This is a genomic window from Asticcacaulis taihuensis (genome assembly GCF_900100255.1).
GTDB classification, from domain to species: domain Bacteria; phylum Pseudomonadota; class Alphaproteobacteria; order Caulobacterales; family Caulobacteraceae; genus Asticcacaulis; species Asticcacaulis taihuensis.
This window is the reverse complement of record NZ_FMTS01000004.1, coordinates 56,323-171,665: the sequence shown is the minus strand read 5'-3', so window position 1 is coordinate 171,665 and position 115,343 is coordinate 56,323. Positions and strand designations below refer to the sequence as shown.

Sequence of the window (115,343 nt, the reverse complement as noted above, 5' to 3'; positions counted from 1 at the left end):
GATAAATTCACCTTGTCTCTGTTCTTGGCATCCCAAACGGCATGGGCTAAGACGCATGCAGCGGTCGATCATCGACGCCCACCTAAATACGGCCTTGCCGAGGAATTCAATGAGCGGCAGTTTCAAGTTTGAGTATATCGAGCATATCGCCGCCGAAAGCCTCCCCAAACAGGACAACAATTACAATTTGGGGTTCACAAACCCCGATCGTGCTCTGGACTTTACCGCCCGGATACCTAACGCGGCGCCGCCTTATAATCCAGAGGTACTGCTCCCGTTTGACAAGTCCCAAGCCATTACTGAACAGTATCTCGTGGCCATTCATTCGCTTGAGTTCATTGCTGCAGGCATTCTGACCTTTTCCGATTTCGGTTTTTTTGAAAACTGCGCCCTGCCGATCGATCTGTCGACAAGGGAGGCGCTAATCGGAGAGCCGATCTGTTGGGGAAGTGACTTTGCCGACTGGTATGCGCGTGAGCATCTACTGGAAGAGCTGTTTAACCGACAATTATCCAAAAGCTATCTCGACAAGATCTATAACGGGCTGAAAGATCATGCCATTCATGGCGACGCGGTCATTCTGTCGGCGCCGGGCCAGGAAATCTATGGGCATTGGCTGCTAGACGTCATTCCCAAGCTTCATATTTTGCAGCAGTCGGGCCATGAAGACCTGCCGATCTATTTTAACAGCCTGCCGGGGTGGGCCACCCACTTTCTGAACAGTTTCGGGATTTCGCGGTCCCGTATACGGCCGCATCCATCTCGTTATTTTCGTGTGCGCCGGGCCATTGTGCCGACCAGTTCTAAATCCGGCTTTCGTCTGGGCGGCAATTCGCTGCGCGAGGCATGGACGCGCATTTCCCGTCCTGCGCGGGTCACTTTGCCCAGCGACTTCATTGGGGAAAAAATATTTCTTAGCCGCGGCAGTTGGACACAAGGTGCGCGGCCAAGCCATGCCAACATCAGTGATATAGAGGCGGCGGCTGTCGCGCGGGGTTACAAGATTGTTTTCCCTGAAACACTGGATATCCCCCAGCAGATTCGCCTGATGCAGTCTGCGCGCATAATTGTGGGGGAAGACGGCAGCGCGCTTCACAATATCATTTTCTCAGAACCGGGTGCCCGTTTAGGCGTGCTCTCATTGCCCGAGCGAACAAATCTGTGGCATCTGAGCCTTTGTCATGTGCTCGGACATCAGTTGTCTTACTGCTATGGTGACGCCTACGGCATTGTGCCCCTGTCAAAATTCAATGCGTTTCTCGACATACTAGAAGCGCAAGTCTGCCCATAACATGGTTTTTTTAATGATTTTCCTGTTTTCAAGGTTGCGGTGAAAATTTGAATAGGGCACGAATTTTAAAGGGATTACGGTTGGCGCGGCGCGCCTCAGCGACTAGTTCGGGACGATATGTTAATGGTGAAATCATCTACGGCGACAAAACAAAGCAACGCAGGGCCTCGTGCGTACAAGGACAGTACGGATGTGGCGGCTGTTGTGTGCGTCGGTCGCGAGCCGGGCCAGTGGATCGAAGCAATACGCAGCCTGGGGCGCGTGACTGGCATTTCCAAAATTATCGTTACTGTCAGTTGCGAACCTGAGAAGGCAAGGGGCCTTGAGGGAGACCGTGTCCAAATCCGTAAAGGCGTCTCGGCGCAGTCGTTAATCGACGAACTCGTTATGGAAGAAAAGTACAACCAGGTCCTTCTGGTGACGGAGCCTGTGGTCCTGTCGAAAGACGCACTTGAAATTGCGACGGAATGGGTAGCCAGGGATGCACGCGTCGCCACGGTGTCATTTTTGTCCAACTCCGCCGGTTACCTGAGCTTCCCCTACCGTAATACGGAACATCCGGTGGGGCCGCCAGGTTATAATGAAATGACGCTCACTAGGCGCCTGCGGACCTTGCCGCCGATGATCGAGCCGGTTCCTATTTCAGTCCCCGAAGGCGGGGCTATTCTCCTGGGCGCCAGCGCGGTTAACACCGCTGGGGGGTTCAATGAAGCCTTTCATGATAATCCGCGAATCCAGGTTGTGGAATTTGCGCTCAGGGCGTCGCGCCGGGGGTTTCTGAGTTATCTTGATGCCAATACCTATATCAGTCTTCCATGGGACGGCACAAACTTCCAGGGCAGCACACTGGAAAACCAGGATGTTCGTGAGAAGCTGATCAGTCGGTTCTCTTTCTTCCCGGGCCTGTATGAGCACGAACGCAGTCCTGCGACGACACCTCTGTCCGAATCACTTGATCTGGCCCGTGCAAAGGCGGAAGGACTGCGCATCCTGATTGATGGTGCCTGTCTGGGGCCCATGGAAATGGGAACGCAATTGCTCATCATGGCCCTGTCGCAGGCGCTGGCCAGGCAAGAAGGTGTCAAATGGATTGGTGTCGGAGTTCCTAATCCTGGCGCGTTGCCAAACTATGCCCAAAAGCTGTTCACAAATCCCAAGATAGCGCTGCTCAGCGTTGGCGAGCTGACATTCCCTGGTGCCCCGCAGGTCGATATCCTGCACCGGCCCTACCAGCCCAATGCGCCTATTCCGTGGGAGCGTTGGCGTAATCTGGCTCGCCGTTCGGTGATCACGATCCAGGATCTCATTGCTTATCGCAATGGCTCTTATTTTTTCTCGGCGCAGGACTGGAAGACCTATCGTGAAGAACTGGCGAAGGCATCGGCGCAATGCGACGGCATCGTCAGCATCAGCCATGATGTTGTCCATTCCATTACCGAAGAGCGCCTGAAGATCCCGAATGATCGTCTGTATGTCGTCGAGAATGGCATCGATTACCGTTCAGGCGATCAGCCCGTAATTGTGCCCACCATAGTCGCCGAACGCGGGCTTACAGCCAAACCGTTCCTGTTTTTGCTGGGCGCAACCTATTCCCATAAAAACAGGGACCTGGCGATCCGGGTGTGGCAAAAGCTGGTTGATCGCGGTCATGACCTAGCTTTGATCATGGCTGGTGCGACCGTGCCGTGCGGTTCGACGCGACTTGAGGAAGCCGCTCTCGTGCGGACGAAGGATGAGGATGATTTTCTGGTCTTGCCCGACGTCAGTGCGGAGGAGCGCAACTGGTTGCTAAAGCATTCCAGCCTCGTCATGTATCCAACTTCGGCGGAAGGTTTCGGTCAGATGCCGTTTGAAGCGGCGCGCTTCAATAAACCGTCCCTATATGTTGCCTTTGGCCCGCTAAAGGAATTGATCGACGATGACGCCGCCCCTACGGTTTGGGATCTGGATCTCCTGACAGACCGGGCCGAAAAACTGATCACTGACCCGCTGGCGGCGCAATCGGCCGTGAAGAACGCCTTGCAGAACCTGAGTGGCCTGAGTTGGGATGAAACGGCGCGCAAGACAGTCGAGCTCTATTTCGATCTATTGTCCAAGCCTGCTTTGCATTAACGAATCAAACCTGAGTGATATTGGATATTCAAAATCAAAGCGTCTGATAAAAGATATTTATTATAGTTTATCCGAAGAATGATAAATAACGTATTTTGATAAGTTGATATTGTTTGATATTAAGCTTTTTATTTCTCTTCTCACGGACAAAATACTTGATTTAATAACTGTCATGAAAATGAATGTATTTATAGCTGAGATTGTCTCGACCGAGGTGGCTCGACAAGGGGCGAGCAGTAGACTTTCTGCTTGCGTTTATGAAGCGGGGAATTGAATTTGCCTATTTTTGAAAGCAAGACTCACATAATCTGTGCGGACTCTCCTTATCCTTTTCGCCCACGTGAGAATAGCCGTCCGCTTATATTCATGCACATTCCTAAATGCGCAGGCACGTCTCTCGACACATGCCTCAGCAAGAGATGGGAAGCGTCACGTCAGTTCAAGCTATTGGGGCCGACGCTATATGGCGGCTTTCAGGACTATGACAGTTTTGGCCCGAACGTAAGACACTGGATTCACGAAGACTGGCAAAATTGTCCGGTCGATATTGATTATGCCGCAGGACATGCTGGAGCCAAATGGTTTGATCGCCTGTATTCAAACGGCCAGAAATGCACCGTCCTGCGTGAGCCAAAGATGCGCATATTGTCTCACTGGCTATATTGGCGGACTTTTTCGGAAGCCGATATTGGCAACTGGGGGACTTATACACCACGTCTGGAACTGGCGCGGTGCGACCTCATATCTTTCATAAGCGCCCCGGAACTGGCCTCGCAGATCGACAATGTCATCGTGCGCATGCTGCTCTATCCGCACCCATTGATTCCGGGGGATGACTTCATCCCGCCTGAGCACGACGCTGATCTGATAGCCGATGCCATTGAGGCCATCGATCAGTTCGATTTCGTTGGAGTCATCGAGGACAGCGAGCTGATCTCGAAGCTGGAGGCCTGGCTGGGCTATTCACTGGTTCTGACCTCAGAAAATATTAGCCGGCCGGTCCCGGAAGATCTGCGTCATCCCCTTCGTCAGGACCTGACCCACGATACTTGGGCCATTCTGGAAGCTCGCTCTCGTCTCGATCAATGTGTCTGGGATTATGTAGTGGAAAAATATGTACAGGCCAATCCCCGAACCATGCAGGTCTCAGCCGTTGCCCATTCGATCAATCGTTTCGCCGAGCTTATGCGCTAGGGCATTAAAAGCGCTAGATCGGTATGAAATTTAGCTGAATCGGGATTCCCAAATCAGGAACATTCTGATTCACTTCCTCTGTCAGGAGGAAGTCATGGGTCGGCCTTTATCGTTGGATTTGCGTGAGCGCGCGATAGCGCGCGTTCAGGCGGGAGACACCACTCGGTCTGTTGCCGAGGCTTTAGGTATTGCGCCTTCGAGTGTCACGAAGTGGTGGCATCGCTACAGGACCACAGGCAGTGTGTCTCCAGGCCAGATGGGCGGTCATAAGCCCCGGGTTTTAGTCGGGGCGACCCGGGACTGGCTTCTGGAGCGCACGCGTAGCGATTTTACGTTGATGGGTCTTGTCCGCGAGTTGGGCGAGCGTGGCGTGAAGGTCGACTATCGCTCGGTCTGGAACTTTGTGCACGACGAAGATCTGAGCTTCAAAAAAAAGCGTTTTACCGACCGAACAGGATCGGCCTCTGATCCAGCGCCGACGTCAGCAATGGAAGATGTACCAGGGGCGTCTTGATCCCCGCCGCCTTTTGTTCATTGATGAGACCTGGGCCAAAACCAACATGGCGCCTTTGCGCGGTTGGTGCCGGAAGGGACAAAGGCTGAAGGCCAAAGCACCGTTTGGGCACTGGCAGACCATGACCTTCATTGCCGCCTTACGCTGCGATCGGATCGATGCGCCTTGCGTCTTCGACGGCCCGATCAATGGCCGGGGCTTCGTTGATTATGTCGAGCAGTGCCTTGTGCCCGTGCTCAAGCGTAAGCGTCCGGTCACTGCATTTGGTCTCCGCATCGAACTGGGCGAAGTTCTGGAGATAATTTCGGAGATATCTCCGGGGCTATCTACGGAGCTAAGCGATTATGGCGCGGATGGAGATCATTACGGGCGGCGGACGACGCCGGCGCTGGCCTGACGAGGACAAGGTTCGAGTGCTGGAAGAAGCCGCTCAGCCTGGCGTTCGATTGTCCGACGTGGCGCGCCGCCACGATATTTTGCCTCAGCAGATCCGCCGCTGGAGCCGACAGCTGTTCGGTGAGGTCAAGGCCTTACCCGAACCGCAGATGTTCGCGCCCGTCACCTTGGTCGAAGCCGGTACGCCATCAACGCCGAGTGGCCGCAGTTCGAAGCCGCGCCCGGTGATTGTGGAGATCAGTTTGCGCAACGGCCGCGTCTTGAAGGTGGCCGCCGACCTGGAGCGGCAGGGTCTGGCGTCGCTCATTGCGTGCGTTGAGGCGGCATGATCGGTCCGGCCGGTAATGTGCGGGTCTATCTGGCCTGCGGTCCAACTGATATGCGCAAGGGTATTGAGGGTTTGATCGGCCAGGCCGAGAAGGTCATCCGGCAGGTCCCATCGTCGGGTGCCCTGTTTGTCTTCCGCGGTAAGCGCGGTGATCGGCTGAAGATCCTGTGGTGGGACGGTCAGGGCTATTGCCTGTTCTACAAGGTGCTGGAGCGCGGACGTTTTCCGTGGCCGGCGCCTAACGACGGTGTTGCAAGGCTGACCTCTGCGCAGTTGGCGATGCTGGTTGAAGGGATGGATTGGCGTCGACCGGCGTGGACTTCGGCACCAACTCGAGTTTAATTTAAGCCTTGTTTTATAAACGATTTCGCGGAGTTTGGCTGGCGTGATTCAAGTAAATCGGCTATTCTTTCACCCATGGATACGCAGGCTCTGGCCGACATTACCGACGTGGAAGCCCTTCGCGCCATCATCGCCGCGCAGGCCCAGCAGTTGGCGGATGCGGAAGCCGCAATTGCCCGCGAGAAGGCCGAGACCAACAAGCGCGACAGCATTATCGACATGCTTCGTGCGCAGCTCACACTGCTGCGTCACGGTAAGTACGGTGCGTCGTCGGAGAAGGCCGACCAGCTTGAGCTGATGCTGGAAGACCTCGAAGCCAACCGGGCTGAGGTCACGGCTGTTTTTCCCATATCCAACGCGGACACTGAGGCGAAGGACAAGCCGTCGCGCCAACCACTGCCAGACCATCTGCCACGGGAAGAGCGTGTCTATGATGCACCATGCACCTGCCCCGACTGCGGCGGTGCCAGCTTCCTGAAGGCGCCGGACAGCGTGCACGAGGTCCTCGACTATGTGCCGGGTTCCTTCAAGGTGCTTCGTCACATCGAGAAGCGCTTCATCTGCAAAGGCTGCGATAAGACACTGAGCGGCGAGATGCCATCATTGCCAATCGAACGCGGTAAGCCAGGTGCTGGCTTGCTGGCCCATGTGCTGGTGTCGAAGTTCGATGACCACCTGCCGCTCTACCGCCAGTCCGAGATCTATGCCCGCGAAGGCGTCGAGATATCCAGATCGACCCTGGCGGATTGGGTCGGCCAAGCTTCGCACCTGCTGACGCCGTTGGTCGACCTGATCAAGGCGCATGTCTTTGCCGGTTCCCGGGTGCATGGCGATGACACGCCGGTGCCGGTGCTGGAGCCCGGCAAGGGGAGAACCAGGACGGGCCGCCTCTGGGTCTATGTGCGCGACGGTCGCGATTACCAGGACCAGGCTCCGCCAGCCGTTGCTTACTTCTTCAGCCCGGACCGCAAGGGTGAACACCTGAAGGATCATCTGACTGGCTTTAACGGCGTGCTGCACGCTGACGGCTATGCCGACTACAAGAAGCTCTATGGCAACAGCATCACGGAGGCCGCCTGCTGGGCGCACTTGCGACGCAAGTTCCACGATGTTATCAAAATTAAGCGATCCACTCTGGCTGACGAGGCACTGCGGCGGATCGGCGAGCTCTACGAGATTGAGGCCAGGGTCAAGGGCCTTCCGCCCTGCGAGCGGCGACGACAGCGACAGGAACATGCCCGACCGCGAGTGGAAGCCCTTCATCGCTGGATGAAGGACACCTTGCCGAAGGTTCCGCAGAAGCAGACGCTGGCGGAAGCCATGCGCTATGGCCTGGCGCGCTGGGATGCCCTGCAGGTCTACCTCGATGATGGCACCGTCGAGATCGACAACAATGCCGCCGAGCGAGCCATCCGGCCGATTGCTGTGGGCCGTAACAACTGGCTGTTCGCCGGCTCGGATGCCGGCGGTGAACGCACGGCCAATCCTGACACTCATCGAGACTGCCAAGCTCAATGGGTTGGAACCGGAGCGGTATTAGGCCGACGTGCTTGGCCGCGTCGGTAACGCCACTCCGCAGGCATTGCGTGACCTGTTGTCTTGGAGATCAATCGCCGGTTAATCTGTCATATCATTCTAGATGGAATTGTTGGGGACGCAACAAGATGGCCGTTACGGCAGCCGAATTTGACTATCTTCTCAAGGTGTTACTGAGGCTGTCCGAGCTCATGAACCCTCAATATGACATAGCTGCGGACATCAAGAGCTGGCAGGCGCAATTTACGCCATCGCAACAGCGCCAAGGTCTTCAAGAGGGTCTTGGAGATCTCGCTGAACAGGGGTTCGGCTTCCCTGCCGATAGCCGTCGGCAGATTGACGAGACTATGAGATCTGAAGGGCTCATGACGCTGACTGAGCTACAAGTGCGGCATGGACGACGAGTTAAGCGGCTTCTGAAAAAGAAAAGGCTTTTCCGGGAGGACGACGCGATTGCGTTGAAGGGCTTCCTGGATAGTGGGCTACTGAATGACGCTGATGCACAAATCGCCATGGATTTAATCGAGAACTTCCAAACTTGAGGCTCTCACCGGACGCTTACGCTCAAGCCGGGCGACATCGTCATTCTCGACAATCTATCCAGCCACAAAGCCAAAGCGGCTCGTAGAGCTATCCGCAGGGCTGGCGCAAGATTGCTCTTCCTACCACCATACAGTCCTGATCTAAACCCGATCGAGCAGGTCTTCTCGAAGCTCAAACACCTCATGAGAAAGGCGGCTGAGCGAACCAGGGAAAACGTCTGGAGAAAGATAGGCCAACTCATTGACCTCTTTTCTCCAGACAAATGCGCAAATTACTTCAGGAACTCAGCATATGATTTAATCTAAAATCGTAATGCTCTAAAACAAAAATTATACCGCTAATCTGATCTATTCAGATCGAATGCCGAGGTCCAGATTCAGCGAGGCGCGCGCAGGTTGAAGTCCCATTGATCAACCTTGCCGAAGAATTCCTGGCGTCCACCGTTCAGGACCAGCAGCTTATTGCAGACACTTTGAATCATGCCAAAATTATGGGTGGCCAAGACCATGACGCGCGACTGGCTTAGGATGTCATTCATTCGGTTGGCCGCCTTCTCATGAAAGGCCGCATCGCCGGCGCCGATCCATTCGTCCAGCAGCAGAACATCCGGCTCCAGTGTCGTGGCGACGGCGAAAACCAGACGCGCCTGCATGCCGGCACTATAGGCCTTGACCGGCAGGTCGACATATCCGCCCAGTTCGGAGAATTCGACCATGTCGGGAATCTTGGCGATAATTTCTCGCGTCGGAAAGCCGCGCATCCGGCCCATGGTCATGATATTTTCACGACCGGTCAGAGAGGCGTCCAGACCCAGGCCCACGTCAATCATGGATGAAATGCGGCCGTGAACGGTGACATTGCCGCGGTCTGGTTCATACACCCCTGCCAGAACCTTTAGCAGTGTGGTCTTGCCGGCGCCATTGTGGCCAATAATACCAAGGCGGTCCCCTTCGTACAGCGAGAAGCTGAGGCCTTCCAGCGCGCGCACATGAATGACGTCCTGGCCGTCCTTTAGCAGCTTTCCGCCGACGGCAAGGTTCGCAATCGTATTACGGATTGAGCTCGCTCGGATGGAGTAGATCGGGTAGGAAAGCTCTAGTCCGTTGACTGAGACGATTGAAGACATTTGATTACCGGAAATGCAGGAAGACTATAAACTACACCCAGAACGGAATGCGGCGGCGGAAAGCGCTGAACATCAACAGCCAGGCTATAATGCCGGTAACCATGGCAATGATTGCCAGCATCCAGCATTGTGCTGACGGAGCTTGTCCAAGTAACGGCGCACGTATCACTTCTACCAAACCATAAAAAGGATTGTAGTCAGCGACAATCGCACTGCGCCAGCCCTTGGCATTCGTACCGATTGTCCAGAAGATTGGAGTCAGGAAGAATATAAGCTGTGATAGATAGGGCATCATGAAGCGCAGATCGCGAAAACGCGAAGCCATCATGCCGACAAAGGTGCCCCAAGTGACCATGCTCATCAAAACAACAGGCAAACCCAACAGGATTTCCCAGCTTGGTACTCGAAGGCCGCCGACAAGAGCGATGGCGATGTAGAACACTATCAAATTATGCAAGAAGGTTAGGAAGGAGCGAGTAACGCCCTCAAATACATAATAGGTAAAGGGATAGGCGTGGTTTTTGATTATGCCGCCCGCATTGATGAAGACTTCGGCACCGTCCGTCAGGATGAAGCTGATCATGGTATAGGCTAGAATGCCGCCCATGATATGCGGCAGAACGGTCCGGAGATCTTGCCCCTGGATGATGCCGAATACCAATGAAAGACAAAGTGACGTTGTCACCATGCTGCCGGCGATCCATAATGACCCGAGAATGGTGTGTCTGTATTTGGAGCTTATTTCGTGATAGGCTTGGTAAACCCAGACTTTGTAGAGTGCGAGCCCCTTTTGTAGATCCAGAAAGGCTTTATTCATAAGAAGCAGGTCCGCCTACAAAGCAAATAGAGAGCAACGATATGGTAGATACCACCTCGTGAAGTGCCCAGTTAGACCAGTTCATATGCTTTTGCAACGCAAAAGGTGACTGCGTATTTGCAAAAAATACCGTTCAAACAATCCTCCAATAACGGACTTTATGATTATTTCGGGCGACCGTAGTGGCGGGTCTGTCCGCAGCGGAGGTGTTAAATCTGATACTCTGGTGCGCTTATAAGATAGCCATTCTTGACCATGAAGAGCACAACTTTTTCCGCCAGTTGCTCAGGTGTCTGGCTCGTGGTGTCGAGTGTCAGTTCCGGGTTTTCCGGCGCTTCGTAAGGGCTGTCGATACCGGTGAAGTTCCTGATCTCGCCGGCGCGCGCCTTGACGTAGAGGCCCTTAACGTCGCGCTTTTCCACCACATCAAGCGGGGTCGAGACATAGATTTCGATGAACTCGTTCTCGCCCAGCAGTTCGCGCGCCATCTGGCGTTCGGCGCGGAAGGGCGAGATGAATGAGACGAGCGTCACCAGGCCGGCATCGACCATCAGCTTGGAGACCTCGGCCACGCGGCGGATATTTTCCACGCGGTCGGCATCGGTGAAGCCTAAGTCCTTATTCAGGCCGTGGCGCACATTGTCGCCATCGAGCAGGTAGGTGTGGTGGCCGAGGCTGAGCAACTTCTTTTCCACCAGATTGGCGATGGTCGATTTGCCGGCGCCGGAAAGCCCGGTGAACCACAACACGGCCGGTTTCTGGCCCTTGGCGGCGGCGCGCGTCGCCTTGTTGACGTCGAGTGCCTGCCAGTGGACATTGGTGGCGCGGCGCAGTCCGTGCTCGATCATGCCGGCACCGAGCGTCAGGTTCGACACGCGATCGATGACGATAAAGGCGCCCATTTCGTGATTGTCCGCATACGGATCAAACGCCACCGGCTCCTGCAAGGCGATATTGACCAGCGCGACTTCATTCAGTTTCAGCGTCTTGGCGGCCAGGTCGGCAAAGGTATTGACGTCTGTCTTGTGCTTTATTTCGGTCACCGATGCCGAAACGGTCTTCGCGCCGATCTTGATCAGCAGCGTGCGGCCGGGGATCAGTTCCTGCTCGCTCATCCAGATCAGGCGCGCCTGGAACTGATCGGAGACTTCCGGGCGATTATCCGTAGTGGAGATCACGTCACCGCGTGAAATATCGATTTCGTCTTCCAGGGTCAGCGTAATGGCCTGGCCGGCAGCGGCCACGGCCAGGTCGCCGTCATAGGTGACGATCGCCTTGACTCTTGAGGATTTGCCGGATTTGGCGACCAGTACGTCGTCACCGGGACGGATCGTGCCGGAGGAAATGGTGCCGGAGAAGCCGCGGAAATTGAGGTCGGGCCGGTTGACCCACTGAACCTGAAGGCGGAAAGGCTTTTGGCTCAGGTCCTGATCGATCTGTACCGTTTCCAGATGTTCGACCAGTGTCGGGCCCTGATACCACGGCAGCTTGTCGCTGCGGCCCAGCACGTTATCGCCATAGCGGGCGGACATCGGAATGGCCTGGAGAGTCTCGAAGCCGAAATCGGCGGCGAACGCCTTGTAGTCGGCGACGATCTTATCAAAAACGTCCTGGGAGTAGTCCATCAGGTCGATCTTGTTGACGGCGAGCACGACGTGTTTGATGCCAAGCAGGGACACGATGAACGAGTGACGGCGCGTTTGCGTCAATATACCTTTGCGGGCGTCGATCAGGATGACGGCGAGGTCGGAGTTCGACGCCCCGGTCGCCATATTGCGCGTATATTGTTCATGGCCGGGGGTGTCGGCCACAATGAACTTGCGCTTGTCGGTTGTGAAGAACCGGTAGGCGACATCAATGGTAATGCCTTGCTCGCGCTCGGCCTGCAAACCATCAACGAGCAGGGCCAGGTCGATATCGTCACCGACCGTGCCGTGCTTCTTCGAATCCTTCTCGATACTTGCCAACTGATCCTCGAAGATCAGCTTGGTGTCATAGAGCAGGCGGCCGATCAGGGTCGACTTGCCGTCATCCACCGACCCGCAGGTCAGGAAACGCAGCAGATCCTTCTTTTCGTGCGTGGCCAGATATTCCACGAGCGCTTTTGTGTCGAGGGCGTCTTCCATAACAGTCGTATTCATTAGAAATAACCTTCGCGCTTCTTCTTTTCCATCGAGCCGGCTTCGTCGTGGTCGATCAGACGACCGGAGCGCTCCGAGGTGCGGGCCACCAGCATTTCGGCGACAATGGCTTCTAGGGTATCGGCTTCGGATTCGACGGCGGCGGTTAAGGGGTAATCCCCCAGGGTGCGGAAACGCACGGATTTCATTTCCGGCACTTCGCCGGGATTGAGCGGCAGGCGGTCGTCATCGACCATGATCCACTGGCCGCCACGCTGCACGACCGGGCGCTTTTTCGCAAAATAAAGCGGCACGATGGGGATATTCTCCATCAGGATATATTGCCAGATGTCCAGTTCGGTCCAGTTGGAGATCGGGAAGACGCGGATCGATTCGCCGGGCTTCACGCGGGCATTGTAGAGATTCCACAGTTCCGGACGCTGGTTCTTCGGGTCCCAGCCGTGATTGGCGGTGCGGAAGGAGAAGATGCGCTCCTTGGCACGGCTCTTTTCCTCGTCGCGGCGGGCGCCGCCGAAGGCCGCATCGAAACCATGCTCTGTCAGGGCCTGTTTCAGGGCATCGGTCTTCATGATGTTGGTGAAGACACTGGAACCGTGATCGAATGGATTGACGTTATTGGCCACGCCTTCCTGGTTGGTGTGGCTGATCAGGTTCAGGCCCAGGCGCGCCGCGGTCTCGTCGCGGAACCTGATCATCTCGCGGAATTTCCACGTCGTATTGACGTGCATGAACGGGAAGGGCGGCTTTGACGGATAGAAGGCCTTGAGCGCCAGGTGCAGCATGACCGACGAATCCTTGCCGATCGAATAGAGCATGACCGGATTTTTGAACTCGGCGGCGACTTCGCGCATGATGAAGATCGCCTCGGCTTCAAGGCGCTTCAGATGGGTCATTCTTTCAGGCGTAACAGGCATACAGGAAACCTCAATTCGAGCGCACCTTCTAGCCACCGCGCATCAAAGCCGCAAACGTTTAAGCCTCGTCCGATTGTTCAGCAATCCTAACCTGTCGGCAATCGACTGATTAAAAGCCTTTTCGGCGAAATGCCTGCTGAAATTCTTCGATCCAGGCGGCACGAAAACGCTCATATGTGTACAGGTTGGCTGTTTCCCGCCCCTTTCGTGCCAGGGATTGCGCGTAGCCGGTATCGGTCAGCACGCGCACCAGATCGTCCGCCACGCCGTCTATATCCGGATAGGCTCGCAAGGCGCAGTTATCGCCATGCCGGACATAATCGCGTCCCCCGAAACCGTCAAAGCCGACCACCGTCGTGCCCATTCCCATGGCTTCTAGCGGCACCAGGCCGAAACCTTCGCCGACAGCGAGGCTCAGCAGGTAGCGAACTTCGCCCAAGCGCCGCAGCATGTCTCCGTGTGGGAGTTTTGTCGCAGATAATTGCAAGGCCTTCTCCCAGTCAATTCCGGCTTCAACCTGAGGCGCGATGATCGTCATGCGCTGGCGGATACGTTCCAGCAGCAGGCTTTGCAGATCATAACTGCCCTTCAGGTTCAGGGCCAGCGATCCTTCCGGCCGGTCAAGCCAGCCTAAAGCGGGCGAGTGAGCATTCAGCGAGATAAAGGGCGGGATGACCCGTGTGTGCAGGTCGTAGGTCGATGATAGGAAATTTTGTACAAAGCCGCTGACACTGACATAGTGATCGAAAAAGCGATCGATCAGGGAAAAGGTCGTGAACCCCTGTACATACATGATCTTGAGGCAGTCGAACCGCAGGCCGAAATTATGCGTGGAGAAGGACGGATTGCAGATCAAGATGTCGCGGGCGGTGATGAGTTTGTCGATATCGGCTAAAGGCTTTGTTTCAAAGACCGGCTCATATACGAATATGCCGTGATCCGGCCCGCATCTGTCGGTAAGAACGCAGACCTCATACCCAAAATCACGGTGCAGAATGACGGCCATATGATAGGCCATCAAGGTGCCGCCATTGGGTACATAGGCGTTAACGACGTAGACCTTACCTTTCATATCCGCCTACATATAACGGCTAAGAGAGGCGTTGAAGTCAGGATAGAAAGGGGCGGCCTTTTCTGCGAGCACCTGTAGTTCGCGGGCGAGCAAAGGCAGGTCGACACCGGGATAACGCTCTTGCAGGTCAAATGCCTTGAGCGGTTTCGCAGATGGCTGGCTGTGAGCGGTTATCTTACCCAGGCTGCGTTGAGAGTCGGCGAGCATGTCTTCGTAGCGGATAATATTTTCGGCAGGAAAACGCGTATATACGTCAAGAATCCAGCCCAGCAGGTGAACCTGGCGTTTGACGCGATCATATATAGCGTTGAGTTGCGCCGTCAGCTCTGGATGAAAAGCTTCGAGAACCGGCATACGGCCTTCATGAATAGGCATATTGACGGTTTGCCAGGCGGCAAGCGCGGCCAGGGGGTGACGTACCAGGGCAAAAACCGGATATTTCGTTTTCAAAACATTATAAAGCGCGGTGAACTCGCCGGGCTGCTTGATGATCAGGTGAAAATCATCGGTCAGAGGCTTCTTCAGACCAATGGCGCTGAGAGACGTTTGGGCCTGACGCAATTTCTGGTCCCGACCGGGCGCTTCAGCCCAGTTTTCGGGAACGACACCGTTTATGTGACGCGAGACGGCCGTGTTTGTTGTCAGGGCGTCGTGACGGGCCTGGGCGACAAAGTCAGCAATCTCTTCTGCCGCGCCCGCCATATCCCCGCGCTTCTGCAAGCTCAACGGTTCGGCCAGGGTCACTGTGTCAGGGAATTCGTTCAGGAGTTTGCACGCCAAGGTCGTTCCCGAGCGTGGAATTCCTGTCAATAAAATGGTCGGCATTGCAATGTCCAGATTGAGTCACGACCGGCTTAAAGCCGATGTTATTTTCCGGCAACGGTTTTATGCACCTCTAACGACTTACGCTTAAATGACCAAATGCCACGAAATGGGGATTGGCATAGTCGCCATCGTTATCCTGAAAGCGCTTGCCGTATCTGAGCGGCAGACCATCCAACGTTTCCACCCGTCCGCCGGCGGCGCGCAGGATGGCGTCACCCGCTGCCGTATCCCATTCCATAGTGCGGCCCATGCGCGGATAGATATCGGCGCGCCCTTCGGCGATCAGGCAGAATTTCAGCGATGACCCGGCGGCGACAAAATCGGCAACCGTATAGGCTTCCAGATATGCCTGCGTTTCCGCCCCGCCATGCGAGCGCGAACCTACGGCGATCAGGCCCCCTTCCGGCTGGCGCACGCTTATGGGACGCGCCTCGCCGATCACGCCCTCGCTCACCTCGGCCATAAAGGCGCCCTTACCCGCCGAGCCCCACCAGATCTTGCCCAGCGCCGGCGCATAGACCGCGCCCAGAACCGGCTTGCCATCTTCGATCAGCGCGATATTGACCGTGAACTCGCCGTTTTTCGAGATAAATTCCTTGGTGCCGTCCAGCGGATCGACCAGAAAGAAGGTGCCGGCGGTTGTCGGGAAACGGCCTGCCGCCGCCTCTTCCTCGGCGATGACCGGAATGCCGGGCGCGATGTGCTTCAGACCGGCCAGTATAATGGCTTCGGCTCTCTGATCGGCTTCAGTAACTGGCGACGAATCGCCTTTTGTCACCACGGCGAAATCGGTGGCATAGATGCGCATGATCTCGGCGCCGGCAGCCAGCATGATCGGGTTCAGGTCCAAGGAAAGCTCCACATATCTTGTACTTCCCCGGTAAACAGGGAGGGGGACAGTCCGGCGCAGCCTTCAGGCGAAGACGGATGGTGGTGGGGTTCTTACTTGCCTTTTGACGCCCTGCGCAACGGCTTATTCGGTTTCACTTGTCGCCTTCACAAATTTGTAGCTAACTTACGCTTTCTTAAGGGGAGGCGCGCATGTCTATTCGTCCATTATGTCTCACTGCGGCCATAGCTCTATGCCTGACCGCCTGCCAGATGCCCGGCCGCGCGCCATCCGCCTACGATCAGGCGAAGGCCGACCTGACAGCCTCCGTCGCCGATATCCAGGCCCATATGAAAGCCGGCAAATACACCTCCGCCGACTTAACCCAGGCGGCGCTCGACCAGATCAAGGCCAAGAACGGCGACCTGCACGCCGTCATCACCGTCAATCCCGATGCCCTGAAACGCGCCAAAGAATCCGACGACGCCCGCAAGGCCGGCAAGGATTTTGGCCCCCTGATGGGCATCCCCGTCCTGATCAAGGACAATATCGAGACGGCCGATATCATGCCGACGACCGCCGGTTCCATGGCCCTGGCCGCCAATATCACCCACCGCGACGCGCCGGTGGTGGCCAACCTGCGCGCCGGCGGCGCCATCATCCTCGGCAAGGCCAACCTGTCGGAATGGGCCAATATCCGCTCCACCCGTTCGGTCAGCGGCTGGAGCGGCGTCGGCGGCCTGACCGCCAATGCGGTCGATCATGCCCGCACCGCCTGCGGCTCGTCCTCCGGTTCCGGCACCGGTGTGGCGGCTGGGCTGGCCCCGCTGGCAGTAGGCACGGAAACCGATGGCAGCGTCACCTGTCCGTCATCGATGAACGGGCTTGTCGGCCTCAAACCGACCGTCGGACTGGTCTCGCGCACCTATGTCGTGCCGATCTCCCACAGCCAGGATACGCCGGGACCGATGGGCCATTCCGTGGCCGATATCGCCGCCATGCTGACCGTAATGGCCGGCAGCGACCCGGCGGATAAGGCGACCGCCGAGGCCGACGCCCATAAGATGGATTACGTTGCTGGTCTCGCCGGCGCCAGCCTGAAAGGCGTCCGCATCGGCGTGCTGCGCGATCAGGTCGGCAATGACGCCAAAACCACCGCCATATTCGAAGCCGCACTGAAGCAGCTCACCGACCAGGGCGCGGTGCTGGTCGATATCAAGGATAGCTCGGTCAAGGGACTGGGCGATGCCGAAATGACCGTCATGATGACCGAACTGAAAGCGGACCTGAACGCCTATCTGGCCTCGACCCCGCCAGCGGTAAAAACGCGCACCCTAGCCGATGTCATCGCTTTCAATAAAGCCAATGCCGTGCAGGAAATGCCTTATTTCGGGCAGGAACTCTTCGAGCAGTCCGAACAAACGAAGGGGCTGGATGATCCGGCCTATGTCTCCGCCGCCTACCTCGCCAGAAATGCGTCCGCCGCCCGAATCGACGGTCTGCTGGCGGCAAACAAGGTCATGGTCTTGGTCGCGCCCACCTACGGCCCGGCCTGGCTGTCCGATCTGGTCTATGGCGACCAGTACACCGGCCCCTCGGCCACGCAATTGCCCGCCACCTCCGGCTATCCCCACCTGACCGTCCCCATGGGCACCGTCCAGGGCCTGCCTGTGGGGCTGAGCTTTATTGGCTCCAAATGGAGCGAGGCCCTGCTGCTGAAAACGGGGTATGCCTTCGAGCAGGGGCGGAAGGTTGGGAAATAATTACCCTACAATAATTGTTATTGTAGGGTAAAACAAAACGACTTTAGCACGTTCTGTCGCGATCTAAATCGTAAAAAAGCTGCTCTTGTCCTGATGTTGTAGGGCATTCTCTTATAATTACTTGTAACCGGAAAACTTCGCCTGGTTTAGGCGATCATGGCAGATGGTCCCGACGATCTCTTGCAGCCGTGTGACGCGCTCGACCAGCCAGGCCAGTTCCTCGTCGCTGACGGTGTACTCGGCGGAGTATCTTGCCTCGACATAAGCGCGGCGCAGGCGGTCGAAGGCCTGGCGGTGCAGTTTGCTGTCAGCGGGCCAGATCGCCTTTAGACGGTCGTCCAGGGCCTCGGCCTGTGAGCGCAGCATGGTGATACGGTGGCTCTTGGGGCTGTACAGTGTCAGGACCAGCAGGACGCAGTGATAGAGCGCCTCTGTGGTCTGGTGGAGCAGGAATGCCGCTTGCTTGGCATATCCCTTGGCGAGCGCACCATTAGCCAGGTCGAGCAGGTTATCAGCGTTGGCCATCCACTGCTCATAGTACCCCTTGGCCTCGGCCGCGACCTCATCCGTGGTCAGCGCCTTGGGCCTGGCCAGCGGGTGCCCTGGGGCTTCGTAGAGCATGATGCCGTCGCGGGCGATGTCGCTGAAGAACGGTCGGCCGCGCGCCAACTGGTCGTTTACGTCAGCCAGATCGTGGACGATGAAGTTGACCGGAGTGTCGATGCTGTGGGTGATGGTGAACTCGCGGACGAACCGCTCGTCGGCAGCGTGCCAATACTCATGCAAGTCGGTGAAGGTGTGGCCATTGACGACGACTAGCAGATCGAAGTCGGATTTATAGCCGGACTGCCTGTCGTCCACCCAGTCGCCGCGCGCCATCGAGCCGAACAGGATGACTTTCAAAATCTGCCCGGACTTGCGCTTGCTTGACAGCTTTGTCTTTAACGCATCATCGAAGGCATCGAACAGGACCTTGACCACGAACTCCAGCTCGCGGCGTTTGGAATCGGGTAGATGGTCGGGGCGATCCGTTAACAACACTCTTCCCATTTTAGGCTAAAAACGCAAATTAACATCGAACACGGCCTTCGGCTACCGCTATCAACGCGTATCTAAGGCCTCCGCTTTAGCACTCGACCACATTTACTGCCAAGCCGCCAAGGCTCGTTTCCTTGTATTTGGCGCGCATGTCCTCGCCGGTCTGGCGCATTGTCTCGATCACCGCATCGAGCGAGACGATGTGGTTGCCATCGCCATTGAGCGCCAGATAGGTGGCGTTGATCGCCTTGATAGCGCCCATGGTATTACGTTCGATGCAAGGCACCTGAACCAGTCCGCCGATCGGATCACACGTCAGGCCGAGATTGTGCTCCATGCCGATCTCGGCGGCGTTCTCTATCTGGCCGGGCGTACCGCCAAGCGCCGCGCACAGGCCCGCCGCTGCCATCGAACAGGCAACCCCGACCTCGCCCTGGCAGCCCATTTCAGCGGCCGAGATCGAGGCATTGGTCTTGTAGAGAAAGCCGATCGCCGCCGCCGTCATCAAGAGGGTGCGCGATCCTTCCTTCGTGGCGCCGGGTACAAAGGTCTCGTAATATTTGATCACCGCAGGCAATACGCCGGCCGCGCCATTGGTCGGCGCTGTCACCACGCGCCCGCCAGCGGCATTTTCCTCATTGACCGCCAGTGCGTAAAGGCTGACCCACTCAAAAATGTGTGACGGGTCGATGCGCGGGCCGCGTTCCTCCAGCCGTTCCTTCATGGCTTTGGCGCGGCGCTTGACGTTCAATCCGCCCGGCAGGACGCCTTCGAGCGACACGCCGCGTTTGATGCTGGCCATCATTGCCTCGCGCACCTGGTCGATAAAGGCGGTGGTTTCGGCCTCGGCGCGAAAAGCCAGTTCGTTGCGCGCCACCACCTCGGCGATGGAGAGGTTTTCCGCAGCGCAGATGGCCAGCAGTTCCGCGCCGGAGGTATAGGGATAGGGCAGGGCGATATTGCTCGATTGGGCCACCACGGTATCGCCGGTGATCGCCCCGCCGCCGATGGAAAAATAGGTGGCCGTGAAAGGCTTGCCATGCGGATAGGTGGCCTCAAATACCATGCCGTTGGAGTGTTGCGGCAGGAACTCGCCCATCATGAATTGCAGGTCCGTTTCCGGATCGAAGGCAATGTCATAAAGCCCGGCCAGTTTCAGGCTTTGCGTGGCGCGGATTTCGGTCACCAGCGGCGCAATGGCTTCCGGATCGATGCGATCAGGCAGCCAGCCGCTGAGGCCCACCAGAATGGCGGTATCGGTGGTGTGGCCCTTGCCGGTCAGGGCCAGCGATCCGTAGAGCTTGCAGATGACCCGCGACGGTTCGCCATAGCTGGCGGCCTGTTCGGCAAAATGGACCGCCGCCCGCATGGGGCCGACCGTATGCGAACTGGACGGCCCGATGCCGATGGTGAACAGATCGGTGACGCTCAGGGCCCAGGCGGGTCTGGTCATGTCAGGCATCTTTCTTGTGGTGATGTCTTTTACAACATCCGGCGGGATATATCCGTCCGTTTCGGGCCGTTTATCCGCGCCGTGTGGCATTTTTGATTGGCGCCACGTTCCCACAAGCTGTTCCTGCGGTCAATCTGGTTTCAGATGTATCAAGACCCGCCGATAGAGACATCGGCGGGTCTTGCGGACAATCCTTATAGTCGGTGCAGATGGATCGCTTAATGTACCGCGCTCCAGCGGCTGTCCGGCAGGGTGATATCCACATTTTGCGTCAGGTCGTCGGCAGCCTGACCCAGCCGGATATGATAGGTCCCGGCCTTAATATGCCAGCTGTTGTCGGCGGCCTCCCATGTCGCCAGAAGGCGCGGGTCGATCTGGGCAGTGAAGGTTTGGCCTTTCCCCGGCGCCAGTTCGATCTTCTGGAAGGCGGCGAAACGCTTGGGCGCTTCCCAGCTGGCGGCCTGCCAGTCAGCGGGTGAAACGAAGGCCATCGCCACGCCCTTGCCTTCGACTGCGCCGGTGTTGGTGAGGGTGCCGGTGACAGTGATGCGGTTATCGGCGGCCTCGGCCTTGGCATCGGTCACGGCAAAAGTCGTGTAGCTGAGGCCATGACCGAAGGCGAACATCGGTTTGAAGCCCTTCACATCGTACCACTTATACCCGATGGCCGCGCCTTCATCATAGGTAACGTGGACCGCGCTGTCTCCAGGCATGCCGAAGCCGGGGATCGTGGCATGGGCCAGTTGGTCGTTGGAGGCCGGGAAGCTGATCGGCGTGTGGCCGCTCGGATTGACCTTGCCGGTCAGGACTCGGGCAATGGCCGCGCCGCCGCGAATACCCGGATACCAGGCTTCCACCACGGCGGGTACGTCATTCAACCACGGCATCAGGACAGCACCGCCTGTTTCCAGTACAACAATGGTTTTCGGATTGGCCTTGACCACAGCGGCAACCAGGGCGTCCTGGTTTTCCTTCAGGTCCAGCGTCGTATCAAAGCCTTCGCCCTTCCAGTCGGTAACGAAAACGACGGCAACCTCAGCCTTTGCCGCGGCGGCCGCAGCGGCGGCAATATCGTCGCCCGCGGTGAAGCTGATCTTGGCTTTAGGCAGTTCCGCCTTCAATCCGTTGAGCGGCGAAGAGGGCATCCAGATCGCCGTGCCGGGCCAGCCTTTCTCGACCGGCAGAGCGCTGCCGCCGACCGGATGCACGCCTGAGGAACCGCCACCCGACAGTACCCCCTTGTCGGCATGGCCGCCGATCACGGCCAGGGTCTTCACGCCCTTGAGCGGCAACAGGTTGTTGTCATTTTTGAGCAGGGTCAGCGACTGTTCAGCGGCATTTTGCGACACATCGGCATTGGCCTTGAAATTGATGGCGCCGACCTTTACCGGATCGTCGATCACGCCATATTCAAACAGCGGCCAGACGATGCGGGTCGCCATGTCGTCGATGCGCTTTTGGGTGATTTCGCCGTCCGCCAGAGCGGCCTTCAGCCGGGTGGCGCTGTAATAGGGCACCTTGTCGCCGCAGCAGGGCCAGCCGGTCATCTGGTCGAGACCGTAGTTGACGGCATCTACCGTCGAATGTACCGCGCCCCAATCGGACATGATGTAGCCCTTGAAGCCCCAGTCGTGTTTCAGGACCTTTTGCTGCAGGTATTCGTTCTCGCAGGCCCAGCGTCCGTTGATGAGATTATAGGCACACATGGCCGAGCCGGGATGGCCTTTCTCATAAACGAATTCGAAGGCCAGCAGGTCGGACTGGCGCATGGCTTCCGGCGAAATGCTGGCATCGACCGTGGTGCGCTGGCTCTCCTGATCGTTTACCGCATAGTGCTTCATGGTCGAGACCATGTGCGTCGACTGGATGCCGGCGATCAGCGAACCGGCCATCTGGCCGGCCAGCCAGGGGTCTTCGCCGACATATTCGAAGTTGCGTCCGTTGCGCGGCTCGCGTGCCAGGTTGGCGCCGCCGGCCAGGAAGGTGTTGAAGCCGGACAGACGCGCCTCACTGGCAATCATGACGCCGCCCTGATAGGGCACCTGCGGATCGAATGAGGCGGCAGTTGCCAGCGATGAGGGCAGGGCGGTTCGTTCCATCCCTTCCACGCGCACGCCGATCGAGGCATCGGTCTGCCACTGCGAGGGAATGCCGAGGCGCGGAATGCCGGAAATGTAACCGGCAGCGCCGTCAATGGCGTGCGCGGCCACATCGGCCTTTATGGCGGGCGACACGTCAGTGTCAGGTTGCTTGGCCAGTTCCTTCGGGTCGGTATAACCCATCACAAGACTGAGTTTTTCATCGAGCGTCATGGCAGCCACGACGGCGGCGGCACGCTGGTCGGCCGGTTTGGAAGTATCCATCCACGGCTGGACCTGGGCCAGGGCGGTGGTGGACACACAGGCGAGCAGGGACGCGGTAAGCAGACTTGTAACGTGACGGGCCTTCATGGGCTTCCTCCGGTAGCGGTTTTATAATTGCCGCCGACGCTACATTGGAAGCGCTATCAGTGGAAGCCCCAACTTGAGCCTCTTACAGTTTTACTGACGCCAACTCATCGATGGCGCAGATGATGTGATAGAGCGAACTGGCCGGCGCCGGTTCGATCTCGAAGGTGCCATCCGGCTTCATGCGGTCACGATATAATCCCTCGATCTCGGTACTGAGGTAAAGTTGCAGTCCGGAAGTCGCCAGGATCAGGCTGGCAATGGCGGATTCCTTTTCAGCAGCCGTTTTCGCCGCCTGCGACAAGGCGGTAAACGCCTTCATGCGTTCGGTCTGCGACCACAGGCGTGCCTTGGCGTCCTTGACGGTGAAGTCGTCCCACAGCTCGAACATCGTCACATTGCGTTTCGGATCGGTGCCGGCCACATCGGCGATATCGATCAGGCGCTGCGCCGTTTTCATATAGCGGTCTTGACCCGTCATTTCCGCCCAGCGCAGGAACAGCCACGCCCACTCGAACTGGTGGCCGGGCTCGACGATCCGGCCGGCTTCGCCCGGCATAACATTCCAGTCGCCATCGAAGAATTCGCGCAGGGCGCCGGTTTCGGGATGCAGGAATTTCTCGACGCACAGGTCAGCGATCTCGGCGGCGATATCGCGCCACTTGTCGTCGCCGCCGGCCTCGATCCACGCCAGGCACGCCTCGAACATGTGCATGTGCGGATTGGCCTTGAGCGGCAGGGTGCGCGGATTGGCTTCCTCGAAGCCGCGCACCGGGTGGGAATAGTCGGCGATGATCTTGTCACGTATGGCGACGCCCGCCGCTTCCAGCGACTTGTCATCCGGGCGGACGCGGTAAGCCGAGGCATAAGCCAGCATGGCGAAGGCGTGGTCGTAGAAATCGAACTCGCCGCGCACCACTGTGCCGTCCGGCTTCAGCGTGGCGTAAAGCATACCGGTTCCGGGATTGCGCGCCGGACCCGCCAGCCACTTCAGGCCCTGGTCGATGGGGCCGTCCGTATCACCCGGATAGCCCATGCGCCGCGCCAGGGCGTAGGAGTAGACCTGGCGTGCGGCCACGCGGGTGCGGCGATCGACATCGTCCGGCTTGCCGTCGAGATTGATCTTCTCAAAGAAGCCACCCTTTTCGCGATCACCGCCGATATCCCACCACAGGGGCAGGGCGTGATCGAACAGCCATTGGCGCAGGGATTGCTGTTTTTCGACAAGGGCTTGGGCGAGTGTCGGCATGGAGCGGGTCTCACAGGGATGATGGATCGTGGATCACGGGGTTAGAACAAAAACGCGTAAAAATACAGTTGGGTTTGAAAAAGCCGGCAAATTAAATATTTCAAAAATACTTATCTGTTTGACGGACGGGAATATTTACCTACCGTCTCTTTATATGTACGCAGAAGCCACGACATCGAAAAAATACTCCCTGGCAAGTCATGGAAGACCATGAACCTTCCGTACGGGGAGGCAAGGGCGAAATCAAAATGTCAAACAAGATCATACCTGTCATCATGTCAGGCGGTTCCGGAACGCGTCTCTGGCCTCTGTCCACGCCTTCGGCGCCCAAACAGTTTCACGCCCTGGCCACGCTGAATACGATGATCCAGGAAACCGCCTTGCGCCTGGTCGGGGACGACTATCTGGCGCCAGTCGCCATCTGCGGCCGCGGGCATAAGGATCTGGTGGTCTCGCAACTCGCGGCGATCGGCAAGGCGCCGCAAGGCGTGATTCTCGAACCCTTCGGCCGCAATACCGCTGCTGTTGCCGCCATGGCAGCGCTTGCCGGTCAGGAATTGGGGGGCCAGGAAGGCGATCCGGGCGCCCTGGTGCTGCTGGTGCCGGCAGATCACGTCATCACGAGGCCGGACGCTTTCCACGCGGCCGTGGTTGCTGCGTCCGAAACCGCTAAATCCCGCATCGTCACTTTCGGCATTACACCGGCTCATCCGGAAACCGGCTTCGGCTATATCGAACGTGGTGCCCCGCTTTCCGACGGCATTTTTGAAATCAAAAAGTTCTGGGAAAAGCCAAACCTGGAAACGGCGACACAGTACGTCCAAGGCGGGCGCCATGACTGGAATGCCGGCATTTTCCTGTTCTCGCCCCAGGTCATGCTTGAGGAACTGAGCCTTTATGCGCCTGACGTGCTGGCCGCCTGCGTCGATGCCTATAAAAAAGCCCATCGTGATGGCGTGATTATCAGCCTCGATGAGGACGCTTTTGGCCAGGTGCCGTCGATCAGTGTCGATTATGCGGTCATGGAAAACACGTCGCGTTCGGCGGTCATTCCGTGTGATATCGGCTGGGCGGATGTCGGCGGTTTCGCCGAACTGTGGCGGCTGGGTGAAAAGGATGACAGCGCGAACCATGTCAAGGGCGAGGCCATACTGATCGAATCCCAAAACTGCCTGATCCGCAATGATGGCGGTCCGGTCGTGGCGGTCATCGGCATGAGCGATGTCATGGTGATATCTACCCCTGCCGGCATCCTGATCGCGCCCCTGTCTCGCGCACAAGACGTCAAGAAAGCCGCCGAGGCGGCCAAGGAACGGCGGCCTTAGTTTCAGGTGGATTTACACACTAAATGATCCTAGATTAGGCGTTTGAGAAAGGACGCTCGGCCGGTATGTCGGAAAAACGTCATATGCCAGATTATAAGTCGCCCCCCCTTCTGCCGCGCCTCGATCCGGAAGAGGCGGGGTATCTGGGCGAGGAACTGGAATCCCTGCGCGCTCTGGTCAGTCGGGGAGATGCACTGGCCACGGCTGGCGGGTCAGTCATGGCATGGTGGGGCGTGGTACTGGCTGTTACACATATCCTGAAAGCCTTGATGGCGGCCGATTGGCTTCCGGCGGGGCTACCAATCGGATGGGGAGCCGCAATTATTGGCGTGCCGGGCGCACTGCTGATTTCGCATTTCGGCCGTGGCGGCTATTCCTTTCGGTCATGGCGCAATCAGGCGATTTCCACGACCTGGGTTTTTGCCGGTATCGGCATTTTCGTTTTTCTGCTGGGCAGCCAGTGGACCAGGGTTTCCGAACCGCATATCACCATGGCATTCTTGGCCATTGTATTCAGCCTTGTGCTGGCGGTTATGGCAACGTCGAGTAGTCAATCCTGGCTGCTGGGCATGGCCGGAGGCTGGATGCTGACCGCTGGCGCCATGTTTGTGCTTGATAGCCCGATTGATCGTTATATCGTCATGGCTGCGGCCACCGTCTGTTTCATGACGGCACCCGGCCTTGTTCTGTTGCGTGCCGAGCGGCGCGCCCAACCCAAGATGAGGACTACATGAGCCTGTTTGCCCACGAAAGCCTGGAGGAGGTCATTCATGGCCGTGCCCGTCTGGCAATCCTGGCCTTCCTGTCGACTGTCGGTAAGGCCGACTTCGTGACTCTGCGCGGGGAAATCCGCATCAGTGACGGCAATCTGTCGCAACACCTGAAGAAGCTCGATGATGCCGGTTATATCCAGCTCGACAAGACCATTTCTGCCGGCAAGCCCCGCACCATCGCCCGTCTGACCGTCACCGGCCGGGATGCTTTTTATGATTATCTCGATCATCTGCAAAGCCTGCTGAATGCCGTACCCGGCCGGGGCGCGCAGGGGTAAGCCAGGCACCAAAAAGACACAAACCGTGATCACTTGGTGTTGATAAGCGCACTTTTTAAGTGTAACCATACCGCTGCCGGACCTGGGCGCGACCTAACGCGCATCCTTCCGGTGCAGGGTCTGCGAACAGCGGGCTTCCGTGCAGCTCTGCTGCCTGAGCCGTCAGGATTCCAGGGGGAATAGGGGGCGGTACGGGCTGAGAGCTATCGTCTCAGGGCGCTTTGGGGGGCTCTGAGACGACCGCACGGTGCGGCATTCATACATTATTGCAGGGTGATCTCACGCATGGCGCGATGCTGGGCCACGCGGCGGGCGCTGTCCATGGCGCGGTCGTGAGTCAGGGCGACCAGCCCCAGGGCCATGCGCCCCTCGCTGTCGGGCAGGGTCGGTGCCAGTTCCTTGATATAGACGAAGCCGGCGTAGCGCGTGGCGTAGGCTTCGGCTTCTGCCATGGCCGCGCGTCTAAGGTCGTCGGGCATAAGGCTCCAGTTGGAAAAAACATATGCCAGGCGCCAGTCATGCGCATCTGGTGACAGCGGGCCCGCCGCATAGGAGCGGCGCAGGGCGTCCAGCACGCGTCCGGAAAGCGCCGCGTCCTTTTGCTGGTAAGCGGAAGCCAGAAGCAGCCAGTTTTCGGCGCGTCCCGGCGCGGCGTTTACCGTTTTGTTCGCCAGGTCTATGCGCAGGTCGTTGTCGGTGGCCGCCAGAGTGCGTGCGTAGAAAGATTCGGAAAATGGCAGGATAACCGGCATGGTGTCCGGCATGGCGAATTGCAGGGCCGCCACGGCGCCGAGCAGGGCTATGGCAAGAGCCGCGCCAGCGGGGCCATATCTGAGGGATCGGGTCCATAAAAGGGTCTGGGTCATGGAACCGAAATAACAGGTTTAGCGATTATAGGCCATACTCAGGGCGGTAGCGGCTTCTGATGCAGGGGCAAGCGATACCCAGGCCAGGTCGTCGCCCGGCGCCTGACGAGATACCCAGTAATAGCCGGTTTTCTGCCAGGGCCTGACCCTGTAGGCGAGGTTGTCGAGGACGAAATCACCCTGTTTCGTGGCCACCACCAGGACGGCATGGTCTTCATTGAAACGGGTGCGGACAATGGCCAGACTGAGAGCGGCGGCGGGTATGCCCTGCGCAATCAGCAGGCGGCGCTTGATCAGGGCGAAATCCTCGCAATCGCCCCGCGCGCCAGGGGTCAGGGCAGGGGCGTCCCAGTAGTCATTAATGTTATAGACATGGGCGTCTGTATCGGCGATCAGGGTGCGGTTGACGCGATTGTTGATAGCCTTCAGGGTAGCCATGGTGTCGCCTTTCAGGTCGATCCGGTCGTAATCGACGGAAGGGACGGGGGCTGGCGTGGCATTACCCTGGCGGTTCTCGGAAAGACGTGGCCATTGCGCAGGCGTGACGGCGCCGGGCACCGGGTCATCCGTACGGTCCGCGATTTTATGCGAGAAGGCCAGGTCATATTTCTCGACCAGGGCCTGCCGGGCCAGGGACACAATGCGCGCGGCTTCAGGCTGCGCCGATTGCTGGCAGTCTTCCGGCGAGCGCGAACACATTTCCAGGAAGGCCGTGGGCGCCGCAATCTGCCGTCCGGTGGGCAGGAAATCCACCTGGGGAGTGCGATCGGCAGCGGCACCTGCACCAGCATAAAGGCCACTCAAAATGGCTGTGGTGTAAAAGAATGCAAGTAAACGGTTTTTTGCATACTTGTTAATACGGGCCATAACCATCACGTCCTTTTTGTGGTTATGTTATCCTCTCAAACAAGATTCAATTTCAGGCTAAAAAGTATCGTCAATTAAAGGTGTATATTTACGGTTTACAATAATTAAGCCTGTTTTTTAATGTCTACCAGACGCCCTTGCCCAGGCTTTTGTGACCTGTATGGGCTTTTTCCCACACCGGTTGTGCAAAAGGTTAAAATCTACCGCCGGCACTTGAGTGTGGCGGTGCGAAAGAATAGAGTGTTTTATTGTTTCGGGATATATCACACACTTATGCTGGCTGCACTAAAGTCACTTTTCAGCACATCGAAACCAAAACCTGAGCCGCCGGCATCGCGGATCGGACGGCTGGTCTATGCCATAGGCGACATTCACGGCCGTCTGGACCTCTTCGAACGCATGATTGAGCAGGTGCGTAACGACGAGATGGCGAGAGCCGAGCGCCCACTCATTGTGCTTTTGGGGGATTATGTCGATCGGGGGCCGGATTCCGCAGGCGTACTGTCGCGTATAATGAGGCTTCAGGATGAGGCGTGGTGTGATGTCGAGGTGCTTCTGGGGAATCACGAAGAAGCTCTGCTGAAATTTCTTTATGCGGCGCAGCACGGCCCGGCCTGGGTGGATTATGGCGGCGGCAGCACATTAGGCTCATACGGCGTGGCTCTGCCGGTTTCGCGTACTGATCCGGCACAATGGGAAGAGACGCGCAAAGCGTTTGCCGAGGCCCTGCCTGACGACCACCTGTCTCTGCTCAAGAGCATGAAATATCTGCTGAAGGTCGATGATTACGTCTTCGTCCACGCCGGAGTCCGGCCGGACCTTCCGCTGGAAGAGCAGGGTGCCGAAACCTTCCTGTGGGTGCGGGGGGCTTTCATGGCATCGGAAAAAGCCTGTGACTATGTAGTGGTGCATGGGCATACCCCTGAAGATGAGCCAGCGGACAAGCGCTGGCGTATCGGGATCGACAGCGGCGCCTATGCGACGGGGGTTCTGACGGCGGTCCGTTTAAGGGATGTGTCGCGCCGCATCATGCAGGTGCGCCTGTAAGTTTTTTGCAATGACGAACCGGTTTGTGGCATATCTCTTGCAGTTCAATCTGGTGCAGGGCTGTGGCTGCTGTATTTTAAGTGTGAATGAGCGTAAAAGCGTAAAATTGGGACAACCTCCTTTAACTTCCTGAGAGGCGACGTGAACAGATTGCAGGTAATGACCAACCGGCTCCGGCAGGCCATGGCGGGGCTGTTCCTTATAGTGATAACCCTTTTGGGAACATGCGCTGTGGCTCAGGCTCAGGTACCTGACGCGTCTGCCGTTGCGCCGGTCACGGCGTCGGTCAGCCCGGGATATGAATACAGGCTTGGGTCCGGTGACAAAATCCGGCTGATTATTTTCGGTGAACCCGACCTGAGTGGTGAGTTTACGATTTCGGGTGATGGCCTGGTGGCCCTGCCCCTGATTCGTGAAGTTGCGGCGGCGGGGCTGACGGCTTCGGAATTGCAGGTCAAGGTGGAGAACGCTTTCAAGGAGGGCTATCTCAAGGATCCGCGTGTCAGCATCGAGGTGCTGAGTTTCCGCCCGTTCTATATCCTGGGCGAAGTCAACAAGCCCGGCCAATACCCCTACAGCAATGGTATTACTGTAGTGAACGCAGTGGCTCTGGCGTCGGGCTTCAGCTACCGCGCCAACCAGAAGAAGGTGTACATCCGCCATGCTGGCGCGACTGCCGAGGAGGAGGTGCCCTTGACCTCCACAACCCTGGTTGCCCCCGGCGACACGATTCGTATTGCCGAACGTTACTTTTAGGTATCAGTTTAGGTGTAATCGCTTTGCACCGAAGGCGGTTTGGGCTAATGGGCTTGAATCAATAACAGTATTATGGTTTCGTTTTTAGCAAGTGCGAAAAGTTTCTTTCGCCACCGAGGGGACTCGAAGACAATGAAAAAGATTATCCCTGGGAAAAAGATTATCCTTGGACTTGGCGCTGCTGTTGGCCTAGCTCTCACGGCTGTCGCGGTCGCTGCGCCGGCCGGCCTCATGTCGCAGAATGTCGAAAAAACTTCGTCATCACTGGCGGTGAAACTGGTCGCCACGGCAAACCAGGCGGAAGATGCGGCCTTTGTTGCGCTGGGTAGTGATGCCGCCGCCATTGCGGGCGCCACGAGTAATGGTCTGGCGGTTGCCGGCGAGGGCAATGGTCAGACCGGCCAGAGCGCCCATGCCACGGCGCGTGATGCCGCCGTTTCTGAAGATGTCGTCGCCCTGATCGTTGTGGCAATCGAGAATGACATCAAGGCGCAGGTCGCGGCCGGTGTGCCCACCCTGAGCATTTCCACGGCCCTGACCCGCGCCTCCAACACGCCCAATCTCTCAAAGAACGTGGCGGCCGCTTTCGGCCGTGTTCAGGGTGACCTGGCCAAGCTGTTCGATGAAACTTCGCCCGGCGCCATCAACGGGCACAGCAAAGGCTACAGCCTGCCTATAGCGCCAAACAGCGCGCCGGCAGGGGCTGGTTACCGCGCCGGTTAATCCGGCGTCTTTTTTTAGTTCCGGCCCGCGTCTGCAGGGCTTTCCTACAACTTTGTCAGTATGACGGGGATAAATATGAAATACGGCACATCGCTGGTGGTGCTTTCTTTTGCCTTGCTTGCGGCCGGTGCCGCGCAAGCCCAGGGTTCCAATTTCGCCCGTGATCGCAACATAGCGGTCACCGAGCGTATTCCGCCTGAATATGAACCGCGCGGTCTGCGCTGGGGCGTCTTTGATGTGTCGCCGTCACTCGATGTCGAGGTGAACAGCAACGACAACATCTATTACAAGGCTGTCAATGAAGTCTCCGATACGTATTCGGCTGTTACGCCGGCGGTGCGTATCACGTCTGACTGGGGGCGTCACCAACTGACGGCCTCTCTGCGTTCGACCATTACCAACTACGCGGACAACGACAACCAGAACACCACGAGCTGGGAGGCCGCAGTTGGCGGACGTCTTGATATTCATGGCCGCAGCAATCTGTTCGGCGGCATTAATTACAGCGATGGTTTCGAACCGCTCTATGACCCAGCAGGTCAGACGATAGGCAGCCTGCTTGAGCCGATCGAATTCAAAGCGGCTGTCGTCAACGCAGGTTTCGTGGCGGAAGGCAATCGTCTGCGCTTTACCGGTCAGGCCACTCTGACGGACCTGAATTACGAAGACGCCGTTGTCTTTGACAATGCGACACCGGGGGGCAAGGCGATTTCCCAGGATTCCCGTGATTATCGCCGCGTCGAATATTCCGGCCGTGCCGATTATGCGTTCAGCCCGGATACGGCGCTTTACGCCATATGGGTCGGCAATACGCGTGATTATGACGATCATACTGTCAACCGTGACTCGGATGGTTACGATGCCGCCATCGGCGCCAGTTTTGACCTGACCAACCTGATCCGTGGTGAAGCGCAGATCGGCTACCAGGCCCAGAATTACGACAATCCGGCGTTCAGGAAGGTCGATGGTGTATCATTCCTGGCGAACGTCCAGTATTTCCCGACCCAGTTGATAACGGTTTCTGCCGGCACGTCCCGCACCATCCAGGAAACGCCGCAACTCAACGCTTCCAGCTACACCTCCACAGCCTCGCAGATCGGCGTGGATTATGAGTTGCTTCGCACTCTGGTTCTTAGTGCCTCCTATGGCTACACAACTGACGACTATAACGGCGTTGATCGAACGGATGACCGGACATCCCTTTGGCTGGGCGCGAAATATCTGGTGAATCGTCATGTGGTCATCCGTGGCGGCTACACCTACAGCGAAAACAAGTCCAAGGGCAGCAATGCCATTCCGGGCTTCAAGGATAATGCATTGAAGGTTTCTTTAGGTCTTCAGTATTAAGATGCAGCGCCCGGAGATAATCCGGGCGCCTGTTTCATACTCACGATAATCTGGCACAATTTATGACCTCGGATAAACACTCCACTGAAAGCGATGTGTCGGACAGCCTGCTGCCTTCCGTCGATCTGGCTGCAATTATCGCAGATTTCCGGCGTTTCAGCCGCTTTTTCGCGGTCATCTTCGGGTGCGTTTTCCTGCTGATCATTGTGCCTGTGCTGATGCAGGTGCCGCGGTATACGGCCACGGCCAGCGTCATGATGGACCCGCGTACCCTGAAAACCACGTCGGATCAGGATGTCCTGACCGGATTGCCGCCCGATGCGGCGACGGTTGATACCGAGGTCGAGATTCTTCAATCCAATTCGTTGGGCGATCGGGTATTGCGGTCTCTGCAACTGGACCAGGATCCGGAATTCAATCCCTATCTGCGTGGCACGCATTTCTTTGGTCTGATCAAGAACAAACCGGATAATCGTCGCCTGACCCCTCTGGAGGCCCAGGCCAGACATGAGGATGTCCTGAACAATATCCTGGGCCGGCTGACAGTGGCGCGTTCGGGCGCGACCCGGATCATTACGATTTCCTTTACCTCGACTTCGCCGGAAAAGGCGTCGAAAATCGCCAACGAGTGGGCGCGCCTTTATCTGTCGCAACAACTGGAAACCAAGTTCCAGGCGACGAAGGAGGCCAATGACTGGCTGAACAGCCGGCTTGGTGACCTGCGCACGCAGGTTGAAGAGGCTGAAACGGCGGTGCAGCAATACAAGATTGCGCACAACCTTCTGGCGGTTTCGGCGGATAATACCCTCGGGCAGCAGCAGATAACGACGCTTGACCAGCAACTGGCGGGTGTGAAGGTGGATCGGGCTGAAAGCGAGGCCCGTCTTGCGGTGGCCCGTCGTCAGTTGAATACCGGTTCCAGCGGCGAAGATGTCGGCGAGGCCCTCAATTCGGATGTGATCAAAAATCTGCGCGCTCAGCGGACCTCCGTGAGCCAGCGCCTGGCTGACCTGCAATCGCGCTATGGCAACAAGCATCCGGATATCATCAAGGCCCAGGATCAACTGAACGATATTGATGCTCAGATCCGGGCCGAAATTCAGCGCATCATGTCCAATCTTGAGGCCCAGGCGGAAATTCAGCGCCAGCGGACGGCATCGCTCGCCGGCAGCGTGGCGCAGGCCAAGGGGCAACTGGTCGGCAACAATCAGGCGATGGTCAAGCTTAATGAATTGCAGCGCAACGCCGACGCGGTTTCGACGCTTTACCAGTCTTATTTGGATCGTTTCAAGCAGACCTCATCGCAGGAGGGTATTGACCGCTCGGATGCCCGCATCGTTTCCAATGCCGCCCTGCCGACAGGCCCAAGTTCGCCGAAGATTCCGATCTCGCTGGCCTTGGCCTTTATCGGTGCGCTCGGCGCCGCAACAGGATCGGTGCTGATCCGGCGCGCCCTGGATAGTGGACTGACGACGGCCACGGATGTCGAAACCATTCTGCGTCAGCCGCACCTTGGCAATATAGCCGACCTGGCATCGACCCTGAACCGCGGGCAAAAGGCGACACCGGCACAATATGTAGTCGACAAACCGCTTTCGGTTTTCTCCGAAGGTTTCCGCATCATGCGCGCGGCCCTCATCTATTCGCGCATTGGTCACGAGGTGAAGGTAATCGCCGTGACCTCGTCCCTGCCCGGTGAAGGCAAGACGACCACGGCGGTGTGTCTGGCGCGCGTGATGGCACTTTCGGGACAGTCCGTGGTGGTGGTCGATTGCGACCTGCGTCGCCGCTCGATCAATCAGTATATCACCGGGCCTGTCGAAGGCGGCCTGCTTGAAGTCCTGGCCGGCAAGGCTGAACTGAAAGATGTCCTGATCAAGGACGACGTGACCAATGTGCTGTATTTGCCGCTGGTGGAAAGTGCCTATACGCCCAAGGATGTCTTCGGTTCCGAAGCGATGGACCATCTGCTCGACACTCTGCGCGCCAGCTTCGACGTTGTCATTCTTGATACAGCGCCGGTTCTGGCCGTTGTCGACACCCGCATCCTGGCCCGCAAGGCCGACGTGGTGGCAATGCTGGTCCGCTGGCGCAAGACGCAGCGCAAGGCCGCCCAGGCATCGCTCGAACTGCTCACCGAAACCGGCGCCCATATCTGCGGCGTGGTGCTCACTCAGGTCAATGTCAAGGAACAGGCCAAGTATGGCTATGGCGACAGCGGCTATTACTACGATCAGTACAAGAAGTACTATCAGGAATAGCCACCTGTTACCCGCGCTCTGGCGCAGGTAGCAGAGTGCTGCAAGGCAAAACCGGATGAAAGTCGCTATCGTTCACTACTGGCTGGTCGGCATGAGAGGCGGCGAGAAGGTACTCGAATGCCTGTGCGAACTGTATCCGGAAGCGGATATCTTCACGCTGGTGGTTGACCGCGGCAAGCTGTCTCCGACCCTTCTGAAGCACCGCATTACCACCTCCTTTCTGCAAAAAATCGGCGGCAAGCGTTTCTATCAGAAAATGCTTCCGCTGATGCCGCAGGCCCTGGAGGCTTTCGACCTGTCGGGCTACGACCTGATCCTGTCCAGCGAGGCCGGGCCGGCAAAGGGGATTATTCCGCCGCCGGATTCTGTGCATATCTGCTACTGCCACTCCCCTATGCGCTATATCTGGGACTTGTATCCGCAATATTACCGCAAGGCCGGCTGGCTGGCGCGCCTGGCTATGCGCCTGACCTCAAGCTGGCTGCGGGCCTGGGATGTCACGACTTCGGCACGGGTTGATCACTTCATCGCTAACTCGTCCTTCGTGGCCAAACGCATCGAAAAATTCTACCGGCGCGAGGCCGCGGTCATCCATCCGCCGGTCGATGTGTCGCGTTTTGAACCGGCCGATACCCCGGAAGACTATTATCTCTGTGCCGGCCAGATCACGCCTTACAAGCGCATAGATGTTGCCATCGAGGCCTGTACGCGCCTGAATAAGCGGCTGGTTATCATCGGCTCCGGCGCGACCCGTGAAATGAAGCGCCAGGCGGGGCCGACCATTACCTTTCTTGACAAGGTCGATGATGAAGCCATGGCGCGTCACTTCCGCAACTGCCGGGCATTGCTCTTTCCCGGCGTGGAGGATTTCGGCATCGTTCCGCTCGAAGTTATGGCCAGCGGGAGGCCGGTCCTGGCCTATCGCCGGGGGGGCGCAGTAGAAACCGTGGTGGAAAACCAGACGGGAATGTTTTTCAATGAACAGACGGCGGAAAGCCTGATGGATGTGATTGGCCGGTTTGAAGCGCGGCTCGATAGCTTCAATCCTGCTGCCATTCGACAACATGCTCAGGGCTGGACTCGTGAAATCTTCAAGGAACGTCTGCAGAGCTTTATTGCATCGCAACTGGGGAAGGCCGCGTGATCTTGTCAGCCAAGGTGAAACGTGACAGAAAGATTGTCTGGAGCCGCGGTCTGGATACCATCATTTTTTATGTGAATCATAAAGGGCTATAGGGCAGATGGACTTTATCCCGATAGCGCTGTTCTGGGGGCTGGCACTGATCGGCCTGTTTGGCAATCGTTCACTTCTCATCTATCTGTTTTTTGCCACCATGCCATTTGGCTCTTTCGCCGTCTTCCCGACGGCGATGACGATGGGCCTGACCTTCACGCCGACACCTATTGTCGCCTGCATCCTGTTCCTGAGAACCTTCATCAACGGCCGGGCGATAAAGTTCGGTCTCTCCGCTCTTTTTGCGCCGCGCGGCCTGCTAATGTTGACGGCCTTCTGGGCGGTAGCAGTACTGGTGACCATATTCAGTCCGCGGTTTTTTGCAGGTCACGTCATCGTCGTGCCCATGAAGGTTACGCGCTTTTTCCAGTCTGGCTTTCTGCAGCCGACGACGCAAAACATTTCCCAGATCATGTATCTGACCATTTCCGTCATCACGGTCGTGACATTTGCCCGCCTGATGATCGACGCAAAGCAACAACAGAATGCGCTGAAAGGGCTCTGTATTGGAGGCGGGCTGGCGGTCTTTACTGGCATACTGGATCTGTCCAGCCATTTCATCCCTCTGGACTGGCTGTTAGATCCCTTCCGCACGGCCAGTTATGTGCTGATGACGGATGTGACGCTCGAAGGTGGTACGCGACGTGTCGTTGGCCTGATGCCGGAGGCTTCAAGTTACGGCGCCCTCTGTACCCAGTTGCTGACCTTGGTTTATTTCCTGCGTCACGCGATTACCGACCATTTTTACCGGCAGAAGGTCGTTCCGGTCGTGGCTGCGCTTCTGCTGCTGTTTGTCTGGCTGTCCACCTCGTCTTCAGCCTATGTGGCGCTGGTTGTTTTTGGCGCTTTTGCCGGGCTTGACTTTCTGTGGCGCGCCAAGAAGGCGCGGCGCGGCACCAGAGCCGGACGCGAGCTGGAACTGGAATTCTGGGTGGTGGCCGCCGTGACAGCCATTGTTTTCACCGGCTTTGTGGCGCGGCCGGAAATCTTTGATTCCCTCTTCAGACTCTTCGACCAACTGGTGCTCAAGAAGACAAGTACCTCGTCATTTGAGGAACGCACCTTCTGGACCTTGACCTCCTGGCAGGCCCTGCTCGATACCTATGGCCTGGGGGTGGGGATGGGAGGAACGCGTGCCTCGAACGAAGTCGTTGCGGTGCTCAGTAATACCGGTTTCCTGGGGGGGCTTCTTTATTACGGTTTCGCCCTTCAATCCATGCTTCGGCGCGCCTATCCGGGTGACGTCGTGAACTCGGCGCTGGTGACTGGCCTGCGCTGGTCATTCCTGCCAGGTTTGACCGCGGGGATTCTGGCTGGCACGTCTGCGGATTTCGGGATGAAGAATGCATTCTTGTTTGGCACTATGTTCGCGGCTGCCATTGTTTCGTGGCATAACCGGCGCAAAAGCCTTGCCACGCCGCCCAAATCGGTCGACACGCAAAATGTGCCAGCCTGATATCGGACGGGAATTTTGTAAAATATAAAAAAGCCTGCTGCGCCAAACGCAGCAGGCTTTTTCATCCGGTTGTCATTATGTTTATCGAGCTCCGGCCTCTCTCGCTGAGAGGCTTTTTTGCGGATGCGCCTTTTGATGCCAGGTCCATGCAGAACTGATGATATCCTGGAGTGAGGAATAGCGTGGGGCAAATCCGAGAACCTCGCGGGCAAGCGCGGGTTGCGCAATGAGGATCGCCGGGTCGCCCTGCCGGCGTCCACCAGTGATGGCAGGCATTTTTCGACCGGTTATGCGTTCGATCGCCGACAATACCTGCAGGACGGAATAACCCGTTCCCTGACCCAGGTTATAGGCGCCGCCTGCATGGCCGCCGGCCAGAAGCCGGGCTGCTGAAATGTGGGCCTCAGCCAGGTCCTTGACATGGATATAGTCACGGATCGCCGTGCCGTCGGGGGTTGGGAAATCGCTGCCGTGGATGACGAATTCATCGAGATGACCGAGGAGATACATCATGGCGCGGGGAATGATATGGGTCTCATGTTCCCGAAATTCACCTATCTCACCGTCAAAATCCGCGCCCACGGCATTGAAATAGCGTAAAGCAATTGAACGAATGCCATAGGCAGCGCTGTAATCATTCATCATTTGCTCGCAGATCAGCTTGCTGCGACCATAAGGATTGATTGGATTCTTGGCACAGGATTCGTCGATCGGCACGACTTCAGGCTGGCCGTAAATGGCGCAGGTCGAGGAAAAGACCAGGGAGCGACAGTCTGTCGCGCGCATGGCTTCGAGCACGGATAGCGTGCCGGCGACATTGTTCTGATAATAGCTCGCCGGATCTGTTACGGAATCCGCGACGCTGGCCAGGGCAGCGAAATGCATGACGCAACTGGCATCGTACCGGCGGATTGTCTCACTAAGCAGGGCGGTATCAAGCACGTCGCCTTTGATCAGCGGTCCGTACTTGACAAAGGATTCATGGCCAAGGGACAGGTTATCATAGGTCACAGGTTGAATGCCTGCGGTATGCAGTGCCTTACATGCCTGGCTGCCTATATAGCCGGCGCCTCCCAGAACGATGATGCTTTCCATAAAATGTGTCCGCTTTGCCAAAAAAGGGTTACATGTGTAACGCATTGATTATACGATTGAAATTAAGATAGATATAATTTCAGCCGCAGAGGGGGGAATGTCTTGTCCTGTAGTGATCCTAGGACAACAGTTCGGTAGGTACGGACATGTTTTGTACATCTGCTATCGTCCGCAAAAGCTGACGCGCGGAGCGTTCCCATGTAAACTTTTGTGCCTGTCTGCTGCCCTTTGTCCGCATTTCATTGCGTATGGCTTCATTCGCCGCCAGTCGTGAGATTTGATCCGCCCAGGCCGCGGCATCATGTGGATCGGCAAACAAAGCCGCATCGCCGCAGACCTCGGGCAGGGCACCGCAAGGGGCTGCAATTACGGGGCAGCCCAGCTGCATCGCTTCGAGCGGCGGCAGGCCGAATCCTTCTGTCAGGGACGGGCAGGCGAACCCGACCGCACCGAGCATCAGACCGGCCAGCTCGGCATCCGATATGCGCCCGAGGAACCGCACATTCGCGGGCACCTTGTGGCCCATAGACTCGAAGTCAGCCTTTGTCGCGCTGCCAAAAAGCGCCAGGGTTGTGTGTTCTAAGGCGGGGGCGGCGAAGGCTTCCAGAAGAATGCGTATATTTTTGTGAAACTGGACGTTCGCCAGAGCAAGAATATAGGGCGTCTCCTGAAGCTCAAGGCGAGCGGTTGCAGTATGATCCGGTGGAATGCGCAGGATGTGGTCGCTGCCATTAGGAATGACACTGATTTTTTCAGCCGGCGCTATACCGTAATGTACAAGCTCGGATTTCGAAAATTCAGACACGGTCAGGATGCGTTTGTGACGCCGGCCGATCAAAGGCTGAGCGAACCTGTACCAGAGTCGGAAAGCAGGTGAATACGAAGCCGGCATCGAAAAGACCTGCGCGTCATGCATCATGGTGATGGCATCGCGTCTGGCCAGCGGCCCCACATTGCACAGGCTGACACATAACCCGCCCAAAGTCAGGCGGGGCAGGTCAAGCTGTTCCCAGAAAATCTGCGTCAGTTGGCCCATGGGCTGGCTATGCACCTGATCAAGCTTCGGGTGCCGCCGGATGTTTCCGGGAATGGCCAGGGTCAGATCAAATGCGGCGGCCAATGCGGGGGCCGAAACAAGGAGGCGGTCCATCGCAATCACCATTTCCTCGGCGACACGGTGTACGCCGGCCGGCAAGGCCGCGAGGAACCGACCATTGATAAAGATCTTATGCCCCGTGCAATCGGCTTCACCCGTACCCTTCTGAGGGTGTCCCGCAGGTGAGGTCCTGGTGCGTTCTGACGAATCGGGATTGTGGGGAAAGCTTTCAGCGTTCATCAGGATACGGGTGCTGCAACATAAGAGGACTGGCGTCTGTGAGACCTATATTATGCACCTACACCTTTATATATCTTTAGTCTGATTTTTATTTTAGCTGTGCCAAGATGTCGCCCTGTGGCGAGTCCTCACCTATAAGGTCAAAAATGCGAGGTCAGCGTGGTATGGTATAAATATAAAATCTGGCTGTGGCCGGTTCTGGTATCGGCAATCGTTTTGATAGCCTTTGCGATACCAGGGTCCGATTTGCCCGCCCAAGCCGTAACCCTCGTGTTCTTTTTTGCAGTCCTGACAGCCCTGGCCTTTATACTGCCGGCGCCAGAGTGTCCCGCATTGGTGCAACGCAAGTCGATCCGGCATCTTTTGATCGCTCTGGCTATTTTTTTCACCACCTTCGTCATTTCGGCGTTTTTAGCGGCCTATGATCCATCGGCGGCCTGGCTGGCCGCTATAAAGATGGGCGGTGTCATTTGCGCCTTCGCGCTTGGCTTACGGTGTTCTTTGACGGACGAGCAGGCGAAAAAGCTGTTTGAGGCTTTGCTATATGTTGGTGGAGTCTGGGCGGGGGCATCCATTCTTATGTTCATCCTGGACCCGGACGGCATTTATGGGTTTGAAAAGTTCGGTGCCGGGCGTTTGACGGGCGCATTCAGTTCACCCAACAGCGCCGGTACGCTTTTCGGGGCCATGTCCGTTATGGCGCTTGGACGACTGATTAGCCGCGTGCGATCCCGGCGGGAATCCCAGATACTGGAACGCATAGACCCGGCTATGGCGGGGATTTGGATCGTAAGCCTGGCCGCCCTTATGCTGACGGTTTCGCGCGGCGCGATCTTTTCAACCCTCATCGGCAGCGCGGTGCTCTGCGTCATGTTGCTGCGTAATTACCTGCCACTGCCCAAACTGGCGGCCGGTGTGGCGGCCATCGTCATCGTGCTGACCCTCGTTTTCGCTGCGCCATTAATAAGCGTTATCGGACGTCTGGGCGGGATAGATAACGATGCGGCGGTGAGGGCCACCATACTGAAAAGTCATTTTACTTTCGCCATGCAGCATCCCTGGTTCGGCGCCGGACCGGGCTCATTCAACACAATTAACAATCACATTGTAACGGCTGCGGATTACTCCGCCCTGGCGGTTATACGGGCCGCGCATAATGTTTATCTGCAATGGTTCGAGGAAACAGGAGGCGTCGGTCTTCTAAGCCTGGCCATTCTGAACCTTGCCATTTTGTGGCCAATGATATCAGGCGCGAGGCACCGCCACCAAATGAGCGGCCGTATCTGGGCCATTCTTGCGGGTTACCTGGTATTCCTGCTGCACGGCTTCACCGACTATGCCTTTCAGGAGCCGGCGCTGGCGATGTTCATGGCATTACTGATGGGGTGCGGGTTTGCCATGGCCGGCAACAGGACAACGACTCATCCGCCCCGTTCCATGGTCTGATATCAGAATATCAGTTGCAGAAGCATGTACCAGAAGGCCGCGCACACAAGTGACACCCCTATAAGCGTCCAGCCAAAAGGAACCCTGGCTGTTTGCACAACCTCATGATCGTGCCTGGCTTCCCATGATTTTTCCAAGCGCGCCTGGAGGGCAAGAGCAGGCGATTGATGCGGGGTCATATCGCTGGAAGCTTTAACCAGGATTGCGGCTTCAGGTTCCGGAACCCCCGCCTCCGGTTCCATGTGCGCCGCTTCCGGACTTACCTTTAAGCGTGGCATGGGCTTCTCCCTTCAACGCACGACAACTATCGGTAATATGGCACTTAATGCTTAAGGCTTGCTTTCAGCCTGTGGTTAACGCAGTGCTGGTATCGGCCTGTGATTGATGCTGAACTATTGCGCGTTAATTTAAAATCCAGCGCATTGTTCGCAGCCGTAAGTCTAATATTAAAAGGTGCCCAATCTGATAATCGTATAGGCATTTGATTTATTAACCTTATAGCTTGGTTCGTTTGAATTTATAATTGAGTGGGCGGCAGGCTGTGCCGAAATGTTTGGCACATTTTATGCAGACCTGAGATACAACGCTCAATGTGGGGTCATTCTGTAGAACTGCCAGAGTTTTTTGTGGTGCTAAAATACCATTAAACCTGCTGTGGCAAAAAAGGCTGATTTGAGGCAAAAAAGCGCGCAACTCTCTATGCGGCATCACTTGCACCTTGACTCCAGCGGCGTTAAACAAGCTTAATTTTTGCGGAAGATAAGTCGATTGGAAAACCTGATGTACTATGTAAGGGGGCAAAGCGTTCAGATTGACGACAATGCCGATCTGACCTTGCAGTACGCGATCATTGAAAAATCGCGTCCATCGTTTCCTGTGTTCAAACGCCTGGGCAAAGGGTCCTCGGATACGCTGATCCGTGCTCTCGATATAATCATCAGCCTGTTTGCGCTGATTTTCTTCGCACCGGTGTTGATTTCGGTTGGCCTGATGGTCAAGGCGCAGGACGGCGGGTCGATCTTTTTCGGGCAGACCCGGATAGGCTATGGCGGCAGGGATTTCACCTGTTACAAATTCCGCAGTATGCTGGCAGACTCGCAAGTTCGGCTTCAGAATTTGCTGGCCACCGATCCGGCCGCCCGTGCCGAATGGATACGGGATCATAAACTGAAGAATGACCCGCGTATCACGGGTTTCGGTCGTTTTATTCGCAAGACCAGCCTGGATGAATTTCCGCAACTGTGGAATGTGCTGAAAGGCGATATGAGCCTGGTCGGACCGCGGCCCATTGTGCAGGAAGAGATCTGCAAGTACGGTCGTACCTTCGTTCGTTACGCTTCCGTCAAGCCGGGTATTACGGGATTGTGGCAGGTTTCCGGCCGCAACAATGTCAGCTACCATCGCCGGGTGGCAATGGATCGCCTCTATTGCCGCCGCCGTAGTCTTGGCCTGTACCTCTACATTCTTGCCGCTACCGGTCCGAGCATCCTGACGCAGCGTGGTTCGTATTAAGTCTGGTACCTACAGCCGGGTGTATGAATCAGCGCCTGACCTGCAACAGAACGGGATGATCAGGCACATCAAGGGTGAGCGAAGATTCGCCGGTGAATGCCCTGACCGCTTCTGCGCTTTCCAGGGGGTCAAATAACGCCCGCGCCTTGAGGCCATCCGGCAGGGCCAGAGTCACCGAAACGGGCGCACTTTCCAGAGGCGTGCCTGTCGGCCGGTTCCAGAAAGCCGTATTGTTCCACATGGCCAGGAACAGGGTGCCGTCCGTCTTGGCTATAACCAGGCCGCGTATGCCCTGGGGAAACGCATCGACATTCACATCTATCGAACCGGGCTGGAAAGTCCGGTTGGTGGCAGACGGATCGCCTAGTATCGTAGTGAGGTTATGAATGGCCTTCGCGGCTGCCTTTTGCCGGTAGTTCGCATCGAAGAGTCCAAAGTGGAACTCTCGTTCCTTCAGGGCGGGATCGGGCTTTTCATCAAACAATTCGTAAATATAGGTGCGTTCTATATTGCGTGAGAAGCCCTGGAAAAGTCCAAGCAACAGGCCCTTGGCCTGACTCCGCTGATCGACCCCGATCACCAGCCAGCCGCTTTCCGGCAGGGAGGCATAACCGAACTCGCTGACCACGAGGGGGCTTTCCTGTTTGAGCGCCCTGTCCGCGGCGTCACTGAACCAGTCGGCCGGCGGACTGCCGTTTTGCGGGTAGAGGTGTGCGTTGACGAAGTCTGCCCGTTTTTCACCAGGCTTGGGCCAGTCTGCGCCTGTCAGGTCGTAAACGGGTAAGTGCCCCAAAACAGGATCGGCCCGAATGGCGGCATAAAGCGCGGTCTGGGCTTTAATGGCCGCGTCAGGGCCTGTTTTACCTTGATATGATACCGGCGCGTGATCGACCTCGTTAAATCCCTCTATCGCGTCAATCATGCCGGGACAGGCTTCTTCAAGCTTCGTGAGTTGTACAGTGGTTGCTGAGGGATCGAACTTGTCGCCCAGCGCCAAAAAATTGAAACGATATCCGTGTTTCATGAGGTCGGCATAGGTCTGTAGCGGCGCCGATCCCCTGATCCAGGGCGTTGGCGACTGATCGCGCAAATGGGAGATGCCCAGATAGGCCAGGGCCCGAACCGCTTCATCCGGCCGCGCATAGGTGCCGTCCGTATAGTTGAAATGAGTCACCACACCGATCGAGGTGCGCAAATCTTCTGCCCGCCGCGCCTTAAAGACTTCGGCAGGGGCCGGAACCGGCAAAAAAGAGGCTGCGGCAAAAGCGAGCGAACAAAAGGCGGCAGTGTATCTCATGGCGCGAAAGGCTCTTTTGCAAAGGTCAAAACAGTCTCGGTTAAAAGGACACTTTCGCCAAGCCCTAACCCGTTGCAGGCGCAAATTATGTGGGAATGGCGAACCCGATCTGTTACGACGCGCTATGACGATCGCGCTCTACATCGATGCCGATGCCTGTCCCGTAAAGGACGAGACCTACAAGGTGGCCGCCCGCTACGGTCTGAAGACCTTTGTGGTGTCGAACAGTTTCATCCAGATACCCCGGTCGCCGCTGATCGCGCGGATGATAGTCGACGCCGGGCCGGATGTGGCCGATGACTGGATCGCGGCGCAAGTCGTGGCGGGTGATGTGGTCATCACCAATGATATTCCGCTGGCGTCGCGCGTTCTGGCGAAGGGCGGCCTTGCGGTCGCGCCCAATGGCCGGGCGTTCACGCCGGATTCGATCGGCGCGGCCTTGGCCAGCCGCGCCCTGATGGAGCATATCCGTTCTACGGGTGATATTACCGGCGGCCCGCCGCCGTTTTCGGCCACCAATCGCTCGCAGTTTCTCCAGACCCTCGATCAGGTCATCAGCCGAGAACTGAGGCGGCCGCGATAATCACACAATCTGGACGATTGTTGCGGATCGCAAATCCAATGTGATTGAATCTGTAACAATCGACCTTGAAATTTTCCGCATCGCACCATATTATACAATTGTTCGGTGCCTTCCTGGCGCTGATGCCCTTCCTGGGCGTTTCCTCCCTGTAAACTGGCCGCGCCGTAGAGCGCGGCTTTTTTTTGCTCAATCTATGGCGATGCGGGCGGCTTTGGATTGTGTGCGGACCCTGAACCAGTCTTCAATGCGCGCCATATCCTGTCGTGACAGGCGTTTGGCGGAATGGGCGACCAGAATCGGTACAGGCGCCGTCTCTGGGGCGCTCTCTGGTTCCATTGAGGCGGAGTCTGCGCTGTCTCCATCAGTCTCTTCCGGTGGTGCCGCGCCCACGCCTTCCCCGATTAGAATATCCGTCAAATCGGGATATTGCGTCTTCAGTTCGGCGGTCAGTTGCGCTGATTGCGCGCTCCATGCCACCTGGCGGCGCAAATCGGCAATCTGCTGGTCGCGTGACGCTAAAGCCAGTTCGTTGCCGGAAAGCTCCTTCACTATACCGTCACGCAGGGTGTTTATATCGATATTGTCGTCGCCGGCCTGGTGAACGGTCAGGATCGCGCCTTTCAGCCCGGTGGCCGGCAGGTGTGTGCGGATGGTGTCGATCGTCCTGGCCGACAGACGGTCACCGATCAGAGTGACCTCGACGTGTTTGTTCTTCGGCGTAATACCGATCTCGACCACATGCGATTTCGGGAAGTTGAATTCCTGGCGGACAAACTGGCTGGCCTTGCTGTGGAAGACCTCATTGCCGACCAGCCGATAGGCCAGGTAGAGGCTGGGCAGGCCGGTAAGCAGGACCACCAGAAACAGGACGCGCTTGACGCGCGTTTCCATAACCGGGTCGACAAATTGCTTGTGCGGTGGATTGAGCAGGCCGATCACCAGCACGGCCGCCGCGGCGATATAGACGCAGTTGATCGAAAACAGATAGAAGGCGCCCAGGAAATAGGCCCAGTTGCCGTTGGCAAGGCCATAGCCGGCCGTACACAGGGGGGGCATCAGGGCCGTGGCGATGGCGACGCCGGGAATGACGTTGGTTTTTTCTTTCCGGGTCACGCCGATAATGCCGGCAAAGCCGCCAAAAAGCGCGATCAGCACGTCCCAGATGGTGGGGGAGGTGCGGGCCAGAAGTTCGGAATGGGCCTCGGTCAGCGGGCTCAGGGCGAAATAAACGGTGGAGGTCAACAGGCTGATCAGGGTGGCGATAAGCAGGTTGCCGACGGATTTGCGGATCAGCGTAAAATCATAGATGCCGATGCCGTAGCCAATGCCCATGATCGGTCCCATCAGCGGCGAGATCAGCATGGCGCCAATGATCACGGCGGTTGAATTGACGTTCAGACCGATCGAGGCGACGAAAATGGCGAACATCAGAATCCATGGCGTGGCCCCGCGCAGTTCCACGCCGGCGCGCAGGCTTTCGTCGATCATCGTGTCATCGGCCTTTTCATCCAGCAGGCTGAAACGATTGAGAAAACCATGCCAGGACCGGGCGGCCGGATTTGATGAAGAGGACGGCGTTTTGGGCATTATGTGACCTTTGCGATGATCAATTCATAACGGGGCTCGCCGGATGCGCAAACTGACATATCCGTGTCCCGCCTGTCCTTATACCGGCAGGGTCTGGGTATTCTTGACCTCTTCCAGCACGGCATAGGTCCGGGTTTCGCGCACGCCCGGCATGTCCACCAGCGTGGTGCCGAGGAAATGTCGGTAGGCGGCCATATCCTTGACCCGCACCTTGATCAGGTAGTCGAAGCCGCCGCCGACCATATGACATTCCATGATTTCCGGCCGGCGTTTCACGGCGCGGGCAAATTCCTCGAACAGGCCGCCGGTGGTGCGGTCGAGCAGGATCTCGACGAAGATCATCAGGGCGCAGTCGAGCTTTTCCGGATCGAGCACCGCCATGGTGCTGAGAATATAGCCGTCCTTGCGCAGACGCTTGACGCGCTCGAAACAGGCAGCGGGGGAGATGTGGCACAGGTCGGCCAGGGCCTGGTTGGTAATGCGGCCATCGTTTTGAAGGGCGCGCAGGATGCGTCTGTCCATTTCGTCGAGCATGATAAATTCCTTCGGATATATGCCGCTTTTGTAAAATAATATTCGGAAATGCTTTTCAAAATACCAAGCACATTCGGTAAATTTGGCCATATACCATAGATATAATCAGCCATAAAGGGTGCCGCCCCACATGCCAGACGCGCTTGACCTGACCCGTTCGCAAATGGTCGCCCTCCTGCGGGCGCCGGAACCCGATGTGCTTAAGAGCCTGCTGCCAGCGGCCACGCTCGATGCTGCCACCCGCGCTCGCGTCGAGGGCCATGCCCGCCTGATCCTGAACGACCTGCGTGCCGCGCAATCGACCGGCTGGATCAACCGCTTCCTGCAGGAATATCGCCTGAACACGCAGGAGGGCGTGGCCCTGCTATCCCTGGCCGAAGCCTATCTGCGCGTGCCCGATACCACGACGGCCGACCTGCTGATCAAGGACAAGCTGGGCGATGCCGACTGGAAGGCGCATTCCGGCCAGTCCGGCTCAAAACTGGTCAATTCGGCGACTTTCGGCCTGGTCCTGACCCGCGCCCTTGTGGCCGATGAGGGCGGGATTCTGAAGGGCCTGCTGGCGCGGGCCGGCGAGCCCTTCATCCGTGCCGGCGTGGCCGCCGCCATGCGTCTGATGGGCTCGGTCTTCGTCATGGGGCGCGATATCGAAGAGGCGCTTGATCGCGCCGCCAAGCCGGAAAACAAGGGTTTTACCGCCAGTTTCGACATGCTGGGCGAATCCGCCCGCACCTGGGATGACGCTCACGCCTATTACGCATCTTACGAGAACGCTATCGCCGCCGTCGGCGCCTCGAAAAAGGTTCTGGGGCATAATATCTCGGTCAAGCTGTCGGCCCTGCATCCGCGCTATGAGGTCGCCAATGCAAAAGCCTGCGTTCCCGAACTGACCGAAATGATGATCAGCCTGTCGCGCAAGGCCGCCAGTCTGGGGATCGGCCTGACGGTTGATGCCGAGGAAACCGAGCGTCTGATGATGTCTCTCGATATCATCGAGGGTGTGGCGCGCGATCCGCAGCTTTCGGGCTGGGACGGTTTCGGCATGGCTATCCAGGCCTATGGCAAGCGCTGCCGCCCGCTGGTCGGCTGGGCCGAGGCCCTGGGTGCGGCTACGGGCCGGAAGCTGTTTGTCCGTCTGGTCAAGGGCGCCTACTGGGACTCTGAGATCAAGAAGGCCCAGGTCGATGGCTTGAGCGATTATCCGCTCTTTACCCGCAAGGCGGCCACCGACGTCTCCTATCTCGCCTGTGCCCGCGACATGCTGGACGCCAGGCACGTATATCCGGCCTTCGCCGGCCATAACGCCCTGACCGTCGCCACCCTGATAGACTGGGCCGGTCCACGCCGCGATTTCGAGTTCCAGCGCCTGCATGGCATGGGCGAGGGGCTGCATGAGCGCCTGGTGCGTGAGGAAGGCTTTGCCTGCCGCACCTACGCGCCGGTCGGCGGCCACCGCGAACTGCTGGCCTATCTCGTGCGCCGCCTGCTGGAAAACGGCGCCAATAGCTCATTTGTTCATCAACTCGCCGACGCGACCATTACCGAGGACATGCTCTTGGCCGACCCTGCAACCCGTATCGCCACCGTGGAAGGCCGTCCGCATCCCGGCATCCGCAAGCCGGCCGAGTTGTTCCCCGGCCGTGTCAATTCCGCCGGCATCGATCTGAACGATGAAGCGACATTGAAGACCGTTCTGGAAGCGGTGACTAAGTCGGAGTCGTTTGCCGCCACGGCGCTCGTTTCGGGCCAGCCGGTGACCGGTGACCCAAAATCCGTGGTCAATCCGGCCACTGGCGCGAAGGTCGGCAGTGTCATCGAGGCGGTTGCCTATGATGTGCGTCGCGCCATCGCCGCCGCCACGGCCGCAGCACCTGCCTGGAACGCGCGGCCGGTCGAGGACCGCGCCGCCTGCCTGGAGCGCCTGGCCGACTTGTTGGAAGAGAACCGGCCCGAACTGCTGCGCCTGGCGGTGCAGGAAGCCGGCAAGACGGTGGGTGATGCCGTCGCCGAAGTGCGCGAAGCGGTCGATTTCTGTCGCTACTACGCCAATCAGGCCCGCACCTCACTGGCGCCGGAGATCCTGCCGGGACCGACCGGCGAGTGCAATGAACTGCGCCTGGTCGGCCGTGGCGTCTTCGCCTGTATCTCGCCATGGAACTTCCCGCTGGCCATCTTCCTGGGGCAGATCACCGCGGCCCTGGTCACCGGCAATGCCGTGGTCGCCAAGCCGGCGCCGCAGACCCCGCTGATCGCGCACCTAGCCATCCAACTGACCCACAAGGCCGGCATTCCCGCCGACGTACTGCACTTCCTGCCCGGCGGCGTCGAGGTCGGTGACGCCATTATTTCGCACACCGGCGTCAATGGCGTGGCCTTTACCGGCTCCATGCCGACCGCCCGCGCCATCGCCCGCAACCTGCTGAAGGACGACAACCGCCCGATCGTGCCGCTGATTGCTGAAACCGGTGGCCTGAACGCCATGATCGTCGATTCCTCGGCCCTGCCGGAACAGGTGGTGGCAGATGTGGTCACCTCGGCCTTCCGCAGCGCCGGCCAGCGTTGTTCGGCCCTGCGCCTGCTGGTGGTGCAGGAAGATATCGCCGACGGCCTGATCCGTCTCCTGACCGGCGCCATGGATACGCTGGTGTTAGGTGATCCGGCCGATATCCGCACCGATGTTGGCCCGGTTATTGACGCCGGTGCCCGCGACAAGCTGGAAGCCTACCGCCAGTCGATGAAAGCCAACTGGGTTCATGCGCTCGAAAAGCCCACATTGTCCGGCACCTTTGTGCCGCCGACCCTGATCCGCCTGGAAAAAGTCGAGGATCTGACCAGCGAATGGTTCGGCCCGGTGCTGCATGTCATCACCTGGAAGGCCGGGGAACTGGAAGATGTCGTCGCCCGTATCAATGCCCAGGGCTATGGCCTGACCATGGGCCTGCACTCGCGCATCAAGGCCACGGCCGATGCGGTCAGCGATATGGCGCGGGTCGGAAATCTCTATGTCAATCGCTCGATGATCGGCGCGGTCGTCGGCTCGCAGCCCTTTGGCGGCGAGGGCCTTTCCGGCACCGGCCCGAAGGCCGGCGGACCGCACTTCCTGATGCGCTTTGTCAGCGAGCGGACGATCTCTACGGATACGACTTCGGCCGGCGGCAACGCGACCCTACTGTCACTGGCCGAGACGGATATTTAGAGCGTATTCCGATCTGATTGCTTCAGATCGGCGCTCTAAACTTTTGTTTTAACGCGCATCTTAATCCAAAAAGTGCATCACACTTTTTGGGATGCATCCTAAGCGCGAAACCGCTTCCGTATCAGCTTTTCGGCAATGGGCCGGGGGCTGATGAGTGTCAGGACGCCCCAGACCAGCAAGATGATCCGGCGCTTTACCGCCATGGCGTCAAATACCAGTGTCGACCTGATAATGTCTTTGAAAAGCTGATACTTGTTATCCCAGGGAAGGGGATGGAGCGCCGGCGTCAGCGTCACGGAAGGGATGCGGTGCTGAAGCACATGAAGGTTCTTGCGGAAGCTGCTATCCGGGATTTCGGTGCCGACCGTCTTTGCGATACGCTGCGCGAAGAGGAATTTGGCATGGCCGCGGGCGACTTCCCGCGCGAATAGCCCTTCCCTGGCAAACAGGTTGCTGTCATTGGCGCCGTGGACGCGGTAATGCACCAGCGGTTTATCAACAGTGATGACATCCCCGAAAAAGGGCGCGGCTGTCACCAGAGCGGAATCCGGTGTTTCCCCACAGCTATTATCGAGTGGAAAAAGCGCATCGAGATAGGCGCGGGCATAGACGTTGCCGGAGCCGGGCGGTGTCGGGTATGCATTCAGACGGATGGCCCACACCTTTATCTTTTCCGGTGTCGGCGGGGGATCGTAAATGGGGAAGCGTGATCCGGTCTGTTGTCCTTCGCCACCGACCCGTTCCATTTGGAACTGCACCTTGCAGGTATCGGGCGTGGCAACGCGCATGACTTCTTCAGCGATCGACGGATCGACCAGGTCGTCGGCATCCAGGAAGAGGATCCAATCGCCAGTCGCCCGCGCATAGCCGACATTGGAGGCAACGCGTTGTCCGGCATTTGCCTGACGGATGGCGATAACACGATCACCGTAGGAGGTGATAACCTGCCATGATTGATCCGTTGAGCCGTCATCGACAACAATAACTTCGATCTCGGCGCCCCGGATGGCCAGGGCGCTGTCGATCGCTTCGCCAACGAAACGTTCGTAATTATAATTGGCGATAATGACGCTGAGTTTCAATTTTTCGGACCTTCCGAGGCTGTTTGGCAGACTACATTTCCAATATGCGTTCGGGATCAACCTTGCCCTTGATCGCGTCACCCAGGGCCATCAGGTTGCCGGTCAGGCGACCACGCCGGTCAACCCAAGGCTCGGGCCGGAAAGACCCCGCCAGGTTGGCCGCTATATTCTTTAATATCTGGTTGTATGTCATGGCGGGCCCGATACTGCCCTTCCGATTGAGGTAAATCAGGTTGATGACCTGGCTGTAACCGAGGCGCTTGCCAGGGGAGCGGCCTTTTTTCGTGCCCTGGTGGACGCCTCTCATACGGTTATAGGTGACTATGCGGCCATAAGGCGCCAGCCGGCGGGAAAAATCCACATCTTCCCACCAGGCATAAAGCGGCAGTTTTTCATCAAATTCGATGCCCGTCTCAACCAGAGCCTGCCGGCGCACCGCCATATTGCAGCCGTAACCCGAAAAGGAAGCGGTCAGTACTGCGGGAGGTAATTCCGGCAAAGCATCGATAATGCGCATGGCTTCATCATAACTGATGCCGGCATTTTTTATGCCGTCCGCAACGACGTGACCGGTTGCAACCACGACATCGGGGTGACGGAGATAGAGGTCTTCGAGTTCAGCCAGAAAGGTGGGTTCGGGCAGGAAGTCGTCATCAAAGAAGACAACAATGTCCTCGTCGCTCAACTGTTTCAAAATGGCATTTCTCTGCGATGCCGAACCGCGCGGTCCCTTGACGACGCGGGTTGGACACGGAAAGCCCTCAAGACAGGCCGGATCGAGATCTGCGTCGGTTGCCGGGCAGATGTATAAGCCATCGGGTTTACGTGTCTGTTTGCGCATATAGGCTATGGCCTCGGACAAAACCTGCACGCGGCCGGCAGTAGCAATGGCGATGGCAATCTTCATTCAGCACCTGGAAGGTTTGAAATGACCAGAATAAGGCTCATGCTGAACTCCAGAGAGTGACAAATTAATACGCCGGCGGTCGGGCCCTGGCATGGCGACCGTTAGCAAGAAACAGGCCAGCCACAAAGATTGTCAGCCGAAGTGACGCGTCTGTTCTGTAATGTCAACCGATTGCGATTTGGTGAAATATCGGTTTTGGTTCATAAAATTTATAATTTTATGAGAAAAGGGAGCACTTGCGCAGCGTAAAAGTCTGGTCAGGGTCAATAGTTTTTCAACGACGCCGTGAGAAGTAAGTACCTGAGTTATGTAAGCAACGGAAAAGGCTGGATTTGATGGGGAATTTAACGGTCAGGGTCATCAACCTCAAAACGGATGAGGCGCGCCGGCAGTCCGTAACGGAGAATCTGGGGGCGTTTAACGGTGGGAACTGGCGTTTCTTCAACGCTATGCGGAGTGATTCACCCAGCGATTATGTTTCCAACCCTGCGCAACAACTGATCCGCTTTGGTCGTGAACTGGGACCGGGCGAAATCGGCTGTTTTAAAAGCCACGCGGCGGTCATGCAGGCTTTTGTGCAGGATGGCGAATCGGACTGGCTACTGGTCCTGGAGGATGATGTCTGGGTCGATACGGGATTCGACTATCAGAATGTTATTACGATCGCCGAAAAGCTGGATATCGCCTATGTTCGCCTGTATGCGAAACGGTTCAAGCCCGGAACCGTCATACACGGCTGGCACGAACATCAGCTCGTTCGCTTCAAAACCGACCCTTACGGCACGCAGGCCTATCTGATCAATAAGGCGGGGGCACGGCGTTTTTTGGCGTCTGTAAAAGCCATCACCATGCCGATTGATGATGAGCTGGGCCGGTTCTGGGCCAATGGTCTCGATCTGTATGCCGTATACCCCTTTCCGGTGATCGAGAAATCCGCACGATCGAATATTGCCGGCGAGCGGGCGCGCCGCAAGGCTGATCTGAAGGAAGTGGCCTTGGCCCATACCTGGTTCCGGATTAGTGAGAAGCTGGCCAAAACCTTGAGCAACCTGAAGTTTCTGATCGCGGTGAGGGGACTGAAGCGGCGCCTGTGATCGCAATCAAGTCCGGCGGATCATCTTGCCGGTAAGCCTGACCGCCAGGCTTTCGTAACCATCGGGGCAGCCCGCCATCTTCCATAACGCCAGACTGCTGCCTGCGAATATGATCGCAGCGCCGGTACAGACCCAGCTCAGATTCAGGAAAAGATAAAGGGGTGTTTCCAGGGCGCTGAATGTATTCATGGCCAGCAGCATGAAAACAGTGGTCGGCAGCGCCGCCATGACAGGGCGAACCAGCGCCAGAAGCTGCGTCTTCACCGGCAGGTCTGCCATTTGCCTGACGATCAGCAGACAGGTGACGAAAGCCACGGCCGAAGCGACGGCATGGCCGATCAAGACCCCTTGCAACTGCATTGTGATGGCCAGAACGATAATCAGAGGCACTTTCACCATGAACTGCACTGTCAAGTTGAAAAATACCATGCGGGTCTGGTTCAGCGCCATTGCCAGCGGGGGCAGAACCACTGAAGGCAGCATGGCGATGGCGGTGAGGGCCAGCCATGACAGGATGGGGGCGGTTTCAAGCCATTTCGGGCCGAGAATAAGCTGCACGATGGGGTGTGCCAGTATGGCAATCATCAGCAGGATAAGGCCGACGAGCGAAAATATGCCGGCATAGGCCTTAAGGTAGACGCGCGCCGTGTCTCCGCGGGCCCGTGTGGCCACGAAGGCGGTATAAAGAGGCTTTGAAAGTGGGACTATGATGGCCTGTAGCGGCATACCGATCAGGTTGTCGGCTGAAGTGAAACGGCCGAAGGTCATGGTGTCGACAAAGCGCGGCAGCACGATCTTGTCCACCTGCCAGTTGATCGCCGAAACGACTTGACCGGCGGCGTTCCAGCCAACCATATCCGCGAACAGTCGCCATTGCGACAGGTCAAAGCGGATACGCTGGGGAGCGAAAACATAGGACACAATCATCATGACCAGGGTGGTCGAAACAGTGCCGGCCGCGATGGCCCAGTAACTGTGTGTGGTGATGGCGAGTGTCGTGGCGATTACCAGAGAGCCGGCTTTTCCGAATATTTCGAGGGCTACGTCGCGCCTGAAATCAAAGACGCGGGCAAATTCGACAAGCCGCTGACTCACCAGGCCGCGCATGGCCGGGGCGGTGGCGAGCACACATTGCAGGGCGATCAGGCGGGGCTCATGATAAAGGACTGACAAGGGCCATGAGAGGGTGGCCAGAACAGCGATGATGGCAACCGACCGAAGAACGGCCATCGAAAAAGCCGTGTCATACATCCTGGCCGTGGGCTTTTCCACATTGAGCAGAACGGCGGACAGGGGCAGTTCTGACAGGGCTTCCACCACCTGGACTGCCGTCATGGCCATGGCGACGACACCGAAATCCGCCGGTCCCAGAAAGCGCGCCAGGACGAGCAGGGAGATGAAGTCAAGCGCCTTGCCGAACAGTTTTCCGCCGACTGTCCATGCGCCGGCGGTGGCCGTGCGTTCGGAAAGCGGGCGCCCCTCCGATTTACTCATGCCGCCGGTTCCAGCATAGCGGGGGCAGGCGGCGATAATGGAGGCGCAAATATCATATATCGTTGCGTTCGGTGAGTAACTCGGGCGGCGATTTTAGCCCATCAGCCTCTCTGTCACTTTTCGGACCGCCTGACAAGCTTTGCCTGAATGCGACCTATGAGGGGCGTTGTCTGTCGCTGGCCCTTATCTTGCATATCAGACCTGCCTGTGCTTGGATACCAGCAAGGGCGATATCGCGCGCTGATCTGATGAATATAAAGCAGCGGCGTTCAAAAACTGCGGCAGCAGGGGCAAAAAAATGCGGAACGAACAGAACTCATCCGAGAATACAGACAATGGCGCGGCCGCTGTGGGGGATGTATTATTTTACAACAACCTGACGCGCTTCGCCGATAATGTCGCCCTGATAGAAGGCGCGCGTCGCATCACTTATGCTTCATTGATCACAAATGCCGATACTATCGGTGCCGAGATCGGCCCGCAGGGACGATTGGTCTTTCTTGAAGCGCGAAATACCATCGAAGCGGTGACGGCCTATCTCGGATGTTTGCGGGCTGGCCATGTTGTGCATCTGTTTGGCGAGGGGGAGGAGGCTCGCGTAGAGCGGCTGATCGATATTTATAACCCGCATGCCGTCATCCGTCATGAGACACCGGGACCGTCTGTAATCGGGCGGCGCCACGACGAAACAATCCCTCTCCATCCTGATCTTGCCGTTCTGCTGTCCACTTCTGGGTCCACCGGTTCGCCCAAGTTCGTGAAACTGTCGGGCCGGAATATCCACGCCAACGCCCTCGCCATCGCCGAATATCTGGGACTGGACGAAACGGAGCGGGCGATTACGACATTGAAGTTCAACTATTCGTATGGCCTGTCGATCATTCATTCTCATCTGGCTTGTGGCGCGTCGCTTGTTTTGACAGAGAGCTCGGTCACGACACCGGGCTTCTGGCCAATGTTCGAGGCCCAGGGCGCGACCAGCTTTGCCGGGGTTCCCTATATTTTTGAAATGCTCGACCGTACGAGCGATTGGGCCGCTCAGCCCAATCTGCGTTATGTGACTCAGGCGGGCGGGCGTCTGGCGCCGGAAATCGTGCGTCGCATGGCCGAATTCGGCCGGAATAACGGCTGGCGATTTTTCGTCATGTACGGCCAGACCGAGGCGGCGCCCCGCATGACCTACCTGCCGCCGGAAAACGCTCTTGACCATCCGGACTGTATTGGCCGCGCAGTGCCGGGCGGCGCCCTGTCCCTGATCGATGAGGTGGGTATGGTTATTAACGCGCCCGATACGGCGGGCGAGTTGATCTATACGGGACCGAACGTCATGATGGGGTATGCCGAAGGACCGGCGGCCCTGGCGACAGACGAAACACCCCCCAGTCTTAAGACCGGGGATATCGCGGTCAGGCTGTCTAACGGACTGTATCGTATCGTGGGGCGCAGTTCGCGCTTTATAAAGCCATTCGGGATCCGCCTTAATCTCGATGAATTGCAGGCGCAGGTGCGCGAACGGGCCGCTGGCGCCATTTGTACGGGCACCGACGAGCGCCTTGTGGTGGCAGTGCCGGGGGGAACTGGTGACCAGGCGTCCCTGGTCAGTTGGCTGACAGACACTTATGGCCTGCCGGCCTTCCTGATCGAAATCCTTTCCGTGGCCGAGATCCCGCTATTGCCGAGTGGCAAACCCGACTATCAGAACCTGATACGGCAGGCGGCTGAAAAGCATCCGCCTGCGGATATCGCCAGCGGTCAATCAGCAGATGGCGGCCGCTGGGACAGCATCTCCGCAATTTTTATTACCCTGACCGGTGCCAAGGCCGTCACCGGAGACAGCACATTCATCGCGCTGGCCGGAGATTCTCTTTCCTATGTCGTGACCTCGCTGGCGGTTGAAGAATATCTGGGCTTCCTGCCCAATGACTGGGAAATGAAGACGGTAGACGAACTTGAGGCCCTGCGTCATGCCGACGGCGAAAAAGATGTCGCCATGCCGCTGCATTTCCTGAACACCGGTCGGGTGCTCATGCTGTTCCTGGGTATTCCCTTCCATGCCGCCATGGCATTCAATGCCAAGTCGGACATGATCATTTCCGCGCCGGAGCGCTCCTGGATAGCGACTGTGATATTCATGGCGCTGCACGCTTTCCGGATGTTCGCCTATTTCTTCATCAGCGGCTATTTCTCGATGCTGATCCTGAAGCGGACGACGGCGCTCAACTGGTTTACGCAGCAGGCCAAGCGGCTGGGTTTTCCGCTTGTGCTGGGCGGAATTTTGCTTGTGCCGCTGGAGGTGATGGCAGTGGCCATTTCACCCGTCCGCGCAGGTCCGCCGCCGTGGGAATTCTGGGTGCAGCAAATGACGTCTACAGGGCCGCAATGGCTGGTCCACAGGTGGTTCCTGGCCACCTTGCTGGCGGTGGCGGCCTGTATGGCCATTCTCGTTACCCTCTACCGAAAGGGACGCTTTGGTGCCCTGCCGGAACGTTTCCTCGACATGGTAGACAGGCATACGGCGGCCTGCTGGTGGGGTCTGGTTTTGGGGCTTGCACCGCTGGGCCTGGCCGCAACCGTTGCCGCCAAACTGGCCGGTAACTGGGCATACCTCTTTAATATGTTTGAATACCGCACAATCGTCATGTACGCGCCGGTATTTCTCGTCGGGGCTTTGATGTTCCTCAGGCCAAAAGTTTTTGAATGGTATCTGAAGCCGTCCCTGTTCACCATTGTGCTGACGGTTGTGCTGACAGCGGTCTTTGTTATCCTGGACAGTTCAAAAACGCTGCCGATGATGATTTTGGAGCAACTGAATATCCTGCCGGTCGGGATGCTTGCGACCCGTGTTTTCCTGAGCGCGATGCACCGCTGGGCCAACAATACGCACCCGGTCATTACCCGTCTGCTGGACGCCTCCTACGTGATCTATGTTTGGCATATCGTATTTGTTTTGCTGTTTAACGATCTGTGGATATCACTGCATGTCAATCCGCTGGTCGCCATTACGCTCACGACGGCGGGGAGCTTTGGCTGCTGCTGGCTGGTTTATATGGTTGTCAGCCGGTCGCGTCTGCTGAGCCTGATCTTTAACGGCGGACCGATGCGGGGCGCCTGACAGCGGATCATTCAGGCTTCCGGGAGAAGGTTTGCGGTAGTCCTTTCGACGAACTTTTTCCCGCTGGACGGCAAATCGTTTGCGGCCGGGGCTGCCTGGCTGCGATCCGTAGTCCGATCCTTCGATGAGGTTGCGGAGAGGAAGGAAAGAAGCGCTTTGATGGCCTCCTTCTGGCTTTTTTTCGTGGTCAGGGCGTGATCGAGTTCCGGCAGTACGGCAATCGAAATGCCTTTTTGCCGGGCGAGCCAGCGTCCGCGGGGGCCGAAGTGTTCGAGACCTTCCAGCGACAGGTCCATTGCACCGGCCAGAACCTGGATATGGATATCCCGCGCAGCGGTGGCCTTTGCGAACTGCAGGCGGGCGGCCTGAGCCGCGGGGTGGGGAAAGAAGCTGCGCTTCAGGCCTGCCAGGCGCGAAAGGATATGGCTATGCAGGGCTTCCCGCGCCAGGCGGACCCACTTTCGTGCCTGGACTGGTGCCTTCAGATAGACGGAGCGCATGGATTCGACATGGGCCGCACGATCAAGTTCACGGCCCTGCTCCCAGAGCAGCCAGGCATTGATAGCCACGGCACGGCTGATGCCGCTGTCTCCCAGAACGGCGCGAACAGCATGGAAACCGCCGGTACAGACGCCGGCGGTGGTGACGTCAGCGAAACCGCGCCCGGTCAGCAGAACGGCAGCCTCTTTGATTTCCGGCGTGCGGTCCGTTTCATAGACGTGGACATCGCTACCCTCGCTTTCCCCCAGTCCGGAAAAATCAAACCGCAGGGCGGCAATGCCTTGCGCCGCCAGAAGGCGGCTGGCGCGTGTCGAGAAATTGGCCACCCCGGCCCTCGGATCGCCGCCGGTATTACCAAAAATGACGGCCTGGCCGCCTGTATTTTGTAATGGCAGGCATAGCACGCCACGCAGTCCCTGACCGAAACAAACCCTTTCTTCGCGCCAGTTGTCGGCCTGCAGGATACCCGAAGGCACAGAAGGCATAATGGTCGCTGACGAAGGCGCAAGGTGCTTTTCGAGCCATTGCCTTGTGGATTTAAACAACTCGTCAGGTGCCTGGTTGACGTAGGAATCCTTGAAGAACAACGTATAGCCGGCAAATGGCGTTGAGTCCGCCTGGTCGCCGAAAACGGACAGCAATCTTTTGGCACCGACCGGGCTGGCCAGGAGAAGGGGCGGCCATTCGGTCTTGAGGTGCGCGATATCTACAGCTTCAAGTGCCTGAATGGTTGCCGCTGAAAGGTAGAGACCATTGCATTCGATCGTGTCGTCGTCGGAGTGGGCGCCAATCTGCATGGCATAGGCCAGGCGCAGTTCTTTCAGCCATGCCTTGCCGGAGGGCAGCGGATCCCAAAGGATCAGTCCGTCGGGCTTTACGCCTTCCGCCGCGACGCAGGCCAGGGTGGCGCCAATGCGCAGGCCGCAGACAAACAGTTGTGATACGCCGGTCTGCGTCCGTACGAAATCGGCCGCCTGCCGTACGCCTTTTACCCACGCGGCCCATTGATCCGCCGCATCATCCAGGCCGAGAGAGTCGCCTTCACCGAGCAGATCGTAGCGTAAAACCAGGTAACCTTCGCAGGCCAGTTGCTCGGCCCAATGAAAGAGCGCGTGATAGGTCCATCGGGCATCGCGTCCGGCCGGCGCGCAAATGATAACTGCGGCCCCGTTGCCGGTCCGGGTGGAAGGACGATGCAGGCTGCCGCTGTGCCCGTCGAATACGACCGGGATGATTTCAGTGGCGGCACCTGTTGCCCCGTTCATGATCTTTTCCTGTCTGTCGATCGGTTTCGTACCGGAGGCAATCTGACCAAGCCATAAGTGAAATTTGCACGACGGCTCCGAGAAAAATAGGCTTTTTTCGGGCAGCTTGCCAATTTAAAAGTGTATTCTAAATCGCATTCGTCACAAATACACGTAAACCATGTTCGCACGGCAACGCTATAAAATACGCCGTGAAAGGGAGGCGGTAATGCGTTTCGTTCTCATTTTCATTTTTCGCCGGAGAGATCAAGGATAATTTTACCCGATCAAACGGGTCTGTAAACCGCGCGACCCCCGTGATATGAATTCCCGAAGAAAAAACAGGAGGGACGCATGTGGAACCGGCGACGGCTATTAGGCAGCGGCATGGCGGCGCTGGGGGCATTCGGTTTGAGGCCGGTGGCGAATGCGCAAACCCTCTCTCGCTCGACGGTTACCACCGGGCCGGATGTCGTGGTCGAGATCGCTGATGGCCGGCTGCGCGGCGGGCACAGCCGAGGCGCTCTGGCCTTCAAGGGCATTCCCTATGCGGGATCGGTGAGCGGCGCGGCGCGGTTTCGTGAGGCGCCGCCGGTTGTGCCGTGGTCGGGTGTGCGTGACGCGACAAATCTGGGCGCGCCATCGCTGCAAAAGCCGAAATCGACCTATGGCGAGCAGGAACCGGCCTATGCCGAGGATTGCCTGGTGCTCAATGTCTGGACCCCGGCGGTGAATGACGGCAAGAAGCGCCCGGTCATGTTCTATTGCCACGGCGGCGGGTTTGCCACCGGTTCGGCGGGGTCGACGGCGCAGGATGGCGCACGGCTGGCCGCCACCTATGATGTGGTGGTGGTGGCTACCAATCACAGGCTGGGGCTTCTGGGCTATCTTTATCTGGGCGAGATCGGCGGTGCGGACTGGGCCACATCCGGCAATCAGGGGATGCTCGATATCGTAGCGGGCCTGCGCTGGGTGAAGGCCAATATCGCCGCCTTTGGCGGCGATCCGGATAATGTCCTGATCTTCGGCGAATCCGGTGGCGGCTTCAAGGTCGGCACCCTACTGGCCATGCCGGCGGCGAAGGGACTGTTCCACAAGGCCAGCATCCAGAGCGGCGCGGCCCTGACCCGGATGCCGAAGGATATGGCGACCGAAACGGCGCTTCGGGTGCTTAAGGGGCTGGGTATAGCACCGAACGACCTGCACAAGCTGGCCGATGTACCCGCCGAACAGATCCTGGCCATCCAGTTGGCGGCGGAGCAGGGGCAGGGGCCAATGACCCTGCCGTCGGATGGCTCACCGCCCGTGCCGCGCGATGGCCGGCTGCACAAGGCGGGCTACTGGGTGCCGGGCGGATACGGGCCGGTGGTGGACGGCACGATCCTGCCGGCCGATCCGTTCGCGCCGGTAGCCTCGCCTTTGATGGCCGATGTGCCGCTGATCGTCGGTCACAACCGCGACGAGGCGACCTTCTTCAATATGGGGCGGCCGGATACGTTCACACTCGATGAGGCCGGGCTGACAGCGCGTATGGCCACAGAATTCGGCAGCGATGCCGATAAGCTCCTGACCGTCTATCGCGCCACCTATCCGCAGGCGACGCCGACCGATCTCTATATCGCTATCGCCTCGGCGCGCTGGTTCGGCGCCGATTCCGCCACCACGGCGGATCGCAAGTCGGTGCAGGCCGCGCCGGTCTATCAGTACCGCTATGACTACGAGTCGAATTTCCCGATTGCGGGGACGACCGCCACGCTCAGGGCCGGCCATGCCACCGAGATTGCCTCCCTGTTTCTCAATACCGACCAGCCGGGTCTGGAGGGTAATGGGGCTGGTCTGGCGGAGGCGTCAATAAACATGAGCGCCTTCTGGTCCAGCTTCGCCCGTACCGGAGCGCCACAGGCGCCCGGACAGCCGGACTGGCCACGCTATACCACAGCGGACCGGCCGGTCATGCTGATCAATACCGCCTGCCGCGTCGAAAACGACCCGGAAGGCGCGGCGCGCAAGGTCTGGCAGGAAGAGGTCGCGGATTGAGCCGGTATATCCTCGCGCTCGATCAGGGTACGACCTCCAGCCGGGCCATCATTGTCGATGAGGGCGGCCATATCCTGAAAACCGCCCAGAAGGAATTTCGTCAGATATTCCCGCAAGGGGGCTGGGTCGAGCACGACGCGCGCGAGATATGGAGCACCCAGATGGGGGTGGCGCAGGAAGCGCTGACGGCCGCCGGTCTGCGCGCTTCCGATATCGCCGCCATCGGCATCACCAACCAGCGCGAAACGACCGTCGTCTGGGACCGCGCCACCGGTCAGCCGATCCACAATGCCATCGTCTGGCAGGACCGGCGCACGGCGGCCATCTGCGACGACCTGATCGCGGCGGGACATGAATCCCTTTTTGAGCAGAAAACCGGCCTGCGGCTCGACGCCTATTTCAGCGGCACCAAGATCAAATGGCTGCTCGATCATGTGCCGGAGGCGCGGGCCAGGGCAGAGCGCGGTGAACTGGCTTTCGGCACCATCGATAGCTGGCTGGTGTGGAACCTGACCGGCGGTGCCCTGCATATCACCGATGCCAGCAATGCCAGCCGCACCCTTTTGTTCAACATCCATACCGGTGACTGGGACGACGAGCTGTTAGCCGTGCTCGACATCCCGCGCGCCTTGCTGCCGCAGGCACGGGGCAATAGCGAGGTCTATGGTGAAACGGCGGCGGGGCTTTTCGGCGCGCGCATCCTGATCGCCGGCATGGCGGGTGACCAGCAGGCGGCGACCTTCGGTCAGGTATGCCTGGAGCGCGGCATGGCCAAGAATACCTACGGCACCGGCTGTTTCATGCTGATGAATACGGGGGGTGCCGCCATTCGGAGCCGCCACAAACTGCTGACCACGCTTGCCTGGCAGTTGGGGGGGCAGCGCACCTATGCCCTGGAAGGTTCTGTCTTCGTGGCCGGCGCTTTGGTGCAATGGCTGCGTGACGGTTTGGGCATTATTCGCTCCAGCGGCGAGATCGAGGCGCTGGCCGCCTCCGTGCCGGATAGCGGCGGGGTGGTTCTGGTGCCGGCCTTTGTCGGCCTTGGTGCGCCGCATTGGGATGCTTACGCGCGGGGCACAATCCTCGGCCTGACGCGAGGCTCAACAAAAGCCCATATCGCCCGCGCGGCCCTGGAAGGCATTGCCTTCCAGTCCGCCGAGGTGCTGGAGGCCATGATATCGGATTCAGGCGTGTCCTTGACCGAACTGCGCGTCGATGGCGGGGCCAGCCATAACAATCTGCTGATGCAGTTCCAGGCCGATATACTGGGTGTGCCGGTCGTGCGGCCGAAGATCACCGAAACCACGGCCTTGGGCGCGGCCTATCTGGCCGGGCTGGCGGTGGGCTACTGGCGTTCGACCGATGAGCTGTGCGCGCAATGGCAGGTCGACCGGGTGTTTGAGCCGGTTATGAGCGCCGATGAGCGCGTGGCAAGGTTGGCGCGGTGGCGCAAGGCGGTCGGCCGGAGCCTGGATTGGGAGGACAGGGCTTGAGTGATCCGCGTCCCGCCCGGCTGGCCAGGGCGACGGCCGATACCCTGTGGGATGTCATTGTCATCGGTGGCGGGGCCTCCGGCCTCGGCACGGCGGTGGAGGCGGCTTCACGCGGCTACAAAACCCTGCTGCTGGAAGCGCATGACTATGCCAAAGGCACCAGCAGCCGCTCAACCAAGCTGGTGCATGGCGGGGTGCGTTACCTGGCGCAGGGGCATATCCATCTGGTGCGGGAATCCCTGCACGAACGCGGCTTGCTCCGGCGTAATGCGCCGCATCTGGTGCATGACCTCGGTTTTCTGGTGGCGACCTATCAGATATGGCGGCTGCCCTTTTACGGCATCGGTCTGAAGCTTTATGATCTGCTGGCGGGGAAGCTGAACCTGCGCCCCAGCCGTGCCCTAGGCCGCAAGGCGACGCTGACCCATATCCCGACCCTGAAATCATCGCATCTCAAGGGCGGTATTCTCTATTTCGATGGCCAGTTCGATGACGCCCGCCTGGCCATCACCCTGATGCGAACCTTGGAAGACCTGGGCGGTGTGGCGATGAATGCCACGCCGGTCACAGGTCTGGTGAAATTAGGCGGCCGGGTGACAGGTGTGCAGTTTACCGACAGCGAAACGGGGAGGGGTTACACGGCAAGGGCGCGCGCCGTGATCAATGCCACAGGTGTGTTTGTCGACGCGGTCCGGCGGCTGGATGAGGCTGATATCGCCCCCATGCTGACGCCGAGCCAGGGGGTGCATATCGTGGTCGATCGCCGGTTTCTGGCGGCCGACACGGCGCTGATGGTGCCGCGCACCTCCGATGGCCGCGTGCTGTTCGCCGTGCCCTGGCACGACCGGACGCTGATCGGCACCACGGATACGCCGGTGGCGGAGGTGAGCGAGGAGCCGCGCGCGCTGGCGACTGAAATCGACTTCCTCCTCAAAACGGCGGGCGACTATCTCGATCCGGCACCCCGGCGAGATGACATCCTCAGTGTCTTTGCGGGTCTGCGTCCGCTGGTGAAAGCAGCCATCGGCGATACGAAGTCCTTGTCACGTGAACATGAACTGGTGGTATCCGACAGCGGGTTGATCACCCTGACCGGTGGCAAGTGGACCACCTATCGACAGATGGGGGAGGATGCGGTGGACCTGGCGGCCCAAACGGGCGGCCTGCCGCCCCGGCCAAGCCTGACCGGGAGCTTGCGGCTGCACGGTTGGGCCGAGAACAGCGGCCGCAACCACTGGCATGTCTATGGTCACGATGCGGCGGAAATCCACACCCTGCCGGGTGCCGATGTCAGGCTTCACCCCGCTCTGCCCTACACGGAGGCCGAGGTGCGCTGGGCGGCGCGCTGCGAGCAGGCGCGGACCGTGGAAGACGTGCTGGCCCGGCGCCTGCGGGCGCTTTTCCTCGATGCCGCAACAAGCCAGGCCATGGCGCCGCGTGTGGCCGAAATATTGGCGGAGGAACTGGGGCGCGACACGGCCTGGCAGGCGGCTCAGGTCAGGACATTCATGGACCTGGCGGCAGGTTACTTATCCAGCCCGAACCAGCGGGCGGTATAAAGCGACGCGCAAATACCGTTATCTTGGCCGGGGTAACCACTGCCACAATCCTCTGTACCAGTACCCGGCTTTATGGGGAACTGGTGGCCAGTGCCGATGACATCATAGGCTTCCACGACATTTGCGCCATAAACCCTATGCGGCTGGCCGCTGACCGTATTGCTGGTTTGCGGGGTTTGGGTAAGACCATTGACATTGGTCCATTGTTCCATGGTCCAGGTGGCATTGACCGGCGCAACCGTGCCGTCATCGACACCTTGCCAGATGGACACGCGTGGCCAGGGACCGCTATAGCCTGGCCGTGCGGCCCGCACCTTGTCGCCCCACTGTTTCGCGGTTAGGGTCACATTTCCCTTCAGGCAGTTGTCGAGGCCTGCCGGGCTTTCCGTACATTTGTAGGGAATGCCCGCCACCGGGGCGCCGGCCGAAAAGACGTCGGGGTAGGTCGCCAGCATAATGTTGGTCATGGCGGCGCCGGCCGAAAAACCGGTTACGAAAACGCGCTTTGAGTCAGTGTTGTAATGGGACTGCACCCAGTTCACCATCTGGACGACCGACAAGGGCTCGCCGGCATTGTACATCTGATGTTCGGCCATATAGTAGCGGAAGCAGCCATCCGGCTGGACACTCGTCACCTGAGGAAAGATCAGAACGAATTTCATCTGGTCGGCCCATTTGGTCCAGCCGGTTTCGTTATCATATTGCGCGGCCTGCGAGCCACAGCCATGAAGGAACACGACAACCGGACGATTGCTGGTCAGGCCGGCCGGCTTGTAGACGAACATGTCGAGCTGACCTGGATCGGTGCCGAAATTGGTAACCTGAGTCAAAACGCCGTCGGTTGGTTCCGCGGCGCTGGTCGAAGAGGCCGATGAACTGCTGCTGGCTGAGGACGATGAACTGCTGGAAGACGATGACGTGCTAGAGGAGGCAGAACTGCTCGATGACCCGCCGCCGGAAGACCCGGAGCCTCCGGATCCGCCACCACCACATGCCGCCAGAAGGATCAGACCAAGGCCAAGCCCGGCAATAATGATGTTTTTTCCGGTGGACATACTGTTTCCCGTCGCTTTTGAAATCAGCCTCAAGACCTTGCCCGCAAGGCCGATGAAATTCTATGACGGAAGAATAATGTCTTTCTGATGACGGTCATGTTGCAGCGCACCGATTCTTCCATCAGACAGGCTATAGCGCCTTGCCGGATGGTTTCAAGCCCATCCGGCGACGGAAATGATGCTGGCTCAGGCGGCCAGCATATTGCCGATACCGATGATCACGGTCGAGATGATCAGTGTGCCGATGCCGAGCCACACCAGGAACTGCGTCCGGCTGGCCGTACCCTTCCATTCCTTGAGCGCGAAGCCCCACAGGGTCGAGAACAGGATGATCGAGGCCATGTGCAGGGTCCACGATGAGAAGCCGAACTTGCCCATCTGGCTTTCGCCCATGGTGTAGAAGAAGAACTGGAAGTACCACAGGGTGCCGCCAAGCGCCGCCAGCGCGTAATTGGCCAGCAGGGGCGTGCGGGTATCAGAGACGGTAGCGGTCTTCCCGCCCCATTCGCCGGCAGATTTGTTCTTGAGGATGAGATACAGGCACCACACGAAATTAGTGGTGAAGCCGCCGGCCAGGACCACGCACAGCACAGGCAGGCCGACCCACAGAGGGCCGGTGCCGGCGGCCGCGGTGGCCGCGCGGATCGGATCACCCGCCGCCAGGCCAAACGAGAAGAAGGACGACATCACGCCGGAGAAGACGGCGATCAGGATGCCTTTCTTCAGGTCGAATTCGCCCCTGCTAGGTATATTGGCGTCGCCGGAGGCATTGGCGAGCTGCTTTTCCTTGGCGCCGCCAGCCAGGGCGACGATGATGATGCCAGCGATGACCACGGCGATGCCGATAAAGGTATATTCGCTGCCGTATTTGGCAACCACCTCGCCGAACGTGCCTTGGAAAATCGGTGGCCCCAAGGTGCCGATCACCGTGGTCAGGCCCAGTGCCACGGCCATGCCGAGCGACAGGCCGAGATAGCGCATGGTCAGCCCGAAAGTCAGACCACCAAAACCCCAGCCGGCGCCACACAGATAACAGATCAGCAGGGTGTGCACGGGCGTATTTGCCAGAACGTTAATCAGATCCTTGCTGCCGATAAAGGCGCCGATCCAGGGGGCCAGAACCCACGAGAAGATACCGCCGGTCAGCCAGAAAATTTCCCACGACCACAGCCTGATACGCTTGTAAGGGACATAGAAGCTGGCGGAGGACAGGCCGCCCAGCCAGTGAAAAAAGACGCCAAGTAAGGGATTGGGGTTCATGCGCGTTTCCTGAATGAGATGTTGTTATATTTTATAGATACGCTCGGCTGTCCCGGCGAACAGGGCGTCCCGTTCATCGGCGCTGAAGTCTTTGGTTATGTCGTCATAGGCGTCCAGCGCCTTGCCGTAACTATTGAACAGCTTGTCAGTGGGGAAGTCGCTGGCGAAGGCGCAACGCTGAGGCCCGAAGGTCTCGATCACCTGGAGGATCAGCGGCCGCATCGAGGCCGTGGTCCATTGGCGGTCGATAAAGCCCATGCCGGAAATCTTGACCGCCGCATGGGGCAGGGCGGCCAGCGCCTTGAGCCCCGCGCGCCATTCCGTCAGATCAGCATCCACCGGCATTCCCATATGGTTGAGGATCACCGGCACCTCGGGGTGCCTGGCTGCCAGGGCCGCCGCCTGTTGCATCTGGTTAGGGTATATTTGCAGATCAAAAGATAGGCTATATTTGCCAAGCAGGGCATAGCCACGGGCAAAGGCGTCGTCATCGAGCAGGTTGCGCGGGGTATAGGTTCTCTTCGGATCACTGTGCCAGTTGAGGATATGGCGGATGCCGCGTACATTGGCGTGCTCGGCATGGGCGGCCAGCAGGCGTTCGACGTCCGGGGCATCGAGCGCGGCGAAGGCGACGATGGCATCGGGATGGTCGGTCTCAGCCGCCAGGGATTGCAGCCATTTCGTTTCTGCCAGCGCGTCATCCGGATGAGCGCCGGCATCGATATGGACGAGCTTCTCCATCGGATAGCCGCTGGCATCAGCGAAATAGTCGGCAAGGGTGTAGTCCTTGGCAATGGCCTCGACGCTGCCATTCGGGCCGTCATCGGCAAATGGCGGCATCAGCCACGGATAGCGCAGCCGGATGAGTTGCCAGAGGTGGACATGGGCGTCCACAAAACGTTTCACACTCATCCTGCCCTCTCTTTATATATCCTCCCCTGCGAGCCTTTGGGCGAAGCGGGGGAGGTGGCAGCGCGAGGCCGCCAAAGCGATAGATTTGGCGGGCGGTGTCGCTGACGGAGGGGGCAACTTCCGTCCATCATGCCCCCTCCGTCTCGACACGCTTCGACCTGACGGTCTTCGCTGGCTCGCCACCTCCCCCGCACGCTGCGCTACAGGGGAGGATCGTATTTAGTAGGTTGTCCGTCCGCCCGACGTATCGAAGACCGAAGCGGTGGTGAAAGAACATTCCTCGGAAGCCATGAAGCAGACCGTAGCGGCCGATTCATCGACGATCCCTAAGCGCCCCATCGGAATTTTCGAGCGCATATATTCGACCTGAGACGCGGGCAATTGTTCCAGGATCGGGCTCTCAAAGGTAGCCGGCGTCAGAGCGTTGACGATCACGCCTTTCTGCGCCAGTTCCTTGCCGAGTGACTTGGTCAGGCCGATGACACCGGCCTTGGAGGCGGAATAGGCCGAGGCATTCGGATTGCCTTCCTTGCCGGCCACGCTCGCCACATTGACGATGCGGCCATAGCCGCCTTCCAGCATGAAGGGGATGACCTCGCGGCAGCAGTAGAACAGGCCGTTGAGGTTGATATCCATGACCTTCAGCCAGCTCTCGACCGGGAATTCCCATACCGGGACGGTAGCGCCAGTGATGCCGGCCGAATTGATCAGGATGTCGATCTTGCCCAGAATTTCCTTCGAGGCTTTCGCGGCGGCCGAAACGGCGACGAGATCGGAGACATCGAGCGCCACCACGCCGACGGCACCGGTTTCGGCCTTTGCGGTTTCCAGCGCCTCGGCGTTAAGATCCCAGAGCACAACCTGTCCGCCTTCGGCGACGATGCGGGCGGCGGCGGCCTTGCCGAGACCAGAGGCGGCGCCGGTGACGATGGCCGTGCGGCCCTTAAAACGATCGGGATACATTACTCGATAATCTCCAGGCCATGCAGCGAGAAGGGGATAACGGTCTGCCTTTGCTCGCCAAGCTTTGAGACGCCCAAGTGCATGGTGTCGCCGGCATTGAGGTAGATCGGATTGGGCTTCTTGCCTTCGCCGACGCCTGGCGGCGTACCGGTAATGACCATATCGCCCGGCTGGAGGGTGACGAAGCGGCTGATATAGGCCAGGGCCTCGGCCACCGGGAAGATCATGGTGCGGGTATTGCCGGTCTGCATACGCTGGCCGTTGACATCGAGGAACATGTCGAGGGCCTGCGGATCGCCCAGTTCGTCGGCCGTGACCAGCCACGGGCCGGTGGGGCAGAAGGTGTCACAGCCCTTGCCCTTGACCCATTGGCTGCCGCGTTCCTTCTGGAAGGCGCGTTCGGAGACATCGTTGACCAGCACATATCCGGCGACATGGCTGAGGGCGTCCTTCTCATCGACATAACGGCAGGTCTTGCCGATGATGACGCCGAGTTCGACTTCCCAGTCCATCTTGGTGGCGTCGCGCGGCTTCATCACATCGTCATTCGGACCGCTGAGCGAGGAGGTCGCCTTGGTGAAATAGATGGGCTCCGGCGGCACGGGCAGGTTGGATTCGGCGGCGTGGTCGGCATAGTTGAGGCCAACGGCGATGATCTTGCCGATATTGGCGACCGGTACGCCATAGCGCGGCTGGCCTTCGGCGACTGGCAGAGCATTCAGATCGGCGGTTTTCAGTTTCGCCAGTTGCGACAGGCGGACTTCGTTGGCGGTGATGTCACCGACAACGGATGACAGATCGCGGATACGGCCATCGGCATCGATGACGCCGGGCTTTTCCTGACCCTTAGGGCCATAGCGGCAGAGTTTCATGGGGTAGTCCTTAGTGGGTATAGGGGCGATGCAGCTTGACTTCCGGGTTCAGTTCGACACCGAAGCCCGGCTTATCCAGCTTATTGACGTTGAGACGGCCGTTTTCCGGCACCGGCTCGCCCAGCAATTGCGGGTGGAACATCGGCGCGACGTGATCGGCCTTGGGCGCCATCATCAGGAATTCGGCAAATGGCGAATTGTGACGCGTGATGACGAAGTGATACGAATAGACGGATGAGCCATGCGGCACGACCATGATGCCGCGGGAATCCGCCATGGCCGAGATCTTCAGCAGTTCGGTCACGCCGCCGCACCAGCCGACATCGGGCTGGATCAGGTCACAGCACTCCATTTCCATCAGCATCCGGAAGCCCCAGCGCGTGGCTTCGTGTTCGCCGGTGGTCACCAGCATCCCGGCTGGCACATTCTTCTTCAGTTGCTGATAGCCCCAGTAATCGTCAGGACTAATGGCTTCCTCGATCCACTTCAGGCCGTGCGGGGCGCAGGCGTGAGCGAGACGGGTGGCGTAGTTGACGTCGAGCGCCATCCAGCAATCCCACATCAGCCAGAAGTCATCACCGCATTTGCTGCGCATATCGGCCAGCATCTCGACATTCTTCTTCAGACCTTCGTCGCCTTCGATCGGACCGTGGAGCAGAGGCATCTTGCCGCCAATAAAGCCCATCTGTTTCGCCAGGTCTGGACGCGCGCCGGTGGCATAGAATTGCAGCTCATTACGCACCGCGCCGCCCAGCATGTGATAGACCGGCTCACCGCGCAGGCGGCCCATCAGATCCCACAGGGCCAGGTCGACGCCGGAGATGGCGTTCACCACCAGACCCTTGCGGCCATAATATTGGCTGGCAAAGTACATCTGATCCCAGATGGTCTCGTAATCGAAGGGCGAGCGGCCTTCCAGGAAACGGGCGAAGTGCTTTTCCACCATATAGGCGGCCGGTTCGCCGCCGGTCGTGACCGCAAAGCCGACCGTGCCGTCATCGGCCTCGATCTCGACCACCAGGGTGCCCAGTACATTGATGCCGAACGACTTGCGGCTCTGGCGGTATTCCGGATAGCGGCCCATGGAGGTGGCGATGTGATTGTCGATCCAGTGGCCTTCGCCCTGGTCGTGGTAATCCGCGCCGCCGCCGCCTTCGCCGCCCTTGATGACGCTGGCGCGCACTTGCTTGATCTTCGGAAAATTTCGCATTAATCTCACCATTTGGGACGATCGATCACATCCCACAATCCCTGCATCGATTTTGGGCTGAACGGCTTGTATTCATCCCACACTTTAGATATGAGCATTAAATAATGAAACAAACGGCGTCAATGGATAATTTGAGCAGCAGGGACGGAGAGGGCGAAAGCGGCGGCAAATCGCTGGCCGGCGCCCAGACCCTGGTGCGTGGCCTCGATGTCATGATGGCGGTGGCCGCCAATGCGCGCAGCCTGCCCCAGCTTTCCGAAGCGCTGGGCCTGACGCGTTCGACCACGCACCGCCTGGCCACCACCCTGGTCGAGCAGAGGTTCCTCAATTTTACGCCGCGCGTTGGTTATTCGCTGGGGCCAAAATTGCTCGAACTCGGGCATCTCGCCTCGCGCCAGATGAACCTGCCGCGCATCGCCCACGATCACCTGCTGGCCCTGTCGCTCGATACTGGCGATACGGTGCATCTCGGCATACTGGATGGCGAACGCGCCCTCTATCTTGACAAGGTGCAGGGCAGCCGCCGGATTGAAATCAGTTCGCGCATTGGTGAGCGTCAGCCGCTTCGCTCGACCGGTATCGGCAAGGCGCTGCTGCTGGACGCCACCGAGGACGAACTGACGGCCGTCTATATGCGCGAAGGGCGGGAATGGCCGTCCTATCGGGTCGATTTCGGCACCTGGATGGACCGGATGCGCGATTATGCCGCAAAGGGCTACGCCTACGATCTCGAAGAAAACGAAGACCGTATCCGCTGCGTGGCCGCGCCGATCCGCGACGCCGGCAACAGGATCATCGGCTCCATTAGTGTGTCTTCGGCGGCGCAATATATGGATGACGCCCGCATGACGGCGCTCACCGAACTGGTGCTCGCCACAGTCCACGCCATTTCGCACGAATTCGGCTGGAGCGAAAACAACCTCAAATCATAAGGCTTTAAGATGCTTTTACAGGGACAACGGATTCTGATTACAGGCGGTTCGCGCGGCATTGGCCGCGGCGCGGCCATAGAATGCGCGAAGCACGGCGCCGATATCGCCATCAATGCCTCGGCACCGTCGGACTCTGTTGACAGCCTGGTAAAGGAAATTGAAACTCTGGGCCGCAAGGCGGTGGTATCGATCGGCGACGTGGCCGATCCGGACAGCGCCACCGCCTTTATCGAGGCGGCGGTCAAGGGGCTGGGCGGCGTCGATCATATGGTCGCCAATGCCGGCATCTGTCCGTTCCACAGCTTCCTGGACATGCCGGTCGAGGTGGTCAAACGCACGGTCGATGTTAACCTGATGGGCACCTACTATATGTGCCAGGCGGCGGCCAATCAGATGGTCAGGCAGGGCACCGGTGGGTCGCTGATCGCCATCAGTTCGATTTCAGCGCTCGTCGGTGGTGAGATGCAGTCCCACTATACCCCCACCAAGGCCGGCCAGCACTCGCTGATGCAGTCGGTCGCCATCGCGCTGGGCAAGTACGGTATTCGCGCCAACTCCATCTTGCCGGGCACCATCGCCACCGACATCAACAAGGAAGACCTGGCCGACCCCGCCAAGCGCGAATATATGGAAGGCCGTATCCCGCTTGGCCGCCTGGGCAAGCCGGAAGATATCGGCAAGGTCGTGGTCTTCCTGGCCTCCGACCTGGCGGGCTACATGACCGGCGCCCATGTGCTGGTCGATGGCGGCGCGTTCGTGCATTTGCAATAGACGTATTTCTGGAAAATAAATTTCCCAATAAATACACGTGGTTTGTATTTATTTTCAAAAACGGAAATAATTTTCAGAAAAATTGACCTTTGGGCCATGTGGTTCATACTCAGAAATCCATGCAGGAGGATGACACATGGCCTATGTTGCGTTTGACCGCTACACCGTCGCTGCCGAACTGCATCGTTTCATTACCGACGAGGCCCTGCCAGGATCGGGCATAAGCGCCGATGCTTTCTGGCGGGGGCTGGCGGGCCTTCTGACAACCTTCAGCGAGCGCAATGCCGCGCTGCTGGCGCACCGGGATGCGCTTCAGGCGCGGATCGATGAGTGGCATCGTGGTCATGCCTTCGATCCGTTGGCCTATAAAACTTTCCTGAAAGACATCGGCTATCTGCGGCCGGAGCCGGTGGCTTTTCGGGTCTCCACGCAAAGTGTCGATGAAGAGATCGCCCGTCTGGCCGGCCCGCAACTTGTGGTGCCTGTGTCAAACGCGCGCTATGCCCTGAATGCCGCCAATGCGCGCTGGGGCAGCCTCTATGACGCGCTCTATGGCACCGATGCTGTTGCGCCGCTCGCTTCCACCCATGGATATGCTTCCGGACGCGGCGCCTTGGTGCAGAGGCAGGCGCGCGCCTGGCTCGATCAGTTTGTGCCGCTGTCGGGCGCCAGCCACAGCGATGTGACGGCCTATAAAGTTTCCGGCGGCGCGCTGACGGCGCAGACAACGGTGGGGGCCGTCGGTTTGCAGACGCCTTCGCAGTTTGCCGGCTATACGGGCGAAGCCGACGCGCCCACATCGATCCTGCTGCGCCATAATGGCCTGCACATGGATATCCGGATCGATCGGAACAGTCCGGTCGGCCGCAATGATCCCGCCGGTATCGCCGATATCCTCATGGAAGCGGCGCTTTCGGCCATCATGGACATGGAGGACAGCGTCGCCGCTGTCGATGCGGCGGATAAGGTCGGGCTGTACCGCAACTGGCTGGGCCTGATTAAGGGGAGCTTAAGCGAGACCTTTGAGAAGGGTGGCCGGACCCTGACGCGGGCGCTCAATCCGGACCGAATCTATACCTCGGCGGAGGGCGGCGTCCTGACCCTGCATGGCCGCAGCCTGATGCTGTCACGCAATGTTGGCCTGCATATGTACAGCGACATGGTGCGTGATGCGGAGGGCATGGCCGTGCCGGAAGGTCTGGTCGATTTGATGGTCACGGCCCTGATTGCTCGGCATGATACCGGCGGCAACAGCCGCGCCGGATCGGCCTATATCGTCAAGCCCAAGATGCACGGGCCGGACGAGGTCGCCTTTGTCGTCGAGACCTTCGCCTTTGTGGAGGCGGCACTGGGTCTGCCGGCGAATACGCTGAAAATCGGCATCATGGACGAGGAGCGCCGCACCAGCGTCAACCTGATGGCCTGTATCGAAGCCGCCCGCGAACGCGTTTTCTTCATCAATACCGGCTTCCTCGATCGCACGGGGGACGAGATCCATACCTCGATGCAGGCCGGGCCGATCATGCGCAAGAGCGACATCAAGAATGCCCGGTGGATCAGGGCTTACGAGGACTCCAATGTCGATATCGGCCTGGCCTGCGGCTTGCCCGGACATGCCCAGATCGGCAAGGGCATGTGGGCGGCACCGGACATGATGCGGGATATGCTGGCGCAAAAGATCGGTCATCCGAAGGCCGGCGCCAGCACTGCCTGGGTGCCGTCACCTACCGCGGCAACCCTGCACGCCCTGCATTACCATATGGTCGATGTCGCCACGGTTCAGGCGGAAATCGCCAAACGTCCGCGCGCCTCCGTGGAGGATATTCTGATCCCGTCGCTGGCCGATCGGAACTATTCACCCGATGAGATCGCGGAGGAACTGGATAACAATCTGCAGGGTTTGCTCGGCTATGTCGTGCGCTGGATCGACCAGGGCGTCGGCTGCTCCAAGGTGCCGGACATCCATGATGTCGGCCTGATGGAGGACCGCGCCACACTGCGCATTTCCAGCCAGCATGTCGCCAACTGGCTGCGACATGGCCTGGTTGACGAAGCGATGGTCATGGCGCGGCTGAAGCATATGGCGCAGGTCGTTGACCGGCAAAATGCCGGCGATCCGGCCTATGTGCCAATGGCGCCGGATTTTGACGGCATCGCCTTCCAGGCGGCCTGTGATCTGGTCTTCCAGGGCTCGTCGCAGCCAAACGGCTATACCGAATTCATCCTGCACAAACGCCGCCGCGAAGCCAAACAGGCGGCATTACAACTTGCTTAGGCCAACAGGTGGCCGCCGATCAGATTTGTAATCCGGTCGGCGGCGGCGCGCACCTTTTGCCCCAAATCCGGCAGGCTGTCCGGCGTTAGCCGCGCTGAAGGGCCGGAAAGTGATATTCCGGCGCGGGCCTCGCCGAAGGCGTTGAATATTGGCGCCGCAACACAGCGCATTCCGGCATTGGCCTCTTCGTCATCGATCGACCAGCCGCGCTGGCGAATCGTCGCCAGTTCGGCACGCAAGGCTTCAGGGTCGGTAATCGTCGCCGGTGTAAAGCGGGCGAGGGATTTACTGCGCAGGAAGGGCGCGATCCGCTCTGCCGACATTTCCGCCAGCAGGGCCTTGCCGATCCCGGAAGCATGACTGGCCCGGCGCTGGCCGATGCCGAAAAAGGCGCGGATCGGTTCATGACATTCGACCTGTGATACGAAGACGACCTCGAAGCCGTCGAGCATGGCCATGTTGACCGTTTCGCCCGTGGCCTCCATCAGATCTGTCATGACCGGGCGACCGGCCAGCAGGATATTGTTGCGGCGCTGAAAGGCCATGCCGATACGCAGGGCCTCTATGCCGATCGACCATTTCTGGCTCGGTTCATCGACCGTTACGAGGTCATGGCCGGCCAGGGTGCTGAGCAGACGGTGCGTGGTGGAAGGGGGCAGGGCGGATTTTTCAGACAGTTCCGTAAGCGTCAGGCCGTCATGATCGGACAACGATTTCAGGAGGCCAAGCGCCTTTTCCAGAGATTGGTTGGGCTTGGGGAGGGCATGAGAATCGTTGCTCAGGCGCCTGTCCTCGCGGGGCCGTCCGCGCGTCTTTCGGCCAGATGGTAAAGTCATGACAATCCTTTTGAGGTCAGACCGGCGGAGCGTATGGCTGATTTGGAATGGAAATATTTTCCATAATATACACCGTTTCCACGTCAGTACTCTGCGCGGGCGGCAAATTTTATTTTTGTGCGATGCAAATTTTTCGACTTTGTGGCATCCTGACGCAAGCGCCGCAAAATCTGATGCGCGCTGATCGGATAAAGCCATGCCTGTTAATGTTCGCCCCGCGGTTGCGAGTGACCACCGCTTTCTGGCGGAAATGATGTACGAATCCATGCTGCCGGTTGTAGGCCGGGGCATGTTTGACGCAGCCCTGGAGGGGACAGGAGTCGATCCAATCACCTTCCACGAAACCTTGCTTCTTAACGAAGCCAGCAACTGGGGGCAGATCGACAGCTTCTTCATTCTTGAAGTCGAAGACGGCACACCTGGTGGCATAATGGGGGCTTACTTCAATAACCAGTCGGACCTTCGCCCGCTGACGGCCGAGGGGTTTGAACGTGTAGCAGCGAAGCTGAACTGGTCAAAGGAGGTATCCCAGGGCTTCTGGCGAAAATACGTATCGTTTTTTGGCTTTTTCGGAACGGCGCCGCAATTGCAGCATCCGGGCGAATACATACTGGAATTCGGTGCCGTGCGCCCCGACCTGCGTGGGCGTATGCTGTATCGCCACATGGTAAAGGCGCATATCGAGCGGGCAAAAGAGCGCGGGTATAGATCCGTGGGCAGCACGGGCGTCGAAGGCAATCTCGTTGTCGAACGCGCCATGGGTCGGCTCGGCTTTGAAGTCAGGGCGCGTTTCGGGCCGGAACACTATCGCGGCATGTTTCCGGGCATGGTCCGTCTGGTCTATGATATTCCTGACGCGACATAATCCGGCCGTTCAATTGTATGAGTATTGACTCTCCGGGCCGTATCGTGATCGATAGGGCCACGGACACGCGCGGAAAGCGCGGTCGCAGGGAGTTGGATGATGTTGATATTTTCACGCCGCGCCACATTGGCGTCTGCCGCTGGACTGGCAACCACGGGCCTTGCCGGCAAGGCGTTGGCGCAGGCGGAGGCACAGGTTGGGACGCAGGTTACGGCCATCACGCCGTTTCCATTGTCGGCGGTGCGGCTGAAGCCCTCTCTCTTCCTGACCTCGATCGAAGCCAACCAGCGCTATCTGCTGTCGCTCGATCCCGATCGTTTCCTGCATAATTTCCGGCTCTATGCCGGGCTTGAGCCGAAGGGTACGCTTTATGGCGGCTGGGAAGCGCGCGGCATTGCCGGGCACAGCCTGGGGCATTACCAGTCGGCGCTGAGCCTGATGTATGCCCAGACCGGCAAGCCGGAATTTCGTGAGCGCGCGCGTTACATCACCCGCGAACTGGCCCTGGTGCAGGGCCGCAATGGTGATGGCTATGCCGGCGGCACCAATGTCGACCGGGACGGTAAGACTGTGGACGGCAAGGTCATTTTTGAGGAAATCCGTCGCGGCGATATCCGCACGCAGGGGTTCGATCTCAATGGCGGCTGGGTGCCGATCTATACCTATCACAAGGTGCTGGCCGGCACACTCGATGCCCACCATTACTGTAACGATCCGGCCTCGCTTGAGGTAGCGCTGGGCCTGGCGGATTATTTCGGACGCATTATCGAGGGCCTCACTGATGCGCAGGTCCAGGAAATCCTGCGCGCCGAGCATGGCGGCATCAATGAGTGCTTTGCCGAGCTTTACGCCCGCACCGGCAACAGGCGCTGGCTGACCCTGGCCGAGCGTATCCGCCACCGCGCCGTGCTCGACCCGCTGGCCGAGGGGCGCGATGAACTGGCCGGCAAGCACGCCAATACCCAGATACCGAAAGTCATCGGCCTGTCGCGGATTTACGAGGTGGCGCCCAGCGGCGAGCACAGACAGGACTGCGCCAAGGCCGCGCTGTTCTTCTGGGAGACGGTGACGAAGGATCACTCCTACGTCATAGGTGGCAATTCGGAATATGAGCATTTCGGCGAACCGCGCAAGCTGTCCAGACGCCTGGGCCAGCAGACCTGCGAAGCCTGCAACAGCTACAACATGCTGAAACTGACGCGCCATCTTTATGGCTGGTCGGGCGATGCGCGCTATTTCGATTTCTATGAGCGTGCCCACCTCAACCATATCATGTCGCAGCAGGACCCGCAGACGGGCATGTTCACCTATTTCACGCCTTTGGCTTCAGGGTATGGGCGCGTGCATTCCTCACCGGAAAATGACTTCTGGTGCTGCGTCGGATCAGGGATGGAAAGCCATTCCAAGCACGGCGAAAGTATCTGGTGGCGCAAGGGCAGCCGTGTGCTGGTCAATCTCTACTATGCCTCGACGCTCGACTGGGCGGAAAAGGGCGTGCGTCTCGATATGGATACGGAGTTTCCGTTGAAAGAAGCGGTCACCTTGCGCGTAAGCCAGGCCCGATCACCGTTTGAGCTGGCCCTGCGCGTGCCATCATGGTGCGCCGCCCCGAAGCTGACGGTGAATGGCAAGGCGATGGCCGTCAGCCCAAAGGATGGTTATCTGGTGCTGACATCCCTCAAGGCGGGCGATGTGGTTGGCCTGACCCTGCCGATGGCTGTCCATGCCGAGACCATGCCCGACGATGATCGGCTGGTGGCTTTTCTGAATGGGCCTCTGGTTCTGGCCGCCGATCTGGGGCCGAGCGACAAGCCGTGGGAAGGTTTTGATCCGGCGGTGGTGGCCGACAGTAACGAGGGCGTACTGATGCGGGCAGGGGAGACCTTCAGCCTGGGCGATAGCGGCCAGCCACAGAACCTGACTATCCGTCCGTTTTACGGTCAGCACCATAACCGCACAGCCGTCTATTTCCGTCGCTTCACACCGGTTGAATGGCCGCAGGCGGAGGCCGGTTATCGTGCCGCCGCGGCCGAAAAGACCGATATCTTGCGCCGTACCGTCGATTCCATACGTCTCGGCGAACAGCAACCGGAGACCGACCATGCCTTTGAAGGCACGCCCAATACGGCCGCGATTACCCATATCGCCGAGCGTGGCCGGCTGATCAATAAGGGTTATTTCCAGTTTGAACTGGCGGTCAGGCCGGGGCCGCTCGATCTGCATGTCAGCTATAACGGCAGTGACCACGACAAGGACTTCAATATCCTGGTCGATGGCCAGCTTCTGGCACATGAAACCCTGCCGGGCGAGGCCACCGTGGCGCGGACGGTGAAGACCTATCCGCTGCCGGACCTGGCCGGCAAGGACCGGATTACCGTCCGTTTCGAGGCCGCCGCCGACCAGTGGATGACGGTTTATGAATGCCGGGTGATCGTGCGGAAGACGGAGACAGCCTAGAGCGCTTTCCGAAAAGTGTGACGCACTTTTCGGAAAGCGCGTAAAAGTAACACTCTAAGCTTTGTGATAATCGGCGACACGCTCGACCTCTTCACGGGAGCCGAGCACCACGCCGACCCTCTGGTGCAGATCGTCTGGCTGGATATCGAGGATCGGATTGACGCCATCGGTCGCCAACCCGCCAGCCTGTTCGATCAGGAAGGCGATGGGGTTCGCTTCATACATCAGGCGCAGCTTGCCAATGCCTTTGCGGCTGTCGACCGGATACATGAAAATGCCGCCGCGCGTCAGCACGCGATGAACGTCACCCACCATCGAGGCTAGCCAGCGCATGTTGAAATCAGCCCCACGCACGCCTGTCTTGCCGGCCAGGCATTCGTCGATATAGCGGCGCACCGACGGCATCCAGTGGCGGTGGTTCGACATGTTGATGGCGAATTCGCGTGTGCTGGCGGGAATCGTCATGCGAGGCGTGGTCATCAGCCAGTCGCCGGTTTTCTGATCGAGCGAAAAGGCCGAAACGCCGGCGCCCAGCGTCAGGACCAGGGTGGTCTGCGGGCCGTAAATGGCATAGCCCGCCGCCAGTTGCCGACGGCCGGGTTGCAGTACGTCGGCCTCGGCGATGGGACCTTCCGGCGCTTTCAGGACGGAAAATATGGTGCCGACCACGCCATTGACATCGACATTGCTGGAGCCGTCGATCGGATCGAAGACCAGCAGGTATTCGCCGCTGATCAGCGGATAAATCTCTTCCATTTCTTCCGATACCAGGGCCGACACATGTCCGCCCCAGCGACGAGCTTCCAGCATCATGTCATTGGCGATGACGTCGAGCTTCTTCTGCATCTCGCCCTGGACATTTTCCTGTTCGAGCGCGCCGGTCAGGCCCTCGATGGCGCTGGTATTGACGGCGTGGCCGATGTCGCGGCAGGCATCGGCGACGGCCAGGATCAGTTGGCGCAGGGATTCAGGGGCGGGTTGTTCGGCAAGGAACCGGGAGAGCGGTGTCAGCATGGTATCCAGTGTGGCTTGTTATTGTTGCCGGACACCATAGCGAAATCCGCAAAACACGCCACCCCGTTTACACCGAGTGAGTGTTGTTAGGGTTAACCAATTCTCTATATTGGTGTATTCCACAAAAATAATTAACCTGTTGTTAACAATGACTGGCGGGCCGGCCGTAAACCTGATTACATCGGCCTGTAATCAGGAGCTGTCCCATGCTGGCCAGGATCAAGCGTCTCGCGCCCTATTTTCTCCTCGGCCCCGTCAGTGGTCCGCTGCTGGCCGGCATCGTGCATAATTTCCGCGGCGGTCGTCCGGTTCTGGGCACCATGTATGCTGTCCTGCTGCTTGAGTTCATCTATCTGCTGCCGGTGCTTTCCGCGAAATATATCCCCACCCTGATGCACTGATGTCATTCCGGCTTGCCGGAAACAGCGGGACAGACCAAAGTTCTCTCTCTGATTCTTTCCGGGGAGATGGGTATGGCTTTGCGTGATGTGACCGGTGCGGTCGATTTCGGCCACCTTGAAGCCTATACGCTGAATGACGCTGTGGTGATGGAGGAAGTCCTGCGCATCTTCCAGCAGCAGTGCGAACTGTGGTCGCCGCTTTTGACTACTGCGCATGATGGCTGGCGCGATGCTGCCCACACCATCAAGGGGGCGGCGGCTGGTGTCGGCGCGGGCCTGCTGGCGGCGGCTGCCGAGGCGGCCGAGCGCGGGGATGCCGAAGGGGCCGATCTGCGTCTGGACAAGGTGCGTTCGGCCATGAATGCCGCCCAGCACGATGTGGCGGCCTATCTTCACGAACTGCAACTGAGATCCCTGCGCGGTTAAGCAGAACTGACGCAAGCGGCCGGTTTTTATGGCTTGGCATTTGGGGGGCGGCTCTTTAAACGCTCAGCTCAGACCCTATCTTTCAGTGAAACCAGAGAGCCGGCATGAGCGACGAAGAGCTGCATATCATCTGTACCGACCGTGAAGGCGTGGTTCATACCCTGCCCGCGCTCGAAGGCTGGCGTATCATGGAAATCATCCGTGACAACGGCCTGCCGATCAAGGCCGAGTGCGGCGGTTGCCTGGAATGCGCCACCTGTCATGTTTATGTCGCCGATACGTGGCAGGAGAAACTGGTGCCGAAATCCGACGAGGAGGACGAGAAACTCGACGAAGCCTTCAATGTGAAGCGCAATTCGCGTCTCTCCTGCCAGATTCTGATGCGCGACGATTTAAACGGACTTGAGGTCACCCTGGCTCCGGAAGCGGATTAAGCGGCGGAGCAGGTTGCGGCCACAGATATAAGAGGCAATCCATGCGTTTGAAAACCCTGCTGGCGTCTTTGCTGATCGGTTCAGCCCTGGTTGGTACGGTGGCTGCGGGCGCGGCCTGGGCCTGGGGGTCTTCGGGGCATCGCATGATCGGCGAGATGGCGCTGAAATCGCTGCCGGACTATATGCCGGCCTTCCTGCGCACGCCTCAAGCTATCAGTGATGTCGGCGAATATGCCCGTGAGCCCGACCGCTGGCGTGGCGCCGGCAAGGTTCACGACAATGACCGCGATGTTGCTCACTTCATCGACCTGGATGATGACGGCAACACCCTGGCCGGAGTCTCGCTCGATAACCTGCTCGCCAACCGCTCGGACTACGAAGCGGCCTTACGTGCGAAAGGCGTCGAGCCCTACAAGGCCGGCTATCTGCCCTATGCCACGGTCGACGCCTGGCAGCAGGTGGTCAAGGACATGGCTTTCTGGCGTGTCCTGACCTATGTCGAGGCGCGCGAAACCGACCGGACGAAGAAAGCCTGGTACAGGGCCGATCTCGCCCGCCGTGAAGACCTGACCCTGCGCGACATCGGCATATTGGCGCATTATGTCGGCGATTCGACCAATCCTATGCACCTCAGCATCCACTATAATGGTTGGGGCGATTTCCCTAATCCGAACGGTTTTACGATGGAGAAGGTCCATTCGCCGCTCGAAGGTGTCTATGTTCACGACACCGTTAGGGAAGACGACATCGCGGCTGCCATGGGCGACTATGTGCCCTGCACGGCGCCGATCATGACCTGCGTCACCGGCCGCTTCAAGCCGAGCTTTGCCAAGGTGATCCCGATGTACCAGATGGAAAAGGACGGTGGCTTCACGGCCGGCGACCCGCGCGGCAAGGCCTTCATGGTCGAGCGCCTGGGGCGTGGTGCCGGCGACCTGCGGGACGCGCTGCTGGATGCCTGGCGTGAGTCCAAGACCATGCAGGTGGGTTACAAGGCCGGCAGCTATGATGATTTTGTCGGCGGCCGGATCGCCGATCCGTGGGAAGTGCTGTATGGCGACGATTAATCAGTACGGCACGCGCCGCGAAGGTCTGGATTACCTGCCGCGCACCGGCGGCTACGGCATCCTGACGATCAATGGCAAGATCGCCTGCGCGCGTATTGGTTATGGCCCCTACAGCTATGACTTTCCCGGCGGCGCCACCGATGCCGGCGAAACGCCGGAACAGGCGGTGGTGCGCGAGTTCGGCGAGGAGGTCGGGCTGGTAGTCGAGGTCGTCCGGCCGATCGCCAATCTGAACCACTACATCATTCACGAAAACGGCACGCCCTATAACAACCACAGCCACTTCTTCGAGATGCGGCTGATTGGCGAGGACGCGACCCTTAAGGTTGAGGCGGATCATGAACTGGTCTGGCTCGATCCGATGGTTGTGATGACGCACCTGAAGCATGAGGGCTATGCCTGGCCGCTGGCCATGTGGTTGCGCAGTCAATCGATTTAATTGAACGATTTTATAAATTTAATTCATTGGATCGAATAAAGGTGACGATCTAATACGGGCTGTCAGACACACTGAAAGCCTGCCCAATGACCGATCTTGCCGCCAAATTACCTGCCCGCCTGCCGGAAGTTTTTCCGGGCCTTATGATCGCCGCCCTGATCGGGGCCGTTGCGTTCGGACTTCACCAGTTGCCGCATATGAACGCGGTGTCGCCGGCTATTCTGGCGGCGGTCATCGGCCTGTTCCTGGCCCATGCGGTGAAGCTGCCGGACCGTGCGGAGGCCGGCATCGCCTTTTCCTCGCGCAGCCTGTTGCGCTGGGCAGTGGCCCTGCTGGGTCTTCAGGTCAGTTTCGGCCAGATCGTGGCGATCGGCTGGACAGGGTTTGTCATTGTCGCCGCCGGGCTGGCGGTCAGTTTCTTGACGATCCGCGCGGTGGGGCGGGCGCTCGGCGTGGCGCCGAAACTGGCCGAACTGATCGCCGCCGGCACCAGTATCTGCGGTGCATCGGCGGTGGCGGGCGTCAATGCGGTGACCGGGGCGGAGGACGAGGATGTCGCCTATGCCGTGGCCATGGTGACCCTGTTCGGTACGGCCGCGATGCTGCTCTATCCGCTGATCGATCATTGGCTGATGCTGGATGCCCGCTGCTATGGCCTGTGGGCCGGGGCGTCGATCCATGAGGTGGCGCAGGTGGTCGGCGCCACGGCACAGGTCGGCCCGGCGGCCACGCAATCGGGCGCCATTGCCAAGCTGACGCGCGTCCTGATGCTGGCGCCCCTGGTCATGACCCTGCGTTTCGGACGGCGCAAGGCCGAAGCCGGAAATACGGGCGCCGCTGTGCCGCTGTTCGTCATCGGCTTCCTGGCCCTGGTGGTGATCAACAGCCTGATCGTCCTGCCGCACGAATTGACGGCCCTGGCCGGGCAGGTGTCGGGCTTCCTGCTGGCCGTGGCGCTGGGGGCGATGGGCCTGAAGACCCATATCAATGGCCTGAAAGCCAGGGGCTGGGCGCCGCTGGCGCTCGGCGCGTTCGGCACGGTGTTCATCTCGCTTTTTACGCTGGGACTTACCCTGGCTTTCGCCTAGAGACTGTTGCAAATGCGTGAGGCTGGCCTACAACGAGCTACTTTCTGCGCTTCCGGTGCTCACGTACTTAAGTACGCTGCGCGCCGGTTCTCGAAATCAGCCCGTTTCGCCTCAGCCTGACGCATTTTCAAAACAGTCTCTTAAATCTGACAGATGACCCTGGAGCAGCTTCGCATCTTTATCGCCGTCGCCGAACGCGAGCACCTGACCCGCGCCTCGGAAGCGCTAAACCTGACGCAGTCGGCGGTCAGTTCGGCGATCGCGGCGCTTGAGGCTCGTTATGGCACGAAGCTTTTCGACCGCATCGGGCGCGGCATTGCGTTGACCGAAGCTGGCCGGCTGTTCCTGCCGGAAGCACGGGCGGTTCTGGCGCGGGTGCGGGCGGCCGAGCAGACTCTTCATGACGCGACGGGTGGCCTGCGCGGAACACTTAATCTGGCCGCCAGCCAAACGGTCGCCAATTTCTGGCTGCCGGAGCGCCTGGCGCGGTTTCATGCCGCCTGTCCCGGCCTGACCCTGGCACTTACGATCGGCAATACCGACCGGGCGGCGGCGAAGGTTTTGAGCGGCGAGGCCGATATTGCCATGGTGGAAGGACAGGTGGATGATCCGCGGCTGGCGGTCACGCCGCTTGACGGCGACCGGCTTGTGCTGATCGCGCCAATGGGCCTCAACCTGCCGCAATCCCTGACGCCGGCGGACTGGGCCGGATTGCGCTTTATCGTCCGCGAACCGGGATCGGGCACACGGCATATCCTGGAAGACCATCTGGCCGCGATGGGATTAAGGCTCAATGCCGGTAATTTGGTCATGGAACTGCCGTCGAACGAAGCGGTGCGCGGCGTGGTCGAGGCCGGACTGGGGGTATCGCTGCAATCCGAACTGGTGGCGCAGCGAGCGATCCGCTCAGGTTTGTTGCAGGGGGTGGATATCGGCCTGTCGCCGCGATCCTTTTACCTGCTTCGGCTGAAGGAACGCAGCGGTACGCGTGCTGAGCAGGCGTTCATGGATATCTGCAAAAGTTAAGGCTGGCGGCGCAGGATGAACTCGTCGTCAAGCGTCTGGCCGACAGGGAACTGGTATTCGCCCACCCGCTCGAAGCCGTAAGACCGGTAAAGCGCCTGCGCCTTGTGGTTCTCGCTCCATACGCCGATCCACTGCGGCGCATCGCCATAGGTCTCGCCCAGCCAGTTCAGGGCAATGGCCATCAGCATCCGACCCAGGCCCTTGCCTTGCTGGCTGGAATGGACATAGAGGCGCTTCAGTTCGCCGGCACGGGCCGGATCGGCATCGGGGTGGGGCAGGCCGACCGGTCCGCATTGCAGATAGGCCACGGCGTCATCGCCGTCATAGACAATGCGCCAGAACTGCGCCGGATCGGCGGTTTCCGCCGCCAGCTTTTCAGGCGCGTAGGATTTTTCCAGAAAGGCGCTGAGGTCTTCCGGCGGATAGAGGGGACCGAACGTCTCGGTAAAGGTATCCCTCGCCAATTGCGACAGGGCGGGGATGTGGTGGGGTTCGACGGGCAGGATGCGCATGAGCGTGTGATAGCCTGTGTGCGCGGCCTAAGCAAGAAACCCCACCACCATCCGGCTTCGCCTAAAGGCTACCCCGGACGGTCCCCCTCCCCAACACAGGTGGGGAGGTATAGTTTAGAATGCCGACTTGCTGGCTTCCAGGAAGGCGCGCAGGGGCTCCGGCTTGCGGCCGGTAAGGGTTTCGACATCGTCAGTCAGAATATCGAAGCCGCCTTCGCGGGTGGTGGTGTCGAAGGAGACCAGCATAGGGATAATCGCTTCTGGAACGCCCGCCGCCTTCATGCCGCCGGCCAGTTGCGCGTCGGTCAGGTCGACGACTGCCAGCGGCTTGCCGATGACTTCCGAGGCCAGGGCGGCGATCTGTTTCGTGGTCAGAAGTTCAGGGCCGGTCAGGGTGAGAATCTGGTTGGCCGAGGACCTGCTCAGGGCCGCCGCCGCTGAACGGGCGACATCTGCGTGGGAGACATGGGATATCTTGCCATCGCCGGCGGAGGTATAGAGCGTGCCTGAGGCAAAGGCGCCCGGCAGGGTCATCAGCAGGTTTTCCTGATACCAGGCGTCGCGCAGGATCGTGTAGGGACGGCCAGTGGCAATGATCGCCTGTTCGGTGCCGGCATGATCGGGGGCGAAGGTGACGGCGGAGCCTTCCGGTTTCGGCATGGAGGTATAGACGATTTCGGCGCCGGCCTCGGCGGCGGCTTTTACGGCATTCAGATGCTGCCTGAGGCGCTGGCCGGTGCCGAGGGAATCGGTCGAAATGATCAGGACGCGGTCGACACCTTTGAAGGCGGCGGCAAGCGAAGCGGGATCGTCGAAGTCGGCGGTGCGGGTTTCCGCGCCTTTGGCGGCCAGATCGGCGATCTTCGCGGTGTCGCGCGAAGCGGCGATGATATGGTCCCGGCCAGCTTCGAGCAGAAGCTGGGTGACATGACGGCCGAGCTTGCCATTGGCGCCCGTAACGAGAAGATTGGACATGATGGTTCCTTTATGATATTTGGTTACTAAATGAGACCATGTGTAAAATAATAGCTTATTGCCGCCTGTAAAGGCGGCAGGTTTTCGGGAGATAGTTACCTTGAAGGAACCAGTAATCACGCCTGCGCTGCGTCAGGCCATGCAGGCCGTCATGGTTCAGGTCGAGGGCCGGGTAGACAGCAGCAAGTGTCCGATACGCGATGTGATGGATCATATCGGCGACAAGTGGTCGAGCCTGCTGATGGTGGCCCTGGGCACCCGGCCGCACCGCTTCGGCGAGTTGAAACGCGCCGTGCCGGATATCTCGCAGCGGATGCTGACCCAGACCCTGCGCGATCTGCAACGCGACGGCCTGGTCAGCCGGCATGTCTTCCCGACCCAGCCGCCTTCGGTCGAATACCGCCTGACGCCGTTGGGCGAATCGATGATGCCGCCCTTGATGGGCCTGATGAAATGGGCGGCCGATCACCACGCGCAGATACGGGAGGCCCGGTCTGATTTCGCCGAGGCGCAGGCAGAACTGGCCTGACCTTATCCGTTTGGCGCGACAACAGACGCTTTACGCGGGCTTGGACTTCCACGACCTCCAACCTAATTGAAAAATTATTCCCGCTGTAATTGACTGATTTCAAGACAGTTTCAGCGAGAGGCCCAGTGAGAGAGGCGGAGACGACAAGCCCGGTTATCAAGACCGGCATAGCAGCATTTGACGATATTCTAGGCGGTGGCCTGACGGCCAACCGGGTCTATCTGCTGCATGGAACACCCGGATCGGGCAAGACAACCCTGTCCTTGCAGTTCCTGCTTGAAGGTGTGCGGCAGGGCGAAAAGGTGCTCTATGTCACCCTGTCCGAAACCCGCATGGAACTGATGGCGGTGGCGAAATCGCACGGCATGGTGCTCGATGAGGTTGAGATTTTCGAGCTGATCGCCGAGGAGCAGGATCTCGATCCGGACAACCAGTACACCATGTTCCAGCCGTCGGAAGTGGAGCTGAGCGTTACCACGCGGCGTATCCAGGATGAGGTTGAGCGCATCAAGCCGAAGCGGGTGGTGATCGACTCCCTGTCGGAGGTCAAGCTGCTGGCCCAGAGCGCTTTGCGGTTTCGCCGCCAGGTCCTGGCGCTCAAGCAGTTTTTCGTCGGGCGGGATTGCACGGTGCTGTTTCTCGATGACAAGACGGCGCGCGGCGAAGACGATCTGCAACTGGAAAGCATCGCCCACGGTGTCATCAGTCTTGAACAGCTATCCCCTGATTACGGCGCCGAACGCCGGCGCTTGAGCATTACCAAACTGCGCGGTCAGCGATATCGCGGCGGTTATCACGACTTCAGCATCCAGCGCGGCGGCCTTGTCGTCTATCCGCGCATCATCGCCAGCGAACATCTCAAGCGCAATGATGTGACCGTCATGCGCAGCGGCATACCTGAAATGGACGCGCTTCTGGGCGGTGGACTGACATCGGGCACCAGTGTGCTCTTGCTGGGGCCGGCGGGGATCGGCAAGTCCAGCCTCGGGGTCCAGTATGCCGCCGAAGCGGCACGCCGCGGCCTGGCCAGCATCCTGTTCTCCTTCGACGAACGCCTCGAAACCCTGTTCCAGCGCGCCGAGGGCATCGGCATTCCGTTGCGCACCTATGTCGACCAGAAGCTGATTGAGGTGCGCGCCATCGACCCGGCGGAAATGTCACCCGGTGAGTTCGCGGACAAGGTGCGTAAGGCGGCCGAAGGCGAAAATGGCAAGCCGGTCAAGATCGTGGTGATCGACAGCCTCAATGGCTATCTCAACGCCATGCCGGAAGAGCGTTTTCTGACCGCCCAGCTTCATGAGCTTCTGACCTATCTCGGTCACCTCGGCATCATCACTTTCCTGGTGGTGGCACAGCACGGCCTGCTTGGCAATGCGATGCAGACCGTGATCGATACCAGTTACCTGGCCGATACGGTCATTCTCTTCCGCTATTTCGAGACCAGGGGCGAGGTCAGGCAACTCATCTCTGTCGTCAAGAAACGCAACGGCCGGCATGAACGTTCCATCCGTGAATTTTCCCTCACCGAGTCAGGAATCCGCATTGGCGAGCCCTTGCGCAGGTTCCATGGCCTGCTGACGGGCACGCCGTTCTCGATGAAATCCGCCGAGCCCCTGACTGTGCAAAACAGCACGATTGAGGAATAGGGGCGTGACGGAAGAGGCCGAAAGCCGCGTTCTGATTCTGCCCCCGACCGCGCGAGACGGCGCCATTACGGCGGACCTGCTCGGCAGGGAAGGGGTAAGCGCCCTGATCTGCCGCGATATCATTCAGTTATGCGCCGAGATGCAGGCCGGTGCCGCGGCCTTGATTCTGGCCCAGGAATATGTGCTGGCCGACCGGGGGAAACGCCTCCAGGACACACTGGAAAAGCAGGAGGACTGGTCGGACATCCCCATTATCCTGCTGACCCCGCCGGGGCAGGATTCGCAGTCTATCCTGAAGGAACTGGAAGCCATAGGGCACATGACCCTGATCAAGCGGCCAGTGCAACTCAGCAATTTCATGTCGACCATCCGGTCGGCCCTGCGTGACCGGGACAGGCAATACGGCATCCGCGATTTCCTGCAGGAGCGGACGCGGCAGGCGGACATCATGAAGGTGGCGACGGAAAAAGCCAATGCCGCCAATGTTGCGAAGTCGGAATTTCTCGCCAATATGAGCCACGAAATCCGCACGCCGATGAACGCCATACTTGGGCTTTCGACCATACTGGCGCGCAGTTCGCCCCTGACCGCCAACCAGCGTAAATATATCGAAACCCTGTCGACCTCCGGCGAAAGCCTGCTGATGCTGATCAATGACCTGCTGGATATTTCCAAGATCGAGGCCAGCGGCATAGAAATCGAAACCGTGCCTTTCCGACTCGATCGCCTGCTGGAGGATATGGTCAGTGTCAGTTCCGTCAAGGCGTCGGAAAAGCACCTTAGCCTGACCGTGAATATCGATAATGTGCGCGGCAAATGGTTTGCTGGCGACCCGACGCGCATCCATCAGGTTTTGAGCAACCTGTGCTCCAACGCCATCAAGTTTACCGATAAGGGCGCGATCGTCATAGAAACCCTGCGTCCGGATGACGGCGGCGACCGGCTGTCGATTACGGTTTCCGATTCCGGCATCGGCATTGCGCCGGAAAAGCTCGAAAAGATCTTCGACAAGTTCACTCAAGCCGACAGCACCATCAGCCGCAAGTTCGGCGGCACCGGGCTTGGCCTCGCTATCAGCAAGACCCTGGCGGAACTGATGGCGGGGAGCCTGACGGTTTACAGCACGCCCGGCGCGGGCTCATGCTTCACCTTCAACCTGGCCCTGCCGGAGGTGGCGCCCGCTGAACCTGCGGCGGTGACCGAGGTCGCTTCGCCCGGCCGATCCGGGAAGGGCCGCGTCCTGCTGGTCGAGGACTATCCGCCCAATGTGCTGGTGGCGAAAACCTTCCTCGAAATGTTTGGTTATGAGGTCGACCTAGCTGTAGACGGCGCCAGCGCCGTCTACATGGCGGACAGCCTGCGCTATGCCATCATCCTGATGGATATCCAGATGCCGGAGATGGACGGGTTCGAAGCCACACGCCTCATCCGCCGGTCCGGCAGGCCCAATGCCGAAACCCCGATCATCGGCATGACGGCCCATGCGCTTGACGGTATCCGCGAAAAATGCCTGGCCGCCGGCATGAATGAATATCTTTCGAAGCCCTTTGCACCCGCCGATCTCGAAAGCCGGCTCGGCCAGTTTACGGCCCAGTCGCTTTGAAACGCAAAGTGGTAACACTTTGAATTTTTATTTTTCGAAGCCTAAGCTGATATAGTTGATTTTGAAACGAGTTTCGACCGCCCGCAGGACAGCCGGAACTGGCAGCGGAGGATGCGATGACAGATTTGTGGATGAAGGTGGAAGCGGGCTGGCCCGCCAAGGTGCTGGGCGTAGTGCTGGCGCTGATCGGCGTGGTCCTGGTCATCGGCGGCATCCAGTTGGCGGTGCTGGGCGGTAGCTGGTATTATCTGCTGGCGGGGGTGGCTCTGGCTGCTTCCGGCGGACTGATCTTTACCGGCCGGGTGCTCGGCGCCTGGATCTATATCGCCACCTTTATCCTGACGGTTCTGTGGGCCTTTACGGAATCCGGGCTGAACGGCTGGGCGCTGGTGCCGCGGATCGTCGCGCCGCTCGTCATGCTGTTGTTCGTGGTCGGTCTCCTGCCATCTCTTCTGCCGGTCGAGGGCAGGAAGCGACGCTTACAGGGATTTGCCGGGATTGCCGCCTTTGTCGTCTTGCTGGGACTGGCGGTCTGGGTCACCAACCGTTCGGGCGTGCAATCCCCTGTGCCGGACGCGGGCGTCACCCTCGCCTTCGATACCGCCGCCGCTGCCGGTGCCGACTGGCCGACCTATGGCGGGGGCTCAAGCGCCCAGCGCTATACCGATCTCAACCAGATCAATCCGGACACCGTCAAAAACCTCAAGGTGGCCTGGACCTATCGTACCGGCAGCCAGCCTGACAAATGGGGCGCCGAGACCACGCCGATCAAGATCGGCGACAGCCTCTATGCCTGCACCGGCATGAACAAGATGTACGCGCTCGATGCCGCCACCGGCAAGGTACGCTGGACCTTCGATCCGAAGGTACCGACCGAATACATCCCCTATACCGCTGCCTGCCGCGGCGTGGCTTATTACAAGGTGCCGACGGCGGCTGTGGGTACGTCATGCGCCGAACGCATTTTCGAGGGCACACTCGATGGCCGCATCATCGCGGTCGATGCGCGCACTGGCCAGCCGTGTCAGGGCTTCGGCACCGGCGGACAGGTTAAGATTACCGACGGCATGGGCCAGGTGATCCCGTCCATGGTGGCCATCACCGCCGCGCCGACGATCGTGCATGGCATCGTCGTCACCGGCCACCAGGTCCAGGACGGCCAGTACAAGTGGGCGCCATCGGGCGTTATCCAGGGCTATGACGCCGTGACGGGCCAGTTGCGCTTTGCTTGGGATATGATGCGCCCGGATCGTAATGGCGCGCCGCCCCCGGGCGAGACCTATACGCGGGGGACGCCGAATATGTGGACCACTGCCACGGGCGATGAAGCGTTGGGTCAGGTCTATCTGCCGATGGGCAATTCAGCGGCGGATTATCTCAGCGGCCAGCGCCGGCCGCCGGAAAAGATGTATTCGTCGGGCCTGGTGGCGCTCAATGTCGATACCGGCAAGCCGGCCTGGGTGTTCCACACGGCGATCAACGATGTCTGGGACTATGACCAGGGTTCCCAGGTCTCGCTAGTCAATTTCCCGGTGAACGGCCAAATGGTGCCGGCCATCCTGCTGCCTACCAAGCAGGGCGATTTCTATGTGCTCGACCGCCGCACCGGCAAGCCCTTGACCGGGGTAGGCCAGATGAAGGTCGAGGTCGGCGGCGTCGAGCCGCAGGAACGCAGCCCGGTTCAGCCATATTCGACCTATCAGAACGTGCGTGACGGCGATATCACCGAACGCCAGATGTGGGGTATGTCGCCGATCGACCAGATGTTCTGCCGCATTCAGTTCCGCAAGGCGCACTATGCCGGCATGTATACCGCGCCGCAACTGGACAAGCCCTATATCCAGTATCCCGGCTATAATGGCGGCTCCGACTGGGGCAGCGCGGCCGTCGATCCGCGCCGCGGCGTTGTGATCGCCAACTATAACCTCACCGCCAATTATGATCAGTTGCTGACCCGCAAGCAGGCGAATGATCGTGGCATTTACGCCGTAGGTGATCCGAAGAACACCGGTAAGGGCGGCGCGGAGGGGGCCGGGCCGCAGGAAGGGGCGCCGTTCGCCATCGACGTCAATGCCGGCTGGGTGATGCCGGTGACGGGGATGCTGTGCAAGCAGCCGCCTTACGGAGGGATTCGCGCCTTCGACCTGAAGACCGGCAAGACCCTGTGGGATCACGCGTTTGGCGATGCCCGGCGTAATGGCCCGTTCGGCCTGCCTTCGCTTCTGCCAATCCGGATCGGCACGCCCAATAATGGCGGACCGGCGGTGACGGCGGGCGGTCTGATCTTTATTGCGGCCACCACGGATAACCAGTTCCGCGCCATCGATATCCGCACCGGCAAGACCCTGTGGCAGGACACTCTGCCCGCGGGCGGCCAGGCCAATCCGATGGTCTACGAGCAGAATGGCCGGCAATATGTGGTGATTATGGCCGGCGGCCACCACTTCATGAAGACACCGGAAGGTGATTACCTGATCGCCTATGCCCTGCCGGAAAAGAAGTAAGCGTAAAGGCCCGCCCGGCAGGTTTCCGGGCGGGCCTTATGGTCTGGTTAACGATTTTTACCGGGGCGTTTACTACTTATGATCTCATTTGTTTAAACATATGATGGCAAGACTGCTGACGGGCGTATTCTTTTACGGGGCCAGTCATGTCTGCAAAATCCGGGCTGTGGAACAGGTTCCAGAGCCATAAGGGCGGAAACGTCGCCATCATCTTTGGTTTGAGCGCCTTGTTCCTGGTGGCGGTCACTGGCGGCGCGGTAGATTTCTCACGCATCAACGATGCGCGCAACAAGATGCAGGATGCGGCCGATATCGCCGTCCTGCGCGGTGCGCTGACGGCCAGCCAGGGTGACACGGTTTCCGAACTGGCGGCGCAGCAGGCGTTTGATGACAATTTTAACGCCAGCGACGTTACCCTGGGGGCGCATAGCCTGAAGAAGACGGTTGTCGATAATATCTCCAAGCTGAACTATACGGCGACGGCGACCATCAAACCCTATTTCCTGGGACTGGTCGGCCTGGGCACCCAGACACTGAATGTCAGTTCTACAGCGCAGTCGGAAGTTAATCCCTTTGAACTGGCTCTGGTGCTTGACGTCACCGGGTCTATGAATTCGAGCAGTAAGCTGACAAACCTCAAATCGAGCGTCACCTCGGTGCTGAATTCCCTGCTCGATGCCAATGGCAAGAACAGCTCCGACGTCAAGGTTGGGGTTGTGCCGTTCAATACTCAAGTGCGGATGCCGACGAGCGCCACCGATGCCTATGTGGACTATACCAAGTGCTCAACCACGGAAAATGGTATCAAAGGGTTATACTACGCCTGCCTGGCCTCATATCAGGTCTATAATGCGATATGCAACGATGCCAAGTCGAGCAACAAGTCCAGTTGCCTGTCAAAGGCGACGTCAAGGATGTATTACAAGCTTAATAATGCCGCCGGCACTTATTCGGCAACAGCTATGGCGTATGAGAAAATATCCAACAACAACTATACACTCTATACCGAAACGGTCATTGTCAGCATCGATCAAACGACGCACAAAATTACATCTACGCCACAATATTCGGTCCAAAAAAACCAATCCGGCTACTCGACCTATACGAACTACGCGCCTTCCGGCTACACGTCATTTTCGCCGATTAAAACCAACTATGCCAGTAGCTGGGCAGGATGCGTGGAGGACCGCGGACAGCCTTACGATACTGTTTCCGACACCTATAATGCTGATATCCCGGACAGCGCCTATCCGGCAGTGGACTGCTCCAGCACGCCTCCGAAGGTGATCCAGGATCTCACCACCAGTATCAGCGACACTAAGACCTATGTTAATGCACTGACCGCCGGCGGCAATACCAACATCACCATCGGGGTGCAGATGGGCATGGAATTGTTGTCTCCGGAAGCGCCTTATACGCAGGGCGTTGCCTTCGGCGATCCGGACATGGACAAGTACATGATCGTCGTCACCGACGGCGACAATACGCAAAACCGCTGGACCAGCACGCAAGCCGATATCGACGCCCGCACGGCCCTGGCTTGCCAGGCGGCGAAGGACAAGGGGGTCACCATTTTCGTGGTCCGCGTGATGGACGGTAACAGCGATATGCTGAAGAAATGCGCCACTAAGACGATCTATTATTACGATCTAAGCTCGGCGTCGCAGTTGAATGCCACCATGGCCGATATCTTCCTGCGTATCGGCAAGCTCAGGCTGGTGCAGTAAACAGATAAAGAAACCGCCGGAAGCTGATGCTTCCGGCGGTTTTTCTATGCCCATTGACCAAGGCCAGTGACTAGATTTTGTGGATGGCTTCCCAGCCTTCGACAAAGGCGCGGGCCTTCTTGTAAACGATCTCCGGTGTGTCGCCCGGCTTGAAGACCGCCGAGCCGATGCCGAAACCGGCCGCGCCGGCCTCGATGAAATCCTTCATATTGTCCGGATTTACGCCGCCGACCGGGAAAACCGGCACGGTTTTCGGCAGCACCGCCTTCATCGCTTTCAGCCCGGTGGTGCCCGCCAGTTCGGCGGGGAACAGCTTGATGGCGTCGGCGCCGGCATCGATGGCCGCAAAGGCTTCGGTCGGGGTAAAGAAGGCGGGGAACGAAATCAGGCCCAGCGCCTTGGCGCGGCGGATGACGTCCGAATTGGCGTTGGGCGAGATGCAGATCTGGCCACCGACGGCATGAAGCGTCTCGACATCAGCGACAGTGAGCACCGTGCCGGCGCCGACAATGGCGCGCTTGCTTAAGCTCTGTGCCAGCAGTTTGATCGAATCGAACGGATCGGGCGAATTGAGCGGCACCTCGACGATGCGAAAACCGGCCTCGACCAGAACTTCGCCGATATCCAGTGCTTCAGAGGGGCGCAGGCCGCGCAGGATCGCCACCAGGGGCAGGGTTTTCAGGGCGTCCTGCCACTGTTCCATCACGGTCATAATACGAGCTTTCCTTGCTGGGCGATGGCCCACAGACCCGCCGCCGCCGCCGCGTCGCCATCATGGATGGTGACATCGGTAAAGCCGGTATGGGTGAGGGCGCGTTTGTAGAGGTTGCTGAGCGTGCCGTCGCCGACAATGCCGACCGGGCGAATGCCATGGCGGATGCTTTCAGCGCGGATTTCCGAACCGATCAAAAGCCCGGACAGATAGGATGACAGGCTCTCCGGCGCGATATGGCCGAACAGGCCCTCGGTGCGGACGGAAAAAACCAGGGACAGGAAGGACTTGTCAGCCATGGCGCGATCGACCCCCAGGGTGAAGGCGGCTTCATCGTCACGGTCGTTATCCATCAGGTCGCCCAGGATCGAGTGGCGTTTCAGCACCTGGAACATTTCGCCGGTCATGTAGGAGCTGAAACCCTCGATGACATTGTTTTCGACGGCCGCCCACTTGGAATGCGTGCCGGGCAGGACGAAAACGCCGTCGCCCAGGGTCGCGGAAAGTCCAAAGAGCTGAGTTTCTTCGCCGCGCATGACATTGAGCAGGCCCTCGTGATCCGCCGGTGCGCGCAGGCCGGGCACGATCTTCACCTTCAGGCGGTCGGACGGCGCATCGACCAGGTGGCTGGCGATGTCCTTCAGGCTCGACGGGCAGGACTGATAAGGCGCCTCCACCCAGCCGGTGCGCGAACCGACCATGCCGGAAAGCAGGATGGGCAGGTCCGGGCGGTCGAAATCGCCCTTCATGACCGACAGAAGGGCCTGCTCGAAGGTCAGGACGCCGAGATTTTTCAGGCCAATATTGGCCGTGTGCTTGGCGATGATACGGCCGTCGGTGCCGAAGAGAAACAGGCGGAAATTGGTGGTGCCCCAATCAGCGGCAAGCAGGGCGGGTGCAGCATAGGTCATGTGATCAATCTTCATGGAATCCGATATTTACGCGGCGGGTTTAGCACCGTGAGGACGCCTTAGCCACCATAGTTTTGCCGCAGGTGCGCGCCCTGGTTCAGAAGGTGTTGCAATCCATTTCCCGCTGTCACGCTTATCCGCCGAATTTCTGCGGTTCCAGCCCGGTATGTCCGCGCAGCAGAGGCGCCGGGATTTCAAACAGGGTACCGCCTTCGCGGTCTTCCGGCAGGTTTTCCGCTGCCGAGGTGACGAAGACGCGGTTAAGATTGTCGCCGGCGAAGCAGAGAGAGGTGATCTGTTTGGCCGGCAAATCGATGGAGAAATCGACCGTGGCATCCGGGTTGAAGCGGGTGACGCGGCCGGGGCCCCAGTGGGCAATCCAGATACCGCCCTGCGCATCTGTCGTCATGCCGTCGGGGCCGCCCCAATCTTCCGGGAAGGTCAGCCAAAGAGTCTTGTTGGCCAGTTCGCCATCGATGACATCGAAGACGTAGATTTCGGATTTGCCGGTATCGGTGTGGTAGACGCGGGCATGGTCAGCCGAGAAGGTCGGGCCATTGGCGATCTTGTACGGCCCGTCGACCTCCTGCCAGGAGAGGTCCGTATTCAGGCGATAGAAGGCGCCGGAAATCTTTTCGATCGGCTTATGCATGGAGCCGGCCCAGATGCGGCCCAGGTCATCGGCCTTGGCGTCGTTCAGGCGGTTTTCCGGCTCGTGAGGATAGGGGGTGGCGATATGTTTGATGGTCAGCGGATCGAGTGTAACCTCGGCGAAGCCCGACATCAGGCCGGCGATGAAGCCGCCCTTTTCGCGTTCGATCACCCAGCCGATGGGTTCGGGGAAATGCCAGGTCTTGCTTTCGCCGCTCAGATAGTAGGCGTGGAGATTGTGCGACAGGATATCCACCCAATAGACGCATTGATCGCGCTTCGACCATAGCGGGCCTTCACCAAGAATGGCGCCTGGGGCGGAACGGCGGAGAATGGCAGTCATGGTTTCCTGATCCTGTTTTGTCTGAGTTAAGGCGTTTTAGGATAAGCGGCTGAAAAAGAAAAGCAAGAAACCCCACCACCACATCTCACCGCTTCGCGGTTCGTGCGGTCCCCCTCCCCAGTAAAACTGGGGAGGTATAAGAAGACGCGGGGCGGGATAACGTGGCGAAAAGGATTAGCTGACGAGAAACGTACCGCAGCGTACTTAAGTACGTGAGGAACGTATCGCAGTCAGATGATGCTTTGCAGCCCGTTAGACCGTCCCGCCTACCACTCGCGCACATAGCCATCCGGGCCGCGCCACGCCGGATTGCGCCAGGGCGGGCAATCCCTGGACATTTCGCGCACCTTGTCCTCGTCGATCTCGACCCCGAGGCCGGGGCCGGTCAGGGCCTCGACATAACCGTCCTTCACATCGAACACTTCCGGGTTCTTCATATAGAACAGCAGGTCATGGCCGTTGGTGTTGTAGTGGATGCCGAGCGACATCTCCTGAATGACGTGGTTGGGCGTCGAAATGCCGATCTGGAAACAGGCGGCCATGGCCAGCGGACCCAGCGGACAGTGCGGCGCGATGGCGACATCATAGGCTTCGGCCATGGCGGCGATGCGCTTCACCTCGGAAATGCCACCGGCGTGGCTGAGATCCGGCTGGATGATGTCGACGCAAGCGCGCTCGAAGAAGGGCTTGAAGTCCCAGCGCGAGTATAGGCGTTCGCCCAGGGCCACCGGTGTGGAGGTCATGTTGGCGAACTGCGCGATGGCTTCCGGATGCTCGGAAAGCAGCGGCTCCTCGATGAACAGCGGGCGCAGCGGCTCCAGCGCGTGGGCGATCTGCTTGGCCATCGGCTTGTGGACGCGGCCGTGGAAATCGAGGCCGACATCGAGACCCAGGGCCTGCACCGAGGTCAGGCGGTCGCAGACACCATCGATGACCTTCGGCGAATCGAGCCAGCCCATGTCTTCGCTGGCGTTCATCTTCACGGCCTTGAAGCCCTGCGCCAGGCGGGCCTTGCCGGCATCCACCACATCCGACGGGCGGTCGCCGCCGATCCAGGCATAGACCTGTACGCGGTCACGCACCCGGCCGCCAAGCAGTTGCCACACGGGCACGCCCAGCCGGCGGGCCTTCAGGTCCCACAGCGCCTGATCGAAGCCGGAAAGGGCCGACATCAGCACCGGGCCGCCGCGATAGAAGCCCAGGCGGTAAAAGACCTGCCACATATCCTCGATTCGATCGGCGTCATGGCCGATAAAGCGTTCGCGAATCTCCGCGAAGGCGGCTTGCGTGGCCTCGGTATGACCTTCCAGCGAGGCTTCGCCCCAGCCAACGGCACCGTCCTCGGTCTCGATGCGCACGAACAGCCAGCGCGGCGGCACAGCGAAGGTTTCTATCTTGCGCAGTTTGGTCTGGGCTGTAACAGTCGAAAGCGGAGCGGCGGTATCCATAAGGTGAGTCCTGTAATTATCTTATAAATGACCTAATCATTTAGCGCGCGTAGGTCAAGATATTGTATGATAATTAGATGCGCGGGCGTGGAATTTCCGCCTGACAGCCGTGATTATTTTTATCGCTTATCTTGACGTTCGCGTAAAGTAAGCGCATCTATGCCTCACCAAGAAATGGCCCAAAGCCAAATGCCTGAACAGAGGAGTCCATCTATGCCCAGCCCTGAAAATTCCGCCTATATCTATGATCACGTGCGGTCGCCGCGCGGTAAGGGCAAGAAGGATGGTTCCCTCCACCAGATCACCGCGCTCGACCTGTCGAAGCAGGTTCTGGAGGCCGTGAAAGACCGTAACAGTCTCGATACATCCTTGGTCGATGACGTGATGTGGGGCTGCGTGACGCCGGCGGGCGAACAGGGCGGGGATATCGCCCGCGCCGCCGTTCTGGCCGCAAAGTACGCCGAAACTACGGGCGGCGTGCAACTCAACCGCTTCTGCGCTTCCGGTCTCGAAGCCGTCAATGTCGCCGCCGCCAAGGTGGTGTCCGGCGAGGCGACTATGGCCATTGGCGGCGGGGTCGAGTGCATGAGCCGCGTGCCGATGGGCTCCGATGGCGGCGCCTGGGCCATCGACGTGGCCGCGGCCTTCCCGACGCATTTTGTGCCGCAGGGCGTCTCGGCCGACATGATCGCCTCCAAGTGGGGCTTTTCGCGCACCGATGTCGACGCCTATTCGGTCGAGAGCCACAAGCGTGCGGCGCAATCCTGGGCCGAAGGGCGCTTCAAGAACGCGATCGTGCCGATCAAGGACCAGATGGGCGTGATCGCCCTGGCGCACGATGAAACCATCCGTCCTGGCACCGACATGCAGACCCTGGCCGGTCTCAATCCGTCCTTCGCCGCCTTCGGCGAAATGGCCTTTGATTCGGTCATCCAGCAGCGCTATCCGGAAGTCGAGCGCGTCAATCACGTCCATACGCCGGGCAATTCGTCCTCGATCGTCGATGGTGCGGCGGCAGTTCTGGTCGGCTCGCAGGAGGCCGGCAGGATCACCGGCCTTAGACCTAAGGCCCGCATTCTGGGCACGGCGTCGATCGGCTCGGAGCCGTCGATCATGCTGACCGGCCCGTCCTATGTCACTGAAAAGCTGCTCAAGCGACTCGGCATGAAGACGACGGACATCGACCTTTACGAACTCAACGAAGCCTTCGCCGCCGTTGTCCTGCGTTACATGCAGGCGCTCGATATCCCGCAAGACAAGATCAATGTCTGTGGCGGCGCCATCGCCATGGGCCATCCGCTGGGCGCCACCGGCGCCATGATCCTCGGCACCTTGGCTGATGAGCTGGAACGTTCGGGTAAATCGACCGGTCTGGCGGTCCTGTGTGTTGGCGGCGGCATGGCCACCGCCACTGTGATCGAGCGCGTTTAAGAAGAGCAGGGAGAGAAAAACATGGAAACCTTCAAGACCGAACTCGACGCCGACGGCATCCTGCTCTGCACCTTCGATGTGCCCGGCAAGTCGATGAACACCTTCACCAAGCAGGCCCTGGCCGACCTGGCGGCTATTGCGGAACAGGCCAAGAGCGATGCCGCCGTCAAGGGCGTGGTCCTGACCTCGGGCAAGACCACCGGCTTCTGCGCCGGCGCCGATCTGGAAGAAATGCTTTCCGGCGCCTGGGAAGCCAAGAACGTGGCGCAGGACGAGCAGTCGATCCTGAAAGCCAATTTCGACGCTGCCTTCGAGATGAACCGCGTCTACCGTCTGCTGGAAACCTGTGGCAAGCCGGTGGCCGTAGCTATCAATGGCCTGGCGCTGGGCGGTGGTCTGGAAGTCTCTCTCGCCTGTCATTACCGCGTGCTGTCCAATGGCCCCAAGGTCCAGGTCGGCCTGCCGGAAGTCAAGATCGGCCTGTTCCCCGGCGGCGGCGGTTCGCAGCGTTTGCCGCGCCTGATCGGCGTGCAGGCGGCGCTTATGGCCATGTCGGAAGGCAAGTCCTTCAAGCCAGCCGAGGCCCTGGCCGCTGGTATCGTCGATGAAGTGGTTGATGACGACAAGGTTGTGGAAGCCGCGAAAAACTGGATCAAGACCAAGGGTGATCCGGTCGCGCGCTGGGACAAGAAGGATTTCAAAATTCCCGGCGGCGGTCCTTACCATCCGGCAGGCGCGCAAATCTTCATCATGGGCAATGCCCTGATCCGCAAGCAATCCTATGGCAACTATCCGGCCGTCATCAATCTGATGCACTCGGTCTATGAAGGCCTGCAGGTACCGTTTGATACGGCGATAAAGATCGAAAGCCGCTTCTTCTGCAAGACCCTCAGCACCCCGCAGGCCAAGTCGATGATCCGCACCTTCTTCATGTCGATGCAGGCCATCGGCAAGGGCTCCGGTCGTCCAGCGGGCGTGCCGAAGACGGATGTGACGCAGGTTGCCGTGATCGGCGCCGGCATGATGGGGGCGGGCATTGCCTATGTCAGTGCGCTCGCCGGCATCAGGACCATCCTGCTCGACCGCGACCAGGCCGCTGCCGACAAGGGCAAGGCGCATTGCGAAGACCTGTTGAAGAAGTCGGTCTCGCGCGGCAAGATGACCCAGGAAAAGGCCCAGAGCATTCTCGATCTGATCACCGCCACGCCGGACTATGCCGCCATCACCGGTTCCGACCTGGTGGTCGAGGCCGTGTTTGAAAACACCGACCTCAAGGAACAGGTGACGAAACAGGCCGAAGCGCCGCTCTATGCCAATGGCAAAGAGGCGCCGATCTTCGGTACCAATACCTCGACCATCCCGATTTCGCTGCTGGCCGGCGCCTCGTCGCACGCCGAAAACTATATCGGCATCCACTTCTTCTCGCCGGTCGACAAGATGATGCTGGTCGAGATCATCCGCGGCGCCAAGACGTCTGACGCCACGGTGGCCAAGGCGATCGACTACGCGCTGAAGATCAAAAAGACCCCGGTCGTGGTCAATGACTCGCGCTTCTTCTTCGCCAATCGCTGTTTCATCCCCTTCACCGCGGAAGGCATGATCATGTGGTCGGAAGGTGTCGCCCCGGCGCTGATCGATAATGCCGGCCGCATGACCGGTATGCCGCGCGGTCCTCTGGAAATGATGGACGATGTGGCGCTCGATCTGCTGACCAAGATCACCTCCGAAACCGCCAAGGCGATGGGCGATGCCTACCAGCCGATCCCCGGCGAAAAGGAAGTGGCCCAGATGGTGGCCGATGGCCGCCTCGGCCGCAAGAATGGCAAGGGTTTCTATGACTATCCGGAAGCCAAGGGCGCGCCCAAGACTCTGTGGTCGGGTACGCTCGATATGTTCCCGGTGACGATGGCGGAAGCCAATCCGGCAGAGGTCGAGGAACTGAAAAAGCGCCTGCTATATGTGCAGGCCGTCACGGCGGCGCGCTGCTTCGAGGAGGGCGTCATTACCAATCCGCGCGAAGCCGATGTCGGTTCGATCCTTGGCTGGGGCTTCGCGCCGTGGTCGGGCGGGATCATCTCGCTGATGGACTCGATCGGTATCGCCAAGTTCGTCGAGGAACTTGATCGGATGACGAAGCTCTATGGCGAGCGCTTCGCCCCACCGCAGTTGCTGCGCGATATGGCCACCAAGGGCGAGACCTTCTACGGCCGGTTTGATAAGAAGGCGGCGAAAGCAGCTTAAATCAAATCCCCGCCCTCATCCGGCGGGGATTTTTTTCTGATCAGCCCCGCTGACCGGTATCCTCAGTTCTTATGGCTTGCGCCGGCGGGCATTTCGCGCTTGAAGAGATCGTATACTGATCCGCCTTTTCGAGTGCTCCGTGATGAAAGAAACCACCCGCCTGACCAGTGCCACGCTGGGCCGCCAGAACTCCCGCCGTGCCGTCAATACGGCTGTGGAGCGGGGCTCGACCGTGTTGTTTGAAAATGCCGAAGTGCTCTACAATGACGATATCAAACCGACCTATGGCACCGATGGCCTGAGCACGCAGAACGAGCTGTGCCGGCTAATTGCCGAGTTGGAAGGGGCGCAGGAAGCTTTTATCCTGCCCTCGGGCCTGGCGGCTCTGACCCTGCCGATGTTTGCCTTTCTCTCGGCGGGTGATGAAATCCTGGTGGTCAATTCCTGCTACCGTCCGGTGCGCCGCTTCCTCGATACCCAGATGAAGCGTTTTGGTGTCGTCACGCGCTATTACGAGCCGCGCCTGACGCCGGAAGAGGTGCTGGCACTGGCCACGCCGCAGACCAGGATGATCTATGTAGAAAGCCCCGGCTCGCTGACCTTTGATATCCAGGACATTCCCGGCATCGCAAAGCTGGCAAAGGCGCGCGGTATCCTGACCCTGTGCGACAATACCTATGGCGCCGGCGTGCTCTTCAAGCCGCTGGCCCATGGCGTCGATCTGTCCATGCAGGCCCTGACCAAGTATGTCGGTGGCCACTCGGATATTCTGATCGGCTCGGTGTCAGTCAATGATCCGAAACTGGCCAAGGGTTTGCACGACGCTATCAAGGCCTGGGGTTTCTTCACCTCGGCCGATGAAAGTTATCTGGCCTCGCGTGGTATCCGTTCACTGCATTTGCGCCTGAAGCAATCCGGCGACAGCGCGCTGAAGGTTGCCAAATGGCTGGAAGGCCGTCCGGAAGTGCTGAAGGTGGTGCATCCGGCGCTGGAAAGCCATCCGGGCCACGAGATTTTCAAACGCGACTTCACCGGTGCCAACGGCCTGTTCATGGCCCTGTTCAAAGGCAATGGCGACAAGGATTCGCAAGCCTTCCTCAATAAGCTCAAGCTGTTCGGCCTGGGGTTCAGTTGGGGCGGCTATGAAAGCCTGGCCACCAATTCCGAACCGCAGATCCGCGGCCGTGCCCGCCTGAGCGATGCGCCAGATCCCTATCTGCAAGGCTCGGCCGTGCGGTTTTATGTCGGGCTGGAAGATCCGGACGACTTGATCGCGGACATCGAGCAGGCATTGAGCGTGTTCGGTTAAGTTTCCTCCTCCCTTGCGAAGCGGGGGAGGTGTCGAGCAAGCGCAGCGCGTCGAGACGGAGGGGGCATAACTGGCGATGGTAGCCCCCTCTGTCAGCGACACCGGCTCGGCGAGCCTCGCGCTGCCACCTCCCCCGCTTCGCAATGGAGGAGAAGGTCTTAAAGACCGTACAGTTTCACCTTGGCGGCGAAGGCTTCGTTAGCGGTATGAAACTCAGTCTTGAGGCGACTGACCAGATCGGCGACCGGCATAACCTCATGGATCGAGCCAACGCCCTGGCCGGCGGACCAGATGGTTTTCCAGGCCTTGGCCTCGCTGCTTAACTCATGGGCCATGTCGATCTTGTGGTGCGGGTCTTTGGCGGCTGCCGGATCGAGGCCGTTGGCGATCAGGGAGGGCGTCAGGAAGTTGGCATTGATGCCGGAAATCGCATCGGTATAGGTGATGTCCTTGGCGCTCGTCTCGATCAGCATCTCCTTGTAGGCTTCGACGGCTCGCGCCTCTTCGGTGGCGATAAAACGCGTGCCCATATAGGCGAGGTCGGCCCCGGCCATCAGGGCGGCCGCCACATCTCCACCGGTCGACATGGCGCCGGAGAGCAGGATTGTCCCGTTGAAGAACTGGCGGATTTCATTGATCAGGGCAAAGGGGTGCTGGCTGCCGGCATGGCCGCCGGCCCCGGCCGACACCAGGATCAGGCCGTCCACGCCCGCATCGGCGGCCTTTTTGGCATGGCGGGCATTGATGACATCGTGAAACACCACGCCGCCATAGGCATGGACACCATCGACGATATCCTTGACCGCACCGAGAGAGGTGATGACCAGCGGCACCTTGTGCTGGGCGGTGATGGCCAGGTCGGCCATCAAGCGCGTATTGGTGTTGTGAACGATCAGGTTGACGCCATACTGGGCATCATCAGGACCAAGCGCGGCCTTGATGGTATTGAGCCATTCCGCATAACCTTCCGAGGTGCGTTGGTTGAGGGCCGGGAAGGTGCCGATCATGCCGGACTTACAGGTGGCGATCACCAGTTCAGGCCCGGAAACGAGGAACATCGGCGCGGCGACGGCCGGAAAACGCAGGTTTTTGGTGAGCGAAGCGGGGACGGCCATGATGTTTCCTCTTGTTTGAGGCAACTCATCATAAATTGACGTTCGCGTAAAGATGGTTTCTCATCCCCTGCAAAGCGGGGGGAGCCGGGCGGCCGGTGCCGTGGCGGGCGAAGTCCCGCCGGAGGGGGCTTTCCCAAGCGCCAAAGAAGCCCCCTCCGTCAGCGACACCGGCTCTTCGAGCCTCGCGCTGACACCTCCCCCGTACGCTTCGCTTCAGGGGAGGATGTGTTAGGCTTGCTTATTTGGCAGCCGCGTCTATATCCAGCTCATGAGCCATTACACCGATAACCTGACCCAACTGGGCGGCGATGCCCGTCCTGTCGATGATCCCGCCAAGGCTGTGCTGGAGCGCGTGCCCAATCCACATGCAGATGTGAACTATGTGGCGCGCTTCACGGCGCCGGAATTCACCTCGCTGTGCCCGGTCACCGGCCAGCCGGATTTCGCTCATCTGGTCATTGATTATGTGCCGGGTGAGTGGCTGGTCGAGTCCAAGTCGCTCAAGCTCTTCCTGACCAGCTTCCGTAATCATGGCGCCTTCCATGAGGACTGCACGGTCTATATCGCCAAGCGCCTGAATGACCTGCTGGCCCCGCGCTGGCTGCGCATCGGCGGTTTCTGGTATCCGCGCGGGGGTATCCCGATCGATGTCTTCTGGCAGACAGCCGAAGCGCCCAAGGGCGTCTATGTTCCGGATTTCGGTGTACCGACCTATCGCGGGCGTGGGTAAGCACGGATGAGGGGGTTTTGGGGAAATTTCTGGGTTAGAGCGCCGTTCACTTTATTCTTGAGCGATATATTGCTCAATATTGGAATATTTGTGTGGAACGCGCGCGACCAGGTTTTAACTATTTATTCTGCCGATCCGATGTTTGCATTTCACTGCTTGATAATCGGAGTGGCTGTAAGTCTTCCGCTCGTGGTCATTTTAGAAGCTGTAAATGCAATGCGTAAGGAGGTAATGCAGCCTATCTTCGCAGTTTTGTTCATTATAACTTTTTTTGCGTCATTGGTGATAATTCAGCGTTATGGGGCTTCCTACGACACTGGATTCCTTGCCGGCATAGATAACATCTGGCTGCAATTTATCTGTGTTTATGTTTTAAGCCTATGCGCCGCAGGAATGGTTCTTTTGGCGGTGATGAGAGTTGCCGCGAAAATTTCTTTGAAGCGCGATCGAATTGATCGACTTTAGTCAGCCTTCCCACCAGCTAACCCGCGACTCATAATCCGGCCGTTCGCGTTCCAGCGGCGCTTCGGTGGGGGTGCCGAGGAAAATCCAGCCAGCGACGTTTTCGCCCTCGGTCAGGCCGAGCAATGCCTTGGCCTCATCATCATAGGAATACCAGTCGGTTATCCAGTTAGCGCCATAACCCAGGGCGCCAGCGGCGATCAGCAGGGTCTGGCAGACGGCGGCAGCGGAAAGCTGCTGCTCCCACAAAGGCTTCTTGTACGGAAAAACCGGGCTGGAGATCACCAGCAGGGCTTCCGGCGGGATGGAGAGCTTTTGCAGGGCGCCCGCGGCCTTGCGGTCATAGCGACTCTCAGCCAGTGTTTTCAGCTTTTCGACCAGCTTAGTCTTGCTATCCGGCGTGAAGCGCACGATCCGCCAGGGGCCGAGCTTGCCATGATCCGGCACGCGGAAACCGATCTTGATCAGCAGGTCCATTTCTTCTTCGGTCGGCGCCGGGAGGCCGAGTGTCGGGGCGGGGGCGCTGCGGCGATGGAACAGGGCATCCAGTACCTCGGTTGATTTCTTTTGCGGTACGGGCTGGCCGAATTCGATGGGGGCGCGATCAAAATCAGGTAAGGTCATGCTAAGGCTTTCAAAAGCGAATCTGCCCTGACCATATAGGTGTCCCGTGCCGGATAAAACAGTCAAACGACCGCCCTGGGATAGCGAAGCTCGCGCCGTTGCCCGTCCGCGCTGGCAGAGTGTGACCTCGCAAACCGTGTTTCATAATCCGTGGATACAGATAGAAAGCCATGATGTTATCGCGCCTACCGGCAATCCGGCGCATTACGGCCTGGTGAAATTCGCCAACCGCGCCATCGCGGTCCTGCCGCTGCATGATGACGGCACCGTTTCCTTGGTCGGACAAGCGCGCTTTGCTGTTAATGCCTATAGCTGGGAACTGCCCGAAGGCGGCGGGCCGCATGACGAAGACCCGCGTGATGCCGCTATCCGCGAACTGCGCGAGGAAACCGGCCTGGTAGCGGCGAACCTGCGCGAAATCCTGTCCTTCGACATGTCCAATTCGGTGACCGACGAGGTCGCCGTCTGCTTTCTGGCCACCGGCCTGAGCCAAAGCGACATCGCGCCGGATGAGACCGAAGCCTTCGAATATGCCCGCGTGCCCTTTAAAGACCTGCTCGACGCGGTGATAAAAGGCCAGGTTCGTGATGGCTTAACGGTTGTCAGTGTATTGCGGGTATACCATATGGCGGTGAGCGGTGATTTGCCGCCGCATCTGCGAGATGCTATACTTGACTAAGTAATTTTGGAGGGCTTTCCATGGCACAGGTTTTCGAGGTCATTACCCCTGATGACAAGCCGATCTGGCTGTGCCTGCGTCAGGAGGCCGGCGACGCCATTGCCGAGGAGCCCGGCCTGGCCTCGATGCTGCATTCCACCATCCTGTCTCATGATGACCTGGCCAGCGCCCTCAGCTACCAGATCGCCCGCAAGCTGGGCGATGATACCTTGCGCGGCATGACCCTGCGCGAACTGGTATCCAAGGCGTATGACGCCGATCCGTCCCTGGTCGAATTTGCCCAAGCTGATTTGCAGGCTGTCTACGAGCGCGACCCGGCCGCCAAGGGCTATCTGCAAACCTTCATGTTCTTCAAGGGCTTCCTCAGCCTGCAAATCCACCGCGTGGCGCATCGCCTGTGGAAGGACGGCCGCCAGACCATGGCGCACTTCCTCCAGAGCCGTGTTTCGGAACTGTTCCAGATCGATATCAATCCGGCGGCGCGCATCGGCAAGGGTGTCTTCCTTGACCACGGCACCGGCATTGTCATCGGTGAAACCGCCGTGGTGGGCGACGACTGCTCGATCCTGCAGGGTGTGACCCTGGGGGGCACTGGCGCTGAGCGCGGCGACCGTCATCCCAAGATCGGCAAGGGCGTGCTGCTGGGCGCCGGCGCCAATGTGCTCGGTAATATCATCATCGGCGACTATGCCAAGATCGCCTCTGGCTCGGTGGTGCTCAAGCCCGTGCCGGCGCACTGCACGGCGGCCGGCGTGCCGGCCAGGCTGGTCAACTGCAAGACCTGCGAGGATCCGGCCCGCCAGATGGATCACACCATGCCGGATATCGACCTCGATTATTCGATCTAAGTCGTGCCGCCTGTGGACAACGGGCCGTTTGCATTTGCGCCGCTTTGCCGCAGGCTTTAAAGTTCGCCACACATAAAATTTATCCTCATGCCCGGCAAATTGTGCTTAAGTTTGCGCACTGTCGGGCGCGAGGATGGCGCCACCCGCAATCTAATATCCGAGGCCAATCATGACTCCCGCCGAAATCGCCAAGGTTCAGGACTATCTTTTCAAGACCTTCAAGACCAAGGGGCTTGAAATCAAGCCGCGCAAGCAGAAGGACTCCGCCGAGGTGTTCATCGATGACGAGTTCGTCGGTGTGGTCTATGTCGACGAAGACGAGGCCGGCTCCTATCTGTTTGAAATGGCCATCTTGAAGGAAGACCTCTAGGTCTTTCGGTCAGCCAATTAAAAAAAGTCCGGCGGATCACCGCCGGGCTTTTTTGTTTTACATGTCCGCGTAAGGGTCGTCATTCCTCTTGCGACGACGCTTGACTACCGGCTCGACATCGGGCGGCGTCGGGTTGGCGGTGCGTTCATATTCGGCGCGGGCCTTGCGCACCTTCGATTCGGCGCGGCGGACCTTATGCAGCTTGAACTCTTCACCCAGCGCGCTGACGATCTGAGAGAACATCGGCAGGTACTGCGGGAAGCGTGTGGCCATGAAGCCGGCCACAATGGCGGCCACCGTGGCCAGGATCGGCGAGGTGGCCGACAGGCTGTCAATCAGGTTGGAAATGCTGCCGACGGTCGATTTCGAGAAGGCTTCGTCGATCAACGACTGGCGGCGTTTTTCCCGGTTATGCGGCAGGGCCTTGATGATCAGGTAAATGACGATCGGCAACAGGAAGATGCCGCCCAGGGCCAGCGGCCCCCACAGATCGCCCAGCAGTTTAACGGCCAGGCTGTAGAGGCCGATACTGACCCAGATCAGTCCGATAATAGCGCTTGCCAGCAGCAGTACCAGCCCGATGATAGAGGATTTCAGGCTTTCAAGCTGGTTAGAGAAATTAAACATCAGGTTTCCGTATGAATCTGCGACACGACCGAATTAATGGCACAACCATATAAAGGCACAATATGAATAAAGCACCCTTTGTTGTGCCGCAATGCGCGTGCTAGAGACAATTCCTGTTCAAAAACAAGGGGGGGACATGCTCTTTCTGCAGGCCGTATGGCATTCCGCCAAGGTGATCTGCGCCGGTCTTTACTGGCTGTTGTCCCTGGCCTTCCTGTGGGGCGGCTTGATGCAACTGGGAAAGGGCGGCGCTGTCGGCCAGATCAGCATCGGCTTTGTTATCTGCCTGTTGTGCCTGCGCTTCGTGCTGGTGAAGCGCTTGGTTTCGGCAGGCGTTTTTAATGTCGCGGCGACGGCCGCTTTTTTTGTCCTGATCGTTGTACTGGACGCAAAAGGGCTGACTGGCGTGGCTTGATTGACACCTCATGCCCAAAAGTGGCGATCCGCTTTTGGGCATGAGGTTAAGCCGTCTCTTTCAGAGCCGCGCGGATGGTTTCGACCATCTGGTCGATGTGCGTCTTTTCCAGGATGAGCGGCGGGGAGAGGGCGATGATGTCGCCGGTGACGCGGATCAGCAGGCCCTTGTCGAAGCAGCGATCGAAGACCTCCAGCGCGCGGGCGGTCGGCGCACCGGGGCGGCTTTCCAGTTCGATGCCGCCGATCAGCCCGAGATTGCGGATGTCGATGATATGCGGCGCGTCGCGTAAGCTATGCACGGCCTCCTGCCAGTAGGGCGCCATGTCGTTGGCGCGGGCAAAAAGGTTTTCCCCGGCATAGACATCGAGCGTGGCTATGCCGGCGGCGCAGGCCAGCGGGTGGCCGGAATAGGTGTAGCCGTGGAACAGCTCTATCGGTGCATCGGCTGTCTGCATGAAGGTATCGTAGATTCGGTTGGAGACAGCCACGGCGCCCATCGGCACGGCGGCATTGGTAATGCCCTTGGCCATGGTCAGGATATCGGGTGTAACGCCGAAATAGTCGGCGCCGAAGGCCGCGCCCAGACGGCCGAAACCGGTTATGACTTCATCAAAAATGAGCAGGATATCGTGCTTGTCGCAAAGGGCGCGCAGGCGCTGAAGGTAGCCCTTTGGCGGCACCAGCACGCCAGTGGACCCGGCCACGGGCTCGACAATGACGGCGGCGATGGTCGAGGCGTCATGCAGGGCGACCAGGCGTTCCAGATTATCGGCCAGATCGGCGCCATGTTCCGGAATGCCTCTGGCGAAAAGGTTGCCGGTGACGCCATGCGTATGCGGAAGGTGATCGACGCCGGTCAGCAGCGAGCCGAAATACATGCGGTTGCGCACGATGCCGCCGACCGAAATGCCGCCAAAGCCGACACCGTGATAGGCGCGTTCGCGGCCGATCAGGCGGGTCTTCGAGGCATGGCCGCGCGTGCGCTGGTAGGCGAGGGCGATCTTCAGCGCCGTATCCGCCGATTCCGAGCCCGAATTGGTGTAGAAGACCTTCTTGAGGTCGCCGGGCAGCATGCCAGCCAGCTTTTCAGCGAATTGAAAGGCCAGCGGATGCGCCATATTGAAGGTGGGGGCGAAATCCATCACCGCCGCCTGTTTCTGGATCGCCTCGGTGATCTTGGCGCGGCCGTGCCCGGCATTGACGCACCACAGGCCGGAGGTGGCGTCCAGTATCTGGCGCCCGTCCACGTCGGTATAGTGCATGTCCTTGGCGCTGGCCAGCAGCTTGGGTTTCGCCTTGAACGTGCGATTGGGCGTGAAGGGCATCCAGAAGTTTTCAAGCGTGGACGGCGTGTTCATGTCAGGTTCACACAGATATCGATAGCGGGTATGGCAGTTTCATTACGAATCCGGAATGAACTGTGTTAGGTTGGGTTTAGGGATCGCTGAAGTGTGATCACAAAATTGGGCTTCATGCAATGGGGCCACGAAGAGGTTTTGGTAAAATGGTCGTTGTCAGTCTGGAAAATGTATCCGGTGGCAGCCTGAACGAGGCGAAGATTCACGATCAGGTCTATGAGGCCCTGTCCGAAGCCCTGATTCAGGGCAAGATTCCGCCGCTCAAGCCGGTTTCCCTGCGCACGCTGGCCCATAATCTCGGTGTGTCGCCCATGCCGGTGCGTGAGGCGGTGCGCCGTCTGATCGCCGAAAAGGCGCTGGAGTTGCAGCCTTCCAACAAGCGCCTGCGCGTGCCGGACCTCACCGAAAAGCGCCTGATGCAATTGATGACGGCCCGTCAGTGGGTCGAGCCGGAACTGGCGCGCCTGGCCACGCCGCATGTGACCAAGGATGTGATCAAACGCCTGCGCGAGGACGATGCGGCCGTGATGACGGCGCTCGGCAAGGGCGACGTGGCGGCTTATATGCAGGCCAATCAGGACTTCCATTTCTCGATCTATCGCCTGGCCGATGCCGATCTTTTTTATGACATGGCGCGGACCCTGTGGTTGCAGGTCGGGCCTTTCATGCGCGTGGTCTTCGGTCGGATGGGCACGGTGCATCTGCCGAAGGACCACCACCAGGACATGATCCGTGCGCTGGAAACCGGCGATGCCGGGACGGTCAAGACCTCGATGGCGGCCGATATCCATGAAGGCATGGAACTGATGCTGGACGCGATCAAGGCCCATGTCGCGCCGGAACCCAAGCGTCGCCGGCGGGGATAGTTTGTAAAGTAAGAAACCCCACCACCACGAGCCATTCTTAGTATGTCGTCCGTTGGTGTTGGCTCGCGGTCCCCCTCCCCACCAGAGGTGGGGAGGTACAACAATTGACGCCCTTCTTGTACCTCCCCGACTTGTCGGGTAGCCGGGCGGCCGGTGCCGGGGACCGCATGAGCCGCGAAGCGGTGAGATGTGGTGGTGGGGCATCTTACTTTTGGGATTGCAAAACTGTGCCTTGACAGTTCTGTGAGTAGCATTGTCTAATTGTGATCACAAAACCGCTTTGAGGTCGCCCCATGCCGATTTCCGCTCCGCTCCGCCCTGCTGATACGCTGGAAGGCGTGCTGGCCGCGTTCAAGGCCCTGAACCTGCCGGACAGGGCGGTGATCGATGGCGCGGAAGTGGCGTCTGTTTCTGGCCGAACCTTCGACAACTATTCCTCGCGCGACGGCAAGCTGATCAACAAGATCGCGGCCTGTGATGCCGCCGATGTCGATCAGGCGGTCAAGTCGGCGCGGACGGCTTTTGAGGATGGCCGCTGGCGCGGGCTGGCGCCGAAGGTGCGCAAGAAGATCCTGCACAAGCTGGCCGACCTTATGACCGAGCATTCGGAAAACCTGGCCCTGCTGGAAAGCCTCGATACCGGCAAGCCGATCGCCAATACGCGCGGTTTCGATATTGGCGCGGCGATTAATACTACGCGCTACTATGCCGAAGCGCTCGACAAGATCTATGGCGAGGTGGCCCCGACCCCGGAAGATCGCCTGTCCTATGTGATCCATGAGCCTCTGGGCGTGATCGGTGCCATCGTGCCGTGGAACTTTCCGCTGCACATGGCGATGTGGAAGGTGGCGCCGGCGCTTGCCATGGGCAATTCGATCGTGCTCAAGCCGGCGGAAAATTCCTCGATGACCGCGCTCTGTACCGCGATGCTGGCGCTGGAAGCCGGTGTGCCGGCGGGCGTGTTCAATGTTGTGCCCGGCCTGGGCGGCGAGGCGGGAGATGCCCTGGCGCATCATATGGATGTCGACATGATCGCCTTTACCGGCTCTGGTCCGGTGGGGCGGATGCTGATGCGCGCCTCGGCTGACAGCAATCTCAAGCGCGTGTCGCTCGAACTCGGCGGCAAGTCGCCGCAGATTGTCTTTGCCGATTGTGACGATCTTGATGGCGCGGCCGCCAATGCCGCCTGGGGTGTGTTCTACAATCAGGGCCAGGTCTGTACCGCCGCCTCGCGCCTGCTGGTCGAGGCATCGATCAAGGACGTGTTTGTCGAGAAGGTCATGGCGATTGCGAAGACCATAAAGGTCGGCGATCCGTTCGATCCGGCCACGCAGTTCGGCGCCATGATCTCGCCGCGCCAGATGAATACGGCGCTCGACTATATCGAGAAGGGCCAGGCCGAGGGCGGCAAGCTGCTGATGGGCGGCGAGCGCGCCCGCGCCGAAAGTGGCGGCGCCTATGTCGAGCCGACCGTGCTCGATATCGCACCGACCAATATTCTGGCGCAGGAAGAGGTCTTCGGGCCGGTGCTTTCGGTACTGACCTTCAGGGATGAGGCGGAAGCTTACCGCATCGCCAATGACACCATCTATGGCCTGGCGTCTGGCGTCTGGACCGCCAATATCGGCAAGGCGATGCGCGCCGCGAAAGCTTTGAAGTCCGGGCTGGTGTGGATCAATGGCTGGGATGCCTGCGACATCACGTCACCGTTTGGCGGTGTAAAACAGTCGGGCTTCGGTCGTGATCGCAGCCTGCACGCCCTATATAAATATGCCGACCTCAAGGCGGTCTCCATCAGTTTCAAGGCATAGATGATGAAGCTCAGTGACTCCCAACGCTCGCTGCTTAGCGGGCTGATTTTTGATACGGCCGCGCCCGATCGTTTCGCGGTTCTAAACCCGGCCGATGGCTCGACCCTCTGTTACGTTCAGGCGCATGGCGCGGCGGAAACGAAGACGGCCATCGATGCCGCCAGCGCCACCTTTCCAGCCTGGTCTGGCCTGACAGCCAAGGCGCGCTCGATCATCCTGAAAAAATGGAATGATCTGGTTCTGGCCCATGCCGAAGACATGGCCATGCTGGTGACTCTGGAGCAGGGGCGACCGATCCGCGAGACGCGCGGCGAAGTCGCTTACGGCGCCTCCTTTATCGAATGGTTCTCAGAAGAAGCCAAGCGCGCCTATGGCCGCACCATTCCGGCCACCATGCCCGGCAAGCATCTCCAGACCATCAAGCAGCCGGTCGGGGTCTGTGCCGCCATCACGCCGTGGAACTTCCCGATCTCGATGATCACCCGCAAGGTGGCGCCGGCCCTGGCCGCCGGTTGCACGGTGGTCATCAAGCCGTCGGAAGAGACGCCGCTTTCGGCCCTGGCGCTCTATGCTTTGGCGCGTCATGCGGGCCTGCCAGACGGCGTGATCAGCATCATCACGAGTGTCCACGCGAAGGAAGTCGGTGAGGTGATGACCTCGGATACGCGCGTCAAGAAGCTGAGCTTCACCGGCTCCACGCCCGTCGGCAAGCTGCTCTATGCGGCCTGCGCGCCGACCATGAAGAAGGTCTCGATGGAACTGGGAGGTAATGCGCCCTTCATCGTATTTGACGACGCCGAACTGGACGCCGCCATCGAAGGCGCACTGGCCTCGAAATACCGTAATTCCGGCCAGACCTGCGTCTGTGCCAACCGTATTCTGGTGCAGGCCGGTATTTATGATCGCTTCGCCAAGGCCCTGGCTGACAAGGTCAAGGCGATGAAGCTTGAACCGGGCTGGCTGGAAGAGACAACGCTTGGGCCGCTCATCAACCAGAAGGCCATCGACAAGGTGGCGCATCTGGTCAGTGACGCCGTGAAGCAGGGCGCACATGTCGTGACCGGCGGGCAGGTCGATGCGCAAGGCGCGCTGTTCTATCAGGGTACGGTACTGACCAATGTGACCCGCGACATGGAAATTTTCGATGTCGAAATCTTCGGGCCGGTGGCGCCTTTGTTCAAATTCGAGACCGAGGAAGAGGCTATTCGGTTGGCCAATGACACGCCGTTCGGGCTGGCGGCTTACGCCTATACCCGCGATATCGGCCGGGCGATGCGCGTCGCCGCCAAGCTGGAATACGGCATGGTCGGCCTGAATGACGGGCTGATCTCGACCGAGGTCACGCCCTTTGGCGGCGTCAAGGAATCCGGTATTGGCCGTGAAGGCGCGATCGAGGGCATGGAGGAGTATCTCAGCGTGAAGTACATCTCCTATGGTGGTCTGGGGGCGATTTGAGCCGATTTTCCCCCCCTCTTCAAAAAAGCATGACGCGTTTTCCGCGCCATGGCGTGCAAGCGCTATACGCTTGCTTAAGCCAAACCTCCAAGAGGGGGAGGTGTTTTCGTAGATCCTCCCCTCTTGGAGGGGAGGTGGCGAAGCCGCTTGCGGCTTTGACGGAGGGGTAAAATGTCCGATCTCCAGTCTTTTCTTGTCCAACAGCGCGAAATTTTCACTGCCAATCATGACGTATCTCGTACATGGGCGCGGAACGCATCTGCCTGGCGCGGCGGCGTGCCTATGCACTGGATGCGGGACTGGGCGGCGCCATTTCCGATCTATGTGCAGTCAGCGAAGGCGGCGACCCTGACCGACGTCGATGGTCATGCCTATGACGACTTCTGCCTCGGTGACACGCCCTCCATGTTCGGCCATGCGAGGCCGGAACTGGCAGCGGCGATTGCGAAACAGGCCAGCGAAGGCGTCGGTTTTATGCTGCCGACTCCTCTGGCCAATGAGGTGGGCGATCTGCTGCGGGCGCGTTTCGGCATGGCGCAATGGCAGGTGGCGACCACGGCTTCCGATGCCAATCGCGCCGTCATCCGCTGGGCGCGCGCCATCACCAAACGCGACAAGATCCTGATCTTTGACGGCTGTTATCACGGCATGGTCGATGACTGTTTCTTGGCGCTGTATGAAGGCCGGCCCGCCAACAAAAAGGGCCTGATCGGCCAGGTGGTCGATCAGACGCGCACCACGAAGGTGATTCCGTTCAATGATTTGCCGGCCCTGAGCCAGGCGCTGGCGGAAGGTGATGTCGCCGCCGTTCTGGCCGAGCCGGTGATGACCAACTGCGGCATGATCCAGCCGATCGAGGGCTTCAACGAGCGCTTGCGCGATCTCTGTACGCAGCATGGAACACTATTGATTCTGGACGAGACCCATACCCTGTCTTCCGGGTCTTCGGGCTACACAGGCGCCCATGACCTCAAGCCGGACATGTTCGTGGTTGGCAAGGCGATCGCCGGCGGCATTCCGGCGGCGGTCTGGGGCGTCACCTCCGAGATCGCCGCGCGTATGGATCAGGCGCAGGCGAAAATCGGCCCCGGCCAGTCCGGCATCGGCACCACGCTTTCAGGCAATGCGCTCGTGATGGCCGCGATCAAAACCATGCTGACCGAG

97 protein-coding genes and 3 pseudogenes (1 of these 100 running past the window's edge) are annotated in these 115,343 nt (G+C 59.1%); 59 read left to right on the top strand and 41 right to left on the bottom strand.

Annotated elements, in window-relative coordinates; translation table 11 throughout:
- Positions 1-55: 55 nt before the first annotated feature.
- The 9 genes and pseudogenes from BLO49_RS11745 to BLO49_RS11700 all read left to right on the top strand — a co-directional run.
- On the top strand, positions 56-1,291 hold the full coding sequence (locus tag BLO49_RS11745) for a glycosyltransferase family 61 protein (protein ID WP_090648690.1): 1,236 nt from the start codon (positions 56-58) through the stop codon (positions 1,289-1,291).
- 123 nt (positions 1,292-1,414) lie between these two features.
- On the top strand, positions 1,415-3,403 hold the full coding sequence (locus tag BLO49_RS11740) for a glycosyltransferase (protein WP_170828315.1): 1,989 nt from the start codon (positions 1,415-1,417) through the stop codon (positions 3,401-3,403).
- A 366-nt stretch (positions 3,404-3,769) separates the two neighbouring features.
- Positions 3,770-4,597, top strand: coding sequence for a hypothetical protein (locus BLO49_RS11735; RefSeq protein ID WP_139159678.1), 828 nt, complete (start codon positions 3,770-3,772; stop codon positions 4,595-4,597).
- A 94-nt stretch (positions 4,598-4,691) separates the two neighbouring features.
- Positions 4,692-5,352: pseudogene (locus BLO49_RS18730) on the top strand (IS630 family transposase); the annotation flags it as partial.
- A 172-nt stretch (positions 5,353-5,524) separates the two neighbouring features.
- On the top strand, positions 5,525-5,836 hold the full coding sequence (locus BLO49_RS11720; protein ID WP_170828314.1) for a transposase: 312 nt from the start codon (positions 5,525-5,527) through the stop codon (positions 5,834-5,836).
- The gene (gene tnpB / locus BLO49_RS11715) at positions 5,833-6,177 is read left to right on the top strand and encodes an IS66 family insertion sequence element accessory protein TnpB (protein ID WP_090648674.1); all 345 of its coding nucleotides are present in this window, start codon (positions 5,833-5,835) and stop codon (positions 6,175-6,177) included. The genes BLO49_RS11720 and tnpB overlap by 4 nt, the downstream gene beginning before the upstream one ends.
- Before the next feature lie 75 nt (positions 6,178-6,252).
- Positions 6,253-7,798 (top strand): annotated as a pseudogene (gene tnpC, locus BLO49_RS11710) (IS66 family transposase).
- 43 nt (positions 7,799-7,841) lie between these two features.
- The gene (locus BLO49_RS11705; protein WP_090648670.1) at positions 7,842-8,255 is read left to right on the top strand and encodes a hypothetical protein; all 414 of its coding nucleotides are present in this window, start codon (positions 7,842-7,844) and stop codon (positions 8,253-8,255) included.
- Positions 8,256-8,273: 18 nt separating this feature from the next.
- Positions 8,274-8,561: pseudogene (locus BLO49_RS11700) on the top strand (transposase); the annotation flags it as partial.
- Positions 8,562-8,632: 71 nt separating this feature from the next.
- Here the strand turns inward: BLO49_RS11700 and BLO49_RS11695 are convergent.
- From BLO49_RS11695 to cysQ, 7 genes are all read right to left on the bottom strand, one after another.
- A complete protein-coding gene (locus BLO49_RS11695) occupies positions 8,633-9,382 on the bottom strand; it encodes an ABC transporter ATP-binding protein (RefSeq protein WP_090648668.1) in 750 nt (249 codons plus the stop codon).
- A 31-nt stretch (positions 9,383-9,413) separates the two neighbouring features.
- Positions 9,414-10,199 carry an ABC transporter permease gene (locus tag BLO49_RS11690; RefSeq protein ID WP_090648666.1) on the bottom strand — a complete coding sequence of 262 codons (786 nt, stop codon included), beginning with the start codon at positions 10,197-10,199 and terminating at the stop codon, positions 9,414-9,416.
- 209 nt (positions 10,200-10,408) lie between these two features.
- The gene (gene cysN, locus BLO49_RS11685) at positions 10,409-12,340 is read right to left on the bottom strand and encodes a sulfate adenylyltransferase subunit CysN (RefSeq protein WP_170828313.1); all 1,932 of its coding nucleotides are present in this window, start codon (positions 12,338-12,340) and stop codon (positions 10,409-10,411) included.
- Positions 12,340-13,254, bottom strand: coding sequence for a sulfate adenylyltransferase subunit CysD (gene cysD / locus BLO49_RS11680; RefSeq protein WP_220083730.1), 915 nt, complete (start codon positions 13,252-13,254; stop codon positions 12,340-12,342). The genes cysN and cysD overlap by 1 nt, the downstream gene beginning before the upstream one ends.
- Before the next feature lie 109 nt (positions 13,255-13,363).
- Positions 13,364-14,326, bottom strand: a complete 963-nt coding sequence (locus tag BLO49_RS11675) for a glycosyltransferase family 4 protein (RefSeq protein ID WP_090648661.1) — start codon at positions 14,324-14,326, stop codon at positions 13,364-13,366.
- A 6-nt stretch (positions 14,327-14,332) separates the two neighbouring features.
- Entirely contained in the window at positions 14,333-15,151 is an 819-nt protein-coding gene (locus BLO49_RS11670; protein WP_090648658.1) for a sulfotransferase, read from the bottom strand.
- A 70-nt stretch (positions 15,152-15,221) separates the two neighbouring features.
- On the bottom strand, positions 15,222-16,001 hold the full coding sequence (cysQ, locus tag BLO49_RS11665) for a 3'(2'),5'-bisphosphate nucleotidase CysQ (protein WP_090648656.1): 780 nt from the start codon (positions 15,999-16,001) through the stop codon (positions 15,222-15,224).
- Positions 16,002-16,192: 191 nt separating this feature from the next.
- Between cysQ and BLO49_RS11660 the strand changes: the two genes are divergently transcribed.
- On the top strand, positions 16,193-17,743 hold the full coding sequence (locus tag BLO49_RS11660) for an amidase (protein ID WP_220083729.1): 1,551 nt from the start codon (positions 16,193-16,195) through the stop codon (positions 17,741-17,743).
- A gap of 117 nt (positions 17,744-17,860) precedes the next feature.
- Here the strand turns inward: BLO49_RS11660 and BLO49_RS11655 are convergent, their stop codons facing one another.
- The 4 genes from BLO49_RS11655 to BLO49_RS11640 form a co-directional block, all read right to left on the bottom strand.
- Positions 17,861-18,793 (bottom strand): nucleotidyltransferase and HEPN domain-containing protein, encoded by a 933-nt coding sequence (locus tag BLO49_RS11655; RefSeq protein WP_090648650.1) that lies wholly within the window; start codon positions 18,791-18,793, stop codon positions 17,861-17,863.
- Between the two features lie 76 nt (positions 18,794-18,869).
- Entirely contained in the window at positions 18,870-20,234 is a 1,365-nt protein-coding gene (locus tag BLO49_RS11650) for an L-serine ammonia-lyase (RefSeq protein ID WP_090649018.1), read from the bottom strand.
- A gap of 218 nt (positions 20,235-20,452) precedes the next feature.
- On the bottom strand, positions 20,453-22,684 hold the full coding sequence (locus tag BLO49_RS11645; protein ID WP_090648648.1) for a glycoside hydrolase family 3 C-terminal domain-containing protein: 2,232 nt from the start codon (positions 22,682-22,684) through the stop codon (positions 20,453-20,455).
- 82 nt (positions 22,685-22,766) lie between these two features.
- Positions 22,767-23,930: an AGE family epimerase/isomerase gene (locus BLO49_RS11640; RefSeq protein ID WP_090648645.1), complete on the bottom strand. Its 1,164-nt coding sequence runs from the start codon at positions 23,928-23,930 to the stop codon at positions 22,767-22,769.
- 248 nt (positions 23,931-24,178) lie between these two features.
- On the opposite strand from BLO49_RS11640, the gene BLO49_RS11635 reads away from it, so the two are divergent.
- The 3 genes from BLO49_RS11635 (at position 24,179) to BLO49_RS11625 (ending at position 26,306) form a co-directional block, all read left to right on the top strand.
- Complete coding sequence (locus BLO49_RS11635) at positions 24,179-25,255, top strand: mannose-1-phosphate guanylyltransferase/mannose-6-phosphate isomerase (RefSeq protein ID WP_090649016.1); 1,077 nt, start codon at positions 24,179-24,181, stop codon at positions 25,253-25,255.
- An 83-nt stretch (positions 25,256-25,338) separates the two neighbouring features.
- Positions 25,339-25,989: a hypothetical protein gene (locus tag BLO49_RS11630; RefSeq protein ID WP_139159677.1), complete on the top strand. Its 651-nt coding sequence runs from the start codon at positions 25,339-25,341 to the stop codon at positions 25,987-25,989.
- A complete protein-coding gene (locus BLO49_RS11625; protein ID WP_090648640.1) occupies positions 25,986-26,306 on the top strand; it encodes a winged helix-turn-helix domain-containing protein in 321 nt (106 codons plus the stop codon). The genes BLO49_RS11630 and BLO49_RS11625 overlap by 4 nt, the downstream gene beginning before the upstream one ends.
- A gap of 263 nt (positions 26,307-26,569) precedes the next feature.
- On the opposite strand, the gene BLO49_RS11620 is transcribed toward BLO49_RS11625, so the two are convergent.
- Both BLO49_RS11620 and BLO49_RS11615 read right to left on the bottom strand, forming a co-directional pair.
- Positions 26,570-27,172, bottom strand: coding sequence for a hypothetical protein (locus BLO49_RS11620; protein WP_090648638.1), 603 nt, complete (start codon positions 27,170-27,172; stop codon positions 26,570-26,572).
- Positions 27,173-27,190: 18 nt separating this feature from the next.
- Positions 27,191-27,925 carry a transglutaminase-like cysteine peptidase gene (locus tag BLO49_RS11615; protein WP_245678998.1) on the bottom strand — a complete coding sequence of 245 codons (735 nt, stop codon included), beginning with the start codon at positions 27,923-27,925 and terminating at the stop codon, positions 27,191-27,193.
- Between the two features lie 387 nt (positions 27,926-28,312).
- Here BLO49_RS11615 and BLO49_RS11610 point away from each other — a divergent pair, with 387 nt between their 5' ends.
- From BLO49_RS11610 to BLO49_RS11580, 7 genes are all read left to right on the top strand, one after another.
- On the top strand, positions 28,313-29,086 hold the full coding sequence (locus BLO49_RS11610; RefSeq protein ID WP_090648632.1) for a metallophosphoesterase family protein: 774 nt from the start codon (positions 28,313-28,315) through the stop codon (positions 29,084-29,086).
- Between the two features lie 159 nt (positions 29,087-29,245).
- Positions 29,246-29,842, top strand: a complete 597-nt coding sequence (locus tag BLO49_RS11605) for a polysaccharide biosynthesis/export family protein (protein ID WP_170828312.1) — start codon at positions 29,246-29,248, stop codon at positions 29,840-29,842.
- A gap of 132 nt (positions 29,843-29,974) precedes the next feature.
- A complete protein-coding gene (locus tag BLO49_RS11600) occupies positions 29,975-30,565 on the top strand; it encodes a hypothetical protein (RefSeq protein ID WP_090648631.1) in 591 nt (196 codons plus the stop codon).
- Positions 30,566-30,640: 75 nt separating this feature from the next.
- A complete protein-coding gene (locus BLO49_RS11595; RefSeq protein WP_170828311.1) occupies positions 30,641-31,912 on the top strand; it encodes an outer membrane beta-barrel protein in 1,272 nt (423 codons plus the stop codon).
- Between the two features lie 62 nt (positions 31,913-31,974).
- Positions 31,975-34,173, top strand: a complete 2,199-nt coding sequence (locus BLO49_RS11590) for a GumC family protein (RefSeq protein ID WP_090648627.1) — start codon at positions 31,975-31,977, stop codon at positions 34,171-34,173.
- 55 nt (positions 34,174-34,228) lie between these two features.
- The gene (locus BLO49_RS11585; RefSeq protein ID WP_090648626.1) at positions 34,229-35,317 is read left to right on the top strand and encodes a glycosyltransferase; all 1,089 of its coding nucleotides are present in this window, start codon (positions 34,229-34,231) and stop codon (positions 35,315-35,317) included.
- Between the two features lie 97 nt (positions 35,318-35,414).
- On the top strand, positions 35,415-36,863 hold the full coding sequence (locus BLO49_RS11580; protein WP_090648623.1) for a hypothetical protein: 1,449 nt from the start codon (positions 35,415-35,417) through the stop codon (positions 36,861-36,863).
- An 81-nt stretch (positions 36,864-36,944) separates the two neighbouring features.
- Here BLO49_RS11580 and galE read toward each other — a convergent pair whose 3' ends face one another.
- On the bottom strand, positions 36,945-37,958 hold the full coding sequence (gene galE / locus BLO49_RS11575; RefSeq protein ID WP_090648621.1) for a UDP-glucose 4-epimerase GalE: 1,014 nt from the start codon (positions 37,956-37,958) through the stop codon (positions 36,945-36,947).
- A 118-nt stretch (positions 37,959-38,076) separates the two neighbouring features.
- Positions 38,077-39,294: a glycosyltransferase family 4 protein gene (locus tag BLO49_RS11570; RefSeq protein ID WP_090648618.1), complete on the bottom strand. Its 1,218-nt coding sequence runs from the start codon at positions 39,292-39,294 to the stop codon at positions 38,077-38,079.
- Between the two features lie 159 nt (positions 39,295-39,453).
- Between BLO49_RS11570 and BLO49_RS11565 the strand changes: the two genes are divergently transcribed.
- Complete coding sequence (locus tag BLO49_RS11565) at positions 39,454-40,740, top strand: O-antigen ligase family protein (RefSeq protein WP_090648616.1); 1,287 nt, start codon at positions 39,454-39,456, stop codon at positions 40,738-40,740.
- A gap of 2 nt (positions 40,741-40,742) precedes the next feature.
- Here BLO49_RS11565 and BLO49_RS11560 read toward each other — a convergent pair whose 3' ends face one another.
- Positions 40,743-41,018: a hypothetical protein gene (locus BLO49_RS11560; protein WP_090648613.1), complete on the bottom strand. Its 276-nt coding sequence runs from the start codon at positions 41,016-41,018 to the stop codon at positions 40,743-40,745.
- 502 nt (positions 41,019-41,520) lie between these two features.
- Between BLO49_RS11560 and BLO49_RS11555 the strand changes: the two genes are divergently transcribed.
- Positions 41,521-42,252, top strand: coding sequence for a sugar transferase (locus BLO49_RS11555; RefSeq protein ID WP_090649011.1), 732 nt, complete (start codon positions 41,521-41,523; stop codon positions 42,250-42,252).
- A gap of 28 nt (positions 42,253-42,280) precedes the next feature.
- Here BLO49_RS11555 and BLO49_RS11550 read toward each other — a convergent pair whose 3' ends face one another.
- On the bottom strand, positions 42,281-43,447 hold the full coding sequence (locus BLO49_RS11550; RefSeq protein WP_090648610.1) for a hypothetical protein: 1,167 nt from the start codon (positions 43,445-43,447) through the stop codon (positions 42,281-42,283).
- Between the two features lie 226 nt (positions 43,448-43,673).
- Here BLO49_RS11550 and BLO49_RS11545 point away from each other — a divergent pair, with 226 nt between their 5' ends.
- Positions 43,674-44,132, top strand: coding sequence for a YaiI/YqxD family protein (locus BLO49_RS11545; protein ID WP_090648607.1), 459 nt, complete (start codon positions 43,674-43,676; stop codon positions 44,130-44,132).
- A gap of 186 nt (positions 44,133-44,318) precedes the next feature.
- Here BLO49_RS11545 and BLO49_RS11540 read toward each other — a convergent pair whose 3' ends face one another.
- On the bottom strand, positions 44,319-45,719 hold the full coding sequence (locus tag BLO49_RS11540; protein WP_090648604.1) for a DUF389 domain-containing protein: 1,401 nt from the start codon (positions 45,717-45,719) through the stop codon (positions 44,319-44,321).
- Between the two features lie 78 nt (positions 45,720-45,797).
- A complete protein-coding gene (locus BLO49_RS11535) occupies positions 45,798-46,253 on the bottom strand; it encodes an Lrp/AsnC ligand binding domain-containing protein (RefSeq protein WP_090649008.1) in 456 nt (151 codons plus the stop codon).
- 130 nt (positions 46,254-46,383) lie between these two features.
- Here BLO49_RS11535 and putA point away from each other — a divergent pair, with 130 nt between their 5' ends.
- The gene (gene putA / locus BLO49_RS11530; RefSeq protein WP_090648602.1) at positions 46,384-49,449 is read left to right on the top strand and encodes a bifunctional proline dehydrogenase/L-glutamate gamma-semialdehyde dehydrogenase PutA; all 3,066 of its coding nucleotides are present in this window, start codon (positions 46,384-46,386) and stop codon (positions 49,447-49,449) included.
- A gap of 98 nt (positions 49,450-49,547) precedes the next feature.
- On the opposite strand, the gene BLO49_RS11525 is transcribed toward putA, so the two are convergent.
- Both BLO49_RS11525 and BLO49_RS11520 read right to left on the bottom strand, forming a co-directional pair.
- A complete protein-coding gene (locus tag BLO49_RS11525; protein ID WP_170828310.1) occupies positions 49,548-50,531 on the bottom strand; it encodes a glycosyltransferase family 2 protein in 984 nt (327 codons plus the stop codon).
- A 31-nt stretch (positions 50,532-50,562) separates the two neighbouring features.
- The gene (locus BLO49_RS11520; RefSeq protein WP_090648597.1) at positions 50,563-51,438 is read right to left on the bottom strand and encodes a glycosyltransferase family 2 protein; all 876 of its coding nucleotides are present in this window, start codon (positions 51,436-51,438) and stop codon (positions 50,563-50,565) included.
- A 335-nt stretch (positions 51,439-51,773) separates the two neighbouring features.
- On the opposite strand from BLO49_RS11520, the gene BLO49_RS11515 reads away from it, so the two are divergent.
- Positions 51,774-52,532: a glycosyltransferase family 25 protein gene (locus BLO49_RS11515; RefSeq protein WP_090648594.1), complete on the top strand. Its 759-nt coding sequence runs from the start codon at positions 51,774-51,776 to the stop codon at positions 52,530-52,532.
- Between the two features lie 6 nt (positions 52,533-52,538).
- On the opposite strand, the gene BLO49_RS11510 is transcribed toward BLO49_RS11515, so the two are convergent.
- Positions 52,539-54,026, bottom strand: a complete 1,488-nt coding sequence (locus tag BLO49_RS11510) for an oligosaccharide flippase family protein (protein WP_090648592.1) — start codon at positions 54,024-54,026, stop codon at positions 52,539-52,541.
- A 298-nt stretch (positions 54,027-54,324) separates the two neighbouring features.
- Between BLO49_RS11510 and BLO49_RS11505 the strand changes: the two genes are divergently transcribed.
- A complete protein-coding gene (locus BLO49_RS11505; protein WP_090648589.1) occupies positions 54,325-57,138 on the top strand; it encodes an AMP-binding protein in 2,814 nt (937 codons plus the stop codon).
- 11 nt (positions 57,139-57,149) lie between these two features.
- On the opposite strand, the gene BLO49_RS11500 is transcribed toward BLO49_RS11505, so the two are convergent.
- Positions 57,150-58,904, bottom strand: coding sequence for a serine aminopeptidase domain-containing protein (locus BLO49_RS11500; RefSeq protein ID WP_090648587.1), 1,755 nt, complete (start codon positions 58,902-58,904; stop codon positions 57,150-57,152).
- 333 nt (positions 58,905-59,237) lie between these two features.
- On the opposite strand from BLO49_RS11500, the gene BLO49_RS11495 reads away from it, so the two are divergent.
- The 3 genes from BLO49_RS11495 to BLO49_RS11485 are packed head-to-tail and all read left to right on the top strand — an operon-like array spanning position 59,238 to position 63,972.
- Positions 59,238-60,920, top strand: coding sequence for a carboxylesterase/lipase family protein (locus tag BLO49_RS11495; RefSeq protein WP_090648584.1), 1,683 nt, complete (start codon positions 59,238-59,240; stop codon positions 60,918-60,920).
- Positions 60,917-62,413, top strand: a complete 1,497-nt coding sequence (gene glpK / locus BLO49_RS11490) for a glycerol kinase GlpK (RefSeq protein WP_090648582.1) — start codon at positions 60,917-60,919, stop codon at positions 62,411-62,413. The genes BLO49_RS11495 and glpK overlap by 4 nt, the downstream gene beginning before the upstream one ends.
- Positions 62,410-63,972, top strand: coding sequence for a glycerol-3-phosphate dehydrogenase/oxidase (locus BLO49_RS11485; RefSeq protein ID WP_245678997.1), 1,563 nt, complete (start codon positions 62,410-62,412; stop codon positions 63,970-63,972). The genes glpK and BLO49_RS11485 overlap by 4 nt, the downstream gene beginning before the upstream one ends.
- On the opposite strand, the gene BLO49_RS11480 is transcribed toward BLO49_RS11485, so the two are convergent.
- The 6 genes from BLO49_RS11480 to rhmD all read right to left on the bottom strand — a co-directional run bounded on the left by BLO49_RS11480 (position 63,939) and on the right by rhmD (position 70,244).
- On the bottom strand, positions 63,939-65,027 hold the full coding sequence (locus BLO49_RS11480; protein WP_090648579.1) for an extracellular catalytic domain type 1 short-chain-length polyhydroxyalkanoate depolymerase: 1,089 nt from the start codon (positions 65,025-65,027) through the stop codon (positions 63,939-63,941). The two genes, BLO49_RS11485 and BLO49_RS11480, sit on opposite strands and share 34 nt — an antisense overlap.
- Positions 65,028-65,213: 186 nt before the next feature.
- Positions 65,214-66,287: an L-rhamnose/proton symporter RhaT gene (gene rhaT / locus BLO49_RS11475; protein WP_090648576.1), complete on the bottom strand. Its 1,074-nt coding sequence runs from the start codon at positions 66,285-66,287 to the stop codon at positions 65,214-65,216.
- Positions 66,288-66,311: 24 nt separating this feature from the next.
- Positions 66,312-67,199, bottom strand: a complete 888-nt coding sequence (locus BLO49_RS11470) for an amidohydrolase family protein (RefSeq protein WP_090648575.1) — start codon at positions 67,197-67,199, stop codon at positions 66,312-66,314.
- Positions 67,200-67,418: 219 nt separating this feature from the next.
- Complete coding sequence (locus tag BLO49_RS11465) at positions 67,419-68,162, bottom strand: SDR family NAD(P)-dependent oxidoreductase (protein WP_090648572.1); 744 nt, start codon at positions 68,160-68,162, stop codon at positions 67,419-67,421.
- Positions 68,162-69,034: a 2,4-didehydro-3-deoxy-L-rhamnonate hydrolase gene (locus tag BLO49_RS11460; protein ID WP_090648570.1), complete on the bottom strand. Its 873-nt coding sequence runs from the start codon at positions 69,032-69,034 to the stop codon at positions 68,162-68,164. Before BLO49_RS11460 ends, BLO49_RS11465 begins: the two co-directional genes overlap by 1 nt.
- 10 nt (positions 69,035-69,044) lie before the next feature.
- Positions 69,045-70,244, bottom strand: coding sequence for an L-rhamnonate dehydratase (gene rhmD, locus BLO49_RS11455; RefSeq protein WP_090648567.1), 1,200 nt, complete (start codon positions 70,242-70,244; stop codon positions 69,045-69,047).
- A 122-nt stretch (positions 70,245-70,366) separates the two neighbouring features.
- On the opposite strand from rhmD, the gene BLO49_RS11450 reads away from it, so the two are divergent.
- The 3 genes from BLO49_RS11450 to BLO49_RS11440 all read left to right on the top strand — a co-directional run bounded on the left by BLO49_RS11450 (position 70,367) and on the right by BLO49_RS11440 (position 74,222).
- Positions 70,367-71,176: an IclR family transcriptional regulator gene (locus BLO49_RS11450; protein WP_245678996.1), complete on the top strand. Its 810-nt coding sequence runs from the start codon at positions 70,367-70,369 to the stop codon at positions 71,174-71,176.
- Between the two features lie 9 nt (positions 71,177-71,185).
- Positions 71,186-71,947 (top strand): L-rhamnose 1-dehydrogenase Lra1, encoded by a 762-nt coding sequence (gene lra1 / locus BLO49_RS11445; RefSeq protein WP_090648561.1) that lies wholly within the window; start codon positions 71,186-71,188, stop codon positions 71,945-71,947.
- A 136-nt stretch (positions 71,948-72,083) separates the two neighbouring features.
- On the top strand, positions 72,084-74,222 hold the full coding sequence (locus BLO49_RS11440) for a malate synthase G (RefSeq protein ID WP_090648558.1): 2,139 nt from the start codon (positions 72,084-72,086) through the stop codon (positions 74,220-74,222).
- Here BLO49_RS11440 and BLO49_RS11435 read toward each other — a convergent pair.
- Complete coding sequence (locus BLO49_RS11435; protein ID WP_090648556.1) at positions 74,219-75,058, bottom strand: IclR family transcriptional regulator; 840 nt, start codon at positions 75,056-75,058, stop codon at positions 74,219-74,221. The genes BLO49_RS11440 and BLO49_RS11435 overlap by 4 nt on opposite strands.
- A gap of 196 nt (positions 75,059-75,254) precedes the next feature.
- On the opposite strand from BLO49_RS11435, the gene BLO49_RS11430 reads away from it, so the two are divergent.
- Positions 75,255-75,923 carry a GNAT family protein gene (locus BLO49_RS11430; RefSeq protein WP_090648552.1) on the top strand — a complete coding sequence of 223 codons (669 nt, stop codon included), beginning with the start codon at positions 75,255-75,257 and terminating at the stop codon, positions 75,921-75,923.
- Between the two features lie 99 nt (positions 75,924-76,022).
- Positions 76,023-78,380, top strand: coding sequence for a glycoside hydrolase family 127 protein (locus BLO49_RS11425; protein WP_090649003.1), 2,358 nt, complete (start codon positions 76,023-76,025; stop codon positions 78,378-78,380).
- A gap of 54 nt (positions 78,381-78,434) precedes the next feature.
- On the opposite strand, the gene BLO49_RS11420 is transcribed toward BLO49_RS11425, so the two are convergent.
- On the bottom strand, positions 78,435-79,394 hold the full coding sequence (locus BLO49_RS11420) for a class 1 fructose-bisphosphatase (RefSeq protein WP_090648550.1): 960 nt from the start codon (positions 79,392-79,394) through the stop codon (positions 78,435-78,437).
- A 206-nt stretch (positions 79,395-79,600) separates the two neighbouring features.
- Here BLO49_RS11420 and BLO49_RS11415 point away from each other — a divergent pair, with 206 nt between their 5' ends.
- From BLO49_RS11415 to BLO49_RS11385, 7 genes are all read left to right on the top strand, one after another.
- Entirely contained in the window at positions 79,601-79,795 is a 195-nt protein-coding gene (locus BLO49_RS11415) for a hypothetical protein (protein WP_090648547.1), read from the top strand.
- A gap of 72 nt (positions 79,796-79,867) precedes the next feature.
- The gene (locus tag BLO49_RS11410; protein ID WP_090648543.1) at positions 79,868-80,221 is read left to right on the top strand and encodes an Hpt domain-containing protein; all 354 of its coding nucleotides are present in this window, start codon (positions 79,868-79,870) and stop codon (positions 80,219-80,221) included.
- Between the two features lie 104 nt (positions 80,222-80,325).
- Positions 80,326-80,655, top strand: coding sequence for a 2Fe-2S iron-sulfur cluster-binding protein (locus BLO49_RS11405; RefSeq protein ID WP_170828309.1), 330 nt, complete (start codon positions 80,326-80,328; stop codon positions 80,653-80,655).
- Positions 80,656-80,696: 41 nt separating this feature from the next.
- Positions 80,697-81,722, top strand: coding sequence for a phospholipase C/P1 nuclease family protein (locus BLO49_RS11400; RefSeq protein ID WP_090648541.1), 1,026 nt, complete (start codon positions 80,697-80,699; stop codon positions 81,720-81,722).
- Entirely contained in the window at positions 81,709-82,161 is a 453-nt protein-coding gene (locus BLO49_RS11395) for an NUDIX domain-containing protein (protein ID WP_090648538.1), read from the top strand. The genes BLO49_RS11400 and BLO49_RS11395 overlap by 14 nt, the downstream gene beginning before the upstream one ends.
- An 86-nt stretch (positions 82,162-82,247) precedes the next feature.
- Positions 82,248-83,249, top strand: a complete 1,002-nt coding sequence (locus tag BLO49_RS11390; protein WP_090648535.1) for a YeiH family protein — start codon at positions 82,248-82,250, stop codon at positions 83,247-83,249.
- A 153-nt stretch (positions 83,250-83,402) separates the two neighbouring features.
- Positions 83,403-84,275, top strand: coding sequence for a LysR family transcriptional regulator (locus BLO49_RS11385; protein WP_090648532.1), 873 nt, complete (start codon positions 83,403-83,405; stop codon positions 84,273-84,275).
- Here the strand turns inward: BLO49_RS11385 and BLO49_RS11380 are convergent.
- Complete coding sequence (locus BLO49_RS11380) at positions 84,272-84,787, bottom strand: GNAT family N-acetyltransferase (protein WP_090648529.1); 516 nt, start codon at positions 84,785-84,787, stop codon at positions 84,272-84,274. The two genes, BLO49_RS11385 and BLO49_RS11380, sit on opposite strands and share 4 nt — an antisense overlap.
- 114 nt (positions 84,788-84,901) lie before the next feature.
- A complete protein-coding gene (locus tag BLO49_RS11375; protein ID WP_090648527.1) occupies positions 84,902-85,762 on the bottom strand; it encodes an SDR family oxidoreductase in 861 nt (286 codons plus the stop codon).
- A 100-nt stretch (positions 85,763-85,862) separates the two neighbouring features.
- Between BLO49_RS11375 and BLO49_RS11370 the strand changes: the two genes are divergently transcribed.
- From BLO49_RS11370 to BLO49_RS11350, 5 genes are all read left to right on the top strand, one after another.
- Positions 85,863-86,291, top strand: coding sequence for a winged helix-turn-helix transcriptional regulator (locus BLO49_RS11370; protein WP_245678995.1), 429 nt, complete (start codon positions 85,863-85,865; stop codon positions 86,289-86,291).
- A 125-nt stretch (positions 86,292-86,416) separates the two neighbouring features.
- Positions 86,417-87,937: an ATPase domain-containing protein gene (locus tag BLO49_RS11365; RefSeq protein ID WP_090648524.1), complete on the top strand. Its 1,521-nt coding sequence runs from the start codon at positions 86,417-86,419 to the stop codon at positions 87,935-87,937.
- A 4-nt stretch (positions 87,938-87,941) separates the two neighbouring features.
- The gene (locus tag BLO49_RS11360) at positions 87,942-89,540 is read left to right on the top strand and encodes an ATP-binding protein (RefSeq protein WP_090648521.1); all 1,599 of its coding nucleotides are present in this window, start codon (positions 87,942-87,944) and stop codon (positions 89,538-89,540) included.
- A gap of 116 nt (positions 89,541-89,656) precedes the next feature.
- Positions 89,657-92,044, top strand: coding sequence for a membrane-bound PQQ-dependent dehydrogenase, glucose/quinate/shikimate family (locus tag BLO49_RS11355; RefSeq protein WP_220083727.1), 2,388 nt, complete (start codon positions 89,657-89,659; stop codon positions 92,042-92,044).
- Between the two features lie 146 nt (positions 92,045-92,190).
- Positions 92,191-93,771, top strand: a complete 1,581-nt coding sequence (locus BLO49_RS11350) for a TadE/TadG family type IV pilus assembly protein (RefSeq protein ID WP_090648519.1) — start codon at positions 92,191-92,193, stop codon at positions 93,769-93,771.
- 70 nt (positions 93,772-93,841) lie between these two features.
- Here the strand turns inward: BLO49_RS11350 and BLO49_RS11345 are convergent, their stop codons facing one another.
- The 4 genes from BLO49_RS11345 to dgoD all read right to left on the bottom strand — a co-directional run bounded on the left by BLO49_RS11345 (position 93,842) and on the right by dgoD (position 97,836).
- Positions 93,842-94,483, bottom strand: a complete 642-nt coding sequence (locus tag BLO49_RS11345) for a 2-dehydro-3-deoxy-6-phosphogalactonate aldolase (RefSeq protein WP_090648517.1) — start codon at positions 94,481-94,483, stop codon at positions 93,842-93,844.
- Positions 94,480-95,394, bottom strand: coding sequence for a 2-dehydro-3-deoxygalactonokinase (locus BLO49_RS11340; protein WP_090648993.1), 915 nt, complete (start codon positions 95,392-95,394; stop codon positions 94,480-94,482). The genes BLO49_RS11345 and BLO49_RS11340 overlap by 4 nt, the downstream gene beginning before the upstream one ends.
- Positions 95,395-95,527: 133 nt before the next feature.
- A complete protein-coding gene (locus BLO49_RS11335; RefSeq protein WP_090648514.1) occupies positions 95,528-96,388 on the bottom strand; it encodes an SMP-30/gluconolactonase/LRE family protein in 861 nt (286 codons plus the stop codon).
- A 266-nt stretch (positions 96,389-96,654) separates the two neighbouring features.
- Complete coding sequence (gene dgoD, locus BLO49_RS11330; RefSeq protein WP_090648512.1) at positions 96,655-97,836, bottom strand: galactonate dehydratase; 1,182 nt, start codon at positions 97,834-97,836, stop codon at positions 96,655-96,657.
- Positions 97,837-98,049: 213 nt separating this feature from the next.
- On the opposite strand from dgoD, the gene BLO49_RS11325 reads away from it, so the two are divergent.
- From BLO49_RS11325 to metC, 3 genes are all read left to right on the top strand, one after another.
- Positions 98,050-99,267, top strand: coding sequence for an acetyl-CoA C-acetyltransferase (locus tag BLO49_RS11325; RefSeq protein WP_090648510.1), 1,218 nt, complete (start codon positions 98,050-98,052; stop codon positions 99,265-99,267).
- A 21-nt stretch (positions 99,268-99,288) separates the two neighbouring features.
- A complete protein-coding gene (locus BLO49_RS11320; protein ID WP_090648508.1) occupies positions 99,289-101,508 on the top strand; it encodes a 3-hydroxyacyl-CoA dehydrogenase NAD-binding domain-containing protein in 2,220 nt (739 codons plus the stop codon).
- Between the two features lie 142 nt (positions 101,509-101,650).
- Positions 101,651-102,817, top strand: coding sequence for a cystathionine beta-lyase (gene metC / locus BLO49_RS11315; RefSeq protein WP_090648505.1), 1,167 nt, complete (start codon positions 101,651-101,653; stop codon positions 102,815-102,817).
- 158 nt (positions 102,818-102,975) lie between these two features.
- On the opposite strand, the gene BLO49_RS11310 is transcribed toward metC, so the two are convergent.
- The gene (locus BLO49_RS11310) at positions 102,976-103,932 is read right to left on the bottom strand and encodes an NAD(P)H-dependent flavin oxidoreductase (RefSeq protein ID WP_090648503.1); all 957 of its coding nucleotides are present in this window, start codon (positions 103,930-103,932) and stop codon (positions 102,976-102,978) included.
- Positions 103,933-104,200: 268 nt separating this feature from the next.
- On the opposite strand from BLO49_RS11310, the gene queF reads away from it, so the two are divergent.
- Together queF and BLO49_RS11300 are read left to right on the top strand one after the other, a co-directional pair.
- Positions 104,201-104,662, top strand: coding sequence for a preQ(1) synthase (gene queF, locus BLO49_RS11305; protein WP_090648500.1), 462 nt, complete (start codon positions 104,201-104,203; stop codon positions 104,660-104,662).
- 57 nt (positions 104,663-104,719) lie between these two features.
- Positions 104,720-105,127 carry a hypothetical protein gene (locus BLO49_RS11300; RefSeq protein WP_170828308.1) on the top strand — a complete coding sequence of 136 codons (408 nt, stop codon included), beginning with the start codon at positions 104,720-104,722 and terminating at the stop codon, positions 105,125-105,127.
- Here the strand turns inward: BLO49_RS11300 and BLO49_RS11295 are convergent, their stop codons facing one another.
- Complete coding sequence (locus BLO49_RS11295) at positions 105,128-105,748, bottom strand: nitroreductase family protein (protein WP_090648495.1); 621 nt, start codon at positions 105,746-105,748, stop codon at positions 105,128-105,130.
- 46 nt (positions 105,749-105,794) lie between these two features.
- Here BLO49_RS11295 and BLO49_RS11290 point away from each other — a divergent pair, with 46 nt between their 5' ends.
- The 3 genes from BLO49_RS11290 (at position 105,795) to BLO49_RS11280 (ending at position 107,645) form a co-directional block, all read left to right on the top strand.
- Complete coding sequence (locus BLO49_RS11290; protein ID WP_090648492.1) at positions 105,795-106,427, top strand: NUDIX domain-containing protein; 633 nt, start codon at positions 105,795-105,797, stop codon at positions 106,425-106,427.
- A gap of 20 nt (positions 106,428-106,447) precedes the next feature.
- A complete protein-coding gene (cysE, locus tag BLO49_RS11285) occupies positions 106,448-107,275 on the top strand; it encodes a serine O-acetyltransferase (RefSeq protein ID WP_090648489.1) in 828 nt (275 codons plus the stop codon).
- A 169-nt stretch (positions 107,276-107,444) separates the two neighbouring features.
- Positions 107,445-107,645, top strand: a complete 201-nt coding sequence (locus tag BLO49_RS11280; protein ID WP_090648486.1) for a DUF3126 family protein — start codon at positions 107,445-107,447, stop codon at positions 107,643-107,645.
- A 57-nt stretch (positions 107,646-107,702) separates the two neighbouring features.
- Here BLO49_RS11280 and BLO49_RS11275 read toward each other — a convergent pair whose 3' ends face one another.
- The gene (locus BLO49_RS11275; protein WP_090648483.1) at positions 107,703-108,272 is read right to left on the bottom strand and encodes a hypothetical protein; all 570 of its coding nucleotides are present in this window, start codon (positions 108,270-108,272) and stop codon (positions 107,703-107,705) included.
- Between the two features lie 136 nt (positions 108,273-108,408).
- Between BLO49_RS11275 and BLO49_RS11270 the strand changes: the two genes are divergently transcribed.
- Positions 108,409-108,687, top strand: coding sequence for a hypothetical protein (locus BLO49_RS11270; RefSeq protein ID WP_090648480.1), 279 nt, complete (start codon positions 108,409-108,411; stop codon positions 108,685-108,687).
- A gap of 46 nt (positions 108,688-108,733) precedes the next feature.
- Here the strand turns inward: BLO49_RS11270 and aptA are convergent, their stop codons facing one another.
- Positions 108,734-110,047, bottom strand: coding sequence for an omega-aminotransferase AptA (gene aptA, locus BLO49_RS11265; RefSeq protein WP_090648478.1), 1,314 nt, complete (start codon positions 110,045-110,047; stop codon positions 108,734-108,736).
- A gap of 146 nt (positions 110,048-110,193) precedes the next feature.
- On the opposite strand from aptA, the gene BLO49_RS11260 reads away from it, so the two are divergent.
- The 4 genes from BLO49_RS11260 to BLO49_RS11245 all read left to right on the top strand — a co-directional run.
- Positions 110,194-110,913, top strand: coding sequence for a GntR family transcriptional regulator (locus tag BLO49_RS11260; RefSeq protein ID WP_090648475.1), 720 nt, complete (start codon positions 110,194-110,196; stop codon positions 110,911-110,913).
- Between the two features lie 293 nt (positions 110,914-111,206).
- On the top strand, positions 111,207-112,724 hold the full coding sequence (locus tag BLO49_RS11255) for an aldehyde dehydrogenase (protein ID WP_090648474.1): 1,518 nt from the start codon (positions 111,207-111,209) through the stop codon (positions 112,722-112,724).
- Positions 112,725-112,727: 3 nt separating this feature from the next.
- Positions 112,728-114,179: an NAD-dependent succinate-semialdehyde dehydrogenase gene (locus BLO49_RS11250; protein ID WP_090648990.1), complete on the top strand. Its 1,452-nt coding sequence runs from the start codon at positions 112,728-112,730 to the stop codon at positions 114,177-114,179.
- Positions 114,180-114,350: 171 nt separating this feature from the next.
- Positions 114,351-115,343 carry the 5' portion of an aspartate aminotransferase family protein gene (locus tag BLO49_RS11245; RefSeq protein WP_090648471.1) on the top strand. The gene runs 342 nt beyond the window's last position, so 993 of the gene's 1,335 nt are visible here — the first part of the coding sequence; it begins with the start codon at positions 114,351-114,353; the stop codon falls past the right edge of the window.

Bases quoted from the DNA above. Each gene is read 5' to 3' on its own strand.
- BLO49_RS11745 (WP_090648690.1), top strand. From the start codon at position 56: ATGCAGCGGTCGATCATCGACGCCCACCTAAATACGGCCTTGCCGAGG.
- BLO49_RS11740 (WP_170828315.1), top strand. From the start codon at position 1,415: ATGGTGAAATCATCTACGGCGACAAAACAAAGCAACGCAGGGCCTCGT.
- BLO49_RS11735 (WP_139159678.1), top strand. From the start codon at position 3,770: ATGCACATTCCTAAATGCGCAGGCACGTCTCTCGACACATGCCTCAGC.
- tnpB (WP_090648674.1), top strand. From the start codon at position 5,833: ATGATCGGTCCGGCCGGTAATGTGCGGGTCTATCTGGCCTGCGGTCCA.
- BLO49_RS11705 (WP_090648670.1), top strand. From the start codon at position 7,842: ATGGCCGTTACGGCAGCCGAATTTGACTATCTTCTCAAGGTGTTACTG.
- BLO49_RS11695 (WP_090648668.1), bottom strand. From the start codon at position 9,382: ATGTCTTCAATCGTCTCAGTCAACGGACTAGAGCTTTCCTACCCGATC.
- BLO49_RS11690 (WP_090648666.1), bottom strand. From the start codon at position 10,199: ATGAATAAAGCCTTTCTGGATCTACAAAAGGGGCTCGCACTCTACAAA.
- cysN (WP_170828313.1), bottom strand. From the start codon at position 12,340: ATGAATACGACTGTTATGGAAGACGCCCTCGACACAAAAGCGCTCGTG.
- cysD (WP_220083730.1), bottom strand. From the start codon at position 13,254: ATGCCTGTTACGCCTGAAAGAATGACCCATCTGAAGCGCCTTGAAGCC.
- BLO49_RS11675 (WP_090648661.1), bottom strand. From the start codon at position 14,326: ATGAAAGGTAAGGTCTACGTCGTTAACGCCTATGTACCCAATGGCGGC.
- BLO49_RS11670 (WP_090648658.1), bottom strand. From the start codon at position 15,151: ATGCCGACCATTTTATTGACAGGAATTCCACGCTCGGGAACGACCTTG.
- BLO49_RS11660 (WP_220083729.1), top strand. From the start codon at position 16,193: ATGTCTATTCGTCCATTATGTCTCACTGCGGCCATAGCTCTATGCCTG.
- BLO49_RS11655 (WP_090648650.1), bottom strand. From the start codon at position 18,793: ATGGGAAGAGTGTTGTTAACGGATCGCCCCGACCATCTACCCGATTCC.
- BLO49_RS11650 (WP_090649018.1), bottom strand. From the start codon at position 20,234: ATGACCAGACCCGCCTGGGCCCTGAGCGTCACCGATCTGTTCACCATC.
- BLO49_RS11645 (WP_090648648.1), bottom strand. From the start codon at position 22,684: ATGAAGGCCCGTCACGTTACAAGTCTGCTTACCGCGTCCCTGCTCGCC.
- BLO49_RS11640 (WP_090648645.1), bottom strand. From the start codon at position 23,930: ATGCCGACACTCGCCCAAGCCCTTGTCGAAAAACAGCAATCCCTGCGC.
- BLO49_RS11635 (WP_090649016.1), top strand. From the start codon at position 24,179: ATGTCAAACAAGATCATACCTGTCATCATGTCAGGCGGTTCCGGAACG.
- BLO49_RS11630 (WP_139159677.1), top strand. From the start codon at position 25,339: ATGCCAGATTATAAGTCGCCCCCCCTTCTGCCGCGCCTCGATCCGGAA.
- BLO49_RS11625 (WP_090648640.1), top strand. From the start codon at position 25,986: ATGAGCCTGTTTGCCCACGAAAGCCTGGAGGAGGTCATTCATGGCCGT.
- BLO49_RS11620 (WP_090648638.1), bottom strand. From the start codon at position 27,172: ATGACCCAGACCCTTTTATGGACCCGATCCCTCAGATATGGCCCCGCT.
- BLO49_RS11610 (WP_090648632.1), top strand. From the start codon at position 28,313: ATGCTGGCTGCACTAAAGTCACTTTTCAGCACATCGAAACCAAAACCT.
- BLO49_RS11605 (WP_170828312.1), top strand. From the start codon at position 29,246: ATGACCAACCGGCTCCGGCAGGCCATGGCGGGGCTGTTCCTTATAGTG.
- BLO49_RS11600 (WP_090648631.1), top strand. From the start codon at position 29,975: ATGAAAAAGATTATCCCTGGGAAAAAGATTATCCTTGGACTTGGCGCT.
- BLO49_RS11595 (WP_170828311.1), top strand. From the start codon at position 30,641: ATGAAATACGGCACATCGCTGGTGGTGCTTTCTTTTGCCTTGCTTGCG.
- BLO49_RS11590 (WP_090648627.1), top strand. From the start codon at position 31,975: ATGACCTCGGATAAACACTCCACTGAAAGCGATGTGTCGGACAGCCTG.
- BLO49_RS11585 (WP_090648626.1), top strand. From the start codon at position 34,229: ATGAAAGTCGCTATCGTTCACTACTGGCTGGTCGGCATGAGAGGCGGC.
- BLO49_RS11580 (WP_090648623.1), top strand. From the start codon at position 35,415: ATGGACTTTATCCCGATAGCGCTGTTCTGGGGGCTGGCACTGATCGGC.
- galE (WP_090648621.1), bottom strand. From the start codon at position 37,958: ATGGAAAGCATCATCGTTCTGGGAGGCGCCGGCTATATAGGCAGCCAG.
- BLO49_RS11570 (WP_090648618.1), bottom strand. From the start codon at position 39,294: ATGAACGCTGAAAGCTTTCCCCACAATCCCGATTCGTCAGAACGCACC.
- BLO49_RS11560 (WP_090648613.1), bottom strand. From the start codon at position 41,018: ATGCCACGCTTAAAGGTAAGTCCGGAAGCGGCGCACATGGAACCGGAG.
- BLO49_RS11555 (WP_090649011.1), top strand. From the start codon at position 41,521: ATGTACTATGTAAGGGGGCAAAGCGTTCAGATTGACGACAATGCCGAT.
- BLO49_RS11545 (WP_090648607.1), top strand. From the start codon at position 43,674: ATGACGATCGCGCTCTACATCGATGCCGATGCCTGTCCCGTAAAGGAC.
- BLO49_RS11540 (WP_090648604.1), bottom strand. From the start codon at position 45,719: ATGCCCAAAACGCCGTCCTCTTCATCAAATCCGGCCGCCCGGTCCTGG.
- BLO49_RS11535 (WP_090649008.1), bottom strand. From the start codon at position 46,253: ATGCTCGACGAAATGGACAGACGCATCCTGCGCGCCCTTCAAAACGAT.
- putA (WP_090648602.1), top strand. From the start codon at position 46,384: ATGCCAGACGCGCTTGACCTGACCCGTTCGCAAATGGTCGCCCTCCTG.
- BLO49_RS11520 (WP_090648597.1), bottom strand. From the start codon at position 51,438: ATGAAGATTGCCATCGCCATTGCTACTGCCGGCCGCGTGCAGGTTTTG.
- BLO49_RS11515 (WP_090648594.1), top strand. From the start codon at position 51,774: ATGGGGAATTTAACGGTCAGGGTCATCAACCTCAAAACGGATGAGGCG.
- BLO49_RS11510 (WP_090648592.1), bottom strand. From the start codon at position 54,026: ATGAGTAAATCGGAGGGGCGCCCGCTTTCCGAACGCACGGCCACCGCC.
- BLO49_RS11505 (WP_090648589.1), top strand. From the start codon at position 54,325: ATGCGGAACGAACAGAACTCATCCGAGAATACAGACAATGGCGCGGCC.
- BLO49_RS11500 (WP_090648587.1), bottom strand. From the start codon at position 58,904: ATGAACGGGGCAACAGGTGCCGCCACTGAAATCATCCCGGTCGTATTC.
- BLO49_RS11495 (WP_090648584.1), top strand. From the start codon at position 59,238: ATGTGGAACCGGCGACGGCTATTAGGCAGCGGCATGGCGGCGCTGGGG.
- BLO49_RS11480 (WP_090648579.1), bottom strand. From the start codon at position 65,027: ATGTCCACCGGAAAAAACATCATTATTGCCGGGCTTGGCCTTGGTCTG.
- rhaT (WP_090648576.1), bottom strand. From the start codon at position 66,287: ATGAACCCCAATCCCTTACTTGGCGTCTTTTTTCACTGGCTGGGCGGC.
- BLO49_RS11470 (WP_090648575.1), bottom strand. From the start codon at position 67,199: ATGAGTGTGAAACGTTTTGTGGACGCCCATGTCCACCTCTGGCAACTC.
- BLO49_RS11465 (WP_090648572.1), bottom strand. From the start codon at position 68,162: ATGTATCCCGATCGTTTTAAGGGCCGCACGGCCATCGTCACCGGCGCC.
- BLO49_RS11460 (WP_090648570.1), bottom strand. From the start codon at position 69,034: ATGAAACTCTGCCGCTATGGCCCTAAGGGTCAGGAAAAGCCCGGCGTC.
- rhmD (WP_090648567.1), bottom strand. From the start codon at position 70,244: ATGCGAAATTTTCCGAAGATCAAGCAAGTGCGCGCCAGCGTCATCAAG.
- BLO49_RS11450 (WP_245678996.1), top strand. From the start codon at position 70,367: ATGGATAATTTGAGCAGCAGGGACGGAGAGGGCGAAAGCGGCGGCAAA.
- lra1 (WP_090648561.1), top strand. From the start codon at position 71,186: ATGCTTTTACAGGGACAACGGATTCTGATTACAGGCGGTTCGCGCGGC.
- BLO49_RS11440 (WP_090648558.1), top strand. From the start codon at position 72,084: ATGGCCTATGTTGCGTTTGACCGCTACACCGTCGCTGCCGAACTGCAT.
- BLO49_RS11435 (WP_090648556.1), bottom strand. From the start codon at position 75,058: ATGACTTTACCATCTGGCCGAAAGACGCGCGGACGGCCCCGCGAGGAC.
- BLO49_RS11430 (WP_090648552.1), top strand. From the start codon at position 75,255: ATGCCTGTTAATGTTCGCCCCGCGGTTGCGAGTGACCACCGCTTTCTG.
- BLO49_RS11425 (WP_090649003.1), top strand. From the start codon at position 76,023: ATGTTGATATTTTCACGCCGCGCCACATTGGCGTCTGCCGCTGGACTG.
- BLO49_RS11420 (WP_090648550.1), bottom strand. From the start codon at position 79,394: ATGCTGACACCGCTCTCCCGGTTCCTTGCCGAACAACCCGCCCCTGAA.
- BLO49_RS11415 (WP_090648547.1), top strand. From the start codon at position 79,601: ATGCTGGCCAGGATCAAGCGTCTCGCGCCCTATTTTCTCCTCGGCCCC.
- BLO49_RS11410 (WP_090648543.1), top strand. From the start codon at position 79,868: ATGGCTTTGCGTGATGTGACCGGTGCGGTCGATTTCGGCCACCTTGAA.
- BLO49_RS11405 (WP_170828309.1), top strand. From the start codon at position 80,326: ATGAGCGACGAAGAGCTGCATATCATCTGTACCGACCGTGAAGGCGTG.
- BLO49_RS11400 (WP_090648541.1), top strand. From the start codon at position 80,697: ATGCGTTTGAAAACCCTGCTGGCGTCTTTGCTGATCGGTTCAGCCCTG.
- BLO49_RS11395 (WP_090648538.1), top strand. From the start codon at position 81,709: ATGGCGACGATTAATCAGTACGGCACGCGCCGCGAAGGTCTGGATTAC.
- BLO49_RS11390 (WP_090648535.1), top strand. From the start codon at position 82,248: ATGACCGATCTTGCCGCCAAATTACCTGCCCGCCTGCCGGAAGTTTTT.
- BLO49_RS11385 (WP_090648532.1), top strand. From the start codon at position 83,403: ATGACCCTGGAGCAGCTTCGCATCTTTATCGCCGTCGCCGAACGCGAG.
- BLO49_RS11380 (WP_090648529.1), bottom strand. From the start codon at position 84,787: ATGCGCATCCTGCCCGTCGAACCCCACCACATCCCCGCCCTGTCGCAA.
- BLO49_RS11375 (WP_090648527.1), bottom strand. From the start codon at position 85,762: ATGTCCAATCTTCTCGTTACGGGCGCCAATGGCAAGCTCGGCCGTCAT.
- BLO49_RS11355 (WP_220083727.1), top strand. From the start codon at position 89,657: ATGACAGATTTGTGGATGAAGGTGGAAGCGGGCTGGCCCGCCAAGGTG.
- BLO49_RS11350 (WP_090648519.1), top strand. From the start codon at position 92,191: ATGTCTGCAAAATCCGGGCTGTGGAACAGGTTCCAGAGCCATAAGGGC.
- BLO49_RS11345 (WP_090648517.1), bottom strand. From the start codon at position 94,483: ATGACCGTGATGGAACAGTGGCAGGACGCCCTGAAAACCCTGCCCCTG.
- BLO49_RS11340 (WP_090648993.1), bottom strand. From the start codon at position 95,394: ATGACCTATGCTGCACCCGCCCTGCTTGCCGCTGATTGGGGCACCACC.
- BLO49_RS11335 (WP_090648514.1), bottom strand. From the start codon at position 96,388: ATGACTGCCATTCTCCGCCGTTCCGCCCCAGGCGCCATTCTTGGTGAA.
- dgoD (WP_090648512.1), bottom strand. From the start codon at position 97,836: ATGGATACCGCCGCTCCGCTTTCGACTGTTACAGCCCAGACCAAACTG.
- BLO49_RS11325 (WP_090648510.1), top strand. From the start codon at position 98,050: ATGCCCAGCCCTGAAAATTCCGCCTATATCTATGATCACGTGCGGTCG.
- BLO49_RS11320 (WP_090648508.1), top strand. From the start codon at position 99,289: ATGGAAACCTTCAAGACCGAACTCGACGCCGACGGCATCCTGCTCTGC.
- metC (WP_090648505.1), top strand. From the start codon at position 101,651: ATGAAAGAAACCACCCGCCTGACCAGTGCCACGCTGGGCCGCCAGAAC.
- BLO49_RS11310 (WP_090648503.1), bottom strand. From the start codon at position 103,932: ATGGCCGTCCCCGCTTCGCTCACCAAAAACCTGCGTTTTCCGGCCGTC.
- queF (WP_090648500.1), top strand. From the start codon at position 104,201: ATGAGCCATTACACCGATAACCTGACCCAACTGGGCGGCGATGCCCGT.
- BLO49_RS11295 (WP_090648495.1), bottom strand. From the start codon at position 105,748: ATGACCTTACCTGATTTTGATCGCGCCCCCATCGAATTCGGCCAGCCC.
- cysE (WP_090648489.1), top strand. From the start codon at position 106,448: ATGGCACAGGTTTTCGAGGTCATTACCCCTGATGACAAGCCGATCTGG.
- BLO49_RS11280 (WP_090648486.1), top strand. From the start codon at position 107,445: ATGACTCCCGCCGAAATCGCCAAGGTTCAGGACTATCTTTTCAAGACC.
- BLO49_RS11275 (WP_090648483.1), bottom strand. From the start codon at position 108,272: ATGTTTAATTTCTCTAACCAGCTTGAAAGCCTGAAATCCTCTATCATC.
- BLO49_RS11270 (WP_090648480.1), top strand. From the start codon at position 108,409: ATGCTCTTTCTGCAGGCCGTATGGCATTCCGCCAAGGTGATCTGCGCC.
- aptA (WP_090648478.1), bottom strand. From the start codon at position 110,047: ATGAACACGCCGTCCACGCTTGAAAACTTCTGGATGCCCTTCACGCCC.
- BLO49_RS11260 (WP_090648475.1), top strand. From the start codon at position 110,194: ATGGTCGTTGTCAGTCTGGAAAATGTATCCGGTGGCAGCCTGAACGAG.
- BLO49_RS11255 (WP_090648474.1), top strand. From the start codon at position 111,207: ATGCCGATTTCCGCTCCGCTCCGCCCTGCTGATACGCTGGAAGGCGTG.
- BLO49_RS11250 (WP_090648990.1), top strand. From the start codon at position 112,728: ATGAAGCTCAGTGACTCCCAACGCTCGCTGCTTAGCGGGCTGATTTTT.